This window comes from Mannheimia haemolytica (genome assembly GCF_004342115.1).
In the GTDB taxonomy this organism is placed as follows: domain Bacteria; phylum Pseudomonadota; class Gammaproteobacteria; order Enterobacterales; family Pasteurellaceae; genus Mannheimia; species Mannheimia haemolytica.
The window spans coordinates 1-87,549 of sequence record NZ_SMAC01000011.1 but is presented as its reverse complement, the minus strand read 5'-3'; the positions used below and the strand labels follow the sequence as shown (position 1 = coordinate 87,549).

At 40.9% G+C, this 87,549-nt stretch carries 85 protein-coding genes, 1 other RNA gene and 2 pseudogenes; 44 read left to right on the top strand and 44 right to left on the bottom strand.

Features of this window, described 5'->3' with window-relative positions; genetic code table 11:
- Positions 1–424: 424 nt before the first annotated feature.
- Complete coding sequence (locus EDC41_RS05600; protein WP_006248936.1) at positions 425–730, bottom strand: hypothetical protein; 306 nt, start codon at positions 728–730, stop codon at positions 425–427.
- A 374-nt stretch (positions 731–1,104) separates the two neighbouring features.
- Between EDC41_RS05600 and asd the strand changes: the two genes are divergently transcribed.
- On the top strand, positions 1,105–2,220 hold the full coding sequence (asd, locus tag EDC41_RS05595) for an aspartate-semialdehyde dehydrogenase (RefSeq protein ID WP_006251308.1): 1,116 nt from the start codon (positions 1,105–1,107) through the stop codon (positions 2,218–2,220).
- 109 nt (positions 2,221–2,329) lie between these two features.
- Positions 2,330–3,256 (top strand): LysR family transcriptional regulator, encoded by a 927-nt coding sequence (locus EDC41_RS05590; protein WP_006248934.1) that lies wholly within the window; start codon positions 2,330–2,332, stop codon positions 3,254–3,256.
- A 66-nt stretch (positions 3,257–3,322) separates the two neighbouring features.
- On the opposite strand, the gene pntB is transcribed toward EDC41_RS05590, so the two are convergent.
- Both pntB and pntA read right to left on the bottom strand, forming a co-directional pair.
- Positions 3,323–4,768 (bottom strand): Re/Si-specific NAD(P)(+) transhydrogenase subunit beta, encoded by a 1,446-nt coding sequence (gene pntB, locus EDC41_RS05585; protein ID WP_006251309.1) that lies wholly within the window; start codon positions 4,766–4,768, stop codon positions 3,323–3,325.
- 14 nt (positions 4,769–4,782) lie between these two features.
- Positions 4,783–6,321 (bottom strand): Re/Si-specific NAD(P)(+) transhydrogenase subunit alpha, encoded by a 1,539-nt coding sequence (pntA, locus tag EDC41_RS05580; protein ID WP_006251310.1) that lies wholly within the window; start codon positions 6,319–6,321, stop codon positions 4,783–4,785.
- Positions 6,322–6,500: 179 nt separating this feature from the next.
- On the opposite strand from pntA, the gene trmJ reads away from it, so the two are divergent.
- A complete protein-coding gene (gene trmJ, locus EDC41_RS05575) occupies positions 6,501–7,217 on the top strand; it encodes a tRNA (cytosine(32)/uridine(32)-2'-O)-methyltransferase TrmJ (RefSeq protein WP_006251311.1) in 717 nt (238 codons plus the stop codon).
- An 86-nt stretch (positions 7,218–7,303) separates the two neighbouring features.
- Here trmJ and EDC41_RS05570 read toward each other — a convergent pair whose 3' ends face one another.
- From EDC41_RS05570 to glgB, 5 genes are all read right to left on the bottom strand, one after another.
- Positions 7,304–9,805, bottom strand: a complete 2,502-nt coding sequence (locus EDC41_RS05570; RefSeq protein WP_020831318.1) for a glycogen/starch/alpha-glucan phosphorylase — start codon at positions 9,803–9,805, stop codon at positions 7,304–7,306.
- 94 nt (positions 9,806–9,899) lie between these two features.
- Entirely contained in the window at positions 9,900–11,336 is a 1,437-nt protein-coding gene (glgA, locus tag EDC41_RS05565) for a glycogen synthase GlgA (RefSeq protein ID WP_032844852.1), read from the bottom strand.
- Between the two features lie 122 nt (positions 11,337–11,458).
- Positions 11,459–12,772, bottom strand: a complete 1,314-nt coding sequence (gene glgC / locus EDC41_RS05560; protein WP_006251314.1) for a glucose-1-phosphate adenylyltransferase — start codon at positions 12,770–12,772, stop codon at positions 11,459–11,461.
- The gene (gene glgX / locus EDC41_RS05555; RefSeq protein WP_020831317.1) at positions 12,765–14,774 is read right to left on the bottom strand and encodes a glycogen debranching protein GlgX; all 2,010 of its coding nucleotides are present in this window, start codon (positions 14,772–14,774) and stop codon (positions 12,765–12,767) included. Before glgX ends, glgC begins: the two co-directional genes overlap by 8 nt.
- An 18-nt stretch (positions 14,775–14,792) precedes the next feature.
- Entirely contained in the window at positions 14,793–17,015 is a 2,223-nt protein-coding gene (glgB, locus tag EDC41_RS05550; protein ID WP_020831315.1) for a 1,4-alpha-glucan branching protein GlgB, read from the bottom strand.
- 287 nt (positions 17,016–17,302) lie between these two features.
- On the opposite strand from glgB, the gene fruB reads away from it, so the two are divergent.
- The 4 genes from fruB to EDC41_RS05530 all read left to right on the top strand — a co-directional run bounded on the left by fruB (position 17,303) and on the right by EDC41_RS05530 (position 22,114).
- The gene (fruB, locus tag EDC41_RS05545) at positions 17,303–18,781 is read left to right on the top strand and encodes a fused PTS fructose transporter subunit IIA/HPr protein (RefSeq protein WP_115262441.1); all 1,479 of its coding nucleotides are present in this window, start codon (positions 17,303–17,305) and stop codon (positions 18,779–18,781) included.
- 13 nt (positions 18,782–18,794) lie between these two features.
- Complete coding sequence (gene fruK, locus EDC41_RS05540; protein WP_006251318.1) at positions 18,795–19,739, top strand: 1-phosphofructokinase; 945 nt, start codon at positions 18,795–18,797, stop codon at positions 19,737–19,739.
- 25 nt (positions 19,740–19,764) lie between these two features.
- A complete protein-coding gene (locus EDC41_RS05535; RefSeq protein WP_006251319.1) occupies positions 19,765–21,429 on the top strand; it encodes a fructose-specific PTS transporter subunit EIIC in 1,665 nt (554 codons plus the stop codon).
- A gap of 190 nt (positions 21,430–21,619) precedes the next feature.
- Entirely contained in the window at positions 21,620–22,114 is a 495-nt protein-coding gene (locus EDC41_RS05530) for a hypothetical protein (protein ID WP_020831312.1), read from the top strand.
- Between the two features lie 152 nt (positions 22,115–22,266).
- Here the strand turns inward: EDC41_RS05530 and rarD are convergent, their stop codons facing one another.
- Positions 22,267–23,130, bottom strand: a complete 864-nt coding sequence (rarD, locus tag EDC41_RS05525) for an EamA family transporter RarD (protein WP_006251322.1) — start codon at positions 23,128–23,130, stop codon at positions 22,267–22,269.
- 172 nt (positions 23,131–23,302) lie between these two features.
- Between rarD and EDC41_RS05520 the strand changes: the two genes are divergently transcribed.
- The 3 genes from EDC41_RS05520 to EDC41_RS05510 all read left to right on the top strand — a co-directional run bounded on the left by EDC41_RS05520 (position 23,303) and on the right by EDC41_RS05510 (position 25,260).
- Positions 23,303–23,887 (top strand): LemA family protein, encoded by a 585-nt coding sequence (locus tag EDC41_RS05520; protein WP_006251323.1) that lies wholly within the window; start codon positions 23,303–23,305, stop codon positions 23,885–23,887.
- Between the two features lie 81 nt (positions 23,888–23,968).
- Positions 23,969–24,427, top strand: a complete 459-nt coding sequence (locus EDC41_RS05515; RefSeq protein ID WP_006248442.1) for a TPM domain-containing protein — start codon at positions 23,969–23,971, stop codon at positions 24,425–24,427.
- Complete coding sequence (locus tag EDC41_RS05510) at positions 24,424–25,260, top strand: TPM domain-containing protein (protein WP_006251324.1); 837 nt, start codon at positions 24,424–24,426, stop codon at positions 25,258–25,260. The genes EDC41_RS05515 and EDC41_RS05510 overlap by 4 nt, the downstream gene beginning before the upstream one ends.
- A 114-nt stretch (positions 25,261–25,374) precedes the next feature.
- On the opposite strand, the gene ispF is transcribed toward EDC41_RS05510, so the two are convergent.
- From ispF to ftsB, 3 genes are read right to left on the bottom strand one after another with little or no spacing between them, the layout of a single operon-like run.
- Positions 25,375–25,854, bottom strand: a complete 480-nt coding sequence (ispF, locus tag EDC41_RS05505) for a 2-C-methyl-D-erythritol 2,4-cyclodiphosphate synthase (RefSeq protein WP_006248441.1) — start codon at positions 25,852–25,854, stop codon at positions 25,375–25,377.
- Position 25,855: 1 nt separating this feature from the next.
- Complete coding sequence (ispD, locus tag EDC41_RS05500) at positions 25,856–26,539, bottom strand: 2-C-methyl-D-erythritol 4-phosphate cytidylyltransferase (protein ID WP_006248440.1); 684 nt, start codon at positions 26,537–26,539, stop codon at positions 25,856–25,858.
- A 17-nt stretch (positions 26,540–26,556) separates the two neighbouring features.
- Positions 26,557–26,835 (bottom strand): cell division protein FtsB, encoded by a 279-nt coding sequence (gene ftsB, locus EDC41_RS05495; RefSeq protein WP_006251325.1) that lies wholly within the window; start codon positions 26,833–26,835, stop codon positions 26,557–26,559.
- A gap of 274 nt (positions 26,836–27,109) precedes the next feature.
- Between ftsB and pckA the strand changes: the two genes are divergently transcribed.
- The 12 genes from pckA to lpxA all read left to right on the top strand — a co-directional run bounded on the left by pckA (position 27,110) and on the right by lpxA (position 39,592).
- Positions 27,110–28,717, top strand: a complete 1,608-nt coding sequence (gene pckA / locus EDC41_RS05490) for a phosphoenolpyruvate carboxykinase (ATP) (RefSeq protein WP_006248437.1) — start codon at positions 27,110–27,112, stop codon at positions 28,715–28,717.
- 92 nt (positions 28,718–28,809) lie between these two features.
- A complete protein-coding gene (gene bioB, locus EDC41_RS05485; RefSeq protein ID WP_006251326.1) occupies positions 28,810–29,811 on the top strand; it encodes a biotin synthase BioB in 1,002 nt (333 codons plus the stop codon).
- Between the two features lie 155 nt (positions 29,812–29,966).
- Positions 29,967–30,064, top strand: an RNA gene (gene ffs, locus EDC41_RS05480) — signal recognition particle sRNA small type.
- A 34-nt stretch (positions 30,065–30,098) separates the two neighbouring features.
- Positions 30,099–30,806, top strand: coding sequence for a hydroxyacylglutathione hydrolase (gene gloB / locus EDC41_RS05475; RefSeq protein WP_006248435.1), 708 nt, complete (start codon positions 30,099–30,101; stop codon positions 30,804–30,806).
- A 158-nt stretch (positions 30,807–30,964) separates the two neighbouring features.
- Positions 30,965–31,678: a polyprenyl diphosphate synthase gene (gene uppS / locus EDC41_RS05470; protein WP_006251327.1), complete on the top strand. Its 714-nt coding sequence runs from the start codon at positions 30,965–30,967 to the stop codon at positions 31,676–31,678.
- Positions 31,679–31,701: 23 nt separating this feature from the next.
- Complete coding sequence (locus EDC41_RS05465; RefSeq protein ID WP_006251328.1) at positions 31,702–32,571, top strand: phosphatidate cytidylyltransferase; 870 nt, start codon at positions 31,702–31,704, stop codon at positions 32,569–32,571.
- 3 nt (positions 32,572–32,574) lie between these two features.
- Positions 32,575–33,885: an RIP metalloprotease RseP gene (rseP, locus tag EDC41_RS05460; RefSeq protein ID WP_006251329.1), complete on the top strand. Its 1,311-nt coding sequence runs from the start codon at positions 32,575–32,577 to the stop codon at positions 33,883–33,885.
- A 114-nt stretch (positions 33,886–33,999) separates the two neighbouring features.
- Positions 34,000–36,381, top strand: coding sequence for an outer membrane protein assembly factor BamA (gene bamA, locus EDC41_RS05455; RefSeq protein WP_006251330.1), 2,382 nt, complete (start codon positions 34,000–34,002; stop codon positions 36,379–36,381).
- Positions 36,382–36,460: 79 nt separating this feature from the next.
- Positions 36,461–37,252: an OmpH/Skp family outer membrane protein gene (locus tag EDC41_RS05450; protein WP_006248430.1), complete on the top strand. Its 792-nt coding sequence runs from the start codon at positions 36,461–36,463 to the stop codon at positions 37,250–37,252.
- The gene (gene lpxD / locus EDC41_RS05445; protein ID WP_006248429.1) at positions 37,252–38,277 is read left to right on the top strand and encodes a UDP-3-O-(3-hydroxymyristoyl)glucosamine N-acyltransferase; all 1,026 of its coding nucleotides are present in this window, start codon (positions 37,252–37,254) and stop codon (positions 38,275–38,277) included. Before EDC41_RS05450 ends, lpxD begins: the two co-directional genes overlap by 1 nt.
- 28 nt (positions 38,278–38,305) lie before the next feature.
- A complete protein-coding gene (gene fabZ, locus EDC41_RS05440; protein ID WP_006248428.1) occupies positions 38,306–38,764 on the top strand; it encodes a 3-hydroxyacyl-ACP dehydratase FabZ in 459 nt (152 codons plus the stop codon).
- Between the two features lie 33 nt (positions 38,765–38,797).
- Positions 38,798–39,592, top strand: a complete 795-nt coding sequence (gene lpxA / locus EDC41_RS05435; protein WP_006248427.1) for an acyl-ACP--UDP-N-acetylglucosamine O-acyltransferase — start codon at positions 38,798–38,800, stop codon at positions 39,590–39,592.
- A 37-nt stretch (positions 39,593–39,629) separates the two neighbouring features.
- On the opposite strand, the gene mnmC is transcribed toward lpxA, so the two are convergent.
- Both mnmC and trpCF read right to left on the bottom strand, forming a co-directional pair.
- Positions 39,630–41,630, bottom strand: coding sequence for a bifunctional tRNA (5-methylaminomethyl-2-thiouridine)(34)-methyltransferase MnmC2/FAD-dependent 5-carboxymethylaminomethyl-2-thiouridine(34) oxidoreductase MnmC1 (gene mnmC, locus EDC41_RS05430; RefSeq protein ID WP_006251332.1), 2,001 nt, complete (start codon positions 41,628–41,630; stop codon positions 39,630–39,632).
- 224 nt (positions 41,631–41,854) lie between these two features.
- On the bottom strand, positions 41,855–43,291 hold the full coding sequence (trpCF, locus tag EDC41_RS05425) for a bifunctional indole-3-glycerol-phosphate synthase TrpC/phosphoribosylanthranilate isomerase TrpF (protein WP_032848915.1): 1,437 nt from the start codon (positions 43,289–43,291) through the stop codon (positions 41,855–41,857).
- An 87-nt stretch (positions 43,292–43,378) separates the two neighbouring features.
- Here trpCF and EDC41_RS05420 point away from each other — a divergent pair, with 87 nt between their 5' ends.
- From EDC41_RS05420 to EDC41_RS05405, 4 genes are all read left to right on the top strand, one after another.
- Positions 43,379–43,690 carry a YqcC family protein gene (locus EDC41_RS05420; RefSeq protein WP_006248423.1) on the top strand — a complete coding sequence of 104 codons (312 nt, stop codon included), beginning with the start codon at positions 43,379–43,381 and terminating at the stop codon, positions 43,688–43,690.
- Positions 43,691–43,843: 153 nt separating this feature from the next.
- Positions 43,844–44,581, top strand: a complete 738-nt coding sequence (gene truC, locus EDC41_RS05415) for a tRNA pseudouridine(65) synthase TruC (RefSeq protein ID WP_115262442.1) — start codon at positions 43,844–43,846, stop codon at positions 44,579–44,581.
- A 17-nt stretch (positions 44,582–44,598) separates the two neighbouring features.
- Positions 44,599–44,763: a YoaH family protein gene (locus EDC41_RS05410; RefSeq protein WP_006248421.1), complete on the top strand. Its 165-nt coding sequence runs from the start codon at positions 44,599–44,601 to the stop codon at positions 44,761–44,763.
- The gene (locus tag EDC41_RS05405) at positions 44,756–45,232 is read left to right on the top strand and encodes a hypothetical protein (RefSeq protein ID WP_006248420.1); all 477 of its coding nucleotides are present in this window, start codon (positions 44,756–44,758) and stop codon (positions 45,230–45,232) included. The genes EDC41_RS05410 and EDC41_RS05405 overlap by 8 nt, the downstream gene beginning before the upstream one ends.
- A 36-nt stretch (positions 45,233–45,268) precedes the next feature.
- Here EDC41_RS05405 and EDC41_RS05400 read toward each other — a convergent pair whose 3' ends face one another.
- Positions 45,269–46,120 carry a CYTH domain-containing protein gene (locus EDC41_RS05400; protein WP_006248419.1) on the bottom strand — a complete coding sequence of 284 codons (852 nt, stop codon included), beginning with the start codon at positions 46,118–46,120 and terminating at the stop codon, positions 45,269–45,271.
- Positions 46,121–46,180: 60 nt separating this feature from the next.
- Between EDC41_RS05400 and EDC41_RS05395 the strand changes: the two genes are divergently transcribed.
- From EDC41_RS05395 to serS, 5 genes are all read left to right on the top strand, one after another.
- A complete protein-coding gene (locus EDC41_RS05395; RefSeq protein WP_006251334.1) occupies positions 46,181–47,590 on the top strand; it encodes a YcjX family GTP-binding protein in 1,410 nt (469 codons plus the stop codon).
- A gap of 45 nt (positions 47,591–47,635) precedes the next feature.
- Complete coding sequence (locus tag EDC41_RS05390; RefSeq protein ID WP_006248417.1) at positions 47,636–47,986, top strand: type II toxin-antitoxin system RelE/ParE family toxin; 351 nt, start codon at positions 47,636–47,638, stop codon at positions 47,984–47,986.
- On the top strand, positions 47,979–48,302 hold the full coding sequence (locus EDC41_RS05385) for a helix-turn-helix domain-containing protein (RefSeq protein WP_006248416.1): 324 nt from the start codon (positions 47,979–47,981) through the stop codon (positions 48,300–48,302). The genes EDC41_RS05390 and EDC41_RS05385 overlap by 8 nt, the downstream gene beginning before the upstream one ends.
- 107 nt (positions 48,303–48,409) lie before the next feature.
- Positions 48,410–48,889 carry an SsrA-binding protein SmpB gene (smpB, locus tag EDC41_RS05380; protein ID WP_006248414.1) on the top strand — a complete coding sequence of 160 codons (480 nt, stop codon included), beginning with the start codon at positions 48,410–48,412 and terminating at the stop codon, positions 48,887–48,889.
- A 202-nt stretch (positions 48,890–49,091) separates the two neighbouring features.
- Entirely contained in the window at positions 49,092–50,399 is a 1,308-nt protein-coding gene (gene serS, locus EDC41_RS05375) for a serine--tRNA ligase (RefSeq protein WP_006248413.1), read from the top strand.
- 58 nt (positions 50,400–50,457) lie between these two features.
- Here serS and EDC41_RS05370 read toward each other — a convergent pair whose 3' ends face one another.
- Both EDC41_RS05370 and EDC41_RS05365 read right to left on the bottom strand, forming a co-directional pair.
- Positions 50,458–50,784: a hypothetical protein gene (locus EDC41_RS05370; protein WP_006251335.1), complete on the bottom strand. Its 327-nt coding sequence runs from the start codon at positions 50,782–50,784 to the stop codon at positions 50,458–50,460.
- On the bottom strand, positions 50,777–50,989 hold the full coding sequence (locus EDC41_RS05365; RefSeq protein WP_006248410.1) for a hypothetical protein: 213 nt from the start codon (positions 50,987–50,989) through the stop codon (positions 50,777–50,779). The genes EDC41_RS05370 and EDC41_RS05365 overlap by 8 nt, the downstream gene beginning before the upstream one ends.
- Before the next feature lie 186 nt (positions 50,990–51,175).
- Between EDC41_RS05365 and leuS the strand changes: the two genes are divergently transcribed.
- The 3 genes from leuS to holA all read left to right on the top strand — a co-directional run bounded on the left by leuS (position 51,176) and on the right by holA (position 55,517).
- Positions 51,176–53,761, top strand: coding sequence for a leucine--tRNA ligase (leuS, locus tag EDC41_RS05360; protein WP_006251336.1), 2,586 nt, complete (start codon positions 51,176–51,178; stop codon positions 53,759–53,761).
- A 199-nt stretch (positions 53,762–53,960) separates the two neighbouring features.
- Positions 53,961–54,449 carry an LPS-assembly lipoprotein LptE gene (locus tag EDC41_RS05355; protein ID WP_006251337.1) on the top strand — a complete coding sequence of 163 codons (489 nt, stop codon included), beginning with the start codon at positions 53,961–53,963 and terminating at the stop codon, positions 54,447–54,449.
- A gap of 42 nt (positions 54,450–54,491) precedes the next feature.
- Positions 54,492–55,517, top strand: coding sequence for a DNA polymerase III subunit delta (holA, locus tag EDC41_RS05350; RefSeq protein WP_032844853.1), 1,026 nt, complete (start codon positions 54,492–54,494; stop codon positions 55,515–55,517).
- On the opposite strand, the gene yacG is transcribed toward holA, so the two are convergent.
- Genes yacG through ppdD form a run of 6 tightly spaced genes read right to left on the bottom strand, consistent with a single transcriptional unit; the run spans position 55,518 to position 60,098 of the window.
- Positions 55,518–55,703 carry a DNA gyrase inhibitor YacG gene (gene yacG / locus EDC41_RS05345; protein WP_006248406.1) on the bottom strand — a complete coding sequence of 62 codons (186 nt, stop codon included), beginning with the start codon at positions 55,701–55,703 and terminating at the stop codon, positions 55,518–55,520. It lies immediately after the preceding gene.
- The gene (gene coaE, locus EDC41_RS05340) at positions 55,685–56,320 is read right to left on the bottom strand and encodes a dephospho-CoA kinase (RefSeq protein ID WP_020831305.1); all 636 of its coding nucleotides are present in this window, start codon (positions 56,318–56,320) and stop codon (positions 55,685–55,687) included. Before coaE ends, yacG begins: the two co-directional genes overlap by 19 nt.
- A gap of 35 nt (positions 56,321–56,355) precedes the next feature.
- Positions 56,356–57,012 carry a prepilin peptidase gene (locus tag EDC41_RS05335; protein WP_006248404.1) on the bottom strand — a complete coding sequence of 219 codons (657 nt, stop codon included), beginning with the start codon at positions 57,010–57,012 and terminating at the stop codon, positions 56,356–56,358.
- Positions 57,013–57,014: 2 nt separating this feature from the next.
- Entirely contained in the window at positions 57,015–58,211 is a 1,197-nt protein-coding gene (locus tag EDC41_RS05330; RefSeq protein ID WP_006248403.1) for a type II secretion system F family protein, read from the bottom strand.
- Entirely contained in the window at positions 58,195–59,598 is a 1,404-nt protein-coding gene (locus EDC41_RS05325; RefSeq protein WP_006251341.1) for a GspE/PulE family protein, read from the bottom strand. Before EDC41_RS05325 ends, EDC41_RS05330 begins: the two co-directional genes overlap by 17 nt.
- 20 nt (positions 59,599–59,618) lie before the next feature.
- Positions 59,619–60,098, bottom strand: coding sequence for a prepilin peptidase-dependent pilin (ppdD, locus tag EDC41_RS05320; RefSeq protein WP_020831302.1), 480 nt, complete (start codon positions 60,096–60,098; stop codon positions 59,619–59,621).
- Between the two features lie 181 nt (positions 60,099–60,279).
- Here ppdD and radA point away from each other — a divergent pair, with 181 nt between their 5' ends.
- Positions 60,280–61,659: a DNA repair protein RadA gene (radA, locus tag EDC41_RS05310; RefSeq protein ID WP_006251344.1), complete on the top strand. Its 1,380-nt coding sequence runs from the start codon at positions 60,280–60,282 to the stop codon at positions 61,657–61,659.
- A gap of 54 nt (positions 61,660–61,713) precedes the next feature.
- On the opposite strand, the gene EDC41_RS05305 is transcribed toward radA, so the two are convergent.
- Positions 61,714–61,944, bottom strand: a complete 231-nt coding sequence (locus EDC41_RS05305; RefSeq protein ID WP_006251345.1) for a YgjV family protein — start codon at positions 61,942–61,944, stop codon at positions 61,714–61,716.
- A gap of 119 nt (positions 61,945–62,063) precedes the next feature.
- Positions 62,064–62,558 (bottom strand): type 3 dihydrofolate reductase, encoded by a 495-nt coding sequence (folA, locus tag EDC41_RS05300; RefSeq protein ID WP_006248397.1) that lies wholly within the window; start codon positions 62,556–62,558, stop codon positions 62,064–62,066.
- A gap of 111 nt (positions 62,559–62,669) precedes the next feature.
- Between folA and proB the strand changes: the two genes are divergently transcribed.
- From proB to EDC41_RS05280, 4 genes are all read left to right on the top strand, one after another.
- A complete protein-coding gene (gene proB / locus EDC41_RS05295; protein WP_006251346.1) occupies positions 62,670–63,761 on the top strand; it encodes a glutamate 5-kinase in 1,092 nt (363 codons plus the stop codon).
- Entirely contained in the window at positions 63,761–64,525 is a 765-nt protein-coding gene (locus tag EDC41_RS05290) for a TSUP family transporter (RefSeq protein WP_006248395.1), read from the top strand. Before proB ends, EDC41_RS05290 begins: the two co-directional genes overlap by 1 nt.
- 2 nt (positions 64,526–64,527) lie before the next feature.
- Complete coding sequence (gene nth / locus EDC41_RS05285; protein WP_006248394.1) at positions 64,528–65,160, top strand: endonuclease III; 633 nt, start codon at positions 64,528–64,530, stop codon at positions 65,158–65,160.
- Between the two features lie 194 nt (positions 65,161–65,354).
- Positions 65,355–66,605 carry a multifunctional CCA addition/repair protein gene (locus EDC41_RS05280; RefSeq protein WP_006251347.1) on the top strand — a complete coding sequence of 417 codons (1,251 nt, stop codon included), beginning with the start codon at positions 65,355–65,357 and terminating at the stop codon, positions 66,603–66,605.
- Positions 66,606–66,705: 100 nt separating this feature from the next.
- Here EDC41_RS05280 and EDC41_RS05275 read toward each other — a convergent pair whose 3' ends face one another.
- The 12 genes from EDC41_RS05275 to iscR form a co-directional block, all read right to left on the bottom strand.
- On the bottom strand, positions 66,706–67,641 hold the full coding sequence (locus tag EDC41_RS05275; protein ID WP_006251348.1) for a TDT family transporter: 936 nt from the start codon (positions 67,639–67,641) through the stop codon (positions 66,706–66,708).
- Positions 67,642–67,769: 128 nt separating this feature from the next.
- A complete protein-coding gene (gene iscX / locus EDC41_RS05270; RefSeq protein WP_006248391.1) occupies positions 67,770–67,964 on the bottom strand; it encodes a Fe-S cluster assembly protein IscX in 195 nt (64 codons plus the stop codon).
- On the bottom strand, positions 67,964–68,305 hold the full coding sequence (gene fdx, locus EDC41_RS05265; RefSeq protein WP_006248390.1) for an ISC system 2Fe-2S type ferredoxin: 342 nt from the start codon (positions 68,303–68,305) through the stop codon (positions 67,964–67,966). The genes iscX and fdx overlap by 1 nt, the downstream gene beginning before the upstream one ends.
- A gap of 18 nt (positions 68,306–68,323) precedes the next feature.
- Positions 68,324–68,689, bottom strand: coding sequence for an Imm51 family immunity protein (locus EDC41_RS05260; RefSeq protein ID WP_006248389.1), 366 nt, complete (start codon positions 68,687–68,689; stop codon positions 68,324–68,326).
- Between the two features lie 9 nt (positions 68,690–68,698).
- Positions 68,699–70,552, bottom strand: coding sequence for a Fe-S protein assembly chaperone HscA (gene hscA, locus EDC41_RS05255; RefSeq protein ID WP_006251350.1), 1,854 nt, complete (start codon positions 70,550–70,552; stop codon positions 68,699–68,701).
- A gap of 315 nt (positions 70,553–70,867) precedes the next feature.
- Positions 70,868–71,209 (bottom strand): endonuclease domain-containing protein, encoded by a 342-nt coding sequence (locus EDC41_RS05250; RefSeq protein ID WP_006253362.1) that lies wholly within the window; start codon positions 71,207–71,209, stop codon positions 70,868–70,870.
- Between the two features lie 147 nt (positions 71,210–71,356).
- A complete protein-coding gene (locus EDC41_RS05245; RefSeq protein ID WP_006248387.1) occupies positions 71,357–71,989 on the bottom strand; it encodes a DUF2625 family protein in 633 nt (210 codons plus the stop codon).
- 53 nt (positions 71,990–72,042) lie between these two features.
- Positions 72,043–72,564: a Fe-S protein assembly co-chaperone HscB gene (hscB, locus tag EDC41_RS05240; protein WP_006248386.1), complete on the bottom strand. Its 522-nt coding sequence runs from the start codon at positions 72,562–72,564 to the stop codon at positions 72,043–72,045.
- A gap of 9 nt (positions 72,565–72,573) precedes the next feature.
- Entirely contained in the window at positions 72,574–72,897 is a 324-nt protein-coding gene (iscA, locus tag EDC41_RS05235; protein ID WP_006248385.1) for an iron-sulfur cluster assembly protein IscA, read from the bottom strand.
- 108 nt (positions 72,898–73,005) lie between these two features.
- Positions 73,006–73,389, bottom strand: coding sequence for a Fe-S cluster assembly scaffold IscU (iscU, locus tag EDC41_RS05230; protein WP_006248383.1), 384 nt, complete (start codon positions 73,387–73,389; stop codon positions 73,006–73,008).
- Between the two features lie 126 nt (positions 73,390–73,515).
- Positions 73,516–74,736, bottom strand: a complete 1,221-nt coding sequence (locus EDC41_RS05225) for an IscS subfamily cysteine desulfurase (protein ID WP_006248382.1) — start codon at positions 74,734–74,736, stop codon at positions 73,516–73,518.
- 54 nt (positions 74,737–74,790) lie between these two features.
- Positions 74,791–75,243 (bottom strand): Fe-S cluster assembly transcriptional regulator IscR, encoded by a 453-nt coding sequence (iscR, locus tag EDC41_RS05220; protein WP_006248381.1) that lies wholly within the window; start codon positions 75,241–75,243, stop codon positions 74,791–74,793.
- A 346-nt stretch (positions 75,244–75,589) separates the two neighbouring features.
- Between iscR and EDC41_RS05215 the strand changes: the two genes are divergently transcribed.
- Positions 75,590–77,071, top strand: a complete 1,482-nt coding sequence (locus tag EDC41_RS05215; RefSeq protein ID WP_006251351.1) for an outer membrane protein transport protein — start codon at positions 75,590–75,592, stop codon at positions 77,069–77,071.
- A 66-nt stretch (positions 77,072–77,137) separates the two neighbouring features.
- Complete coding sequence (locus tag EDC41_RS05210; protein WP_006248379.1) at positions 77,138–77,692, top strand: methylated-DNA--[protein]-cysteine S-methyltransferase; 555 nt, start codon at positions 77,138–77,140, stop codon at positions 77,690–77,692.
- A 95-nt stretch (positions 77,693–77,787) separates the two neighbouring features.
- Here the strand turns inward: EDC41_RS05210 and EDC41_RS05205 are convergent, their stop codons facing one another.
- From EDC41_RS05205 to EDC41_RS05190, 3 genes and pseudogenes are all read right to left on the bottom strand, one after another.
- Positions 77,788–79,638, bottom strand: coding sequence for an ATP-binding protein (locus EDC41_RS05205; RefSeq protein ID WP_006251352.1), 1,851 nt, complete (start codon positions 79,636–79,638; stop codon positions 77,788–77,790).
- Positions 79,639–79,692: 54 nt separating this feature from the next.
- Positions 79,693–81,255: pseudogene (locus tag EDC41_RS05200) on the bottom strand (subtype B tannase).
- A 123-nt stretch (positions 81,256–81,378) separates the two neighbouring features.
- Positions 81,379–82,242 (bottom strand): hypothetical protein, encoded by an 864-nt coding sequence (locus tag EDC41_RS05190; protein WP_006248311.1) that lies wholly within the window; start codon positions 82,240–82,242, stop codon positions 81,379–81,381.
- A 171-nt stretch (positions 82,243–82,413) separates the two neighbouring features.
- On the opposite strand from EDC41_RS05190, the gene EDC41_RS05185 reads away from it, so the two are divergent.
- Entirely contained in the window at positions 82,414–83,163 is a 750-nt protein-coding gene (locus EDC41_RS05185) for an alpha/beta hydrolase (protein ID WP_006251355.1), read from the top strand.
- A gap of 1 nt (position 83,164) precedes the next feature.
- On the opposite strand, the gene EDC41_RS05180 is transcribed toward EDC41_RS05185, so the two are convergent.
- Together EDC41_RS05180 and smrB are read right to left on the bottom strand one after the other, a co-directional pair.
- Positions 83,165–83,650: a YbaK/prolyl-tRNA synthetase associated domain-containing protein gene (locus EDC41_RS05180; RefSeq protein ID WP_006251356.1), complete on the bottom strand. Its 486-nt coding sequence runs from the start codon at positions 83,648–83,650 to the stop codon at positions 83,165–83,167.
- A gap of 63 nt (positions 83,651–83,713) precedes the next feature.
- Positions 83,714–84,259 carry an endonuclease SmrB gene (gene smrB / locus EDC41_RS05175; RefSeq protein ID WP_006251357.1) on the bottom strand — a complete coding sequence of 182 codons (546 nt, stop codon included), beginning with the start codon at positions 84,257–84,259 and terminating at the stop codon, positions 83,714–83,716.
- Positions 84,260–84,351: 92 nt separating this feature from the next.
- Here smrB and prmB point away from each other — a divergent pair, with 92 nt between their 5' ends.
- On the top strand, positions 84,352–85,296 hold the full coding sequence (gene prmB / locus EDC41_RS05170) for a 50S ribosomal protein L3 N(5)-glutamine methyltransferase (protein ID WP_006251359.1): 945 nt from the start codon (positions 84,352–84,354) through the stop codon (positions 85,294–85,296).
- Positions 85,297–85,381: 85 nt separating this feature from the next.
- Here prmB and murQ read toward each other — a convergent pair whose 3' ends face one another.
- Together murQ and EDC41_RS05160 are read right to left on the bottom strand one after the other, a co-directional pair.
- Complete coding sequence (murQ, locus tag EDC41_RS05165; protein ID WP_006248304.1) at positions 85,382–86,287, bottom strand: N-acetylmuramic acid 6-phosphate etherase; 906 nt, start codon at positions 86,285–86,287, stop codon at positions 85,382–85,384.
- A complete protein-coding gene (locus tag EDC41_RS05160) occupies positions 86,288–86,749 on the bottom strand; it encodes a nuclear transport factor 2 family protein (RefSeq protein ID WP_006248303.1) in 462 nt (153 codons plus the stop codon).
- A 59-nt stretch (positions 86,750–86,808) separates the two neighbouring features.
- Between EDC41_RS05160 and EDC41_RS05155 the strand changes: the two are divergent.
- Positions 86,809–87,458, top strand: a pseudogene (locus tag EDC41_RS05155) (MFS transporter); the annotation flags it as partial.
- Positions 87,459–87,549 lie beyond the last annotated feature (91 nt).

Below are 87,549 nucleotides of genomic sequence, written 5' to 3'. Positions count from 1 at the left end.
ATAGCTCGAAATATCTGTTTATAAAATAACCTAATTAATAAGGCACTTTGGATTTTAGTTATATCCTGAAAAATCAAATTATAAAGAAACCTTATTTATCAATACTTAAAGCTATTAAATTCAGATCTCTCCCAGGCACCAAATTAAAATTCTATAGTATTATAGATATAGTAAAAAAGCCTTGAAAATAAATATTTCAAGGCTTTTATTATTTCATAAAAATAAACATAAATAAATGTAGTGGTAAAATCAAAATTTTAAAAATATTGTATAAATAATATATTATACTTCTTTCTAAATTACTATGTTGACGTAATTTATCTTTGATTTCTTTTAAACTACCCTCACCAGGGTGTTTGCTATTTTTAAAATGGTTTCTGTTTTACAATATACACATAAATACGATCACAACATAAAGTTAATATTATTTATTAACTTTAATTAGGCATTGATAAACCTTACTTCCTTTTGATAATAAAGGCGTACCAACAATTAATGTTAATTTATGTACCCCTTCTGGCAAGTATCTAAACTGAATACGATTTCGCTTTACAGCGCCAGCATCACGCTCACCATTTTCTTGTTCTAACTCCCATACTGCTTGAATTTTCGCTGTCTTATCTGATAAAAACAGCGGGATATAGATAGGCAAGTTAATGTCAAAATTAACTTGCTCAGGAATAATTTTACGCGATGTTTTTCTCGATAATAATTTGTTTAACTTAGACATAGAATGTTCCTTTGTAAAATGTAAAATAAACTCATTCATTACTGTAAAGCTTAAAATAAAAGTATTAGAAATAATAGTTAAAAACCTCCCATTTAACTAACCTAGATCAAACTTTAGGTAATTACATCTACTTCCTATCGATATATCGGCAAAATTTATTGATTAGACCACAATTGGAATGCATAAATTGTGAGCATTTCCCTATTTATAAGATTCTATTTATTTCCAAAAATACACCATAATCGATGTTTTATTTTAACAATAGCGGTTAAATTTTGTCAAAACTTTGCAAATCAATAAAAAACATTGATTTTTGCACTAAAATCCTGTATTTATTCACAATCTTTATAACATCATTTTTAGGAGCAAACACAATGCAAAATGTAGGTTTTATCGGTTGGCGTGGTATGGTCGGTTCGGTCTTAATGGATCGTATGGTTGAAGAAAATAACTTCGCCAATATCAACCCTGTTTTTTTCACTACTTCACAAGCGGGTCAAAAAGCCCCTGTTTTTGGCGGAAAAGATGCCGGCGAATTAAAAAACGCCTTTGACATTGAAGAATTAAAAAAATTAGACATTATCGTAACTTGCCAAGGTGGTGATTATACAAATGAAGTCTATCCAAAATTAAAAGAAACCGGTTGGAACGGCTATTGGATTGATGCGGCTTCTGCATTACGTATGAAAGACGATGCTATTATCGTATTAGACCCGGTGAACCAACATGTGATTTCAGAAGGCTTAAAAAACGGCATTAAAACATTTGTAGGCGGAAACTGTACCGTAAGCCTAATGCTAATGGCTATCGGTGGTTTATTTGAGAAAGATTTGGTCGAGTGGGTTTCTGTAGCAACTTACCAAGCCGCTTCCGGTGCCGGTGCGAAAAATATGCGTGAATTGCTTTCTCAAATGGGTGAATTAGAAGATAGCGTAAAAGCTGAATTAGCAAATCCTGCCTCTTCTATTTTAGAGATTGAACGTAAAGTTACGGCTAAAATGCGTGCGGAAGACTTCCCAACCGAGAACTTCGGTGCGGCATTGGGCGGTAGCTTAATTCCTTGGATTGATAAATTATTACCGGAAACCGGGCAAACTAAAGAAGAGTGGAAAGGTTATGCAGAAACTAATAAAATTTTAGGTTTAAGCGATAACCCAATTCCAGTTGATGGTTTATGCGTGCGTATTGGAGCATTACGCTGCCACAGCCAAGCATTCACAATTAAGCTGAAAAAAGATATTCCGTTAGCGGAAATCGAGCAAATTATTGCTGCCCACAATGAATGGGTGAAAGTAATTCCAAACGACAAAGAAACCACATTGCGTGAATTAACCCCGGCGAAAGTGACCGGTACATTGAGCGTGCCGGTTGGTCGCTTGCGTAAATTAGCGATGGGTGGAGAATACTTAGCTGCATTTACCGTAGGTGACCAATTATTATGGGGTGCAGCAGAGCCTGTTCGCCGCATTTTAGTTCAATTAACCCAATAATTCGCCACTGCTCTATACAAGCGGTTGGATTTTGCAAATTTTTTGCAGAATTTGACCGCTTGTTTGTTATAATTATTTTCATCTTTTTTCACTTTTAGATGAATAAATTATGAAACCGATTTTTCTTGAAATCCGCCATTTGCGGACATTAATCGCATTAAAAGAGAGCGGTAGCGTATCTCTTGCAGCAAAGCGTGTCCATTTAACACAATCCGCACTTTCACACCAAATAAAATTACTGGAAGAACAGTATGATCTTACGCTATTTGAGCGAAAAAGCTCCCCTATTCGCTTTACACCAGCTGGCGAACGTTTAATTAAGTTGGCCTACGATATTTTGCCCAAAGTCATTGAGGCTGAATTAGATTTAGCCCGAGTGAAACAAGGAGAAGTCGGAGAGGTACGTGTTGCAGTAGAATGCCATACCTGTTTTGATTGGCTAATGCCGGCAATGGATACTTTCCGTCAACATTGGCCTCTAGTTGAATTAGATATCGTATCGGGTTTCCATACTGATACGGTTGGTTTGCTATTAAGCCATCGTGCAGATCTGGCAATTGTCGCTGAAGAGGAAGATAGTGCTGGTATTATATACAAACCTCTCTTTTCATATGAAATGGTAGCTATTTGCTCTAAAGATCACCCTCTTGCCACAAAAGATGTATGGGAAGCTGAAGATTTTAAAGATGAGACATTAATTACCTATCCAGTACCTGATGATATGCTAGATTTACTGCGAAAAATATTAGGCCCTGCTGGCATCAAAGTTACTCGGCGTAATAGTGAGTTAACTATTGCTATTATTCAGCTAGTAGCAAGTCGGCGAGGCATTGCTGCACTACCTTATTGGGCGGTTAAACCATATTTAGATAGGGGGTATGTGGTGGCAAGAAAAATAACTCAGCAAGGACTATATAGCACCCTTTATGGCGCTATTCGAGAAGCCGATGCTACCCTAGCCTACTTAGATGATTTCCATGATACCGTAAAATCGCAGAGTTTTGCGACTCTTCCCGGATTGATGGTATTAGAGTAAAAAATTAACAATTTATGTTAGCCTAAGCACAAAAAAGCGAACTTATGTTCGCTTTTTTATTTAAATTTAATTTAACGCCCGTAAAATATCATCAACACGTTCTTTTGCATCACCAAATAGCATTTGGGTATTTTCTTTAAAGAACAGTGGGTTTTGCACACCGGCGTAGCCTACTGCCATTGAACGTTTGAACACGATAACATTTTGTGCTTTCCATACTTCAAGCACCGGCATTCCAGCAATAGGGCTTGATGGGTCGTCTAATGCAGCAGGGTTTACGGTATCGTTTGCACCGATTACCAATACCACATCGGTTTCTTCAAAATCGTCATTGATTTCGTCCATCTCCAGCACTACATCATAAGGTACTTTCGCTTCCGCCAATAATACGTTCATATGCCCCGGTAAACGCCCTGCCACAGGGTGAATACCAAAACGCACATTCACGCCTTTTTCACGCAATTTTGCGGTGATTTCCGCTACCGGATATTGTGCTTGAGCCACTGCCATACCATAACCCGGCGTGATGATCACAGAGCTTGCATTTTTCAGCATTTCTGCCACTTCTTCGGCTGTCGTTTCACGGTATTCACCGTATTCTTCATCACCTTTGCCAGACTGAACTTCATTGCCAAAACCACCGGCAATCACGCTAATGAATGAGCGGTTCATTGCTTTACACATAATATAAGAAAGGATAGCACCTGATGATCCCACTAATGCACCGGTTACGATTAATAAATCGTTGCTTAGCATAAAGCCTGCCGCTGCGGCTGCCCAACCTGAATAAGAATTCAGCATTGAAACTACCACCGGCATATCCGCCCCACCAATAGAAGAAACTAAGTGCCAGCCGAAGACTAACGCAATAATTGTCATAATCAGCACAGGGAAGATATTGTGCGGATTATTTAAAAACACGATCATCAAAAAAACAGAAACGATAATGGCTGCCAAATTCCATTTGTGTTTATGTGGAATATTCAGTGCTGCAGAAGAGACTTTACGACCAAATAATTTACCGCTTAGTTTACCAAAGGCAACCAATGAACCGGAGAAGGTTACCGCACCAATGAAAATACCTAAGAACACTTCCACATTGTGGATATTGGCAAGAGTGGCTTGTTCCGCTAAAAATGCCGCTTGTGCAGTTTCATCTAAATTTGCAGGCATTAATGCATTGGTATGAAGTCCGTAGCTGTTAAAACCAACCAATACCGCTGCTAAACCGACAAAGCTGTGTAGAATTGCCACTAATTCAGGCATTTCGGTCATTTCTACTTTTAGGGCTTTTTTCACTCCGATGAATCCACCGATTGCCATTGCGATTAAGATCCAAATCGTGCCATGTGATTGCGGGCCGAAAATGGTTGCCACTAAAGCAATCGCCATACCCACAATCCCATACCAACAACCTGCTTTGGCGGTTTCGTGTTTAGAAAGACCGGCTAAGCTCATAATAAAGAGAATAGCTGCAATAATGTACGCAGCAGTCACAAATCCAAAAGACATAGTTTCGTTTCTCCTTAACCTTTTCTAAACATTGCAAGCATACGTTGCGTTACTTTAAAGCCACCAAAAATATTGATGCTGGCAACCAAAATCGCAATAAATGCCAAAATATCAATAAAGAAATTACCGGTCGGTTGGGCAATTTGTAATACCGCACCTACGATGATAATCCCTGAAATCGCATTTGTTACCGCCATTAATGGGGTATGTAGTGCGTGGCTGACGTTCCAAACCACATAATACCCTACCACACAAGCGAGAACGAATACGGTAAAATGCGATAAAAACGCTGCCGGAGCCACAGATGCAAGCCATAGGAACAGCACGCCTGCTGCTGCCATCACGCCATATTTCACTCGAGGGTCTGCAGGTTTTTCCTCTTTTTTGACCGCTTGTGGTGCGGCTGCTTGTTTTTGCGGTTGGGCAGATACTTGAATCGGCGGAGCCGGCCAAGTTAATTCGCCGTCACGCACCACCGTTACGCCACGCAACACTACATCATCAAAATTAATCTCAATTTGACCATCTTTATTTGGTGCTAACAGTTTGAGTAAATTCACCAAGTTAGTACCATAAAGTTGCGAAGATTGCGTTGGTAAACGTGCAGGAAAATCGGTATAGCCAATCACTTTCACTTGATTATCGGTCACCACAATCTCGCCGGCTTTGGTGTATTCACAGTTACCACCGGTTGCAGCGGCTAAATCAACAATCACTGAACCCGGTTTCATTGAATCAACCATCTCTTTAGTGATTAAACGAGGAGCAGGTTTGCCCGGAATGGCAGCGGTGGTAATAATAATATCCACCTCTTTGGCTTGCTCGGCATATAACGCCATTGCACGACGGTTAAACTCTTCCGACATCACTTTCGCATAGCCGTCACCTGAACCACCTTCTTCTTCAAAATCAATTTCGAGGAAATCAGCCCCCATTGATTTAACTTGCTCTTTTACTTCAGGGCGAGAGTCAAAGGCACGCACAATCGCCCCCAGGCTATTTGCCGCCCCGATTGCAGCCAAGCCAGCAACACCGGCTCCAATTACCAACACTTTTGCCGGTGGTACTTTACCTGCTGCGGTAATTTGCCCAGTAAAGAAGCTACCAAAAGCGTTTGCCGCTTCGATCACCGCACGGTAACCCGAAATATTTGCCATCGAACTTAAAGCATCGAGAGCTTGGGCACGGGAAATACGAGGCACAGCGTCCATTGCCAACACATTAATTTTCTTAGACTGCAATTTTTCCATCAATTGTGGATTTTGTGCCGGCCAAATAAAGCTGACTAAGGTTACCCCTTCTTTGATTAACTCAATTTCAGCTTCTGTCGGCGCATTCACTTTAAAAATAATGTCTGCATTCCAAACTTCTTGTTGTGTGCCGATATTTGCACCTGCATTTAAAAATGCATTATCTTCAAAACTGGCTTTAAAACCTGCGTCTTGTTCCACAAGTACGTCAAAGCCAAGTTTTTTGATCTGCTCAACGGTTTTTGGCGTTGCCGCCACTCGAGTTTCACCGTCTAACAGCTCTCTTGGTACACCAATAAGCATAAAGACTCCTGTATGGTTGTTGTGATTAAAAACGCTCTAAATGTACCACTAAATAAAACAAATAGGTAAAAAATTATGCCCAATTAAACCGATTATTTCCCATTTTTTCAAATTTTAAGCAGGCTAAATTTTTGCTACACTATTAACAGGCTAAATTTAACAAAAAAGAAACAAAACCAATGCAGATTCTCAACCAAATTCAGATCATTCTTGTTGAAACTTCACTCCCGGCAAATATCGGTTCCGCAGCCCGAGCAATGAAAACGATGGGCTTAACCCATTTGCGATTAGTCGCCCCAAAACAACCGCTTGATGAACAAGCCGAAGCCCTTGCTGCTGGGGCAAAAGATGTGTTGGATAACGCTCAATGCTACGCCACTTTCGATGAAGCCATTGCCGATTGCCAACTGGTGATCGGCACCAGTGCCAGACTTCGCCATTTGCAAAATACCCTGATTGAACCAAGAGACTGTGGTGAATTAGTGGTAAATCGAGCCAATCTTGGCAAAGTGGCGATTGTATTTGGACGTGAGCGAGTGGGGCTAACCAACGAAGAATTATTGAAATGCCAGTACCATTTGAATTTCCCAACCAATCCTGATTATGGTTCTCTGAATTTGGCAATGGCAGTACAGCTCGCAAGTTATGAAATCCGAATGGCTTATTTGCAAAATTCTGGCGAAAAACAACCGCTTGCAGCAGATAAGGATTACCCAACCGCTCAAGCGTTAGAGCATTTCTTTGCTCACACCGAACGCTTATATACCGAATTAGGCTTTATCCGCAATGATTCAGTGATGCTAAAACTCCGCCGTTTATACCAACGTGCCGAACTGGAAACTAATGAGCTGAATTTACTGAGGGGAATGCTCACGGCGGTGGAGAAGGCAAATTGACAAGCGGTTAATTTTTAGTAGAAATTTGCAAAATCCCTGACTAAAACAAAAACGGTAAGATTACTCTTACCGTTTTCTCTAAATCATTATTTTAAATTCAACAGTTTATTTGAACTTTCAATAATACTGCCCATTGTAGAATCGCCTTTTAATTGTTCTTCGCTCATCGGTTCGATATGCCAAATATTTTTCGCATAATCCATCACCGAGCGGTCTGAGGAGAAATAGCCCATATTGGCAATATTGATGATGGCTGAACGTGTCCAAGCTTTCTTGTTACGATAGGCTTGAGCCACTTTTTCTTGAGCCTCCACATAGCTACGATAATCGGCACAGGCTTGGTAGTAGTCACCTGAATTTAAGATCAAATCTTGATAGCGATACGGATCTTCCGGTGAGAATTTACCGTTTAGAATTTGTGAAATTGCCTCATTCAATTCGCTGTCTTTTTCGTAGTAGTGATACGGTGAGTAACCGTTGCGGCGAAGCTCTTCCACCTGCTCTACTTCATTACCGAAAATAAAGATGTTCTCTTTACCAACGTGATCTAAAATTTCGACATTCGCACCGTCTAATGTACCAATGGTTAAAGCACCATTGAGGGCAAATTTCATATTAGAGGTTCCGGAGGCCTCTGTACCCGCTAAGGAAATTTGCTCTGAAACATCAGCTGCCGGAATAATCATTTGTGCTAATGAAACACCGTAGTTCGGAATAAACACCACCTTAATTAAATCATTAATGCGAGGGTCATTATTCACCACATTTGCCACATCATTAATCAAACGAATCACTTTTTTCGCCGCATAATAAGCACTTGCCGCTTTCCCTGCGAAGATAAACACACGAGGTGTCCAATCAGCAGTCGGGTTTTTCAAGATGCGGTTATAAAGCGTGATGATATGCAACACGTTCATTTGCTGGCGTTTATACTTGTGAATACGCTTAACTTGTACATCAAAAATCGCTTCAGGATTAAGTTTAATTCCCTGAGTTTCTTCGACATATTTGGCTAAGCGACGTTTGTTTTCTACTTTCACCGCTGCCACCTGTGCTTGCACATCAGCATCATCAACAAACACGTTGAATTTTTCCAATTCACTTAAATCAGTCAGCCACTTATTGCCGATACATTTATCTAAAATATTAGCAAGCCCTGGGTTGGCAATTTTGATCCAGCGGCGAGGTGTCACCCCATTAGTCACATTAGTAAAACGATTTGGGTAAATACGGGCAAAATCGGCAAAAATAGATTCAACCATTAAATCCGAGTGAATTTTCGCCACACCATTTACTTTCGCTGAGGCGACTACCGCAAGCCACGCCATACGCACACGGCGATCGCCTTGTTCATCAATTAAGGAAACACGAGAAATCAAATCGTGATCTTCCGGGAATTGACTACGCACTTCCTCTAAGAAATATTCGTTAATGTCGAAAATAATCTCTAAATGGCGTGGTAGCACACGGGCTAACATTTCTACCGGCCAAGTTTCTAACGCTTCACTCATCAAAGTGTGATTGGTGTAGAAGAAAATTTTACGAGTCATCGCCCACGCTTGTTCCCAGCCATAGCCTTTTTCGTCAATTAAAATACGCATTAACTCAGGCACCGCAAGGGTTGGGTGTGTGTCATTTAAGTGAATTGCCACTTTGTCGGCTAAATTCACACAAGAGCCGAACTCCGCTTCGTGGCGGCGGATAATATCTTGTACAGATGCCGAGCAAAGGAAATACTCTTGGCGTAAGCGTAATTCACGACCGTTATAGGTAGAATCGTCCGGATAAAGCACACGAGAGACATTTTCCGAGCTGTTTTGTTTAACCATTGCTGCAAAATAATCGCCACGGTTAAAATCAGATAAGCCAAACCCTCTACCCGATGCGTGTGCAGACCATAAACATAAGCTGTTAGTTGAGGTGGTCTCAAAGCCCGGGATCAGTTGGTCGTGAGCTTGAGCGGTAATTTCTTCTTCCGGCTGCCATACTACTTTTTTGCCCTCACGCCAAGTTTTACCGCCAAAGCGTACCGGGAAACGCTTACTTGAACGTAGATATGGCCACACAAATTCATTCTCTAACCATTCATCAGGTTGCTCAATTTGCTCCCCGTTGCGGATTTCTTGGCGGAACATACCGTATTCATATTGAATACCGTAGCCGATTGCCGGAATTTTCATTGTGGCAAGGCTGTCCATATAGCAGGCGGCTAAACGCCCTAAGCCACCGTTACCTAAGCCCGGATCGCCCTCTTCATTGATAATCTCTTCCAGATCTTGCCCTAACTCTTTTAACGCAGCGCCAATAAGCTCATACACACCTTCAGAAATCATTGCGTTACTGAACGTACGCCCCATTAAAAATTCCATTGAAAGGTAATAAACACGGCGGCTACCATTTGCAACCTGGCTACGGCGGGTTTGTAACCAATCTTCGGTAGATAAATCACGCACTACACGTAAGGTTGCATTGAGCCAGTTACGCTTACTGGCATCACGGGGTTCGACCCCTAAAGCGAACACCATTTTGTGCAAAATCGCATTTTTAACATTTTTGATCATTTCTGGGCTTAATGACTGCCTGCTCATTGAGTAAATTCTCCTAATTTTTAATATTGCAAGCGGTCGTTTTTACAAAAAAATCCGCAAATTCGACCGCTTGAAATGATGTTGTGAATACAAATTAAATAATTTCGTGGTATAAATTTTGGTACTGTTCTGCCACTTTTGCCCAACCAAAATCTTGAGCAAGGGCATTCTGGCGAACGCTCGACCACAATTTTTGTTTCTGCCATAAGCTGATTGCCCGCATAGCTGCCTCTAAAAACGCAGGTGCATCTGGGTAATCAAATACAAATCCGGTGGCACTGCGGTTTTCAATGCTCTCTTTATGGCTATCTACCACCGTATCAGCTAAGCCACCGGTACGGCGAACCAGCGGTAAAGTGCCATATTTCAGCCCATAAAGTTGAGTTAATCCGCACGGCTCAAAACGGCTTGGTACTAGAATCAGATCACCACCTGCAATAATTTGGTGCGATAAAGCCTCGTCATAACCGATTTTCACCCCAATTTGGTTCGGGTATTTGTGTTGGAAATAACGTAGCGCATTTTCTAAATCTGGCGATCCACTTCCCAATACAATAATCTGTACCTTATGTTGCATTAAGGTATCTATATTGGTGAGTAAGAAATCTGCCCCCTTCTGCTCAGTTAAACGAGTCACCATTACCATCAATAATGCTTCTTTGTCTTCTGGCAAACCAAAAATTCGTTGGAGTTCCGCTTTATTTTTGGCTTTACCGTGCATATAGTTCGCACGATAATTCACCACAATATGTGTATCCGTTTCCGGATTCCACACCTCAGCATCGACCCCGTTTAAAATGCCACGCAATCTACCTTGATATTGACGGGTTGCCAGTAAACCATGCAAGCCTGCACCGGCAATTTCCTCAGTAATTTCACGAGCATAGGTCGGGCTAACGGTAGTAATGCGATCAGCAAAATACAAACCTGCTTTGAGGTAAGAAATTTCACCGTAAAATTCTAAGCCTTCGGCGTGGAAAAATTCCCAAGGTAAGCCAAGCTCTGCTAAATGAAAGGCATTAAAGCGCCCGATATAGGCAATATTATGAATAGTGAAGAGCGTTTTTACATTGCTTCCCCAACTTTTAAGATAGGCACAAGCAAGCCCTGCTTGCCAATCGTGTGCGTGTAAAACTTGAGCGGTTCCCCACCAATGATCCAAACCTTGGGCTAATTGCGCCCCAATGTAACCTAATAAAGCAAAGCGTTTATAGTTATCCGGATAGTCTTGATAATTGCTGTCGTGATAAGGGTTACCATCACGCATAAATAAATGAGGCGCATCGATAACGTAAACGCCTAAGCCATTAAAATAAGCAAATCGAACAGAGACTGTTCCGGCAAAAGTGCCGATAGTAGCAACTTCTACCGTTTCCCCTAAAGTTTGCGCGACTTTCGGGTAATAAGGAATTAACACTCTGACATCATTACCAGCTTGCTGTTGCGCAAATGGCAATGCCCCCATTACATCAGCTAAACCGCCTGTTTTAATTAAAGGGTACATTTCAGAGCAAATATGTAAAACTTTCATTTTTAACCGTTTTCTATGTGTAAAATAGTTGAAAAATAAGACCGCTTGAAGCGCTTTAATCATAACAATACTTCGAGCTTGCGACCTCAAATGACAAACTCGAAGCATTATATCATCTCTTACTAAATTGTATATTTAATATCCGAATTGGCTTCTTTTCCCGCTAATTTATCTAACATTGACTGTGTCACTAATACAATGCCATTTTTGCTGACACGAAAACGTTTCGCATCTTCTTCGGCATTTACACCAATTTCTAAGCCATCAGGAATTACACAATGTCTGTCAATCACAGCGCGCTTAATTACGCAATTTTTACCGATAGTCACCTGCGGTAAAATCACTGTGTGTTCAATCACCGACTCCGCTTCAACGTGAACACGGTTAAATAAGACCGAATTACTGATTTCCGCATCGGTAATCACACAACCACCCGCAATCAGTGAGTTATCTAGGGTTCTGGCACGCGCACGATTATAGAAAAAACGTGCCGGTGCAGTTTGTTGCGGACGACCGTGAATCGGCCAAGATTCATCATATAAATCTAATTCCGGATCTTCAGAAACTAAATCCATATGGGCAGCCCAGTAGCTGTCAATCGTACCGACATCTCGCCAGTAAATTGCCCCACTGGCATTACGCCCTTTACAAGAACGTTCAAATGGGTGGGCATATAGCACACCTTGCTCTACTGCTTTTGGAATAATATCTTTACCGAAATCATGTGAGGTTCCCGGTGTAGAGGCTTCTTTTTCCAGCATTTCATATAGATAATCTGCATTAAATACATAAATCCCCATTGATGCTAGCGAGGAATCCGGTTTTCCCGGCATTGCAGGTGGATCAGCTGGTTTTTCGACGAACTCTTTCACTTTCAGCTTTTCATTCACCGCCATTACCCCAAACTCTGTTGCTTGCGAGCGAGGCACTTCGATACAACCTACAGTACATTTTGCACCTTGATCGACGTGATCTTTCAGCATTTGAGTGTAGTCCATTTTATAGATATGATCCCCTGCTAAAATCACCACATATTTTGATCTATAGTGCGATTTCATCATCGCCATATTTTGATACACCGCATCCGCTGTGCCACGATACCAAGTGTTTTCATCTAGCTGTTGGCGTGCCGGTAACATATCAATATATTGGTTACGTTCATAAGGTAAAAATGACCAACCACGTTGTAAATGGCGCAACAAAGAGTGTGCTGCATATTGGGTAATCACCCCGATTTTTAATAAATTCGAGTTAATACAATTTGATAACGCAAAATCAATAATACGGCGGCTACCACCGAAATAGACTGCCGGTTTTGCACGTTTATCGGTTAATTCGTATAGGCGAGAACCTCGTCCTCCTGCAAGAATTAATACTAAGGTATCGTTGGTTAAATCTTGTCTTGCAACAAGAGCCGTTGATTCTTGGTTAAGCATATTGTGTCTCCAATTTATTAGCGAACATTACATCACTTTTTTGAAGTACGCATACCCCCATATTATTGAGCGTAACCGCTTGCGTGTCTGTCATCAAAGTACCTTGAGCTTGCTCCAACACAACTTTCCAGTTGCCTTGTGGCAGTAAAAACGGTTGAGGTTGTCGATTAGCATTGAATAAAAGCAGCCATTCTTCCTGTAATAAAACGACAAGCCCATTATGTTGATTATGCCAATCGTCAATATTCATTAGCTGAGCAGAAGGATTCAACCATTGTACCGAATCCTCTTGCCACCAATTATTCTGCTTGGAAAGCAAAGCGATTTTTTTACGCAACCGGATTAAACTACGAACATAATCCAGCCGTGTGTGATTCATATTTTCCCAATCTAGCCAAGTGATCTCATTATCTTGGCAATAACTATTGTTGTTACCTTGTTGACTATGTCCGATTTCATCACCGGCTAAAAGCATTGGAACACCAGCCGATAAAAAGAGCGTAGCAAGCAAACTACAAGCGGTGATTTCTCTCTGTTTTTTTACCAATTCATCTGCTGTCTGCCCTTCAACACCGTGGTTATTGCTGTAGTTACTATTATGCCCGTCTCGGTTTTGTTCACCATTTGCCCAATTATGTTTTTGCTGATAGCTGGTGAGATCTTGTAACGTAAACCCATCGTGTGCCGTAATAAAATTGATACTTTTTGAAACGGAATATTTAGCAAACACATCATCACTTCCTGCCAATCGCCGTGCCAAAAGCCCCCAATCACCTTGGTTTTGTAACCAAAAACGGCGTATATCATCACGATAACAATCATTCCACTGATAAAAAGGCTCAGGGAATTGCCCTAATTGATAACCTTCTGCACCAATATCCCAAGGCTCAGCAATCAACTTAATATGTGTTAATTTAGAATGGCTTTTAAGTGCTGTGAAAAAATCTGCTTTTTCAGAAAAACTCGGTGTTCTACCTAGAATTGAGGCAAGATCAAAGCGGAATCCATCAATATGGCACTCCTCCACCCAATAGATTAAGCAATCGATTGCCCAGCAGAGTATATAAGGATTGCTCAAATTTAAGGTATTACCACAGCCAGTCCAATTTTCGTATTCGCCCTGTTTATCTAGCCAATAAGCTGTATTGTCAATGCCTCTAAAACTTAGCATCGGCCCGTTTTTATCACTCTCAGCTGTGTGGTTAAACACAATATCCATAATCACTTCGATATGTGCTTGATGTAATGTTTTTACGAGCTGTTTAAACTCTTTAAGAGGATTTTGCTTATCTGCTGCTAAATTCGGATCAATAGCAAAATTACCTAATACATTATAGCCCCAATAATTCACAAGCCCTTGTTTCTGCAAATGGGTTTCATCAATATGGTAAACGGGTAGAAGTTCTACTGCGGTGATTCCTAAGGTTTTTAAATAGTCTATCGAAACAGGGTGAACCAAACCGGCAAAAGTGCCTCGAATGTCGCTTGGAATCTGAAAGTTCCGCTGACTAAAACCTTTCACCTGCATTTCATAAATAATAGTCTCTGCCCAAGGAGTGAATAACTGGCTATCATTTTCCCAATCAAAATGCTCATCAATCACGATAGACTTAGGTGCAAGAGAGGCATTATCCCGTTCATCGTTCCATTTATACCAAGCGGCTGCCTCTGCACTACTTAAATCCGGCTTCCCTTCAATCGCTTTAGCGTAAGGATCAGTCAATAATTTTTGCGGATTAAATAACAAACCGGCTTGTTCATCTTGTATGCCTTTCACCCTGTAGCCATATTTTGTCCCTGCTTGTACACCTGCTACAAAAATGTGCCAAGTATCTCCGGAAGAAAACATCGGAATACGGGTTTCGTGGTGATTTTCATCAAAAAGACATAACTCAATAGCGGTTGCATTTTGCGAAACAATGGCAAAATTTGTGCCAAATTCACCCGCTTGTCTATCAAGTTTATTGCCTAAAGGAAAAGGCTTACCTCTAAAATAGTGCATATTATTTTTTATGTTTCTTTAAGTTATGTTTTGTGTTGTTTTTTTGTCTGCGGCTCTTTTGAGGAAGATAGTCGATAGCGGTGGCAAAGTAATGCTCAAGGAGTAGGCTTTACCGTGCGATGCAATTAACTCGCTGGCAAATCGGTTTGCATTGCTGACATTACTACCGCAATAACAAGCTAAATCAGAATTGAGAATTTCCTGATATTCTGCCAATTCATTCACCCCAAAACGGTAATTTTCACGCACAATCGGGGTGAAATTACTCACCACAATCACCGAATCGCCATTTTTGGCTTTACGCTCAAAAGCAAACACCGAATTATCGTGATCGTCCATCACTAACCACTCAAAACCTTCAGGATTGTAATCTTGCTCAAACAGTGCAGGGGTTTGGGTGTATAAATAGTTAAGGGCTTTTACCCAACCCAATACGCCCTTATGCCATTCGCCCCCTTCTTCCCCGAGTAAATACCAATCTAAGCTCTCGGCAAAATTCCACTCTTTACCTTGAGCAAACTCGTTGCCCATAAAGAGCAATTTTTTGCCCGGATAGCCCCACATATAGCCATAATAGGCTCGTAAGTTCGCAAATTTTTGCCAGCAATCCCCCGGCATTTTATTCAGCAATGAACCTTTGCCGTGAACAACTTCATCGTGTGAAAGCGGTAACACAAACTGTTCGCTGTATTGGTAAGTCATACCAAAAGTCATTAAATTGTGGTGATAACGGCGGTAAATTGGATCTTTTTGCATATAGCGTAAAGTGTCGTTCATCCAGCCCATATTCCATTTATAATTAAAGCCCAAACCGCCTCTTTCAGTGGAGTGAGACACGCCGGCAAAAGAGGTGGACTCCTCTGCAATGCTCGCACCGCCTTGGCTTTCGTCTCTCAAAATATTATTGGTGTGGCGTAAGAAGTCGATTGCCTCTAAGTTCTCACGTCCGCCATATTTATTTGGAATCCACTCGCCGTCTGAACGTGAGTAATCACGATAAATCATTGACGCCACCGCATCCACCCGCAACGCATCAATCCCAAAACGCTCAATCCAATAAAGTGCATTACCAGACAAATAATTGCTCACCTCATTTCTGCCGTAGTTAAAAATTAAGGTATTCCAATCTTTGTGGTAGCCCTCTTTCGGATCGGAATGTTCGTATAAATGCGTTCCATCAAAATAAACCAAGCCGTGTTCATCTACCGGAAAATGCCCCACTACCCAGTCAAGAATCACACCAATGCCTTTATCGTGAGCTTTTTGGATAAAGTAACTCAAGCCCTCAGGCGTACCAAAACGGCTGGTTGGCGAATAAATGCCGGTGGTTTGATAACCCCAAGAGCCATCAAACGGAAATTCGGAAATAGGCAGCAATTCAATATGGGTAAAGCCCATATCTTTCACATAAGGAATGAGTTCATCAGCGAGTTCTTCATAGCTAAGCCAATAATTGTTTTCAATATTGCGTCGCCAAGAGCCTAAATGCACTTCATAAATGGAAATCGGTTTATCGGGAGCATTCGCATTACGGCAGGTTTTCTCGGCTGGCACAATGCTTGGCAAGCCGGAAACAATAGATGCGGTTTCGGGGCGGAATTGGGAGGCAAAGGCGTAAGGGTCAGATTTCAAACGCAACACGCCGTTTCGATCCAACACTTCAAATTTATAGCAAGCCCCTTTTTTCACATTCGGCAGGAAAATATCCCAAATGCCGGAATCGGGGTGGAATCGCATTGAATGCACCAAACCGTTCCAGTGGTTGAAATCCCCAACCACAGAAACCCTCTGTGCATTTGGTGCCCATACGCTAAAATGCACACCACCAACCTCATTTTGCGTGACTAAATGTGCCCCCAATTTTTCGTACGGGCGAAGTTGTTTTCCCTCGGCAAACAGCCAGTTATCCAGCTCTTGAATGTGGGTTTTAAAACGGTAAGGGTCTTCAATATCTACTGTTAAATCGGGGTATTCCACCAACAAGCGGTAAGAAAAATCTGTTTTTTTACCAATCAGCTCTGCAATAAAAAAGCCTCTATCATCAATTTTTAGCATTGATGACACAGGCTTTCCGTTTAAATCGATCACTTGGCAAGCTATAGCAGAAGGAAGAAATACCCTAATAATAACGCCGTTATTGCTAGGGTGAATACCTAGGTAGGAGAAAGGATCATTACAAGAACCCGAAGAAAGTCGCTCAACAAAAAAAGCATCTTTTTCAGAATAAGTATAGTCTTGCATCGGCACTCCTTGCTTAAAGCGTTTAATACTTAAATTTCAATAGTTCTCACTCTATCACTAAATAGAAATAAAAGAAGTGGATTTACGCCATTTTTTGAGCTAAATCACAAAATAAAATCGTTTTAATCTTTAGTTTAAATCATCAAACCTTAAATTTTGTGACATAGATCACATTTTGAAACATTTTTATGGATATTTTTAGTTGGCTATAACGGTTTAGCAAAATATAGAGTAAACTAACCATAACATTACAGTTTAAAAATCAACTTTAAATCCAAGGAGTTAAAATGCTTAATTTATCGGCAAAAAACATCCGTTTAAATGGTTCAGCAAGCAACAAAGAAGAAGTTATCCGTTTTGTTGCCGCCGAATTAGTCGCCAAGGGCAATGTAGCAGCCGGCTATGAAGTCGGTATGCTTAATCGTGAAACCCAAACCTCTACTTTTTTAGGTAACGGAATTGCTATTCCCCACGGCACGCTTGATACCCGTGATTTAGTCAAAGAAACCGGCGTGCAAATTATCCAACTTCCGCAAGGCGTGGAATGGGGCAAAGGCAACACTGCTTATGTAGTTATCGGGATTGCGGCTAAATCGGACGAACACTTAACCTTACTCCGTCAACTCACCACTGTATTAAGTGATGAAGAGGCTGCTGCCACATTAGCGAAAACGCAAAATTTAGATGAATTTATTGCCGTATTAAGCGGTAAGAAAAACCTTCCTGCCTTATCTCAAGAGCTGATTTCTCTGAATATCGAATCTTCAAGCCTTATCACTTTATCAGCCATTAACGCCGCAAAACTACAAGAGCAAGGCTATGTTTCCCAAGCATTCATCAGCGATGTGGTTGCCAACAAAGCGTTACATTTAGGCAATAATCTATTTGTGGTGGATTCCGCCCAAGGCAACCAAGCTAACGGTATCGCTATTGCTCGTAATACGCAAGGTCAAACCCTACTAACTGTGGCAGAAACCGACAATGCTCTACAGCCACTATTAACTCAATTATTAAAACCAGAAGTAAGAAGCCAGTTTGCTCATTTCTCTGCGGAGCAAATGCTTGGTTTATTAAAAGGCGAAAGCGTAGCTTCAACCCCTGTAACCAATGTCGAAGCGAGTGGCAACCAAGTGGTTAGCACATTCACCATTCGTAACGACAACGGCTTACACGCCCGCCCGGCTGCGGTGTTAGTACAAACGGTGAAACCGTTCTCCTCAAAAATCAGCGTTGAAAATTTAGACCGCAACACTGCACCGGCAAGTGCGAAAAGTGCAATGAAAGTAGTAGCACTAGGGGCAAGCCAAGGGCATCGTTTACGCTTTGTGGCAGAGGGAGAAGACGCCCAACAAGCGATTGAGGCATTACAACAAGCAATTATTAACGGCTTAGGCGAAAGTGTTTCATTCGTACCGGCGGTGGCAGATACGATTGAAAGCATTGCTGTTTCAGCAATTCCTGCGGAAGAAACTGCGACTGCTGTCGATGCCAATACGAAAGAAGCAACTTTTGTAATTAAAAACGAACACGGTTTACACGCTCGCCCAAGTGCGGTGTTGGTGAATGAAGTGAAAAAATTCAACGCCAAAATTGAAGTGCAAAATGTTGATAAAAATTCACCGCTTGTAAGTGCCAAAAGCTTAATGAAAATTGTTGCCCTTGGCGTAACCAAAGGCACGACGCTACGCTTTGTGGCAAGCGGTGATGATGCCGAAGTAGCACTTGCGGCAATCGGTGCTGCGATTGAAGCAGGTTTAGGCGAATAAGCGAGGAATCATTATGCGTATTGCAACCGTTACCCTCAACCCTGCCTTTGATTTAGTCGGCAAACTTCAACGTATTGAAATCGGCGAAGTGAACACCGTAGAAACCCTTGGTTTATACCCTGCCGGCAAAGGTATTAACGTTGCTAAAGTTTTAGCTGACTTAGGCACAAAACTTTCGGTTACCGGCTTTTTAGGCGAAGAAAATCAAGGCGATTTCGTAAATGCCTTTAAACACAATGATTTGGCTGATGAATTTTACCGTATTAACGGTAAAACCCGCATTAATGTCAAAATCACTGAAACCGAGGCTGATGTAACTGATCTGAACTTTCTCGGCTTTGAAATTTCGGAAAGCGATTGGGAAAAATTCGTCACATTATCTCATCAGTGGGAAAGCAAATTTGACTTAGTTGCAGTGTGTGGATCTCTCCCTCGTGGCGTAACGCCGGAAAAATTTGCTTCTTGGTTGGAATCTTTACACCGCCAAGGCTTAAAAGTGGTGTTAGATACCAGCAATGCGGCTCTCACCGCCGGCTTAACCGCTCACCCTTGGTTAGTAAAACCAAACCGCCGAGAGCTGGAAGTGCTGGTCGGGCATTCACTCAACTCAATCGAAGAGATTATTAGTGCAGCTAAACAATTACGTTCCCGTGGTATTGAAAATGTAATTATATCAATGGGCGAACAAGGCTCTCTTTGGCTAAATCACGAAGGCGTGTTACAAGCCCGCCCACCACGTTGCGAAAATGTAGTTAGCACTGTAGGTGCTGGTGATTCAATGGTTGCCGGCTTGATCTACGGCTTATCCCAAGGTTGGAGCAAAGAGCAGACCTTGCGTTTTGCCTCAGCTACTTCTGCTCTAGCTGTTGTTCAAAGTAACGTTGGGATTGCAGACCGTGCGACGTTAGACGATATTATTAAACAAACCGACATTACCGTGATTTCAGAAAATCATTAAACCTCAATCAAAGGAACAAACCAATATGAATATTTCTTTTGTATTTCCTCAAACACTAGGCAACGCACGCCGTTTCTTAGTGAATGAAATGTTATCTGCCGCTGCCAAGCAACAAGGACACAATGTTGTGGCGGCAAACCAAGCTGATTTTGTGGTGTTATTCGATAACGCAATTCCACAAGAAGCTGCCGGCAAGCAAGGGGCAATTTTGGACTTAGAACAAGCCTTTGCTCAACCTGAAGCCAGTCTCAAACAAGCGGTCGAAAATGCACAAACTTTTGCAAATGCTACCGCAACCACTGCGGTTTCAGCGGTTTCATCTGGTGTGAAAAATATCGTTGCTGTTACCGCTTGCCCAACTGGCGTGGCTCATACTTTTATGTCTGCGGAAGCAATCGAAAATTATGCCAAAGCACAGGGTTGGAACATCAAGGTTGAAACCCGTGGTCAAGTAGGAGCAGGAAATCCAATTTCCGCCGAAGAAGTCGCAGCGGCAGATTTAGTCTTTGTAGCTGCCGATATTGATGTCGATTTGGAAAAATTCAAAGGCAAGCCGATGTATCGCACCTCAACCGGTTTAGCATTGAAGAAAACCACTCAAGAATTTGAAAAAGCCTTTGCTCAAGCGAAAATTTACGAAGGTGGTGTGGCAAAAGCGGATAATGCTGAAGTTCCAACTTCTGAGAAAAAAGGGTTATATAAACACTTGATGACCGGTGTATCACATATGTTACCGCTGGTGGTAGCAGGTGGCTTGCTCATCGCTATTTCCTTTATGTTCGGAATTGAAGCCTTTAAAGATGAAACCATCGCAGGCGGCTTGCCGAAAGCCTTAATGGATATTGGTGGCGGTGCGGCATTCCACTTAATGATTGCGGTATTCGCAGGCTATGTAGCGTTCTCAATTGCAGACCGTCCGGGGTTAGCTGTCGGCCTTATCGGCGGTATGCTTGCTACCACCGCAGGAGCAGGGATTTTAGGTGGTATCGTAGCCGGTTTCTTAGCCGGTTATACCGTAAAATTCTTAAATGGTGCAATTCAGCTACCGGCAAGTTTAACCTCACTTAAACCTATTTTGATTTTACCACTCTTAGGCTCAGCGATTGTCGGCTTACTGATGATTTATGTCATCAACCCACCGGTGAAAGCATTAATGGATGCCTTAGTGGAATGGTTAAACACAATGGGGCAAACCAATGCAATTATTTTAGGTATTATTCTCGGTGCGATGATGTGTACCGATATGGGTGGTCCGGTGAATAAAGCGGCTTATACCTTTGGTGTGGGTTTAATTGCTTCACAACAATATATGCCAATGGCAGCGGTGATGGCGGCAGGTATGGTTCCACCAATTGGTATGGCGATTGCGACCCTGATTGCTCGTAGCAAATTCAACACCAACCAACGTGATGCAGGTAAAGCTTCATTCGTGTTAGGTTTATGCTTTATTTCAGAAGGGGCATTACCGTTCGTGGCGGCAGACCCTGTGCGTGTAATTGCCAGCTCAATCTTAGGCGGTGCAACCGCCGGTGCAATTTCAATGGCACTAGGCATTACCCTACAAGCCCCACACGGCGGTTTATTCGTGATTCCATTCGTTTCACAACCGTTAATGTACTTAGCTGCTATTGCCATCGGCTCATTAGTCACCGGCGTAGTCTATGCCGCTATCAAACAAAAAGCAGAATAAAGCACAAACACAAATACAAACAAAAACGGAGCGAAACGCTCCGTTTTTATATCATATTGGTACTTACTGAATTCTATTTCATCGAAATATCAAGTCTAAAATATTATTTTTGCGATCGAGATCGAAAAAATCATTTTCAGCACTTTACGAATAATATCAACTCGTTATGATTTTGCTACGAGGAGATACTATGCAGTTTATTGAATTTACCGATCCTGATAGTGGAATTTCTTATCAATACAGTGAATTTACTATTGCTAATGTCGCATTTATCATTAATTTCTGCTCAGATGCCGATGTTATATCGACTTTGTCCGCATTAGGCAAAGACATCACAAACTATATAAACACCTATTCCTGTTGCACAATCAAATTTATGGCGAAAGAGCATCTAGAAAATAGCGGTTCTAATATTGACATTTATGCCCCCGCAGCGAATCATCAGTTCAAACGTAAAGAAATAATTGCTTTACAAGAAACCCTTGAGCGTTTATTATTTGAGCATTATGTACGTTTTACACCAGAAAGCTATCTCTTCATTGCCGAGAGAGATTCACTTAACCGAATGTATCAGCATATGTGTGTGCCACGATGTGATTTTATGCAATCTTTCCAAGTGGTTTATCCCTTGGGCGTTAATCAAGATTGTTTCATTTTAATTACGCCAAAAGGAAATCTAAAATGAATCAACAACGTCCAGTTTCCGTTCGTTTAAAGCAAGAAGGCTTAATCGCTTTTAAGCAAGCCTATCAGCGAGCAAAAAAAGCAGGTCTATTGAAACCGGTCAAATAATCTTTAAACCGCTTGCTCTACAAGCGATTTATTTTTCCTTAATTATCACACCTTGCTACGAAAACTATCCCAACTCAATAATCCAATCGAAACCAGCAAACAGACCATCAAAATATAGGAATTGGCATCGAGTTTTTCGCCGATGGCAAAAGAAATCAGCAACATCACCAACGGTTCAACATAGCCCAGTAAACCTAATACATTAATCGGTAATAAATTGCTCGAGAGGATATAAAGAATAAAAGCACTGCCACTTACCAGCCCCAGCAATCCGAGGTAGAAATAAATTTGCGGATTTTCTGCCACTATTGGCGTCATTTCCACTTGGCTGAGATAATAAAGTGCAACGGGTAATACCAGTAACAACTCCACAAAAAAAGTAGCTAACGTGTTGATTTGAAAATAACGGCGAAGGGTAATATAAAGCGGATAACCCAACCCAGCTAACCAAGTCGCCCACGAAATCGTGCTGTTAAAAAACAAACTACTGCCAACACCGATGACTGCGAAAAGTAGAGAAAGCCATTTCAGGCGGGTAAAATGTTCTTTAAACACCATTTTTCCTAGAGCCACCGCCACAATCGGTAAAAGCAAGTAACCAAACGACACCTGCAACGCCTGCCCGTGATTAGGAGCCCATAAAAACAGCCAAAGCTGCACGCCGGTGTTGAGAGCAAGGAGCAAAATGACCAATACAAGCGGTGGATTTTGTCGAATTTTTTGCAAAAGATCCGCAAAAGCCGATTGCTGTTTAAACAATATAATCGCCAGCAAAATAAACGGAATGACTACCACTATCCGAAAGCCGAACATCGCTTCTCCTTCTAACGGGCGAAGTAATATCGCAAAATAGTAAACTGCTCCAAACAGCACATTGGCTGCAAGCGAAGCTAAAATTCCTCTGAGCATTTGGCTTTCCTCTTATCTACAATCAAACAACAAGCGGTCGACTTTGAACAAAAATTTACAAATCTTATCTACGCCCCATAGTATGAAAAAATTTGTAAGTACGCTAGCTATATCCGCTTTTTCCCGATACAATGCACCCAATTTTTCACTCTTTTATTTATAGGATTTCATAATGAAAAAGATTTTTTGGATTTTACTGATCGCCGTGCTTGCAGTTGGCGGTTATTCTTTAACAAAATACAACGATTTAATGCGTGCAGAAGAAGACATCAACTCCGTATGGGGGAATGTTGAATCTGCTTACCAACGCCGAGCGGATTTAATTCCAAACTTAGTGAATACCGTAAAAGGTCAGGCTAACTTTGAGAAAGAAACCTTAACATCTGTAATTGAAGCTCGTGCAAAAGCGACTGCGGTAACTATTGACCCAAGCAATGCCACCGAAGAGCAAATGGCTAAATTCCAAGAAGCCCAACAAGGTGTAAACTCTGCCCTTTCACGTTTATTGGTTTCCGTTGAGAAATACCCTGAATTAAAAGCTCACGAAGCGTTTTTAAATCTGCAAGCTCAATTAGAAGGCACGGAAAACCGCATTAACGTTGAACGCAATAACTTTAACGAAAAAGTGAAAGAGTACAACAAACAAGTGCGTGAATTCCCGACTAAATTAGCGGCAATGATTATGGGCTTTAAAGCAAAACCGCAATTTAAATCTGAAGCAGGTTCTGATAAAGCACCAACCGTAAACTTCAACTAATTTTAGTTTTAATTTATTCATATTAAAAGCAATAAGCTCTTTCAAATTCGGTGCTTATTGCTTTCTTTTTAAGGGGAACAAATGGGATTATTTTCTTTTCTCTCCAACAAATTACCGATAGATACGCAACGCATTGAACAAGCAATTGCCGATTTAGAGCAAAAAACCTCTGCCGAATTGCGTGTGGTGGTGGAACGAAAAGCCAAAATCGGCAAAACCGACAACGCCGCTATGTTACGAGCAAGTGAGCTTTTCGATGAATTAAAAATGCGTGAAACGGCTGAACATAACGGTGTGTTGATCTACCTTTCATTCAAGCCTCACTACGCTGCGATTATTGGCGATGAAGGCATTCATCAAAAAGTCGATAACGATTTTTGGCAAAAAATCTATGCCACAATGTGTTTGGACTGCCAACAAGGCGATTACACCCAAGCCATTTGTGATGCAATCAAAATGGTGGAAGCTCCGCTCGCTCACCATTTCCCTTATCAGGCTGATGATAAAAACGAGCTTTCAAACGAGGTGGTAGTCAAATGATGAAATCCCTTTGCAAATTTCCATCTATTTTCAACCGCTTGTTATTGGTGTGCTTGGCTCTGTTTAGCCTAAATGCCACAGCGGTGACCTACCCAGAGCCGCCTAATCCGTTTTATTATATTACGGACTACACCAAAAACACCTTGAGCCAACAAGAATGGCGGACATTAGAAGATGCCTTAATTGCTAACCGTGCCAAGACAAGTTCGCAAATTGCCGTGGTGATTATTCCAAGCACGGAAGGCGAGGCAGTTTCAACCTATGCTCATACCCTGTTTAACAAATGGGGAATCGGACGGAGCAAAAATAACGAGAACAATGGTATATTGTTATTAATTGCCAAAAATGATCGCAAACTCTTTATTGCCACCGGACGTGGGCTTGAAGGAGCGTTACCTGATGCGATTGCATCGAGCATTATCCGCAATGACATCACGCCATTCTTCAAACAAGAGCAATATGCAGCCGGTATCGCCCGTGGCTTATCCGCCATTATGGCAGCCATTAACGGGGAATATGCCCCTTATGCAAGTTATGGCGAAGAAATGCAAGAATTTGATGACATAGACGGCTTACTCTTTTTCTTGTTTGCCGGCATTGTGATTTTCCTAATTTTCCGCCCACGAGGAAACAGTACCTATATTAGTCCCAGCTCAATGGATCAACTAGGACAAATACTAAGAGAAAGCCAACGCAGAGGTGGGGGCTTTGGCGGTGGTCTCGGAGGTGGATTTGGCGGAGGCTTCGGTGGTGGTTTTGGCGGAAGCAGAGGCAGTGGCGACAGCTTCGGTGGTGGTTCATCAGGCGGTGGAGGCGCTGGAGGAAGCTGGTAGTTTCCGCCCAATTTAAAACAATACAAGCGGTCATATTTCTCAAAAAAATTGCGTATTTTTCGCTAAACGCACAAAACGCTAATGAAAATAAGACCGCTTCCTCACTTCTCTAAGCTATGCCCTTTTTAGTAACAATGCTACGGCTTCACAAGCTATGCCTTCACCTCGCCCGGTAAACCCTAATTTTTCTGTTGTAGTGGCTTTTACATTCACTTGTGAAATATCGCATTGTAGATCGTCTGCGATCACCTGTCTCATTTTATCAATATGCGGTCGCATCTTCGGAGCTTGAGCAATAATGGTTACATCGACGTTACCGACTTGATAGCCCTGTTCTTGCACTTGTCGGTAAGCTTCAATCAACAAACCACGACTATCGGCATTTTTGTATTGCATATCAGTATCAGGGAATAATTTGCCAATATCACCTAAAGCTGCTGCGCCAAGCAACGCATCTGTTAAAGCGTGCAGCGCTACATCTCCGTCACTATGCGCAATGAAGCCTGTATGATAAGGCACTTCAACCCCAGCAATCATCAGTGGTCTATCTTCGCCAAAAGCGTGAACATCAAAACCGTGTCCAATACGTATCATTTTAGTTCTCCAAATTATGTGTAAGGTAAAATTCCGCTAAGGCTAAATCTTCAGGGCGAGTGATTTTGATATTATCACTTCTACCTGAAACCAATTGTGGCTGGTAGCCTGCAAGCTCCATTGCAGATGCTTCGTCTGTTACCTGAAGCTTATTGGCAAAAGCAGAGGATAATGCTTGTTTTAATGCTTGAGCAGGAAAAAATTGTGGGGTTAAAGCGTGCCATAAGGTTGAGCGATCTTCTGTGTGTGCGATTTTCGTGCCGTTTGCTCTTTTCATCGTATCTACCGCTGGAATGGCGAGAATGCCACCTTGCGGATCGTTAATTTGCAAAAGTTTATCTAAATCTGACCGCTTGAGGCAAGGGCGAGCTGCATCGTGAACTAATGCCCAAGCATTTTCAGTGTTGATTTCCTGTAAGGCATTTAGCACTGAATCTGCTCTCGTTTCTCCTCCAAAAACAAGTTGGATCTTAGGGGATTTTAGGAGTTCCAATGTGGAATAAAAAGGGTCTTTTCTTGCCACCGCTACAATCACTTTTTCAACATGAGGGTGTTCAAGAAAAATAGACACTGTATGCTCTAAGATAGTCTTACCCTTTAATTGTAAATATTGTTTTGGTTTTTCTGCTTGCATCCGGCTACCAACTCCTGACGCCGGAATTACTGCAATAATTTTTCGCTTCATAATATATCAATTATGTATTATTTGTTTTTTGGTACAATTCGGTAGAAAATCTCGTTCTCTTTTACCATTTCTCGTTCAAGTCTTGCTCTCTCTTCAAGTGCATCTACGCCGTTCTTTAAATCGTAAATTTCGGCTTCAATTAGTTTATTGCGTGAAGTAAGCTTTGTGTTTTCTACTTTTAATAAAGCAATTTCTTCTTGCACTTCTTGATAATCACTCCAACCATTTTTTCCAAACCAAAAGCTATATTGGAAAAAGCCGAGTAATAGGGCAAAAAAAGTAATTAATAAACGCATTTATTTTCTCTTATATGAAATAGTAATGAACTAAGCGGGTTGATTTTACCTTGAATTTGCAAAAAATTCTAAAAATCTTACCGCTTGTTACTTAAACAGGCGATGGATAGTGCTAAATGTATTCGAAAAATTGATATAAAACAAACAAATGCGTATTTTAAAGCGGTTTTTTTAAACTAAATGTCAAAAATTTGAAGTATGTAACATTTTTTATTTTTCAATTTTCGTATAATCAACCCAGTTTTAAATTTATAACTATTATGAGGTAACCACTATGTTAAATCGTATTGAACAAGAACTTGCAGACTTAGGCATTACAAATGTAAAAGAAATCGTGCGTAACCCTAGCTATGAGCAACTGTTTGAAGAAGAGATGAAATCGGATCTTAAAGGTTATGAAAAAGGCGTCCTAACAAATTTAGGCGCAGTAGCGGTAGATACCGGCATTTTCACGGGGCGTTCGCCGAAAGATAAATATATCGTATTAGATGAAACGACAAAAGATACCGTCTGGTGGACATCTGATGCAGCTAAAAATGATAATAAACCGATGACTCAATCTACTTGGCAAAGTTTAAAAACCTTAGTGACCGATGAGTTATCTAATAAGCGTTTATTTATTATTGATGCTTTCTGTGGTGCAAGCCCTGAGCATCGCATCAATGTGCGTATTATTACCCAAGTTGCGTGGCAAGCTCACTTTGTGAAAAATATGTTTATTCGTCCAACAGAAGAAGAATTAAAAGATTTCAAACCGGATTTTGTGGTAATGAACGGTTCCCAAGTAACTAACCCGAACTGGAAAGAGCAAGGCTTAAATTCAGAAAACTTTGTGGCATTTAATATCACAGAAGGTGTTCAGATCATTGGCGGTACTTGGTACGGTGGTGAGATGAAAAAAGGTATGTTCTCTATGATGAACTACTTCTTACCATTAAAAGGTGTCGCTTCAATGCACTGTTCAGCCAATGTGGGCGAAGAAGGTGATGTGGCGGTTTTCTTTGGTTTATCAGGAACCGGTAAAACGACACTATCAACCGATCCGAAACGCAAATTGATTGGTGACGATGAACACGGTTGGGACGAAAACGGCGTATTTAACTATGAAGGTGGTTGCTATGCGAAAACCATCAACCTTTCTATTGAAAACGAGCCGGATATTTATCGTGCAATCCGCCGTGATGCGTTATTAGAAAACGTGGTTGTGCGTGAAGATGGCACTATTGATTTTGATGATAAATCAAAAACAGAAAATACCCGTGTGAGCTATCCGATTTATCATATTGATAATATTGCCGTGCCGTCAAAAGCAGGACACGCTAAAAAAGTGATTTTCTTAACGGCAGATGCATTCGGCGTATTGCCACCGGTGTCTAAATTAACGCCTGAACAAACTAAATACTACTTCTTATCAGGCTTTACCGCAAAATTAGCAGGTACAGAGCGTGGTATTACTGAGCCAACCCCAACTTTCTCTGCTTGTTTCGGTGCGGCGTTCTTATCACTCCACCCGACACAATATGCTGAAGTGTTAGTGAAACGTATGGAAGCAGCCGGTGCGGAAGCCTATTTAGTGAATACCGGTTGGAACGGCACAGGTAAACGTATTTCGATTAAAGATACACGGGGTATTATTGATGCCATCTTAGACGGCTCAATTGAGAAAGCGGAAATGAGTACATTACCAATCTTCAATTTAGCAATTCCAACTGCGTTACCGGGTGTAGAAACCCACATTTTAGACCCTCGTAACACTTATGAAGACAAAGCACAATGGCAAGCTAAAGCAGAAGATTTAGCTGGCAGATTTGTGAAAAACTTTGAAAAATATGCGACCAACGAGGAAGGCAAAGCATTAATTGCTGCTGGTCCGAAGTTATAAGTTGTAATTATAAGTTATAATCGCTAAAAAATTAGTTTAGGACTAAACCTTGAATGAGGTTTAGTCCTTTTGTATAAAGGAGAAGTACAATAATGACAACATTCCAATTAAGGCTGAAAGCCAAAGATGAGCTTACCCCACACCCAACAGCACAATATTGGCGAAAATGCCAAGTGGAAGAACTATTTGATCTGCCGTTTATGGATTTAGTGTTTAGAGCGGCACAAGTTCACCGTGAAAATTTTGATGCTAATGCGATCCAGCTTTCAACGTTACTCTCAATTAAAACAGGAGGCTGTCCGGAAGATTGCGAATATTGCCCCCAATCTGCCCGCTATGATACGGGAATAGAAAAGCAAACAATGCTTGATGTAGAGACGATTGTAGAAAAAGCTAAAATTGCCAAAGAGCGTGGAGCAAGCCGCTTTTGTATGGGGGCTGCGTGGCGAGGACCTAGGCCTAAAGATATTAAAGTAGTCTCAGAAATCATCAATGCGGTGAAATCATTGGGGCTAGAAACCTGTGGTACTTTCGGTATGCTTGAAGAGGGAATGGCAGAAGAATTAAAGCAAGCAGGACTGGATTACTACAACCATAATTTAGATACCGACCCTGAACGCTATAACAAAATTATCCATACCCGAAATCACGAAGATCGAATGGACACTTTAGGTAAAGTTCGCAATGCCGGCTTGAAAGTTTGCTGTGGCGGTATTGTGGGAATGAACGAAACCCGCCCCGAGCGAGCAGGCCTAATTGCAAGCCTCGCTAACCTCGATCCTCAACCTGAAAGCGTACCGATTAATCAGTTGATTAAAGTAGAAGGTACACCGCTTACCAATGCCGAAGATTTAGACTGGACAGAATTTGTTCGTACCATTGCGGTAGCAAGAATTACTATGCCTCAAAGCTTTGTCCGACTTTCTGCTGGCAGAACTACTATGCCGGAGGCAATGCAAGCCCTCTGTTTTATGGCAGGAGCAAATTCTATTTTCTATGGCGATAAATTACTTACTACAGAAAATCCGGAAGAAGATCATGATCGCCAATTAATGGATAAATTAGATTTATATCCGCTACAATATATAGCCTGAGTGCCAATGATTTTCGCCTGAAAATTAAAGAATCAAGCGTTATTTTACGCAAATTTCTAACATAAAATAACCGCTTGCAAAATTCGTTCTTGTCTTATTTTTAAATTTATCTATAATGTGAGGCCTTACGCAAGCTTGCGTAATTCGATGGGGCGTTATTGGTTCCTCGCAATGGTGTTCAGCTTACTTGATCAGGTTCGGAAGAAAGCAGTCTGGGTTGAAATTTCCGTGTGCCGAGGGTGGCTGGTAATGCCCCACCCTTTTTTCAGTTCTATCAGGAGAACGTTATGCTCCAGATCACTCCCATTCCGGCATTAAAAGATAATTACATTTGGGCAATCCGTAACGGGCAAGATGTGATTATTATTGATCCATCAGAACATCAGCCAGCATTAAACTTTATTGCAAAAAATGCGTTAAATTTAACCGCTATCTTGATTACCCATAATCACCACGACCATACTGATGGGGTGAGTGGTATTGTTGAGCAATATCCGAATATCCCTGTTTATGGTCCGCAAGAAGTGGCTGAATTTGCCAATGTGATTGTCTCGCCTGAACAACATATCAGCCTGTTTGGTTATGATGTAAGGATTATTGAAAGTGGTGGGCATACCGCAGGGCATATCAGTTATTTATTTGGCTATGATTATCTGTTTTGTGGCGATGCGTTATTCTCCGGCGGTTGCGGGCGGGTTTTCACCGGTGATTACCAAGCCCAATTTGATGCGTTACAACGCTTTAAAAATCTGCCTAACTCGGTTAAAGCCTACCCGGCTCACGAATACACCAAGAGCAATTTGAAATTTGCAGAAGCGGTTCTACCACCAAGCTGTGTATTATCGGAATATCAAGAACAGGTTGATCTTTTACGTTCGCAAAACAAACCGACTTTGCCAACCACTATTGGCTTGGAAATGCAGGTGAACCCGTTTATGCAAGCGGTCGATTTAGCCGAATTTATTGCACTTCGTCAGCAAAAAGACAATTTTTAACCTCATATTTCTAATTAAGCATTAAAGCCTCTCACTTTAATGCTTTTTGGTTAAATAAAACCTTTGCAAACATCGCTTGTCAATTCCACTCTGGCTTATCCTATGGTATAGTTACGACTATTTTTAGCTTAATTTATTATTTTAGTGAGTAAAATTCTGTGAACTTCGATCCTCAAAATATGCCTAAGCACGTTGCCATTATTATGGATGGCAATGGCAGATGGGCTAAGCAGAAAGGAAAATTACGCATTTTTGGTCATCAGAATGGTGTAAAGGCAGTTCGTTCTGCAGTTAGTTTTGCAGCAAAGCATCATATCCAAGTTTTAACCCTCTACGCATTTAGCAGTGAGAATTGGAGCAGACCAGAAACTGAAGTTTCAGCTTTAATGTCTCTGTTTATGAAAGCTTTAGATTCTGAAGTTAAAAAATTACATAAAAATAATATTCGCTTAAAGATTATAGGCGATAAATCCGCCTTTAGCGAAAATTTACAAAAACGCATTGCCGAATCGGAAAAATTAACCGAAAACAATACTGGGCTAATCTTAAACATTGCTGCCAACTATGGTGGTTACTGGGATATTGTTCAAGCTGCTCAACAACTAGCAGTACACGTTAAATCTGAACAACTTGCTGTGGAGCAGATTACACCAGCATTGTTTCAACAACATTTAGTGACAGAAAACCAGCCGCAAGTGGATTTATTAATTCGAACCAGTGGCGAGCAGCGGATCAGCAATTTTCTATTATGGCAAATTGCTTATGCCGAGCTGTTTTTTAGCCCGGTTTTATGGCCTGATTTTAATGATGAGGCTTTTAGTGATGCAATTTATGCTTATCAGCAACGTGAACGCCGATTCGGTGGTTGTTAATATAAAAAGAATAAGGAAATACAATGCTTAAAGAACGTGTACTTTCAGCGATTATTATGATTATTGCCGTGCTGGCTGCCATATTTTGGCTCTCACCACTTCCTTTAACTTTAGTGTTATCGGCAATTGTTGTGGCTGCAATGTGGGAATGGGCTCAATTTGCCGGCTTTAAACACCCTGTGCCACGTGCAATTGTGGCAATGGTGACAATCTGCTTATTACTTTTTGCGATCGTTGCGAATACTGATTATATCCGAGCCACCCGTTTTATTACTGATGAGACTACCCCTATCCTCTTTATTGGCTGTATTTGGTGGTTAATTGCCCTTGTCCTAGTGGCAACTTACCCCAACTCGGCAAAACTGTGGGAAAAATCTGTTGCAGCTAAATTCCTATTTGGACTTGCTACCTTAGTGCCGTTTTTAATTGGCACGCTCGCATTGCGTTTCCATAATTATGCATTTGATCCATACCAAGGAACTTATTTATTCCTTTACGTCTGTTTATTAGTTTGGGGAGCTGATTCAGGTGCTTATTTTGCTGGCAGAGCCTTTGGCAAAAGAAAACTTGCCCCAAAAGTATCTCCGGGTAAATCGTGGGAAGGCGTAATTGGTGGCGTACTCACCTCTAGTTTGATTGCCTTTACCTTTTTACAACTTACACCGGCAAATGTATTCGGCAAAGCATTAGCCACTACCCCATTTATTTTAGTTTCGGTCGGTACGGTTGCTATTTCAGTCTTAGGCGATTTGGCAGAAAGTATGTTTAAACGCCAAGCAGGCATTAAAGACAGTAGCCAGTTAATTCCTGGGCATGGAGGTATTTTAGATCGTATTGATAGTTTAACCGCTGCCGTTCCGTTTTTTGCTACATTCTTCTTTTTTGTACTATAGAATATGACGTCCATCATTGCATTTTTTATTTTAATTTGCGTACTGGTTTTTGTGCATGAATACGGGCACTTTTGGGCTGCTCGCAAATGCGGGGTAAAGGTGATCCGTTTTTCGATCGGATTTGGTAAAGTCTTATTTAAGAAAAAAGATAAACAAGGAACCGAATTTGTTTTTTCACTTATTCCTCTGGGCGGCTATGTACAAATGTGGAATGGTGAAACGGATATCAACGCTCCAGCTCAACAAGCTCTTAACACAAAATCTGTATTGCAACGTGCATTTATTATTATAGCCGGTCCTGCTGCAAATTTTATTTTTGCGATTTTGGCATACTGGGTCGTTTTTATTGCCGGTATTCCAACTGTTAAACCTGTTATTGGGGAAATTTTACCAAACACTATCGCCTCCCAAGCAAGAATTCCTACCGAATTGGAAATTACAAAAATCGGTCATCAATCTATCCAAGATTGGGAAAGTGCATCTTTAGCACTAGTTGGTTTTGTGGGCAATAAAAATGTACCGTTAGAGGGAAATATCAACGGCAACTCAACACAAAAATATGAACTCGATTTATCTAACTGGAGTATTGACTCAGCCAAAGAAAACCCATTAACCGCATTAGGTATTCGCCCCAAAAGTGCAAAAGTCACCGCTGAAATTAAACAAGTTGTCGAAAATTCTCCTGCAAGCCAAATGGGTATTCAAGCAGGTGATCGTATTCTTCAAATTAACCAGCAGCCATTTAATTGGTTCAATTTAGTTGAACTGGTACAAGCAGGTAAACCTATTGAACTTAAAATTGAACAACGAGGTCAGATTAAAGACCTTGTCGTCCAACCAGAAAAAAAAGACGAACGCTATATTATCGGGGTAATACCAAGTTATGAGCCTCTTGCAGATAAATATCGTACCGAATTAAAATATGATATTCTTACCGCATTTTATAAAAGTATCGAAAAAGTGTGGTCTCTTACCCAAACCATACTCCAATTTATCGGTAATTTAATAAGCGGTGATTTGTCCATTAAAAATTTAGGTGGGCCAATTTCAATGGCAAAAGGAGCCGGTGCAACAGCTGAAATCGGCTTAGTTTATTACCTTAGTTTTATGGCTCTAATCAGTGTCAATTTGGGGGTAATGAACTTATTTCCACTTTTACCCTTAGATGGTGGGCAACTTGTTTTATTGGCTGTTGAAGCAATTCGTGGAAAAGCATTATCAGAAAAAATACAACTCAAATTCCAACAAATTGGATTTGCATTCGTGCTGAGTTTAATGTTATTCGCCTTTGCCAACGATATAATTCACTTTTAACAAGCGGTTAAAAAAGGTGACTTTTTTGCAAAAAGCACCCTGACATCAAAATCCATAATATGGATTTACACTATATTCTTAATAATTTTGCAAAACGATCATAGGATAATTTCAATGAAAAAATTATTACTTTCCTCTCTTTTAATTGCAAACGGTGTAGTTGCTGCACCTTTCGTAGTAAAAGACATTCGTGTTGAAGGTGTGCAACCTACAACAGGCGAATCTATCATTTCATCTATTCCGGTTAGAGTAGGTCAAACAGCAACGGATACTGACGTATCTAATGTCGTCCGCCATCTATTCAGCCAACAACGTTTTGCAGATGTTCGTGCAACACGAGAAGGCAATACGCTTGTCATCAAAGTCGCTGAAAAACCGATTATTGGCAAGGTAGAGATCGAAGGTAACCAAGCGATTCCTAAAGATGCCTTAGAGCAAAATTTAAAGGCAAACTTAATTAACCAAGGTGAAATTTTTGATGCTGCCAAGCTTGAAGCTTTTAAAGAAGGACTAATCGAACATTATCACTCTACCGGCCGTTATGAAGCCAAAATTGACACATCTGTTGCGAATAACACCGAAGGTGGCGTTAATATTAAGTTAGCGATTAATGAAGGTGAAGTTGCTAAAGCCAAAACAATTAAGTTTGAAGGTAATAATGCCTTCTCTGATAAAAAATTATTAGAAAACTTAGATATTCAACCTGATGTTTCTTGGTGGAATATTTTTGAAAGTAGCAAATTCGAACAAACCGCCTATCAAAAAGACTTAGAAACATTAAGAGATTTTTATTTAAATCGTGGCTATGCAAAATTTGCTATCCAAGATACCGATGTTCAATTCAATGATAATAAAACGGAAGTTGCATTGACCTATAAATTAGATGAAGGGTCACAGTACCATGTCAGTGAAATGCGCATTATCGGCAATACAGCCAATATGGATAGCCAGCTCAACGCCCTACTAAAAGAATTCAAGCCTGGTCAATTATTCCGTAAATCAGACCTTACACAAATTGAAGAAGAGATTAAATCTATTTTAGGGGACGCAGGTTATGGTTCAGCTAAAGTAGATATTTATCCTCAATTTAATGAAGAAAATAAAACCGTAAAAATCAGTTTTGTTGTGGATGCCGGTCGTCGTCTTTATGTTCGTAAAATCCGTTTTGAAGGTAATGGTGTCACTGCAGATTCAACATTACGTCGTGAAATGCGCCAACAAGAAGGTGCTTGGCTTTCCACAAACAAAGCTTCTCTAGGTAAAGCTCGTTTAGAAAGAACCGGTTTCTATGAAAGTGTTGATATGTCAATGCCAAATGTAGAAGGTACAGCCGATCAAGTTGATGTAGTGTATAAAATTAAAGAACGCAATACCGGTAGTATTAACTTTGGTATCGGGTACGGCACGGAAAACGGTATCAGCTATCAAGCAGGAATTAAACAAGATAATTTCTTAGGTATGGGGTCAACTATCAGTCTAAATGGTACCCGTAATAACTACGGTACCAGCGTTAACCTAGGCTATACCGAACCTTACTTTACTAAAGATGGTGTAAGTTTAGGCGGTAATATTTTCTATGAAGATTATGATAACTCAGACAATGATTCAGTGGCTTCATATAAACGCCAAACCTATGGTATTAACGGCACATTAGGCTTCCCGGTAAATGAAAATAACTCATACTACTTAGGTTTAGGCTATACGCACGATAAAATTAAAAATGCAGCACGTGAGTACACTCGTGAGAAATATGTAAAATCAATGAATTTTGAGTTCGATCCAGCTACCGATTATTACAAAAAAATCAAAGCGGACGATTTTGATTTTTCTCTCGGTTGGAACTACAACAGCTTGAATAGAGGCTATTTCCCGACTGAAGGAACTACTGCAAATATTGGCGGTAAAATTACAATTCCAGGCTCTGACAATAAATATTACCGAGTCAGTGCAGACTTTAGAAATTATTACCCGTTAAACCGTGAGCACAAATGGGTAATTTCAACGAAAGCTAGCATTGCTTATACTAATGGATTTGGTGGTAAAGAAGTTCCATTCTATCAGCTTTATACTGCCGGAGGTATTGGTACACTAAGAGGTTTCTCTTACGGTGCTATTGGGCCTCAAGCAATTTACTATAATACAAAATCCGGTAAATTTGATAGCATGAAGAATGATATTATCGGTGGTAATGCGTTAGCTGCGGCAAGCTTGGAATTAATCACACCAACGCCATTTGTGAGCGAAAAATATCAGCACAATGTAAGAACATCTCTCTTTGTTGATGCTGCAAGTGCATGGCATACAAAATGGAAGAAAGATGAATATACGAACTTGCCTGACTATGGTGATTTCAAACGTTTCCGTGCTTCCGCCGGTATTGCATTCCAATGGATGTCTCCAATCGGGCCATTATCATTCTCTTATGCGAAACCAATTCGTAAATATGATAATGATGATATTGAACAATTCCAGTTCAACATTGGTAGTTCATTCTAATTAACCACAAGCGGTTAATAAATGTAAAAAATTTGCAACTTAGCCGCTTATTTCAAAACTGTTCATACAAGGAAAACAAATGAAAAAATTATTTAAAATGACTGGCTTAGCCGTAGCTTTAGCCTCTACAACCGGAATCGCGAATGCTGCAGATACTATTGGTTTCGTAGATCCAAGCTATGTATTACAAAACCACCCTGTATTATTAGATGCTTCGGCAAAATTTGATAAATTCATGAAAGAAAGCCAAGAAAAATTTGCTGCTGATGAAAAAAAATTAGCAGATGAAAATAAAACCTTAACGGCTGAGCGCAATAAAATTAATGAAGATGCGCAAAAATTACAAAATGAACAAAAAAATGTAGAAGCTTCTATCAAGAAAAAAGTGGCAGCATTAGAGAAAGATGCGCCTCGCTTACGTTCAAAAGAGATTCAAGCACGTCAAAATGCGATTCAAAAAGAAGCAAACGCATTCCAAGCTAAAGTAACAGCAATTCAAAAACGTGAAGCTGATTTTGCAAAAAAAGCAGAAGCCTTCCAGAAACGTGCAGATGAATTCCAAAAACGTATTGAACAAGCAAATAAAGAAAATGGTGGCATTAACCCACAAGAAGCGCAAAAACAAGCGGTTGATGAAGTAAATGCAACCATTAAAGAGATCGCAAAATCGAAAGGTTACACTTTAGTATTACAACCACAAGTAGCACTTTATGCTGAAGATGAAGGTAAAGATATTACTGAAGCAGTACTTGATGCTATTGTTAAAAAACATCCGGAAATTAAAATAGAAAAACCTGCAACTGAAGCTCAACCAGCTACAGAAAAAGAAACCAAAGCTGAAGAAACTAAACCAGAAGAAGCGAAAAAATAATGGCAAATTTCCGTTTAATTGATTTAGCGGAGCATATCGGCGGTACTCTTAGGGGTAACGCCGATTTGGCTATTCAAAGTATTGCTGCTTTAGATAAAGCCGACAGCTCGCAAATTACCTTTATCTCAAATGCAAAATATCGGGAAAATTTGACCGCTTGCAATGCTGGAGCTATTATCGTCAGCCCGGCAGATGTAGAATTTTGCCGAGCAGATCAAAATCTTATCATCGTTGCCAATCCGTATGTTGCTTATGCTCAACTGGCTCAATATATGGATTCTACTCCGAAAGCAGCGAGCGAAATCCACCCAAGTGCGGTGATTTCACCTGAAGCTAAACTGGGTAATAACGTATCGGTAGGGGCAAATGCCGTGATTGAAAGTGGCGTAGAATTGGGCGATGATGCCGTGATCGGTGCAGGCTGTTTTGTGGGAAAAAACAGTAAAATCGGGGCAAGAACCCAACTTTGGGCAAATGTTTCGGTGTACCACAATGTACAAATCGGAGCTGATTGCTTGATTCAATCCTCAACGGTTATCGGGAGTGATGGGTTTGGCTATGCGAATGACAAAGGGCAATGGATTAAAATCCCACAAACCGGTGGTGTGATTATCGGTAATCGTGTTGAAATTGGTGCTTGCACTTGTATTGACCGAGGTGCATTAGATCCAACCGTAATCGAAGATAATGTGATTATTGATAACCTTTGCCAAATCGCCCATAATGTACACATTGGTTTTGGCACTGCCGTTGCCGGCGGCGTCATTATGGCAGGCAGTCTAAAAGTTGGTCGCTTTTGCCAAATTGGTGGAGCAAGTGTTATCAACGGTCATATGGAAATCTGTGATGGTGCCATAATTACCGGAATGGGTATGGTTATGCGCCCAATTACAGAAAAAGGAATTTACTCATCAGGTATTCCGCTACAAACCAATAAAGAGTGGCGTAAAACTGCCGCATTAGTGATGAATATTGATGAAATGAATAAACGTTTAAAATCACTTGAAAAACGTTTTAACGATTAATTTTATTAGAGGTCTTAAAGTGACAGAAATGACAACTGAAAATCGTGAGCCAAATATTATTGAAGTAACCGAAATTATGGATATGTTACCGCATCGCTACCCTTTCCTGTTAGTTGATCGCGTAACCGATTATGAAGAAGGGAAATGGTTAAAAGCCATTAAAAATGTAACCTTCAATGAACCTTGTTTTACCGGGCATTTTCCTGGCGCACCAATCTTCCCAGGAGTATTGATTCTTGAAGCAATGGCTCAAGCAACTGGCGTATTAGCCGTTGCCACTTATGGTAAGTTAAGTGAAGACGAACTCTACTATTTTGCCGCAATTGACAATGCTCGCTTTAAGCGACCGGTTGTGCCGGGCGATCAACTTCAACTTGAGGTTGAATTTCTTAAAGAAGTACGTGGTATTACTAAATTTACCGGTAAAGCATACGTTGATGGCAAATTAGTCTGTGAAGCAGATTTAATGTGCGCTCGCCGTAAATAATTCGATATAAGCCCAAACTAGAGGGAACAAACTATGCGTCTAATTGATTCAACAGCAAAAATTAGCCCGCTTGCCATCATTGAAGAAGGTGCTGAAATTGGCGCTCACGTTGAAATTGGTCCATTTTCAGTCATCGGTAAAGATGTCAAAATCGGGGCTAGAACGAAAATTCACTCAAATGTTGTCATTAACGGCATGACTGAAATTGGTGAAGATAACCATATTTTCCAATTTGCCAGCATTGGGGAAATCAACCAAGATCTAAAATACCAAGGTGAACCAACCAAAGTGGTGATCGGTAATCGTAACCGTATTCGTGAAAGTGTTACTATTCACCGAGGTACGGTACAAGGCGGTGGCGTGACGAAAATCGGTGATGATAACTTATTTATGATCAACACCCACATCGCACACGACTGCTCTATCGGTAACCGTTGTATTATCGCCAATAATGGTACGCTAGCAGGTCACGTTACCCTAGATGATTTCGTGATTGTGGGAGGAATGTCCGCCATTCACCAATTCGTTGTGATTGGTTCACACGTTATGCTTGGAGGCGGTTCAATGGTCAGCCAAGACGTACCGCCTTATGTCATGGCACAAGGTAACCACGCACGCCCATTTGGTATTAACTTTGAAGGGTTAAAACGTCGTGGCTTTGATAAACCAACTATGCACGCTATTCGCAAAGTCTATAAACTGATTTACTCCAGCGGAAAAACATTGGAAGAGTGCCTAGTAGAAATTGAGCAAATTGCAGCAACAGAACCTGCGATTGCTATTTTTAAACAATTCTTCAAACGTTCTACCCGTGGTATTATTCGTTAATAAACGAAACCCCGAAATCAATTCGGGGTTTGTTTTATCAAGCGACCGTCGAACCTTTCAACAATTTTCGAATCCAAGCTCGATTTGGGCTAAGGTTATGCCAAATATCCTCACTGATTGGCACAGGCTCATTCACAATCAGGCTTGCTAACAATTCCCCTAGAAGTGGTGCAGTCGTCAAACCTCGAGAAGACAGGCCGTTTACCATATACAGATTGGTAAAAATTTCAGCATTTTCTACCGCTTGTTTCCGTATCAACTGGTTGTATAAATTGGCATATTGGCTTTTTTGCTGCTCAAAATGATGCACTGCCCCAACCATCGGTACACGATCACGAAACGCCGCACGAATACCGACTTTGGCTTTATTTTCAGATAAATCAATTCCTTGCGTCCACTCACAAACGGTTACATTTTGCTGAAGTTTTGCAACATTCTCCCAATGCTCCGATAAACTAAACTCGGTTTCTGCATTATCCCGAATATGGCTTGCTCCAATGCAATGCGTGCCGTAGGCTGACATTGGCGTTAAATAACCATCATAACAAAGCACACACTTCAGTTTTTGTAATTCGCTTGTAGTCGGAATTTGGCTCACTTGCCCTCGTACCGGATACAACGGAATGCCGTTCGCTTGGCTAAATTCATTCAACGTATGTCCATTTGCCAGCACAACCGCTTGATGTCGAACCGTTTCTCCCCTCGTCTGCCATTGCCACATTCCATTAGAAAAGGTTAAATGCTCAACTTTGTGATTCAGTACAATCTTCAACCCTTTCTGCTCCAGCCAAGTAAAGCCATTTCTAACAAGTTGTACCGGTGAAAGCCAACCAGCTTGCGGAATAAATGCCCCGCTGTTTGGCACGCTTAAACCTAATTTTTCACTTAATTCTGCCTGTGAACAAGATTTTAATAAGGTGTCATCAGCCGTCTGCTCCACCATTTTTTCCAGTTTTTTAGCCGTTTTCTCGTTATAGGCGTAAAGCACTACCCCGCTTAAATTATGCTCAAACTCAATGTTGGATTTCAGTTGTTGCAAGCGTTGCAATGCATAATCAAAACTATGGATATAAAACTGTACATTTCGCTCGTCATCATCGCTTAACTGTGGGTAAATCGCCCCTTGTAAATTTCCTGAAGCATTTATTGCCAAGGTTTCATCTTTGCAATACAGCGTGACTTGCTTGCCTTTTTCTAACAGCGATAACGCAACGAAGAAACTCGCTACTCCGCCACCAATAATTGCAATGTCATCAGCGGTTTCATTTTTGGCATAAAAATAGGGGTAATTATGCTCGGAAACTTGGCTATCTAACGGTTTCTCGCCCCAAAGCATTTCTCGTTTTTTGCCAAATCCTTTGCGTTTTTTCACTGCAAAACCTGCGGCTTCCAGCCCTCGTCTGACCATACTTGAAGCGGTAAAAGTAGCAAAACTGCCGCCATTGGCACTTAGTCGAAACATTTGCAGATATAACTGTTCGTTCCACATTTCTAGGTTTTTATCAGGCGAAAAGCCATCTAAAAACCAAGCGTCAATCGTGCCGCTATAAAGATCGCCTAATTGGGGTAAGTTTTCAGCAATCTCACCGAACCATAAATCTAAATAAACCTGCTCAAAATGATAACGTTGGCAACCTATTTGGCGAGGCTGCCAACAAGCGGTTAAATTTTCAGATAATGTTGCAAATTGCGGATAGCGTTGGTGAATATCAGCTAATTGGCTGGCCGTCAGAGGAAATTTCTCAAATGAGATAAAATAGAGTCGTTTTAGTTTACTTTGCGGAAATGCTGCCCGAAACTGTTGGAATTTGTCAGCAACGGCTAAAAAATTCAAGCCCGTGCCAAAGCCGGTTTCCGCAATAACAAAAGCCTCTTTCGGGTGAGATTGCCACTTTTCCCACAGTTGGTTACCTTCTTGAAACACATAGTAACTTTCCGCCAAACCATCTTGGGTAGAAAAATAAATATCATCAAATTGCTCCGACACCGGTGTATCTGCATCATTAAATGTAAGTGTCGCAAAAGTCAGTTTACCCATCATATCCCCTTAAAAACAAAACACGGAAAACCCCAAGATTTTCCGTGTTTCAACCAGTTCAATAGTACCAATATTAGAAAATGTTGCTGGCAAAAATAACGATCATACCAAGTGCGCCTACAACCGTTAGCATTGAATAACCAAAAGTACCCATTTTACAATCCTCATTGTTAATTATGATTAAAACGGCTTTATTCTAGCATAATTTCCATCGCTTTGAATGCCTATGCTTGAATAATTTTGCCAAAACAAGCGGTCAATTTTTGTAAATCTTTTACGCCTTTGGCACTTTCCACGCCAGAATTTAAATCTAACCCGACACAGCCTTGAGCAAGGGCTTGCTCAATATTCTCAGTGCCAATGCCACCTGCCAATAACGCTTTTTGTTTTAAGGTTTCTGGAATCAACGCCCAATTAAAGGTTTTGCCTGTGCCGCCTTGCTGATTGCCTACTTTGCTGTCTAATACATAACGAGCAATCTGTGGATTATCGTTAAATTCTAGATTTTCAACCTCAACATCAACCGATAAGGCTTTCCAGATTTGAGTTTTACTACCTAATTTCTCTGCCAGTTCTGCAATGTATTGCTCATCTTCCGAGCCGTGCAATTGAACTGCAAATAACTCAAGCTGTTTTGCCATTTTTTCCACAAATTCGACCGCTTGATTTTGGAACACCCCCACATAACGCAACGGTGCATTCACCACCAATTCTTGGGCTTGGCGAAGTGAAAGCTGGCGAGGCGAGCCTTCGGCAAAAATTAAACCGCCATATAATGCCCCTTGCTCATAAACCGCTTTCACATCTTGCACACGGGTTAAGCCACACACTTTGTTTTCACCAAAAATCACCGCCCGCACCGCATTATTGAGATCGGCACTTCCCATTAAACTGCTGCCGATTAAAAAAGCATGAACATACGGCTTAATGTTTTTCACTTGCTGGTGATCGTTAATACCCGATTCTGAAATCAAACAGACATCAGCCGGAATTTGAGCTTGGTATTTTTCCACCAAACGCACAATGCGGTTCATATCAATCGTGAGCGTGTGCAAATCACGGTTATTAACGCCAATTACCTTCGCCCCTAAGGCTAAGGCACGTTCAAATTCCGCCTCCGTGCTGGTTTCAGTCAAAACGCCCATTCCTAACTCGTGAGCCAGTGTGGCAAGTTCACGGTAGGTTTCATCATTTACCACCGATAACATCAATAAAATCGCATCAGCATTATAAAAACGGGCAAGGTAAACCTGGTATGCCGAAATCATAAAATCTTTACACAAAATCGGCTGTGTGGTTTGGCGTTTGACTTGATCGATATAACGGAAATCGCCTTGAAAATATTGCTCATCGGTTAAAACCGAAATCGCCGCAGCGTAATTTTTATACACTTGGGCAATACTGTCTAAATCGAACTCAGCACGAATTAACCCTTTTGACGGTGAAGCTTTTTTACATTCTAAAATATAAGCTGGTTCTTGGTGTGTGCCTTTGGCAAGAGCCGCATAGAAATCATGGTCGCTTTTTACAATTTTGTGCTGAAATTCACTTAACGGAAAGGCTTGCTCTTTTTGTGCCACCCAAATGGCTTTATCTTGTACGATCTTTTGTAAAATCGTCGGTTGGTTTGGTTGAGCGTTATCTTGAACGATGTTTTGCATATAAATTCCTAGAGCGAAATCGGTTTGAATGGTAAAATCTGCCCTTATTTTTACCCGAAAAAGTCTCATTTCACAAGCAAAACTAAAATGAAATCACAAGTTATACAGCATTTATCTTATTTAGAAATCGCCCTGAGAGTTAATCAACTTTGGGAGGCGACACCACCAAGCCCTGAAGCCTTAGCCAATGAGCAACCTTTCTGCGTGGAAACCTTAACCCCAACCCAATGGCTACAATGGATTTTTATTCCCAGAATGCGGGCCATTTTAGATGCAAATGCCGATTTACCTCGCAATTTTGCAATCACCCCTTATTTAGAAGAGGCATTGAAAAACGAAGGTTATTTACAAGCGATTTGTGAACCGCTATTAGGTTTGGAAAAGTTGTTGAAAGATTAACTTCTCTCTCAGTTCTTTTATTAATCTGACAAATTCGTTGATAGTGCCAGCGTCCACGCTGGTACTAATTTTAACGGTTAATTAATCAAAATTTGGCACAAGCGAGGACGCTTGCGCCATCATAGAGATTTGATAAATTATACTTAATGTATTATGACCTTAGATATTTTATACCAAGACAACTCGCTTATCGCCATCAACAAACCTGCCGGAGTGTTGGTGCATCGTTCTTGGTTAGATAAACACGAAACGGTGTTTGCAATGCAAACCCTGAGGGATCAAATCGGGCAACACGTTTTTCCGATTCACCGCCTTGACCGCCCAACCTCAGGTGTATTGCTGTTTGCTCTCAACAGCGAAACCGCCCGAATAATGAGCGAGCAGTTTGAACAACACCTAGTACACCTAGTACAAAAAACTTATTTGGCGGTGGTGCGTGGCTATTTACAAGGTTCGGCACAAATTGATTATCCGCTCAAAGTGATTTTAGATAAAATTGCGGATAAATTTTCTCAGGAAAAAGAGGCTCAAGCGGCGATTACTGATTATAAAGGCTTAGCAACGGTTGAAATGCCTTACCCTGTCGGCAAGCACCAAACCTCTCGTTATAGTTTGGTTGAACTTAGCCCTAAAACCGGGCGGAAACATCAGCTTCGCCGCCACCTGAAACACCTGTTCCACCCGATTATGGGAGACAGCAAATATGGCGACTTACACCAAAACCGTGCTTTAGTTGAAAAATCAGGCGTAAGTCGTTTAATGTTACACGCCCATAAATTGCAATTTCAGCACCCGAAAAATTTGCAAAAAATAGAGATAATTGCATCGCTTGATGAGCAATGGCAACGCCTCTTTGCATTTTTTGACTGGAACTTTACTCAATATTATTAGACAAAAAAGAGGATTGAATGGATAATTCACTTTTATCATTGACACACGAGCAACAACAAGCCGCAGTAGAAGAAATTCAAAAACTGATGGCACAAGGCATCAGTGCCGGAGAGGCAATTCAAATTATTGCTAATCAATTACGTGACAAATATCAAATATTGGAGAAATCAAACAATGAATAAATTATGGACAGTGCTTGCCCTAACAATAACTTCCCACTATAGCTTTGCTGCCGCTGAAAAAATAGTCACTAAAGATTTACCGGCAGAAGGAAAACCTGCAGTCGTGCTACAGGTTTTTGATGAAAGTGAAAAAATTGCAAAACCTATTAAGGGAAATAAGCTCTTTATTAGCAAAAAACAAACAAGGCTTTGCTGGCACAGTATTAATCTTCCTGTACAAAATAAAGTTACTATTGCAGAAGCTTTCTATGCCCCTGCTGCAATGAAATTAGCTTCTCCCGGCTCTAAAATTAATTCTTCTGCAGACAAGAAAAATCATACTATCATTACTGAAATAAACCTTGCAAATAATCAAGTATTAAATCGTTGCTGGGGTTTTGATAAAACTGACCCTGTCGGTAAATACAAAATGGAAATTCAAATTAACGATCACATTTTCAAAGGTTTAGAATTTGAAATTGTAAAATAACCTAAAAGCCACAGAGTAACACCCTGTGGCTTTTTGCTAAATCATTGTTTTTAAATTGGTTAAATTGTGCAGCAAATAATCTTTACTCTTCACAAAGGCTCTCGCCTGTTGCCAGTTGCTAAATTGTTGCTGAGTGCATTGATTAAAACGTACCAGCACTTCCAAGCTTTCATTGCCGACACAAATAAAATCAGCTAATAATTGGGTTAATTTTTCACTGTTTTCACCATCCATTGCAGTTGCAATTTTCTGCTCCCATTTAACCGCTTGTCCGAGCAAATAACCCCGCTGGGCTTTGCTTAAATTACTCAACCACATCCCATCCGCTTTTGGCATTGCCTCAACCAAAGTAAATAAGTCGCCTAGATTTCCTTGCTTGATTTCAAACTCCAATTCACAAATCGGCTCTTCACCAAAATGATTTTTAATGATGCCCTGATCTAACGCTACCTCAATGTCAGACATCCCCACTTGCACCAACCAAGTTTTACGAGTGAAATCGGTGCTGAATATCGCTTGCAAGCTTTCTGCAATCTGCTCTGAATTTTCAAACGGCAACTGGTATTTTTCCACTAATGTTTGAAAATCCGGCTGGCTATTGGGTAAAGCTAAATTATATTCCGGACGAATATGCAAACCGCCTACAATTTCCCCTTGTGTTTTTAACGTGATTTCATATTGTTGATTCACAGAACGCACCCGCAGCCCCATTTTTTGCGTGGCAAAAAATTGCTCGGGCGTATCATAATAGGTGTTGCCTAACAATTCCGTTTGATGAGCAAGCACAGGGAATGGCGAGGTTTGATTCAAGTAGTTTTCCACTAACGCCACATTCTGCTGTTCCAACATTATTTTCAGTTCGATTTCTGCTTGTTTTTGGTTTTCCATTTCACACGCCCCTGCAACGTTGTATAATCAAGCGGTTATTTTATCAATAAATTTTGCAAAATGTTTTCAAAAATTCACCATAAACTGAATAACTTTGTCCAGCGTGGACTCGACAACCATTTACGCCTCGCCGTTACCGGCTTAAGCCGTAGTGGCAAAACGGCATTTATTACCAGCTTGGTTGATCAGCTTTTGCATATCAACAAAGGCGGTAATTCGCATTTAAACCTGTTTGCGCCTGCACGCCACGGGCAAATTCTATCGGTAAAACGCGTTGAGCAAGGGGATTTAACTATTCCCCGCTTTGAATATGATAAAAACCGCCAAAGCCTTGAAAATCAACCACCTCAATGGCCTGAATCCACCACTGGCATTAGCGAAATTCGCCTTGCGATTCGCTACCAGCGGCAACATTCTCTGCTACGTCATATTAAAGAAACCGGCACGCTTTATTTGGATATTTTCGATTACCCGGGCGAATGGCTGTTAGATTTACCCCTGCTCTCCCTTTCCTATAAAGAATGGTCGCAAACGCAACAAACCATACATAAAGATGAGCGTGCAGAGCTTGCCACACCTTGGTTACAAGCGGTTAAAAAACTCGATCTTTTTGCAAAAACCGATGAAAATTTACTGGCAGAATTCAGCCAACAATACACCGATTATTTGCTCGCCTGCAAAGCTCAAGGAATGCAATATATTCAGCCGGGGCGATTTGTGTTGCCAACTGAAAATGCCAAAGGTGCACCGGTATTCCAATTTTTTCCGTTATTAGATTTAAGCGAAGCTGAGTGGGAAAAGTTGGAACAAAGCGACAGAAACAGTATTTTCCATACCCTCAAAAAACGCTATGAGCATTACCAGAAAAAAATCGTCAAACCGTTTTATGAAGATTACTTCTCTCAATTTGACCGCCAAGTGATTTTGGCAGACTGCCTCACACCGTTAAATTATGGCTATAACGAATTTATGGAAATGAAATTAGGGTTACAGCAACTGTTTAAACATTTCCATTATGGCAATCGTTCGCTATTTCACCGTCTGTTTTCGTCCAACATTGATAAATTGCTATTTATCGCAACAAAGGCAGATCACATTACTAGCGACCAAGTGCCGAATTTGGAAAGCCTAATGCGACAATTAGTGCAAGAAGGGGGAAGACACGCAGAATTTGATGGTATCGAAACCGGCTATTTAGCCATTTCCTCGATTCAAGCAACCGATGCGGTGAAAGTGACTCAGCAAGATAAAATCATTAAAGCGATAAGAGGGATCCGTTCCAGCGATAGAAAACAAGTGACACTCTACCCTGGCAGCGTGCCAAGTCGCATACCCGATAAAAATTACTGGCAATTTAACCGTTTTGAATTCGACCAATTCGAGCCCAAGCAACTTGATTATAGCCAAGCGATTCCACACTTCAGAATGGATTCGGTGCTACAATTTTTATTGGCGGATATGTTTGAGTAAAATCTTGTTGCATATTTCCATTAAAGGTATAAAATTTTATACATTATGAATACTGTAATTTCCCAACGAAAACCAATTCACTGGGTTGGATCAACCTTAGATGATATTCGTGAATTTCCGGATAACATTAAAAGAGAACTCGGTTTTGATCTTGATTTAGTTCAGCAAGGCTTATTACCGAGGGATTTTAAAGCGATGGCAAATTTGGGTTCAGGCGTAATGGAAATTCGAGTAAAAGATCCCTCAGGGGCTTTTCGCTTAGTGTATTTAGCTAAATTTAAAGATGCAATTTACTGTTTACACGCTTTCCAAAAGAAAACGCAAAAAACAGCCCCTAAAGACATTGCTGTCATTAAAGCACGCTATGCTGCCGTAAAGGAGTTAGAAAATGAATAATATTGATACTAAAATTCGCCATACTACAGAAGCTCAGGGTAATGTTTTTGAAGATCTTGGTTTCCCTATTGATGAAGCTCAAAAATTGAAATCTGCCAGTCAGCAACTGATTGAAACTAAACTGATGCTAATGAATGAAATGAGCAACTGGATTGATAAAAATAATCTCAAACAATCAGAAGCGGCTTCTATTCTAGGTGTTAGCCGCCCTCGAATTTCTGATATGGTCAATGGCAAGTTAGAAAAGTTTACCCTAGATACCTTAGTCACTTTTGTTGCAAAAACCGGCAAAACAATCCAATTGCAATTATCCTGATATTTGCAAAATTTTACTCAAATTCAACCGCTTGTTGCTTTTATCATTCACTAACAAGGTTATTTCAAGTAAAATTGTGACTAATTTTTTATTAATAAACACAAATTATGGCAAAAAAACCTAAAGTTGCATCAAATACGATTGCGTTAAATAAACGTGCCAGACACGAATATTTCATTGAAGATGAAATTGAAGCCGGCTTAGAGCTACAGGGCTGGGAAGTCAAAGCATTGCGTGCCGGAAAAGGCAATATCAGCGATAGCTATGTCATCTTTCGCCACGGCGAAGCCTTCTTATTCGGGGCAATGATTACGCCTTTGAATATGGCATCAACCCATATTGTCAGCGACCCGACCCGCACCCGCAAACTTCTACTGAATAAACGTGAGTTAGACTCACTGTTCGGTAAAGTTAATCGTGAAGGTTATACCATTGTTGCCACCTCAATGTATTGGAAAAATGCGTGGGTGAAAGTAAAAATCGGCTTAGCCAAAGGGAAAAAACTGCACGATAAACGTGAAGATATTAAAGACCGTGAATGGCAAGTGGCTAAACAGCGTATTATGAAAAACGCCAATCGTGGCTAAATGAATAATTACCCTCTCCCCTTGTGGGAGAGGGACAGAAAAATTGCGTTCAGCAATTTTTCAGGGAAAGGGGGATTTGTAAAAGTTCAAGGAAAAACAACGCTTGCCCTCTCTCTGAAAAATATTTCTGAACGAAATATTTTTCGGTCTCTCTCCCATAAAGGGAGAGAGTGAAACACAAATTTAAACTAAGGAACATACAATGATCGACCAAAACCTACTTCGTACCAATTTAGAAGACGTTGCTACAGCTCTTAAAATCAAACGTAATTTTATTTTAGATGTAGAGCGAGTAAAAACCCTTGAAGAACAGCGTAAAACGCTACAAGTTAAAACCGAAACCTTACAAGCAGAACGCAACACTCGCTCCAAAAACATCGGTGCGGCAAAAGCTCGTGGCGAAGATATTTCAGCTTTATTAGCCGAAGTAGATTCAATGGGCAACGAATTAGACACGGCAAAAGTAGAATTGGATAAAGTACAGGCAGAAATCCGTGAGTTGTTGCTTTCTGTGCCAAACTTACCGGCAGATGAAGTACCACTCGGTAAAGACGATAGCGAAAACTTAGAAGTATTACGTTGGGGCGAACCACGTCAATTCGACTTTGAAGTTCAAGATCACGTTACCCTTGGCGAAAACTTAAACGGTTTAGATTTTGCTGCCGGTGTAAAATTAACCGCCAGCCGTTTTGTGGTAATGAAAGGTAAACTTGCCCGCTTACACCGTGCATTATCTCAATTTATGTTGGATTTACACACTGAACAACACGGCTATGTGGAAACCAATGTGCCATTTTTAGTCAATCACGACACTCTATACGGCACAGGTCAGCTACCAAAATTTGGCGAAGATTTATTCCATACTCAACCATTAACAGGGCAAGATCCAAACGAGGTGCAACGCCCATTCGGTTTGATTCCAACCGCTGAAGTGCCAGTAACGAACTTAGTGCGAGATGAAATCATTGATGAAGACAGCTTACCACTGCGTTATACCGCCCACACCCCTTGTTTCCGTGCGGAAGCCGGTTCTTATGGGCGTGATACTCGTGGTTTAATTCGTATGCACCAATTTGAAAAAGTGGAAATGGTGCAAATTGTCGCCCCTGAAAAATCAATGGAAGCCTTAGAAGAATTAACCGGTCACGCAGAAAAAGTCTTACAGCTTTTAGGCTTGCCATACCGCAAAGTGCTACTCTGCACTGGTGATATGGGCTTTGGTGCAGCAAAAACCTACGACTTAGAAGTTTGGCTACCGGCACAAAACACTTACCGTGAGATTTCTTCTTGCTCAAATATGTGGGATTTCCAAGCCCGCCGAATGTCTGCACGTTGTAAAGCTAAAGGCGACAAGAAAACTCGCTTGGTTCACACCTTAAACGGCTCAGGTTTAGCGGTTGGTCGCACACTGGTCGCTGTGTTAGAAAACTACCAAAATGCCGATGGCTCTATTACTGTGCCTGAGGTGTTAAGACCTTATATGGGTGGTTTGGAAGTAATTACCGCTTAAGATTAATAAATGAAACCAATCTCAGAAATGGGGTTGGTTTTTTTAATAAATCTTATCCCTAATCTTTTTCAGGATAATTCATAAAAATTTCAGTAACTACTCGGCGGTTTTGCACTGTATCTAAACGAATAGGATTTTTCATTCTCCCTAAACGAAATGCAATAATGGTGACTTTTTTCGGTTCATCTATTTTATCTAATTGATAGAATACCATTATTTCCCGTTGATAAACCGCTCGCTTTCTGAAACGTAAATCCTTTCGAAATGCGACACCTGCTTTTGGATAAAACTGTAAACCATTGATGATATTCGTTTGAGTATGCTCCGAAAATAATCCATAGAAAATAAACTCTAATAGATTATTTTTAAAATCAACACTAACCATCTAACTGCTCCCAAGCAGTTAAATCTCCTCGTGATAAACGTTCAGCAATATCAGCATAAAATTGTTTCGGTACTTCCCTTTTTACTTGGTATTGAGCTGATTGTTCTTCTAATAAATGTTCTTCTATCATCTTGATTTCTTCTGTTGTCCACTCTTCATCTTCTTTATGTACAACAAAATCGGTATCTACAATCACAATAGACATACCTAGCTCCTTCAAGTACTGGTTATATATTCTGTATTTTGCCTGTTCTAAATTCAGCTGTCTAGCTTTTCTGTTACTCACAATTTGCAAATTTTTCATCAAATTCCACCGCTTGCCATTCAAAAAAAGGCGTTTTTGCGGTATCCTATCGGCAATTTTTTCAGTTAAATTTAAAGGTTAAATTTTATGCAACAGCAGTATAACCCAAGTGAGATTGAACCTAAGGTTCAGCGTTATTGGGCAGAAAATAAAGTTTTTAAAGCAGTTAAAGACGTTACCAAAGAGAAATACTATTGCCTTTCAATGTTGCCTTATCCGTCAGGTAAGCTACATATGGGGCACGTTCGTAACTACACCATTGGTGATGTAGTGTCTCGTTATCAGCGTATGATCGGTAAAAATGTATTACAGCCGATGGGTTGGGACGCTTTCGGTTTACCGGCGGAAGGTGCTGCGGTGAAAAATAATACCGCACCGGCAAAATGGACTTACGAAAACATCGAATATATGAAAGGTCAGCTTAAAATGTTGGGCTTCTCTTATGACTGGGATCGTGAAGTCACCACTTGCCGTCCGGAATACTACAAATGGGAGCAATGGTTCTTCACAGAACTTTATAAAAAAGGCTTAGTGTATAAAAAAACCTCAACCGTAAACTGGTGTCCGAATGATGAAACTGTGCTTGCCAACGAGCAAGTTCACGAAGGTTGTTGCTGGCGTTGTGACACCCCAGTGGAACAGCGTGAAATTCCACAATGGTTTATCAAAATCACTGACTATGCTGAAGAATTACTCAATCAGTTAGATAATCTCCCACAGTGGCCGGATCAAGTAAAAACCATGCAACGCAACTGGATCGGTCGTTCCGAAGGGGTAGAAATCACCTTTAAAATTGCCGGTTCAAACGTAGAATTACCGGTTTACACTACCCGTCCGGATACCTTCTTCGGCGTAAGCTATGTGGCGATTGCTGCGGCTCACCCATTAGCAGAATTAGCTGCACAAAATAACCCGGCATTGGCTGAATTTATCCGTGAAGCGAAAAACACCAAAGTGGCAGAAGCAGAATTAGCCACCATGGAGAAAAAAGGAATGGCAACCGGCTTGTTCGCCATTCACCCGTTAACAGGAAAAGAAGTACCGGTTTGGGTTGCTAACTTTGTGTTAATGCACTACGGTACAGGTGCGGTAATGGCGGTTCCGGCTCACGATGAGCGTGACTTTGAATTTGCACAAAAATACGATTTGCAAATTAATCAGGTAATTCAACCGCTTGATGGCTCAGAGTGGGATTTCAGCAAAGCCGCTTACACCGAACACGGTAAATTAATCAACTCTGCCGAGTTTGACGGCTTGGAATTTGATGTGGCTTTCACTGCGATTGCCGATAAATTAGAGGCAATGGGCGTAGGTAAACGCCAAGTGAATTTCCGTCTGCGTGACTGGGGTGTTTCTCGTCAACGTTATTGGGGTGCACCAATCCCAATGATGACCACAGAAGAGGGCGAAGTGGTTACCGTTCCATTACAAGATTTACCGGTGATTCTCCCTGAAGATGTGGTAATGAACGGCGTGCAAAGCCCAATCAAAGCCGACCCAGAGTGGGCGAAAACCACTTACAACGGCAAACCGGCATTGCGTGAAACCGATACTTTCGATACCTTTATGGAGTCCTCTTGGTATTATGCACGTTATACTTGCCCACAATATCACGAAGGAATGTTAGATTCAGACGAGGCAAACTACTGGCTACCGGTCGATCAATATATCGGCGGTATTGAACACGCCACAATGCACTTGCTCTACTTCCGTTTCTTCCATAAATTGTTGCGTGATGCGGGTATTTTAAATTCGGACGAACCGGCGACTAAACTGTTATGCCAAGGTATGGTGCTTGCCGATGCGTTCTACTACACCAGCCCAACTAACGAGCGTATTTGGGTCAGCCCGACACAAGTCACCTTAGAACGTGATGAGAAAGGTCGTATCATCAAAGCAACCGATCCACAAAGGCGTGAGCTGGTTCACAGCGGTATGACTAAAATGTCGAAATCAAAGAACAACGGTATCGATCCGCAAGAAATGGTGGAAAAATATGGTGCTGACACAGTTCGCTTGTTTATGATGTTTGCCTCCCCTGCGGAAATGACATTAGAATGGCAAGAATCCGGCGTTGAAGGGGCAAAACGTTTCTTAGGTCGTGTTTGGAATTTAGTTTATAGCTATGCCCAAAATCCGGCAACGACTGCATTAGATGTGAATGCCTTAGACAAGGATCAAAAAGAACTTCGCCGTGATGTACACAAAACGATTGCTAAGGTGAGTGATGATATTGGTCGTCGTCAAACCTTCAATACAGCGATTGCTGCGGTGATGGAATTGATGAACAAGCTCACCAAAGCCCCACTTGAAACCGAACAAGATAAAGCCGTAATGGCAGAAGCTTTAAGTGCGGTGGTGCGTATGCTTTACCCAATCACGCCACATATCTGCTTTGAGTTATGGCAAGTGTTAGGTAATGAACAAACCATCGATTTTGCCCCTTGGGTACAAGCCGATGAATCCGCAATGGTGGAAGATGAAAAATTAGTGGTAGTACAGGTCAACGGAAAAGTGCGTGGCAAAATCACTGTTTCAGCTACTGCTACGGAAGATGAAGTTAAAGCTATCGCTAAAGCCGATCCAAACGTTGCTAAATTCTTAGATGGTCAGCAGATTGTAAAAGAAATCTACGTTCCATTTAAAATGTTGAGCTTTGCGGTTAAGGCGTAACAAACACACTCTCCCTTATATGGGAGAGAGACCGATAAATATTTCGTGCAGAAATATTTATCAGAGAGAGGGTACAAGCGGTTATTTTCTTGGAAAATTTTGCAAAAAATAGCCCCCTCTCCCTGCTTTTTCTTCTCAACGAAGAAAAACCTGTCCCTCTCCCACAAGGGGAGAGGGGAATAAACAAGGAAATCTCATTATGATTAAAAAACTCTCTCTCATCGCTGTTTTTGCTCTTACCGCCTGCGGTTGGCACTTTAAAAACAATGAGGTATTACCTGAATCGTTCAGAACATTAACCTTTGAAAGTGCAGATCAACACAGCGAAATGTCTCGAATTTTACGCAATCAGTTACAACTAAGCGATGTAAAATTAGTGCCTAGCACGGCTAATGTGGCAAAATTACGTTTGGTTTCAACCTCAACAAACAGCAAAGTGGTTTCTGTGTTTAAACAAGCTCGTGAAGCAGAAAAAATCTTAACGCTAAACGTTGATGCGATTGCCGATATTCCAAATAAAGGGCAATACCCTTTAGAAGTTTCGGTTCATCGTACTTTCTTTGATGACTCTCGTGCAGCTTTGGCAAAGTCTGCTGAAAAAGAGATGATTATGAAAGATATGTATGAACAAGCCTCTCGCCAATTAATTATCAAAATGGCGGGCTTAAAAAAAGAACTCTCAAAATAATCATTGTAGGGGCGAAATATGTTTCGCCCATTGTTTATCTGTATGCAAAAAATCTTTCCGGAAACACTTCAATTTTCATTAAACAAAGGACTACAGCCCTTTTATCTATTAACAGGGAATGATCTGCTATTGGTGAATGAAACCAAAGATGCCATTATTCACACCGCCCGTCTCAACGGTTTTGATGAAAAAAAAGAAGTTGAAATCAAAAACGATACTAACTGGGAAGAACTTTTCGAAGCAGCTCAATCAATGGGATTGTTTTTTGCACGCCAAATTATGGTGCTGAATTTTCCGGATTCCCCCACAGCGACACAGTTTAAAAAACTGGCTGAGCTTTGTGCCTTTATTCATAGTGATTTGCTCTTTATCCTGCACTTACCTAAATTTTCCAAAACAATGAAAAAACAGGCTTGGTTCACGCAAATTGAGCTAAATCTCGTGCAAATTAACTGCCAAACACCGGAACTTAGCAAACTTCCACAATGGGTCAGTCATCGAGCAAAAGCGATGAATTTGCAAATTGAAAATGAAGCAAACCAACTCCTTTGTTATAGCTACGAAGGCAATCTACTGGCGCTTAAACAGGCATTACAACTGCTACAACTCAATGCAACTGATGGAAAAATCACGCTGACAAAAGCCCAAGAAGTGGTTGAACACTCCGCCCAATTTACTCCATTTCAATGGATTGATGCATTATTTGAAGGAAAAATCCAAAGAGCTCAACGCATTTTGTACCATCTGCAAAATGAAGAAGTACAAGCGGTCGTTTTATTAAGAATTGTGCAAAAAGAGTTGATGATTTTACTCGAAATCACTCGCAACCCAACCGCAGTCGTTTCCAGCGAACAATCACTTTTTATCGGTAATTTACGAACAGAATTTGACCGCTTGAAAATTTGGCAAAACCGCAGACCTTTTTACAACCAGATCACTCAACGACTGACTTACCAAAAACTTTACGCCCTAATCCAACAACTGGCTGAATTAGAGCGTAAGGTGAAACAAGAATTTAGCGATGATATTTGGCAAGAATTAGAGCGTTTTTCCGCTCAATTTACCTAACTAATACTTTTCTAAATCTTCGCTAAACAACTCCGCTTCTTCACTGGCGATAGAGTGCTTTTCTGCCGCCCAATCGCCTAAATCAATAATTTGACAACGCTCGCTACAAAACGGGCGGTATTTACTTTCTTTACTCCACACCACTTCTTTTTCACAAGTCGGGCAGTTTACAATAGTTTCTGGCATTCTTTTTCCTTTTTTGCTAATGCTAAGTATTTATAATGTAAGGCTTGAACCTGCTCTTTAATTAAAAGCAAGCCCTGTTCAAATGGCAAGTTATTTTCAATCACATCATCAGCATAACTTAATCTTTCTTCACGGCTGACTTGGGCTGCCATAATATTTTTAATGGTTTCAATTTTACTGTTATCACGTTTGGTTGCTCTTTCCAGTTGGATTTCAGGAGAAACATCAACAACCAATATACGATCACAATATTCGGTGAGCTTATTTTCAATTAAAAGCGGCACGACCCAAATCACATAACAAGCGGTCGATTCTTGCAATTTTTTTACCATTTCTTCTCGAATGGCGGGGTGAAGTAAATTATTGAGCCACGTTTTTTCCTGTTCATTGTTAAACACAATTTGGCGAAGTTTAGTGCGTTCTAATGCTTTTTCAGCGGTTAAGATCTCTTCACCAAAATGCTCTACAATCTTGGCTAAAAGCGGTGTACCCGGTTCAACAACTTGGCGAGCCACCACATCAGCATCAATTACCTCTACTCCAAGAGCTGAAAATAAATCAGACACTGTGGTTTTGCCACTGCCTATTCCACCGGTTAAGCCTACAACGTAAGTCATAAAAATTGATTCCTCAAAATAAAAACAAACCAATTCTAGTAATTAATCCCTCTGCTTTCAAGCATTAGCACCAGCAACATCGCTGTGCTAATAAACGGAATAAACGCCAATTTTGCTAATTTCTGCTTTTTCATTAGCCAATAAGCCAAGTAATAACCAATCCCTAGCAGGCTGGCGGTTAATATCAATAAGAGCATTTTTTCGAGCCGAAAGAGTGGGGATAACGCAACCAATAACAACATATCGCCCGAGCCAAATGCCTCCTTTTTAAACATAAGCTGTGAAACCAAGCCAATCAACAGGCAAAAAGCAAGGGTAAAGGTAAAAGTTTGGTGTTGGAAATCGGCTAAACTCTCCCATAACACCAACAAAAATATAAGCACGAGGTAGCGAATATCCGTTAGGTAATAGCACATATCCAGCAGTGATAAAAAACAGAGCAGAATAAAAATCGTGCCGATAATAGGGCTTTCCGAGCAGAGCATAATCAATGGAAAAAGGAGAAAAAATAGATTTGCCGATCGGGGTTGTTTCGGTTGTAGCACCGATTGAGCCAAAAACTGTTGCTCGGTTAAGCCAATATTCACTAATGAAGTTGTTTCTTGGTAAATTTGGCGATTGACTCGAATGGCAAATCGAGGGATCTCCGCTTTGAGCCAAACCGCAATGAAGAGGGAAAACAGTATTAACATCGCTACTCCACCAAAGCCCCCATATCAAAAATCGGTAAATACAGCCCAACAATAATAGTGCCGACAATCACGCCCATTATCAACATTAGCATCGGTTCTAATAGCTGAGACAAAATATCAATTTGGTAATCTAATTTTTGTTGGTACATCTCACTAATATGCTCACACATTTTCGCCACATTGCCACTTTTCTCCCCAACCTCAAGCATTTGTGCCATCTCAGCACCAAACACATTCGGGTTGATCCCTTGTGAAAATTTGTAGCCTTGTTGTAACAAATTAAGCATAGTGCCAATTTCTTGCTGTAAAATCGGGTCATCATTTTTCTCGGATAAAAACGACCTCAAGGCAACATCAAGCGGAATATGAGCATTCAGCATTAAGGCAATATTTTGGCTGAAAAAGATAATGCGAGATTGCTCAATAATTCGGCTAAACAGTGGCATTTTAGCCCATAGAGCCATTTTCCACTTTGCGACTAACCTGCTCTTTTTTGCAAAAAACAGGTAAAAAATGACCGCTAGTAGTAACGTGCCAAGTAATACTGTGCCTTGCTCAATCAAGCATTCGGAAAGGGTAAATAAAATATCGGTAATGAGGGGTAAAGTTTTGTCTTTTGAGCCATAAAGTTGGGCAAACTGCGGTACAATCAAAACCAATAGCCCGATAGATAAAGCGAGCGAAATCAGCAACACAATCACCGGGTAGAACAGGATTTTCTTCACTTTTTTCGCCAATTTTTCCAATTTCGCTCGGCTTTCAGCTAAATTAGTCAGCATAATGCCCAGTTTTCCGCTTTGTTCGCCCATTTTGATTAGCTGAATTTCCTGATTGGTCACAAATTCACCCAATTTCTCCAACGATTGTGAAAAAGCATAGCCACTTTCAATATGCTGAATCAGCTCATTAAGCCATAGATAAAGGCGGATATTTCGGCAGTTTTGCAACAACATAGATAATGCCTGTTTTAACGGCATGGCAGAATTAACCAACAATGCAAGCTGTGATAGCAAGCTATTCACCTCTTCTTTTTTCGGGTTTGCTGAAAGCACAAAATTTCGGCTAATCCGAATATGCTGATAACCTTGTGCCAGCAAAAGGTTTTCCAACATGTCTCGATTCGTTGCCAACCGCTTGCCCCGCTGTTTTTGCCCAAATCGGCTCTGAGCTTGCCAATGAAATTCATAGATTTTCGTCATTGCCTAGCACCCTTAAAATTTCCGCCTGATTGGTTTTTCCTTCCGTCAATTTTTCTTTTGCACTGTCGGCAAGGGTTTTAAAATCCAAACAAGCGGTGTTTTTTTCAAAATTTTTTGCAGATCGGTTTAAGAGTTGATATACCCCAATTCGCCCTTTATACCCTTGATAACAATGCTCACAGCCTGCCCCACCGCATTTCACACACACTCGGCGTAACAGGCGTTGAGCAATCACGAGTAGCAATGAATTTTTAAGTTCATACTCTTTTATGCCGAGCTGTAGCAACCGTTCTACCGCTGAAGGGGCATCATTGGTGTGCAAAGTCGAAAGCACCAAATGCCCGGTTTGTGCCGCCCGTAGTGCCATTTCTGCACTCTCTTCATCACGAATTTCGCCGAGCATAATAATGTCCGGATCTTGGCGTAGAAAGGTTCTTAACAGTTGGCTGAAATCTAAGTTAATCCCTCGATTCACTTGGGTTTGGATAATTCCCTCAATCTCAATTTCAATCGGGTCTTCGGCAGTCAAAATATGCTTTTCACTGCTGTTTAAATGGCTTAATGCACTGTAAAGCGTGATGCTTTTACCGCTTCCTGTCGGGCCGGTTACTAAAATCAATCCTTGAGGCTGACTCAAAGCATTCAGCAAATTGGCTTTCTGAGTTGGGTTAAAGCCTAAATCTAAAAAATCAAAATGGGTTGGTTTATTTTTTTGTAGCCGTAGCACCACTTTTTCGCCGAAGTGCGTTGGCAAGGTAGAAACACGGAAATCCAGCGTTTCAGCTAACAGTGTTTTGAAATGAAATTGTCCGTCTTGTGGCAAACGAGTCTCGCTGATATCGAGCTTAGCCAATAATTTAACCCGTGAAATCAAACGGCTGGATAAACTACTCGGCAGGCTTTTATAAATATGTAGCACGCCATCAATTCTTAACCGAATTAACAATCTCTCTTTTTGTGGTTCAAGATGGATATCGGAAGCGTTCTGTTGCAAACAGAACTTAAACAAATTCTCTAAAATTTGGATGATCGGATCATTTCTATCCGGCTGCTCGGTATTCTCGGAAAAAGGATAAAGCGGATTTTCTTCATAAATTTCACTCTGCGGGCTACTCTGTTCAGGCGAAAGGGCATTGAGCAAAAATTTTAATTCTTCGGAGGAAATCAAAACAGGCTCAATCTGTTTGTGGTAGATAAATGCAAAAATCTCGCAGGCATTAAGATTTTGCATATCATCAATTCCCAGCCAAAGCTGTTCTGCTGTTTCTTGCAGTGGAACGGCTAAGTAACGCAACAAAATCTGCTTTTCATTACAATTTTTCTGCCATTGTTCTGCTGAAATCTCGATGAATCTTTGGCTGTTTAAGTCGGTTACCGAATACTCCATTTTGATTTCCTCACCTCAAATTAGCCGTTTGGTGTAACAGTTGTGCTACAGAAATTAGCTGGAAATAGGCTCGTATCATTGCCACTACAACTTGCCGTCCAACTAATCGTATTATTTGAGAACGACGGTGTTAAGGTATAGCCATAACCATTCAGAGAGCCTTTGCCGGTTACCGTAATCACGCCTTTTGTTACCGCAATTGAGTTTAGGTATTTAGTGGTATTACTACTGGTTTTATTCGCCTGAATCCCATTCGTGCCACCGGAGCAGTTATCCAGCCCGCCACTGTTGTAAATACAGAGTTCAACGTCTGATTTATACGAAGCAGAGGCTTGCAATAACTCCGATAACGCCGCCTTTTGGGTGTATGAGTTATAGGAAGGGATCGCAATGGTGGCAAGAATGGCAATAATCGCAATCACGATCATCAACTCAATTAGGGTAAATGCCCGATGCAGTTGGCGAATGCCAAGCGGTCGAAAATGTACAATTTTTTGCATATAAATTTCCTTATAAATTGCACCAACAAATTGTGGCGAATCAAGTGTGCAAATTTTTTGCCGGCTTTGCGACCGGCAAATGTCAATTTTTCGATGCAGATCGAAAAAATAAATTTTTCATCTGTTTATCCATACAGTTTTTTGATAGAATTTGCTAAATTTCGTCACTCAAGGATAAAAAATGGCAAAAGCACCTAAAACCGCTTATGTTTGTAATGATTGCGGGGCTGAATATTCCCGTTGGATGGGGCAATGTCGGGAATGTAAGTCTTGGAATACCATCAGTGAAGTGCGGTTGATTTCCAGCAAAGAAACCGCCAAATCTGACCGCTTTAGCGGCTATGCAGGTGAAACTTCAGGCAAAGTACAAACGCTGTCTGACATCAGCTTGCAGGAAGTGCCTCGTTTTAGCAGTGGCTTTAACGAGCTGGATCGTGTACTCGGTGGCGGTGTGGTACCGGGGTCAGCAATACTGATTGGTGGCCACCCGGGGGCAGGGAAAAGTACGTTATTACTGCAAGTAATGTGCGGTTTAGCCCAACATCTACCAACGCTTTATGTTACCGGTGAAGAGTCGTTACAACAAGTTGCAATGCGGGCAAATCGCTTAGGCTTACCAACGGCAAATCTGAAAATGTTGTCTGAAACCTCTGTCGAGCATATTTGCAATATTGCAGACCAAGAAAAACCGAAGATTATGGTGATTGACTCGATTCAAGTGATGCACTTGTCGGATATTCAATCCTCACCGGGCAGTGTTTCACAAGTGCGTGAATGTGCCTCTTTCCTTACCCGCTACGCCAAAACCCGCCAAGTGGCGATTATTATGGTTGGGCACGTCACTAAAGATGGCACGCTTGCCGGCCCGAAAGTGTTGGAACACGCCATTGATGCTTCCTTGCTGTTAGAAGGCGAATCCGATTCCCGTTTCCGTACTTTGCGTAGCCAGAAAAACCGCTTTGGTGCCGTTAATGAATTGGGCGTATTTGCGATGACCGAGCAAGGGCTAAAAGAAGTGAAAAACCCATCTGCGATTTTTTTAAGCCGTAGCGAAGAGCAAACGCCGGGCAGTTCGGTGATGGTGTTATGGGAAGGAACACGCCCATTGTTGGTTGAAATTCAAGCCTTAGTCGATCACTCAATGCTGGCAAACCCTCGCCGTGTGGCGGTTGGCTTAGATCATAACCGTTTATCGCTATTACTTGCGGTGCTACACCGACACGGTGGCTTGCAGATGTCGGATCAAGATGTGTTTGTAAATGTGGTCGGTGGGGTGAAAGTCACGGAAACCAGTGCCGATTTAGCCTTAATTTTGGCGTTAATTTCCAGCTTCCGTAACCGTCCATTGCCGCAAGATTTGGTGATTTTTGGGGAAGTCGGCTTAGCAGGGGAAATCCGCCCGGTTACCAGTGGGCAAGAGCGGATCAGCGAAGCCGCAAAACACGGCTTTAAACGGGCGATAATTCCTCACGGCAATGTCCCGAAAAAGGCAATTAAAGATATGCAGGTGTTCACCGTGAAAAAACTCAGTGATGCGTTAGATATTCTGTATAATCTCTAAAATCAAGAACCGCTTGTAAGTCTGTCTTACAAGCGGTCTGTTTTAGGTAAAAATTTACGAATGTGTGGCAGTTGGTCTATTGCCTTTGGAAATATAGTATAAATTAATACACACCACCAACGCATTTAAGCCGGTGACCGGAATCGAGCCAATCAGCAAACCATAAACAACGAAACAGGCACAACCCAGCGAATTCACCACCCGCAGTTTAATCACATCTTTTAATAAAAAAGAACAGGCAACTAAAATCATCGCCACATAGCCGAGTATTTCAACATAGTCCATTTAGAACCTCCTCAAATAAAATAAACTGCCGATATTTTAAAGGCTGTTTTTTTATTTGTATCTAGCTCTAAAAATAGCAAAGGTTTGCGTTCACATTTTTACTTTTAACCGCTTAGTTATTAAACAGATTTTCGTTCTAAACACATAAAACGGCAACGGAAAGGGTTATTTTCATCAATTTCTGACCACTTTTCTTCTACTAACGCCCAATTTTGTTCATCAAATTCAAAGAACGTATCCCCTTCAATGTCTGCTTGAATCTCAGTTAAATAAAGTCTTTCTGCTAGTGGTAAGGCTTGCTTAAACAGTTCCCCCCCACCAATAATCATTATTTCAGCTGTATTTGCAAAATTTTTCGCTAATTCAACCGCTTGTTCGAGCGATTGTACCGCATAAGCCCCTTCCACCGTAAAACCTGAACGGGAAAGAATAATATTAGGGCGTTTTGGCAATAACCTGCCGATAGATTCATAGGTTTTCCGCCCCATAATCACCGGTTTGCCGAGCGTGTTTTGGCGAAACCAGGCTAAATCTACCGGCAAATGCCACGGCATTTGGTTATCTTTGCCAATCACCTTGTTGATTGTTCGGGCAACAATAATGCTGATTTTCATTTTTTCTCCTGTTATGCAAATTGGTTTGATTTTATATCAAATTAAGCGTGATTTTACACCCTAAAAGTGATACTTTTGGCAACATTATTTTTAGTTACAAGTGAACAGATTATGTCAAAAACTATCGTGATAAAATTTGGCACCAGCACTCTCACACACGGCACTAAAAGTTTAAGCCGTCCTTATATGTTAGAGCTGGTAAAACAAATCGCTCAATTACACCAACAGCATCGTGTGATTGTGGTGACATCCGGAGCTGCCGCTGCCGGTCGGGACTATTTAGGACACCCTGAACTCCCTAAAACCTTAGCCTCTAAGCAAATGTTAGCAGCGGTCGGGCAAAGTCAGCTCATTCGAGTGTGGGAAAATTTATTCGATATTTATAATATCCATATCGGGCAGATGCTCTTAACCCGAGCCGATCTGGACGATCGTGAACGTTTCCTCAATGCCCGTGATACCCTTGATGCCCTGCTTGCACAAAAAATCATTCCGGTGATTAATGAAAACGATGCCGTTGCTACCGAAGAATTTAAAGTAGGCGATAACGATAATTTATCGGCTTTAGTTGCGATTTTGGCTCAAGCAGATCAGCTCTATTTATTAACCGACCAAGAAGGCTTATTCAGTGCCGATCCTCGCTCAAACCCTGATGCTAAATTGCTCTCGGTGGTGGAAAAAATCACGCCTGAAATCCGCCAAATTGCCGGTGGTAGTTCAACCGGTTTAGGCACGGGCGGAATGAGTACCAAAATTACTGCTGCTGATATTGCTACCCGCTCCGGTGTGGAAACCATCATCGCCTCCGGTTCTCGCCCAAATGTGTTAGTTGATTTAGCAAACGGGCAAAACATCGGCAGTAAATTTTTAGTCCAATCTGACCGCTTGGAAGGCAGAAAACGCTGGTTATTTGCTGCTCCGCAAGTGGGTGAAATTGTGGTAGATTTCGGGGCGGAACAAGCCTTGCTTCAACATAAATCATTACTGCCGGTGGGAGTTTCTGCCATCAAAGGCGAATTTACTCGAGGTGAAGTAATCAAAATTTTCAGCCAAGACGGCAAAGCCTTAGCACTCGGCATTGCCCGTTATAGCAGTGAGGCATTGCTGCGAATTAAAGGTAAGAAATCAAAAGAAATTGAATCGCTCCTTGGTTATGAATTTGGTTCTGTTGCAGTGCATAGTGACGAAATGGTGGTGTATTAATGGAATTGGGAATTGATGTTTTAGCAATCTTGTTTGCCGTTGCGACCCTTGCCGGCTTTATCGATGCCATCGCTGGCGGCGGTGGCTTACTCACTATTCCGGCATTAATGGCAGCAGGGCTTCCTCCGGCAATGGCACTTGGCACGAATAAATTACAGGCGTGTGGCGGATCACTCTCTTCCTCACTCTATTTTATTCGCAAAAAAGCTGTTAATTTAAAACAAATTTGGTTGCTAATTCTATGCACTTTTTTAGGCTCTGCCGCCGGTACTATTTTTGTGCAAATGATCAATGTCGATTTCTTAAAAACATTGTTGCCTTTCTTAATTCTGATTATCGGCATCTATTTTTTGGTCAGCCCTAAAATTGGCGATGAAGATCGTAAACAACGCATTAGCTTTACCCTATTTGCCTTTACCGCCGCTGTCGCTCTCGGTTTTTATGATGGAATGTTCGGACCGGCAACCGGCTCTTTTATGACTCTGGCATTTATTTTGCTGCTCGGCTTCAACCTCTCTAAAGCCGTAGCACACGCCAAAGTGATTAATTTTACCTCCAACTTTGCCTCATTAATTTTCTTTACGCTTGGTGGTGCGGTAATGTGGAAAATCGGCTTAATTATGATGGTCGGGCAATTTATTGGCGGCACACTAGGTGCGAAAATGGTGATGACAAAAGGCAAAAAATTAATCCGTCCGATGCTAGTGACTATGTCTTTTATGATGGTCGGCAAAATGCTCTACGAGCAAGGAATTTTTAATTAACAATGAATAAAGCAAAACGTATTGAGATTTTAACCCGTTTACGCAATGAAAATCCAAAACCGACAACTGAACTCAATTACAGTAATCCGTTTGAATTATTAATTGCCGTGATTCTATCCGCCCAAGCGACCGATAAAGGCGTAAATAAAGCCACCGATAAGCTCTTCCCTGTCGCCAACACGCCACAAGCGATTTTAGATTTAGGCGTAGATGGGCTAAAAGAGTACATCAAAACTATCGGCTTATTTAACAGCAAGGCAGAAAATATTATCAAGACCTGCCGAGATCTGATCGAAAAACATAACGGCGAAGTGCCTGAAGACAGAGATGCCCTCGAAGCCCTTGCCGGTGTTGGCAGAAAAACCGCCAATGTGGTGATGAATACCGCATTCGGACACCCTACGATTGCAGTCGATACCCATATTTTCAGGGTGTCGAACCGCACGAACTTCGCTCCCGGCAAAAATGTAGTTCAGGTAGAAGAAAAACTGCTCAAAGTTGTGCCGGACGAATTTAAAGTCGATGTTCACCATTGGTTGATTTTACACGGACGCTACACTTGCATTGCCCGTAAGCCTCGTTGTGGTTCTTGTATTATTGAAGATTTATGTGAGTTTAAAGAGAAGACGGAATAACATTATCTGGTGGTATTTAATGAATAACTCCCCTTTTAGAAAAGTAGGGGCTGGGGGAGATTTGATACTATTTCAACATTTCGTATGAGCGTATAGAAATTCTGCCAAATCTTCCCTACCCCCTCTTTGCTAAAGAGGGGAACTAGATCGAGCGTAAAATATAACAAGCGGTCATTTTTTGAGATTTTTTGCAAATGGATATTTATTTAGTCGGTGGAGCAGTGCGGGATCAACTTCTTGGGCTGCCAGTGAAAGATAGAGATTTTTTAGTGGTTGGCGCAACTGCCGAACAACTTTTAGCCCAAGGATTTCAACAAGTTGGGGCAGATTTTCCGGTGTTTTTACACCCTGAAACCAAAGAAGAATATGCCCTTGCTCGCCAAGAACGCAAGAACGGCAATGGTTACAACGGCTTTATTTGCGATTTCTCCCCAAACGTCACGCTTGAGCAAGATTTGATCCGCCGAGATTTAACCATTAACGCCATCGCCCAAGATGAAAACAGCACACTTTTTGATCCTTATGGCGGTGTGCAAGATTTAGAAAATCGGCTACTCCGCCACGTTTCTCCTGCATTCAGCGAAGATCCGCTACGGGTGCTACGGGTTGCCCGCTTTGCCGCCCGTTTTCATTCATTTGGTTTTACCATTGCTCCTGAAACCCTGAAATTAATGCGAGAGATGGTACAAAGCGGTGAATTGGAACATTTAACCGCTGAACGTGTGTGGTTGGAAACACAGAAAGCCTTTGAAACCGATAATCCGCACGTTTATTTTGACATTTTACGCTTAATTGGGGCATTAAAAGTGCTATTCCCTGAACTGGATCGTCTGTTTGGCGTACCACAACCACCTCAACACCACCCTGAAATTGACTCCGGCAAACACACTCTAATGGTGCTACAACAGGCAAAAAGACTTGCAAAAAAAGCGGAAAATCCGACCGCTTTACTCTTTGCAGCCCTTTGCCACGACTTAGGCAAAGGCTTAACGCCTGCTGATATTTTGCCTCATCACTACGGACACGAAGTCAAAGGCATTCAACCAACCCGAGAGTTAGCCAATCGGTTAAAAATCCCAACTGAGATTAAAGATTTTGCCCTTTTAGTGACCGAATACCACACGCATTGCCATAAAATGGCGGAACTTCGCCCTGAAACGGTAATAAAACTGTTTAACAGCCTAGATGTGTGGCGTAAACCAAACCGCTTTTTTGATTTCCTGTTCGCCTGTGAAGCGGATGCTAGAGGGCGATTAGGTTTTGAACAGAGGAATTACCCCCAACCTGAATTGGCGAAAAAATATTACCAAGCCGCAATCGAAATTGATGTGCAGCAAGTTATTCAAGACGGTTTTGAAAAACAAGCAATTCGGGAAGAGCTGAATAAACGCAGAGTGTATGCGGTAAGAAGCATCAAGCTAGATAGCGACCTAATAAACCATTAGGTTATCCGCCACTTTCTCAAAATCAATTCCCAAAGTTTAAGTTGGTTAAATGTATGGATTCTTTAAAAGGTGGCGTTATTTTAGTGAATTTATAATGTTCCTATGCTCTTGATTGTTGTAGCCACAATTTCAGGGTAAAGATCAGCAATAACCCAATGCCGAAATTGGCAATAGTGAAGCCGGCTAACCCAATAAAAGATAAAGGTTCAAATTGATAAAATTCAATCGCACCTCTTGCCATTGCAGCTAAACCAAATGAAAATGCCCAGAAACCCATCGAGAAGCCATTTTCAGCTATCCATTTGAGGTTTCGTAAAATAAAACAGAATTGTAAGAATCCATATCCCCATAACATTTTTGCCAACAAGTCTAATTCTCCACCCATAGAAAAATAGGCAGAAGCGCCCACAAATGCCGGAGCAAGAACAATTCCTAAAGATGGTCTAGCAATCGGAAAAAGCGGACTAAGCCGAATTCTTTGTAACATAGTGGGTTCATATACTAACCAGGAAATTATGCCAATGCCTAAAAATAAAGAGGCAATTTCACTGTAGCCAATTAAGCTTAATGAACTTGCCATAGTGAAGCTCCCTGCAATTGGCGGTAGGTAATGTACCGGGTGTAGCGTTTCCGGCAAAAATTGTGTGCCTTTCCATAATCCACCAATAATAAAAACCAAGAAAATTAAATGCACCATGACGCCTAAAAAAATCAATAGTTCGCCTAAATAAAAACCCCATACATAGAGCACATCACCGCTTATCATGGTTGTCATTGTCACTAAGGAAAATAAACAACATTGCACTGGGTGCATAAATTCTGCTTTAATCTGCTCAAAACAAAAAAACACACGATACACATAACAGCCTAATAAGGCTACCCAAAGTATGACTGACGTTCCAGCAATGATATTACCAATTGTTGTAGCATAAGGAGTGATAGGCGTTGCATTTAACCAGGCAAGGCCTAACGCCCCCAGCCCTAATGGCATTGCAAAAAAGCCTGTAGTTATTGGAAAAGGTTTAGATTCACTCATAAATTTATCCTCATATTGAAATAATGCATAACTGTATTCGGCTTTATAACAGTCATATGTAAAAAATTTTATTTTTCTAACCGCTTGTAATAAGAAAAACCTAAAGCACTTGCTTTAGGTTCCTACTACTATTCATACTCTTCTAGCCAGATAGTTAAAATCGCTTCAAGAATATGTTCATTTGATGCTTCCGGATCATCATCGAAATCTTCCATTTCACAAATCCATTTATGCATATCTGTAAAACGAACCGTGGTCGGGTCTAAATCCGGGTTCATATCATACAGATTTTCAGCGATCATTCGGGTATCTGTCCATTTCATTAGTGCGCTGCCTCATTTGCGTGATTTAAATTATATTTTGGAATTTCAACAACCAAATCTTCTTCACCAACAATACATTGGCAACTTAAACGGCTGTCTATTTCCAATCCCCAAGCTTTATCCAGCATATCTTCTTCTTGATCTGAAGTATCATTTAACGAATCAAAACCCTCACGAATTACCACGTGGCAAGTGGTACAAGCACAAGAACAGTCGCAAGCGTGATGAATTTCAACGCCTGCTTCGTGTGCTACTTCTAATAAATTATCTCCGGCTTTAGCTTCAACAACCATACCTTCCGGGCAAAATTCTTCGTGTGGAAGAAAAACAATTTTTGGCATTTTAAAGTTTCCTTATTACTAATCCCATTCAATATTATCCAGATGTTCGCCGATGAAGTTTAAAATCTCTTCCTCATTTTCAACCAGATAAACAATAATCTTCTTTAATTCCCTTGCTTTCTCTTTACTTTTCTCGGAAAGCGGATAGGTAACATAATAACATCCTACGTCCGGATCTTCTTCTAATAACTCTAATAGGCTTGGACGATAAATACTAAGATAAGCCCGTAAAAATGCAGCCCAGTTATAACCGTTCATATAGGCAACATCATATTCAGTATTAATCCGCTCGCCCAACTCAAAAATGCGGTTATCCTCTAAATCGAATTCAACCGCAACGGTTCTGAATTGTTCTGAAATCTCGGTTTTTACATAGTTAGACATACTGCCTCCTTATGCTAAATCGTCCATTTTTTTACCGGCTAACGCTTTTTGAATTGATAAATTCATACGCCGTGCTGCAAATTCTTGCGTAGCTAAATCCACCTCTTTGATACCTTGCTGAATTGCAAAGCGAGCAGTACCTTCTTTTAATTCGATTAAACGGGCTAATTGTGCTTCAATCGCTTGGAACTCCTCCACACTCAACACTGCAGAGCCATCTTCTTTCAATGCCGTTACCACGCTGTCAATCACTCGGTCGGCTTCTACTCGCTGTTCAACTAACTGGCGGGCTTCCATATCTTCTTTGGCATTTGCCATTGAGGATTTAATCATCTGCGTAACTTCTTCATCGGTTAAGCCATAAGACGGTTTGATTTGAATTGAAGCCTGCACTTTGGTCGATTTTTCCATTGCAGTCACGTTTAATAAACCGTCTGCATCAACTTGGTAAGTTACCCGAACCTGTGCAACCCCTGCTGCCATTGCCGGAATGCCACGCAAAGTGATTTTACCGAGAGAGCGACAATCTTCGACTAATTCACGCTCACCTTGTAAAACGTGGATTGTCATCGCCGTTTGACCGTCTTTACCGGTAGTAAACTCTTGAGCTCGAGCTACTGGGATAGTAGTGTTGCGTGGAATAATTTTCTCCACCAAACCACCCATCGTTTCAATACCAAGCGAAAGTGGCACAACATCAAGCAACAACATATCGGAATCCGGTTTGTTTCCAACTAAAATATCCGCCTGCACTGCCGCACCAATGGCAACAACTTTATCCGGGTCGATAGAGGTTAATGGCGTTTTACCGAAAAACTCGCCGACTTGTTCACGCACAAACGGTACACGGGTCGAACCGCCTACCATTACCACTTCACGAACCTCTTCTGCTTCAACTCCGGCATCTTTCAAGGCTCGGCGACAAGTCATCAGCGAGCGTTTTACAAGCGGTTGAATTAGCTCATTAAATTGCGAACGGCTTACTACGCCTGTCCAATTTGCAAATTTCACTTCAAATTCAACCGCTTGCGAAAGTGCGACTTTGGTTTGAGTTGCCAAAGTTAATAATTCACGCTGCTCGCTTGCCGTTTGAGGTTTGTAATTTGCCTGTTCAGCAATCCATTCCGCTAATAGGTGGTCGAAATCATCGCCACCGAGTGCGGTATCACCTGCGGTTGCTAATACTTCAAACACACCTTTGCGTAAACGCAAAATAGATAAATCGAAAGTACCGCCACCTAAATCGTAAACGGCAATCACACCTTCTTGTCCGCTTTCTAAACCATAAGCAATCGCTGCTGCCGTTGGTTCATTGAGCAAACGTAATACATTTAAACCCGCAAGACGTGCGGCATCTTTGGTACTTTGGCGTTGTGCGTCATCAAAATAAGCCGGTACGGTAATTACCACGCCTGAAAGCTCACCGGCTAAACGCTTTTCGGCAAATTGTGCCAAGTGGCTTAAAATATCCGCCGAAACTTCAATCGGGCTTTTATTACCTTGCGCTGTTTGGATTAAAGGTAAACCGTTTTCGCTCGCGACAAATTGATAAGGTAAATTTTGATAACGTTGCTGAACATCTGCCAGAGAACGCCCAATGAGACGTTTAGCTGAAATGACGGTATTTTTCGGGTCAAGTGCAGCTTTGGCAAAGGCTTCAATCCCAACTGTTTTTTCTGTTTCCGCATAATGCACTACTGACGGCACTAATGCTCTTTCTTGTTCATCAAGCAATACCTGAGTCTGCCCGCTACGCACAGTTGCCACTAATGAATTGGTTGTACCTAGATCAATTCCTACCGCTAATTTATGTTGATGTGGTGCAGCGGTTTGACCGGGTTCAGAAATTTGTAATAATGCCATTTATTTATCTCTTTATCTTTCTAACTTAGTTCTCTATTGTATTAAATGGAGTGAAATATATTGTTTAAGAGAAGCTGGAGATTCCCCTCTCCCTGATTTTTCTTCTGAACGAAGAAAAATCTATCCCTCTCCCACAAGGGGAGAGGGTTATTCTTTCAAAAATTCAAAACAACTAAAAAATTAGCATTCTCCTTTTGTAGGAGAAAATGTTGTTCTTTCAAAATTCTAAAATAACCGCAAAATTAACTCTCGCCCCTTGTGGGAGAGAGACAGATAAATCATTCGTTCAGAATGATTTATCAGAGAGAGGGGGAATTACCCTCTCGTAATTTCATAAAAAATTGTATCTAAAACAGCCTCTAGATCGCTATGAATTTGATTATTCCAAAATCTTAAAACCCTGAACCCCTGACCGTTTAAAAAATGAGTTCGTAGATTATCATAGTTTTGTTGATCTAAATGTTGTGAACCATCTAATTCAATAACTAATTTCGCTGAAAAGCAAACAAAATCGACAATATAGTTACCTATAACTTGTTGCCGTTTAAATTTTATCGCTAAAAATCGTTTTGCTCTTAATGCTTGCCAAAGAACCTTCTCTGCTTCTGTCATATTAGTCCGAAGCTGTTTAGCTCTTTGGCATAAAATTGCTTTCATTTTTTATTCCTCTTTTTTAATTTAGTATAAAAGGAATAAAAAATATAATTTGAGCGATTTTTGTGATCTAAATCGAAAATCAGAAAATTTCTTTCGTTCTAAAAAAATAAGCTAAACAGCCTATATTTCAGCCTCTCTTACAAACACTTAAGCCACCGAATATCCCATATTTTCAGGGGCAAATTCGCCTTGGTAGTGGCGTTCAATCGGAACGGCGATTTTACTTGTAAGATCCAGCACTTGATGCCCTTGTAATTTCTCTACATCGGTTTGCCAGTTTTCCCAACGCAAATCCTGATAAAAATGGTTTAAATCTCCGGCTAATGCCCAGCCTAGAAATTCTGAATAACCTAATTGGGTGTTTTCCCATTTTTTAGCTTTTGGATGATAATAATAAACTTTGCCAAGATCTGAGCCGATTCCGCCGGCATTAATGGCAAAATAGCCACCGATTGCATCATCCGCTACCAGCAAGTGGCTTGGTTGTTCGCCAGATTGTTTAAAAGTTTTGCCAAAGTTCCAATCAAATAAGCCTCGAGGCAATTTTTCGTTGCCTGAGCCTAAAATGCGTAACCAACCGTGGTCAATAAATACGCCACCGGTTTCATACACCATTGCCCCTAGCGGTGAGCGAGTAGAAAGTTGCATACCAACCAATGCACTGCCGGCATCTTCAGGGTAACTCGCTAAAATTTCGTAATGATTTTTGGCTTGGGTAAACCAGTCTCTTAAAATTAACCAAGCCGATTGTTTATCTAATAATTGTTCTAAATTTTTCATTTGCAAAATTTCCTTAGAATTTGACCGCTTGCGAAAACCATACAAATGTAGGATTAATAGTCAAAGAATTTTTCTTCTACTTTCTCAATCTGAATAATTAATTTTTTAAAGTAACGGAGCTTGTCGGTTAACGCATTGGCTTTTTGCCAGTCGGCTGTATTTAACGTTTGTTCAAGCTGTTCTAATACTGCTTTTTGTTCCGCTTTAATCTGTTTTAAAAAGACGGTCAGTTCGGTTTCGTCTTTACGATGCTCAATGGTTTCCAGTTTTTCGTGCCATTCGAGTTGCTGCATTAAGAAATCCACATCTCGCATACTTTTTTCTTCGAGATTTTTGGCTTCACCTGTATGGATTTCAATCATCGCTTCTGCCCGTAAAATCGGATCTTTAAGAATATTGAGTGCCTCATTGACATCAGCAGATTTTTGCACCGCTTCTAACTGTTCAGCACTTGATTTGTGGGCAAAGTTATCTGGGTGAAGCTGTTTCTGTAAAGCAAGATAACGCTCAGAAAGCTGGGCGTTATCAAGTTGAAATTGAACGGGTAAATCAAATAAAGTAAAAGGGTTATTCATTACAGTTCCTTACACACTAAAACTTTCGCCACAGCCGCATTCGTTTTTAACATTCGGGTTGGTGTATTTAAAGCCTTCGTTTAAGCCTTCTTTCACAAAATCCAGCTGCGTACCGTTTAAGTAAGTCAGGCTTTTTTCATCGACAATAACTTTTACGCCGTGTTGTTCGAAAACCTGATCGTCTTCATTTAATACATCAACAAATTCAAGCACATAGGCAAGCCCCGAACAACCGGAAGTTTTCACACCAAGCCTTAGCCCGATACCTTTACCTCTGTTTTCTAAGAATGTACGAACTCGGTTTGCGGCAGCTTCTGTTAAGGTAATGCTCATAGTTTTCCTTATGTGAATGGATTAAATCAAGATAGAAATAGCAAATGCAAGCGGTTAAATTTTGCAAATTTTTTGCAAAAATCGACCGCTTGCATTGATTGTATCATATTACTTAGCTTGTTTCTCTTTGTAGTCTGCAATTGCAGCTTTGATTGCATCTTCTGCTAAGATTGAACAGTGAACTTTTACCGGTGGTAATTCTAACTCTTCAGCGATATCACTGTTTTTAATCGCACCTGCTTCCTCTAATGATTTACCTTTTACCCATTCGGTAATGAGAGAACTTGATGCGATTGCAGAACCACAACCGTATGCTTTAAAGCGTGCATCTTCAATGATACCTTGATCGTTCACTTTAATTTGTAAACGTAAAATATCACCACAAGCCGGTGCTCCCACCATACCTGTACCGGTGTCTGATGCTTCTTTATCAAAAGTCCCTACGTTGCGTGGGTTTTCGTAATGATCAATTACTTTTTCGCTATATGCCATTTTTGTATTCCTTTTATTTCCTATTTCCGGCGAAACCTATTTCGCCCCTACATTCAATTTACTATTTGTGATGAAAGCTTATTTTGTAGGGGCAAATATTATTTGCCCTTGCAAAATTTTTCTGAATTAGTGGTGATTCCATTCGATTTTAGACAAATCTACACCTTCTTTGAACATTTCCCAAAGAGGCGAAAGCTCACGCAATTTCACGATAGCTTTTTTCACGATTTCAATAGTATGATCGATTTCTTCTTCAGTCGTCCAACGACCTAAAGTGAAACGGATTGAGCTGTGAGCTAATTCATCGTCACGACCGATTGCACGTAACACATAAGATGGCTCTAAACTTGCAGAAGTACAAGCTGAACCTGATGATACTGCGATATCACGTAATGACATCATTAACGATTCGCCCTCAACAAAGTTAAAGCTGATGTTTAGGTTTGAACCGATACGTTTGCCTTCTTCCATTGAACCGTTTACATATACTTCTTCAATATCTTTAAAGCCGTTATATAAACGATCACGTAACACGGTTAAACGAGCCATTTCCGTTGCCATTTCTTCTTTAGCGATACGATATGCTTCACCCATACCTACAATTTGGTGAACAGGCAATGTACCCGAACGCATACCACGCTCGTGACCGCCACCGTGAATAATTGCTTCTAAACGCACACGTGGTTTACGACAAACATATAGACCGCCGATACCTTTTGGTCCGTATAATTTGTGGCTTGAGAAAGACATTAAATCAACATTTAAGTCTTGTACATTCACTTCGATTTTACCAACAGACTGGGTCGCATCAACGTGGAAAATGATTTTCTTCGCACGGCAGATTGCACCGATCTCTTTAATCGGTTGGATTACGCCCATTTCGTTATTTACGTGCATTACCGAAACTAAAATTGTGTCCGGACGAATAGCCGCTTTTAATTTAGCTAAATCTAAAATACCGTCTTCTTCAGGGTCTAAGTAAGTCACTTCAAAACCTTCACGCTCTAACTGACGGCAAGTATCTAATACTGCTTTATGTTCGGTTTTAACAGTGATAATGTGTTTACCTTTGGTTTGATAGAAATGAGCCGCACCTTTGATGGCTAAGTTATCCGACTCTGTTGCACCAGAAGTGAAAACGATTTCACGGCTGTCTGCACCGATTAAATCGGCAATTTGGTTACGAGCCACATCAACCGCTTCTTCCGCTTCCCAACCAAATTTGTGTGAGCGAGAAGCAGGGTTACCAAAGATACCGTCTTTGGTCATATATTCCATCATTTTTTTCGCAACACGTTCGTCCATTGGTGTGGTTGCTGCGTAATCCAAATAAATTGGTAATTTCATTGTTACTCCTAGTTAAAACAACCCAAGCGGTCATTTTTGATAAAAAATTTGCAATTAGTGATGATGAGGATGATCGTGACAATGCTCTTTTTCACAATCGTGATCAGCGTGTTCTGCGGCTAAATCCGCAACTGAAATTGTCCCTAAAAACTGCTCAATTTGATCTTCTAACCGCTCCCACAAAGAATGCGTTAAACACTGAGAATCTTTACGGCAATTACCACTACCTTTACATTTGGTGACATCAATATTTTCATTCACGGCGGAGATGATCATACCCACGCTAATCTCTTCCGGTTTTTTACCTAATTGATACCCACCACCCGGTCCACGAACGCTCTGCACGATACCGTCACGGCGAAGTTGAGCAAACAGTTGCTCTAAATAAGACAGTGAAATCGCTTGGCGATCTGAAATATCGGCTAAGCTAACCGGCTCTAGTTTTCCGTGTAAAGCAATATCTAAAATGGCGGTTACTGCATAACGCCCTTTTGAGGTAAGCTTCATAAAATATCCTCATTGATTATCCAGAAAATCTTCTGGAACAGTTGCTCAATTTTGATATACCCCACCAATTTAGTCAATCATTTAGGACTAATTAGTGTGAAAGGTTTTATATATTAAAACAGATTAAAACAATAACGCTAATTATACGAAAAAAGAGCCGAAAATACCAAAGATAAACAGTTCATAGACCGCACAATTTCACTCTTATTTGCTCCTAACTGATCGGAACAGTTGAAATTTAATTGATAGAGAGTACTTCGACACATAAAATCTGCACTTTCTTCTTACTTCTTATAACTTTTATGAATTATTCATTCTAAAATATATATTTTTTAAGAGATTTCCTATGAAAATGAAAAACTTTAGCAAAACTTTAATCGCTTCATTAGTAGCATTCAGCTCAGCCGGTGCATCTGCTGCCGCATTCCAATTAGCTGAAATTTCAACATCCGGTTTAGGTAGAGCTTACGCAGGTAATGCCGCTGTAGCCGATAACGCTTCTGTTGTTGCAACCAACCCTGCGTTAATGACGTTATTTAAACAAACCGAAATTTCTGCCGGTGGTATTTTCGTAGATGCTGATGTAAATATTGATGGAAAGCTCAATGCTACAGGTGCAGATGCATCACATAAAAATGTCATTCCTACCGCTATTGTTCCAAATGCTTATATCGTTTCACCTATCAATGAGCGCCTTTCTATTGGTGGTGGCGTAAATGTAAATTATGGTTTGATATCTGAATTTGACCCTAACTATTCTGCTGGTTTCTTAGGTGGTCGTACATCATTAAATGCTGTGAATGTTAATTTTAGTGCGGCTTATGATTTAGGTTATGGTTTTGTATTAGGTGCAGGTTTGAATGCAGTACACGCAAAAGCAGAATTAGAACGTTTCTTAGGTGCCGGTGCGGCACGTTTTGCTCCAGCTAAACAATTTTTGGAAGACAAGAAAGTACAAGTACAAAGTGCAATTCAAGGTTTAAAAGCTCTTGAGGCAGGTATCGCAGCAGGTAATACCGCTCTTGAAGCTCAAAAAACACAAGTATTAGCTCAAGTAAACGGTTTATTAAAATCTCAAAATTTAAACCAAACCATCACGAATTCTGCTCAATTAGAACGTTTGGTTAATGGCATTCAAAATACCAATGCAAGTTCAACAATTCATAAACTTAAAGGCGATAAATGGGCATTGGGTTGGAATGTTGGCTTGGTTTATAATATCAATGAAAGAAACCGTTTAGGTTTTACTTACCACTCTGAAATTGATCTTAAATTTAAAGGCAAATATTCTAATACCGTTCCTGTAGTTATTCCTAAGATGGTAGATACCATTACCGGCGGTGCAGAGATGGATGGTACACTAAGATTACGCCTACCGGCATTCTGGGAAGTGTCAGGTTACCACAAACTAACCGATAAACTTGCTGCACAATACAGCTATAAACGCACAGACTGGAGCAAATTCCAAAGCCTAGAAGCTTATGATATGCAAGGTAACCGCCTATTGCACAAAACCGAGAACTTTAATGACTCTCAACGTATTGCATTAGGCTTGTCTTATGATGTGAATGAAATGCTAACATTGCGTACAGGTGTAGCATTTGATGAAAGTGCAAGTGTAACTCATCCATCAATCTCAATTCCGGACACTGATCGTGCTTGGTATTCTGTAGGTGCAACCGTGCGTTTCACGCCAAACCTATCTGCTGATGTAGGTTACTCACATCTTCGTGGTAGCAACCTGACCTTCTCTGAAGACGGTTTAGCCACATTCAAGAGCAAAGCTCGTGCAAATCTTTACGGTTTAAACGTAAACTACAAATTCTAATTTGATGAATTAAGGTTTAAAGAGGTGTAAAATCAATTACACCTCTTTTTTTATTGGCATAAAAACATGAAATCTCAAATTTATTACGATTACTACCCAAGCCCTATCGGGCAATTATTGCTTTTAGCCACAGAAGAAGGCTTGATTTACATTGAGCTAGGGCAAGAGCAACAAACCACCTCGCTTGATAATTTCCTTTCCGCTCAAGCTGCAAGTGGTCAGATTTTAGAAATTTTTTGCAAAACCAAAGAAATTTTAGACCGCTATTTTGCCGGCGAGCCATTGGATTTTCAGCAGTTGGATTTTCTTGCCCCGCAAGGCACTCCATTCCAGCAATCAGTTTGGAAAATTTTGCGTGAAATCCCTTACGGGCAAACTACTACTTATGGCGAAATTGCCACCCAACTAGGCAAGCCAAGTGCGATGCGAGCCGTCGGCGGTGCAGTTGGGCGAAACCCGATTTCGATTTTAGTGCCTTGCCATAGGGTATTAGGGAAAAATCAAGCCTTAACCGGATTCGGTGGTGGCTTGCCGAATAAGCGTTTTCTATTACAGCTGGAAGATATTACCTATAAAGATAAAGGCATTGAATTTGTAAAACCGAAAACCAAGAAATGGTAAATACGTTTTGATAGCACAAGCGTCCACGCTTGTGCTTCAGATATTAAAATTGGTACAAGCGTGGACGCTTGCACCATCGTAACATTTCAAATTTACTAAATGTCCCCCTTGCTTCTAACATATTCCTTAGCTAATTGCAAATCCATCTGCCATTTGGAACAAATCATTTCCACCCAGTGTGCAATATTTTGCTCCCACTGCTCGCCGTTATCGGATTGAGCAAGCTGAGCAGTTTGTTGTAGCTGATGTAATCCGACTGATGCTAATGCTCCCTTAATCTTATGAGCCTCGTCCGCCGTTAATTTACGGCTTTCCACAGAATTTGTGGTTTGCCAATCACTTAAATAACGCTGTAAATTTGCCAAATAAGTGGGCATTAAATCAGCAAATAAATCCATATTGGCAAGCACATTCTCTTTCCCCATTACCCCAATCAATTCATTAAGAATTGTAATGCTATAAGGTAAATTCTCAGAACCTCTCTCTACAAGCGGCTGTTTTTCTTCATTTTTTTGCAAAAAATCATCTCCAAAATGTTGGTTGAGACAACGCATTAATTCATCTAAAGAGAGCGGTTTGTGTAGCACATCGTCCATACCTTGTGCTTGGTACTCCTGCCGGCTTTGGATCACATTTGCCGTCAAAGCAACCAACAGCGGTAAATAGTCAATTTCCTCGTTTTCATATTGCAATCTTAATTGCTGTGCAATTTCAAAACCGGTGGTATCCGGCAGTTGAATATCAAGTAAAATCAGATCGTAGCTGTCCTGTGCAAAATGTTGGTACGTTTCTTCACCACTCATTGCCACATCAACCTCACACCCGATTTTTTCCAACATTGCTCGAGCAACCACCACATTCATTTCGATATCTTCCACCAATAACACCTTAAGGGAATGCTGCTGAATAGCAAATGTCGGCTTGTTTTCGGTGCTTTCCGCCTGCACGGTGAGGGTAAAAGTTGAGCCTTGATTTTCTTGGCTTGCCACCACCAAATCACCGCCCATTAACTTCGCAATGCGTTTCGAGACCGATAAGCCAATCCCGCTACCTTGCGCTTTTTTCTCTTTAGAGTTTTCCGCTTGGTAGAACATATCAAAAATTTTGCGTTGATCTTTTTCCGGAATACCGATGCCTGAATCCGTCACCGCAAAGCTAAACTGTTCTTTATCTAATTGGTAAATTTCCAGCAAAATTCGACCGCTTGCAGGGGTAAATTTCACCGCATTGCTGATCAAATTCCATAAAATTTGGCTCAAGCGTGCGTGGTCGATATAGATATACTTCGGCAAATCAGGCGGATACTTCACTTCAAAATTAATCTGCTTATTGCCCGCCATAAAATGCCCAAAATTAGCAATATCGTGAATGAGTTGTTCAAATTCCACCTCTTTTCTTACCAATTCAATTCGGCTACTATCAATTTTTTCTAAATCAATAATATCGCCAAAAATATGAGCCAATGCAGTGGCACTCATATTGATAGTTTTTAGATATTCTTGCTGTTTTTCGGTGGTTTTATCATCTAACAAAATTTGGCTCAAGCCGATAATTCCATTAAGGGGAGTACGAAGTTCGTGACTAATGGTCGCCATTAAAATGCTTTTATCACGGCTGTTTTTTTCTAATTTAGCGTTAAGATAGGCATCTTGTTCCCGGAGTTCTTCCAAATCTCTTACTGCTTTTTCTAATTTCAAGCGAGATATTTCAAGTTTTTCCACCAATAACGTGAAGAAATAAAGCACAAAAGGCGCAGAAATTAAACCAAAAGCGATGGAGCGTAAAATATCCACCACGACTACTCGCCCAATAAAAAGATAGGTTAAGCTACTTTGAATTAAAATTGCCGAAAGAGCGACCATAAAAAAGCCTAAAAGAGAAGCTTTTAACCGCCCTAGCTTTAATACCCAATTAATATATTTTTGGCTAAATTTTTTAACTTGCATACGACCTCAAAACAAAAAACAGACCATCAGATCTGCTTTATTTTACTCTATTTTTTACTTTTTGCCTTTGACTAGCTCATCAGCCCATAGGAATAATTCATTTACATCATAATCACCTGAATGGGGTACATTCCACGGGGTTTCATAATTAACATTTTTGCCTGCCATTTGCAGTTTTATTGCTAAGATTGCAGAAATTGCCAGCGAGGTATCTCTATCTGCCGTTCCCACCCTAATCCGCCAATGTTCCGCAGCATTTGCGGTTATCCAAATAGTGCATCGGGTTCATCCGTTTCACGATTTGCGGATCGGCTAAATTGAGATCTTTATTGGCAGAACGTTCCGCACTATAAAGCGTAAAATGGCGGTTATTTTCCGTGTCTGTGCCAAATAAATTATTCTCGCCCGAACTTCCATTTAACGCATCAAATGCAGGTGGTGATTTCATCCGTTTATCTGAAAACACATAACCAAACCAGTCCACACTGCTGACTTTGCCTTTCTCAAATGAAAGCCAACTAATTTGTTGAAAGGCTTTTTGCTCTTCGCTATCTTGAACTAAACCTCTATAGGCTTTATTTGCAGCCGTTTTTACCACTTCAGATAAATAATCTTTAAACGAGCCGTTGCCTTTTGGATCAAGTGTTAAAGGATTGCCTTTCTCATCAACCAAATGCAAACTGTTCAAATAAGTCGGAAAGCGTTCTGCTAATTCATTAGAAACTTTAATTTCCGCCTCATTTAACGAGCCTTCAATTTTCGGCTTTGGTTTTGAGCGGTCGTTAAACTCTGCTGCATTTAATCGACTCATATCGATTCGGCTATATTCATTGACACCATTAAATTGCCATTCATACGCCATATCCGCATTTTCAAGGTTGGTAATTGGGCAATAGGCAGAAACTGCAAAAATTTTGTCACTGGCATTCAATGCCCCCGCCTCTTTCAAATAAGGCTCATAGTCGTAATGATCAGCTGAAGCTCCTAACAAAGTAGATAATGCTCCTCCGGCACTGGTGCCGTTAGAGATAATTTTATTTGCATCGCCCGGCATTTTTTCATCATTAGCATGCAGATACCGCACTGCTGATTTTAAATCAATAATGGCAAAAGGTGCTTTGCCGGTGTATTTTCCCTCTTTTTGTAGCGTGCGTCCTCTTGCTCCCACACTTGCCACCACATAGCCTTTAGATAACGCCACCAAAATCGTACCTGGTGAACCGTCACGTCTTTTTTTATCATAACTTGCCGCTTTTGCCGGCATATAGCCCCCACTGAATTTGGCAAGAAGATCGGGGCGGTATCCGCTTGGTAGCCATTGATTTCGCCATTATTGTAGTAAGCTTCCGGCACATACAGATTAATTGTTTGGTAATCTGGCTCAATCGGATTGTTCACATACACAATCCGCTCAAAGGCACGGAATTGGATTTTCTCGCCATTTAATTCCGTTTCAATTAAACGATAGTTTTGATCATTAAAGACTAAATCATACCCAGATTCGGTTTTATTGAAAAAGGGCTGTGGCTCTTCAGCTGTTTTTTCCGGCGGTACAGCAAAACTCTGACTATATAGCATTGAAGAGGCAATGAGTGTAGATAAGGCTTTTAGCTTCATTTTTTGTCCTTTATGAAATATGAATCGGTACAACAAGCGGTCGAATTTATTGAATATTTTACACTATATTACTCAAAAATTAAGGGCGAACATAATGTTCGCCCTTAATTTTGGAAAGTATATTTACCGCCAATAAAACAAGCAAATAATCGCCACAATCGCAATCGCCACGCCTAAGTAGTTCACTTTGTGGATTTTCTCTTTAAAGAAGAATGCTCCAACGAAAGTGCCTAAGCAAATTACCCCTAAGTTCATTCCAGTGAAGACTAAAGTTGGGTCATCTTTCATGGCTTGGTGAGCTTGAATATAGAACAGAATATTGCCGAAGTTCAACACGCCTAGCAATAAGCCGGTTAAGACACTTGGAACGTGCCATTGAGTGCGTTTAAGTAGCAAATAGATAAACATAAAACAGCCTGCACCGATAAAGGCAATCGAAAGGGTGACAGGGAAAGCAGAGCCTGATTTGGCAATCTGTTTAAATAAAATATCGTTCACGCCATAGCCTACCCAAACCAGAGCAAGGCTGATAATCGCAATTTTTCCGCCTTTTTCCATTCCCTGATTGCCTTTCCATAATAAGCAACCGAGTGCCACGAAAGCTAACAGAAGTGCAATTAATTTATTTTGCGTAACCTGCTCACCAAAAATGGTGAATGCCGCCAAAATCGGCAGGAACAGCGATAAACGTTGTGCCGCATCGGTTCGGATAATACCGGCAAACTCTAGGGCTTTTGCTTGCACCAAGAAAATAGTAGGCAATGTGATACTTAAAATCACAAAAATATAGGAAGTCGGGTTATTAGCAATAATATCGGTAATCGACTGCCCTTGGTAATCCGGTTTTAGTAATAAAAACGTCATCGTGGTAGTCACGATATAGTTCACCGCAATACTTTGGTCGATACGAATCCCTTTTTGGCGGGCGAATTTAATCAACACGCCTACAGTCACGCTACATAAAATCGCTAAAATAAGTTGTAACATTTCATTTCTCCTTTTAAAAACGAAGGCTGTATTCTATAAATATGCTTAAATTTTGGCTAGTACAAGCGGTTAAATTTACCGGAAAATTTGCAAATTTTGCGAGAGATCCGACCGCTTGCACTCAAATAGTGCTAAAATTTTGTCATCTTCAATTTCAATACTTAACATAAAATGGAAAAACACTTTGAGATTAATGAACAGGGTCTCAGCATTCGCTGTAAACTGTTTTATGAAAAAGAATTGCAGCAGATCGAGAATGTAGTGATTGTGTTGCACGGCTTTGGTTCGTCTAAAGATCTGAAATCGAATACCAAATTTGGGGAACGCCTTAGCTCAAAATATAAAGGCTACGCTGCCCTTGCCTTTGATTTCCCTTGCCACGGTGATGATGCCCGTAAAAAACTCTCGGTTGAGGAATCCATTACTTATCTGCAACTGGTGATTGATTATGCCAAAACCAGCCTGAATGCTAAAAATCTGTATGCCTACGGCACTAGTTTTGGCGGCTATTTAACCTTGAAATATCTGGCGGAAAAAGGCAATCCGTTTCGGAAAATTGCATTGCGGGCACCGGCAGTACAAATCTACCATTCGTTAATGAACCGCTTGTCAGAAGAGGAACGGCAAAAACTTGCCAAAGGGCGAGAAATTTTGTGGGGGTTTGATCGCCAGATGAAAATCAGCCAAGCCTTTTTTGATGAGCTAACCGATATTACCCAAAACGATTATTTGGATTATGCCGAGCAAATTTTAATTCTGCACGGCACGGAAGATGAAATGGTGGCGTTAAGCACTTCACAGCAGTTTGCCGATAATAACGTGATTGAACTGCTCCCGATTGAAGGGGCAGATCACGCTTTTTCTAACCCTAAATTAATGGATATCGCTATTGGCAAAATCGTGGAGTTTTTCGCCCCATAACCTAGCTTTTGGCGAATTGAACCAACACAGGATTAACTATCTTTTGGTAATCCTCGGTATTCAGAATAATCGAACGTTCCAACGTACCGGCATTAAAGGCTAATTCAGCATAACGCTCAAACAGACTTGGCTCAGCCACCAATAATAAATCGGGGTGAAAGCTAAACGGCGGAATTGCCCCAAATACACAATCGGTCAATTCTGCCACTTCAGCCGGGCTGGCAAGTGAGGCTCTTAACCCACCAAGATGCTCTGCAATTTTTGTTAAATCCGCTTGGTAATCAGCAGGTAATATAGCAAGCACAGCTTGCTTTACCCCATTGCCTTTTACCTTGCAAACTAAGGCTTTCGCCCCTTGCCCGATTTCTGTTCCTCGAATTTTTGCCACTTCTTCCGATTTCCCGGCAGAAGGATGTTCTACCACTCGATAGCGAGCTCGGTGCGAATCTAATAATGCTGTAATTTGGTGGAAAGTTTGTTCTGACATCATTTCTCCTTAATGATACACAAGCGGTCGTTTTTAATAAAAAATTGGCAATTCAGCCGAATTTTAACGCCCAAACATTTTTTCAGGATTTTCAGGCTGCTCAACCAAAATTAGAATAGAGGCATCTCCGCCCCACTCTTTCGGGGCCTGGTGCAACGCCATTACTTTTGGGTGCTGAACCAACCAGCGTGGAATTTGATCTTTGAGCGTGCGAGTGCCAAAGCCGGTCATCACACTGGCACAATATACCTTTTCCCGCTCACAGGCTAAAATCAACGCAGCCAACTCTTTCTTCGCTTTTTCTCGAGTTAAACCATGCAGATCTAAAAACAGCTCGGGTTGGAAATCGCCTCGCCGTAACTGTTTGAGAATATAAGGATCAACATCTTCTCGCAGATATTTCACTTTTTCATTTTCTTCTTTCAGCAAAGGCTCATATTCATCCGAGAAATAAAATTCTGTATCAGCTTTTTCTTTTAATTCTCGCAATTCTTGCAATTTCTTGCGAGGTTCCGCTTTCGGCACAAAGGTATTTTGTGTCAGCTTTTTCGTGCCTTTTGCTGCCTCTCTGAATAATGCAAATTCATCGGCTAATAACGTATCGTTCATTATCTTTTCCTTCTTATTCATTTTTACATTCTAACACAAAGCAAAATGTGGTATAACACAGCCATTTTAACAATACGAAAAAAGGCACGCCAATGTTTAAATATAATACCGCACTTCTTGATGAAATTTCCGCCCTGCCCATTGTGAATGATTTAGTCACTATTCAAGATATGATGCGTTGGGGGTATAGCTATTTTAATGCCTCTGATCTTTATTACGGGCACGGCTACGATAATGCGTGGGACGAGGCACAACAATTAGTGTTGGCAGGGCTTTATTTGCCGTTTGATGTACCGGAAACACTTTATTCCTCTCGCTTAACTCGAGTTGAGAAAGAACGTATCATCAATTTAATCTGTGAGCGTTTAGGCTCTCGCAAACCTGTAGCATACCTTACCAACTCGGCTTGGTTTTGTGGCGGTGAATATTATGTCGATGAGCGTGTGATCGTGCCACGTTCACCGATTGGTGAGCTGATCAAAAAAGGGTTTAAAGGCATTATCAAAAACGAGCCACATCGAATTTTAGATATGTGTACCGGCAGCGGTTGTATTGCGATTGCCTGTGCCGAGCGTTTTCCGGAAGCAGAAGTCGATGCGGTTGATCTTTCCCTTGATGCCTTAGACGTTGCTCAAATTAATATTGAGCGTCATCAGGTGTCTCACCGAGTTTTCCCGATCTGTTCCGATCTGTTTAACAATTTACCGCAAGATAAATACGACTTAATTGTGACTAATCCGCCTTATGTTGATGAAGAAGACTTAGGCGATATGCCCGAAGAGTTCCATCACGAGCCGGCATTAGCTCTTGGCTCGGGCAAAGATGGGTTAGATTTAACCAAGCGGATTCTTGCTCAAGCCGCTGATTACTTAAATGATGATGGCGTGCTAGTCTGCGAAGTCGGCAACAGTATGGTGCATTTAATCGAACAATTCCCCAGTGTGCCGTTTAACTGGCTGGAATTTGAACACGGTGGCTTAGGGGTGTTCAGTTTAACCAAAGAAGAACTAGTGAAACATCGCCATTTATTTGCTTAAATCTGCCTCCCCTCTCTCTGATCAATCATTCTGAATGAATGATTGATCTGTCTCTCTCCCACAAGGGGAGAGAGCAGACATACTTCTATTTTAACGCTTTTTGTAATCGCCCTTGATTTTGGCTTAATAAATCTTCGGCTTTCTGCTTATCTAAGTTACCTAAAATCATCATAATTGCCAATTTAGCGTTATTTTCAGCTAATTTTAGTGTATCTTCAGCCACTTCTCGTTCACATTCTGTCGCTTGCATCACAATCCGAATTGCTCTAGCTTTGAGTTTTTCATTAGTTGCTTGCACATCTACCATTAAATTTTGGTAGCATTTACCGATTAAAATCATCGACGCAGTGGTGAGCATATTCAATACCAATTTTTGAGCTGTGCCGGATTTCATACGGCTGGAACCGGTTAGCACTTCCGGCCCGACAACGGTTTCAATCGCAATATCCGCAATTTGTGCCATTGCCGAATTTGGGTTACTGGCAATCGACACCGTGGTCGCACCAAGTTGCTTAGCATATTCCATCGCCCCTAACACATAAGGCGTTCGCCCACTGGCTGCAATCCCGACCAATACATCTTTTTCGCTAAAATTGACCGCTTGTAAATCTACTTTGCCTTGCTCACGATTATCTTCCGCCCCTTCAATCGGGAAACGTAATGCCCGCTCACCACCGGCAATTAATCCAACCACCATTTCAGGTTTTACGCCATAAGTGGGCGGACATTCCGAAGCATCAAGCACCCCTAATCTTCCGCTCGTGCCGGCACCGACATAAACCAATCGTCCACCTTTCTCAAAGGCTTGCACAATTTTTTCCACCGCTTGTGCAATTTGAGGCAGGCACTGCTCCACCGCAATCGCTACTTGTTTGTCTTCTTGGTTGATGACTTGGACTATATCTAACGCTGAAAGGCGGTCAATATTCATCGAATTCGGATTACGTTGTTCGGTAATCATCTGCCCTAAGGCATTCAATAGTTGCGACACTTAAACCTCTTTAATCACAATACATTTAATTTGGCGTTCTGTATTTCTCACAATGGTTCGAATATTCATTTCTACCACCACATTATCCCGCTCTATCCCAAAAAACTCACCATTTACTCTTAATAATCCAGATGATTGATTCCCCTGAAAATCGGTAGATAGCAAATCAACCTTATCAAATTCCAATACTCTCTTTTGGATTAATTTGATCCATTCTTGCTTATCAATCACTTCACCTGTTGATGAATAAAGCTCAAAATCATCGCTTAGTAATGTTTGCAAAGCCGAAAAATCACGGTTCACCATTGCACTATAAAGTTCTCTATTTAAATCTAATATATCTTGATGTTTTTTTGCCCGCTCCTCGCCAATCTCTTTTATTGCCGGATAACTTCCAATCGCTGCCGCAGAAAGCCCTAATATTAAAGATAAAATAACATGCAATAATTTGATTTTTCTCATTGTGCTTCCTTATTAAATTTAGTTATATTAGAAATCATTTTTCTCATTAAATATTATCTATGAATATCCAAAATATCATTTTATGGCGGAAATTCTTTTCCGGTCTTGCTTATGTGCAATGCAAAGCGTATTTTTTATCTACTTACAATTCTACAAAGGCTTTGAAACCAGCCAAATTGCAACTGCATTTTCTTTGTTGGTCTTTACCAGCCAAGCATTTTCCCTTTTTGCAGGTTCTTGGGGTGATAGTTTTGGACGTTACCCTATCATGATGCTTGGCTGTTTGCTCGATGCCCTAGCTTACATTTTATTACTGACAACAAAAAATTACCCTCTGCTATTACTTGCTACCTTTTTCTTCGGGCTCGGTAGCACCTTATTTAGTACCAATGCGAAAGCATTCTTATTAGCCAATATTCAAGATACCGGAGATAGTTACCAACTCAAAACTAAGGCTCAAGGTAAATTTCTGAAGGTATCAAGCCTGTCAGCGATGGTAGCACCATTACTTACTATTCCATTTATTTTCTACCGTAAAGCAGAATGGCTTATTTGGATTAGCTGCTGCATTGAAATTATTATGCTATTCGTTATGTTTAAAACCGCACCCAAAACACATGAATGTGCAAATGGGCAATGCGAACGCTTTAAATTTGGTGCATTAAAAGGAATACTAAATGAACAATTTATTTTTGTACATTTATTTGTAGAAGATCAGACTTGATCTGACAATTCACTCTAAAAAGTGAGAGTTTCCCGTTTAGAATATGAGTGTCAAAAATCAATCTAAACAAAAAGGA

Coding starts and splice junctions, on each gene's coding strand:
- EDC41_RS05600 (WP_006248936.1), bottom strand. CDS start 730: ATGTCTAAGTTAAACAAATTATTATCGAGAAAAACATCGCGTAAAATT.
- asd (WP_006251308.1), top strand. CDS start 1,105: ATGCAAAATGTAGGTTTTATCGGTTGGCGTGGTATGGTCGGTTCGGTC.
- EDC41_RS05590 (WP_006248934.1), top strand. CDS start 2,330: ATGAAACCGATTTTTCTTGAAATCCGCCATTTGCGGACATTAATCGCA.
- pntB (WP_006251309.1), bottom strand. CDS start 4,768: ATGTCTTTTGGATTTGTGACTGCTGCGTACATTATTGCAGCTATTCTC.
- pntA (WP_006251310.1), bottom strand. CDS start 6,321: ATGCTTATTGGTGTACCAAGAGAGCTGTTAGACGGTGAAACTCGAGTG.
- trmJ (WP_006251311.1), top strand. CDS start 6,501: ATGCAGATTCTCAACCAAATTCAGATCATTCTTGTTGAAACTTCACTC.
- EDC41_RS05570 (WP_020831318.1), bottom strand. CDS start 9,805: ATGAGCAGGCAGTCATTAAGCCCAGAAATGATCAAAAATGTTAAAAAT.
- glgA (WP_032844852.1), bottom strand. CDS start 11,336: ATGAAAGTTTTACATATTTGCTCTGAAATGTACCCTTTAATTAAAACA.
- glgC (WP_006251314.1), bottom strand. CDS start 12,772: ATGCTTAACCAAGAATCAACGGCTCTTGTTGCAAGACAAGATTTAACC.
- glgX (WP_020831317.1), bottom strand. CDS start 14,774: ATGCACTATTTTAGAGGTAAGCCTTTTCCTTTAGGCAATAAACTTGAT.
- glgB (WP_020831315.1), bottom strand. CDS start 17,015: ATGCAAGACTATACTTATTCTGAAAAAGATGCTTTTTTTGTTGAGCGA.
- fruB (WP_115262441.1), top strand. CDS start 17,303: ATGCTTAATTTATCGGCAAAAAACATCCGTTTAAATGGTTCAGCAAGC.
- fruK (WP_006251318.1), top strand. CDS start 18,795: ATGCGTATTGCAACCGTTACCCTCAACCCTGCCTTTGATTTAGTCGGC.
- EDC41_RS05535 (WP_006251319.1), top strand. CDS start 19,765: ATGAATATTTCTTTTGTATTTCCTCAAACACTAGGCAACGCACGCCGT.
- EDC41_RS05530 (WP_020831312.1), top strand. CDS start 21,620: ATGCAGTTTATTGAATTTACCGATCCTGATAGTGGAATTTCTTATCAA.
- rarD (WP_006251322.1), bottom strand. CDS start 23,130: ATGCTCAGAGGAATTTTAGCTTCGCTTGCAGCCAATGTGCTGTTTGGA.
- EDC41_RS05520 (WP_006251323.1), top strand. CDS start 23,303: ATGAAAAAGATTTTTTGGATTTTACTGATCGCCGTGCTTGCAGTTGGC.
- EDC41_RS05515 (WP_006248442.1), top strand. CDS start 23,969: ATGGGATTATTTTCTTTTCTCTCCAACAAATTACCGATAGATACGCAA.
- EDC41_RS05510 (WP_006251324.1), top strand. CDS start 24,424: ATGATGAAATCCCTTTGCAAATTTCCATCTATTTTCAACCGCTTGTTA.
- ispF (WP_006248441.1), bottom strand. CDS start 25,854: ATGATACGTATTGGACACGGTTTTGATGTTCACGCTTTTGGCGAAGAT.
- ispD (WP_006248440.1), bottom strand. CDS start 26,539: ATGAAGCGAAAAATTATTGCAGTAATTCCGGCGTCAGGAGTTGGTAGC.
- ftsB (WP_006251325.1), bottom strand. CDS start 26,835: ATGCGTTTATTAATTACTTTTTTTGCCCTATTACTCGGCTTTTTCCAA.
- pckA (WP_006248437.1), top strand. CDS start 27,110: ATGTTAAATCGTATTGAACAAGAACTTGCAGACTTAGGCATTACAAAT.
- bioB (WP_006251326.1), top strand. CDS start 28,810: ATGACAACATTCCAATTAAGGCTGAAAGCCAAAGATGAGCTTACCCCA.
- gloB (WP_006248435.1), top strand. CDS start 30,099: ATGCTCCAGATCACTCCCATTCCGGCATTAAAAGATAATTACATTTGG.
- EDC41_RS05465 (WP_006251328.1), top strand. CDS start 31,702: ATGCTTAAAGAACGTGTACTTTCAGCGATTATTATGATTATTGCCGTG.
- rseP (WP_006251329.1), top strand. CDS start 32,575: ATGACGTCCATCATTGCATTTTTTATTTTAATTTGCGTACTGGTTTTT.
- bamA (WP_006251330.1), top strand. CDS start 34,000: ATGAAAAAATTATTACTTTCCTCTCTTTTAATTGCAAACGGTGTAGTT.
- EDC41_RS05450 (WP_006248430.1), top strand. CDS start 36,461: ATGAAAAAATTATTTAAAATGACTGGCTTAGCCGTAGCTTTAGCCTCT.
- lpxD (WP_006248429.1), top strand. CDS start 37,252: ATGGCAAATTTCCGTTTAATTGATTTAGCGGAGCATATCGGCGGTACT.
- fabZ (WP_006248428.1), top strand. CDS start 38,306: ATGACAACTGAAAATCGTGAGCCAAATATTATTGAAGTAACCGAAATT.
- lpxA (WP_006248427.1), top strand. CDS start 38,798: ATGCGTCTAATTGATTCAACAGCAAAAATTAGCCCGCTTGCCATCATT.
- mnmC (WP_006251332.1), bottom strand. CDS start 41,630: ATGGGTAAACTGACTTTTGCGACACTTACATTTAATGATGCAGATACA.
- trpCF (WP_032848915.1), bottom strand. CDS start 43,291: ATGCAAAACATCGTTCAAGATAACGCTCAACCAAACCAACCGACGATT.
- EDC41_RS05420 (WP_006248423.1), top strand. CDS start 43,379: ATGAAATCACAAGTTATACAGCATTTATCTTATTTAGAAATCGCCCTG.
- truC (WP_115262442.1), top strand. CDS start 43,844: ATGACCTTAGATATTTTATACCAAGACAACTCGCTTATCGCCATCAAC.
- EDC41_RS05410 (WP_006248421.1), top strand. CDS start 44,599: ATGGATAATTCACTTTTATCATTGACACACGAGCAACAACAAGCCGCA.
- EDC41_RS05405 (WP_006248420.1), top strand. CDS start 44,756: ATGAATAAATTATGGACAGTGCTTGCCCTAACAATAACTTCCCACTAT.
- EDC41_RS05400 (WP_006248419.1), bottom strand. CDS start 46,120: ATGGAAAACCAAAAACAAGCAGAAATCGAACTGAAAATAATGTTGGAA.
- EDC41_RS05395 (WP_006251334.1), top strand. CDS start 46,181: ATGTTTTCAAAAATTCACCATAAACTGAATAACTTTGTCCAGCGTGGA.
- EDC41_RS05390 (WP_006248417.1), top strand. CDS start 47,636: ATGAATACTGTAATTTCCCAACGAAAACCAATTCACTGGGTTGGATCA.
- EDC41_RS05385 (WP_006248416.1), top strand. CDS start 47,979: ATGAATAATATTGATACTAAAATTCGCCATACTACAGAAGCTCAGGGT.
- smpB (WP_006248414.1), top strand. CDS start 48,410: ATGGCAAAAAAACCTAAAGTTGCATCAAATACGATTGCGTTAAATAAA.
- serS (WP_006248413.1), top strand. CDS start 49,092: ATGATCGACCAAAACCTACTTCGTACCAATTTAGAAGACGTTGCTACA.
- EDC41_RS05370 (WP_006251335.1), bottom strand. CDS start 50,784: ATGGTTAGTGTTGATTTTAAAAATAATCTATTAGAGTTTATTTTCTAT.
- EDC41_RS05365 (WP_006248410.1), bottom strand. CDS start 50,989: ATGTCTATTGTGATTGTAGATACCGATTTTGTTGTACATAAAGAAGAT.
- leuS (WP_006251336.1), top strand. CDS start 51,176: ATGCAACAGCAGTATAACCCAAGTGAGATTGAACCTAAGGTTCAGCGT.
- EDC41_RS05355 (WP_006251337.1), top strand. CDS start 53,961: ATGATTAAAAAACTCTCTCTCATCGCTGTTTTTGCTCTTACCGCCTGC.
- holA (WP_032844853.1), top strand. CDS start 54,492: ATGCAAAAAATCTTTCCGGAAACACTTCAATTTTCATTAAACAAAGGA.
- yacG (WP_006248406.1), bottom strand. CDS start 55,703: ATGCCAGAAACTATTGTAAACTGCCCGACTTGTGAAAAAGAAGTGGTG.
- coaE (WP_020831305.1), bottom strand. CDS start 56,320: ATGACTTACGTTGTAGGCTTAACCGGTGGAATAGGCAGTGGCAAAACC.
- EDC41_RS05335 (WP_006248404.1), bottom strand. CDS start 57,012: ATGTTAATACTGTTTTCCCTCTTCATTGCGGTTTGGCTCAAAGCGGAG.
- EDC41_RS05330 (WP_006248403.1), bottom strand. CDS start 58,211: ATGACGAAAATCTATGAATTTCATTGGCAAGCTCAGAGCCGATTTGGG.
- EDC41_RS05325 (WP_006251341.1), bottom strand. CDS start 59,598: ATGGAGTATTCGGTAACCGACTTAAACAGCCAAAGATTCATCGAGATT.
- ppdD (WP_020831302.1), bottom strand. CDS start 60,098: ATGCAAAAAATTGTACATTTTCGACCGCTTGGCATTCGCCAACTGCAT.
- radA (WP_006251344.1), top strand. CDS start 60,280: ATGGCAAAAGCACCTAAAACCGCTTATGTTTGTAATGATTGCGGGGCT.
- EDC41_RS05305 (WP_006251345.1), bottom strand. CDS start 61,944: ATGGACTATGTTGAAATACTCGGCTATGTGGCGATGATTTTAGTTGCC.
- folA (WP_006248397.1), bottom strand. CDS start 62,558: ATGAAAATCAGCATTATTGTTGCCCGAACAATCAACAAGGTGATTGGC.
- proB (WP_006251346.1), top strand. CDS start 62,670: ATGTCAAAAACTATCGTGATAAAATTTGGCACCAGCACTCTCACACAC.
- EDC41_RS05290 (WP_006248395.1), top strand. CDS start 63,761: ATGGAATTGGGAATTGATGTTTTAGCAATCTTGTTTGCCGTTGCGACC.
- nth (WP_006248394.1), top strand. CDS start 64,528: ATGAATAAAGCAAAACGTATTGAGATTTTAACCCGTTTACGCAATGAA.
- EDC41_RS05280 (WP_006251347.1), top strand. CDS start 65,355: ATGGATATTTATTTAGTCGGTGGAGCAGTGCGGGATCAACTTCTTGGG.
- EDC41_RS05275 (WP_006251348.1), bottom strand. CDS start 67,641: ATGAGTGAATCTAAACCTTTTCCAATAACTACAGGCTTTTTTGCAATG.
- iscX (WP_006248391.1), bottom strand. CDS start 67,964: ATGAAATGGACAGATACCCGAATGATCGCTGAAAATCTGTATGATATG.
- fdx (WP_006248390.1), bottom strand. CDS start 68,305: ATGCCAAAAATTGTTTTTCTTCCACACGAAGAATTTTGCCCGGAAGGT.
- EDC41_RS05260 (WP_006248389.1), bottom strand. CDS start 68,689: ATGTCTAACTATGTAAAAACCGAGATTTCAGAACAATTCAGAACCGTT.
- hscA (WP_006251350.1), bottom strand. CDS start 70,552: ATGGCATTATTACAAATTTCTGAACCCGGTCAAACCGCTGCACCACAT.
- EDC41_RS05250 (WP_006253362.1), bottom strand. CDS start 71,209: ATGAAAGCAATTTTATGCCAAAGAGCTAAACAGCTTCGGACTAATATG.
- EDC41_RS05245 (WP_006248387.1), bottom strand. CDS start 71,989: ATGAAAAATTTAGAACAATTATTAGATAAACAATCGGCTTGGTTAATT.
- hscB (WP_006248386.1), bottom strand. CDS start 72,564: ATGAATAACCCTTTTACTTTATTTGATTTACCCGTTCAATTTCAACTT.
- iscA (WP_006248385.1), bottom strand. CDS start 72,897: ATGAGCATTACCTTAACAGAAGCTGCCGCAAACCGAGTTCGTACATTC.
- iscU (WP_006248383.1), bottom strand. CDS start 73,389: ATGGCATATAGCGAAAAAGTAATTGATCATTACGAAAACCCACGCAAC.
- EDC41_RS05225 (WP_006248382.1), bottom strand. CDS start 74,736: ATGAAATTACCAATTTATTTGGATTACGCAGCAACCACACCAATGGAC.
- iscR (WP_006248381.1), bottom strand. CDS start 75,243: ATGAAGCTTACCTCAAAAGGGCGTTATGCAGTAACCGCCATTTTAGAT.
- EDC41_RS05215 (WP_006251351.1), top strand. CDS start 75,590: ATGAAAATGAAAAACTTTAGCAAAACTTTAATCGCTTCATTAGTAGCA.
- EDC41_RS05210 (WP_006248379.1), top strand. CDS start 77,138: ATGAAATCTCAAATTTATTACGATTACTACCCAAGCCCTATCGGGCAA.
- EDC41_RS05205 (WP_006251352.1), bottom strand. CDS start 79,638: ATGCAAGTTAAAAAATTTAGCCAAAAATATATTAATTGGGTATTAAAG.
- EDC41_RS05190 (WP_006248311.1), bottom strand. CDS start 82,242: ATGTTACAACTTATTTTAGCGATTTTATGTAGCGTGACTGTAGGCGTG.
- EDC41_RS05185 (WP_006251355.1), top strand. CDS start 82,414: ATGGAAAAACACTTTGAGATTAATGAACAGGGTCTCAGCATTCGCTGT.
- EDC41_RS05180 (WP_006251356.1), bottom strand. CDS start 83,650: ATGTCAGAACAAACTTTCCACCAAATTACAGCATTATTAGATTCGCAC.
- smrB (WP_006251357.1), bottom strand. CDS start 84,259: ATGAACGATACGTTATTAGCCGATGAATTTGCATTATTCAGAGAGGCA.
- prmB (WP_006251359.1), top strand. CDS start 84,352: ATGTTTAAATATAATACCGCACTTCTTGATGAAATTTCCGCCCTGCCC.
- EDC41_RS05160 (WP_006248303.1), bottom strand. CDS start 86,749: ATGAGAAAAATCAAATTATTGCATGTTATTTTATCTTTAATATTAGGG.